Source organism: Curtobacterium sp. VKM Ac-2884 (genome assembly GCF_015350945.1).
Lineage (GTDB): Bacteria > Actinomycetota > Actinomycetes > Actinomycetales > Microbacteriaceae > Curtobacterium.
Genome location: NZ_JADKSA010000008.1, coordinates 1 through 111,900 on the forward strand (window position 1 = coordinate 1; position 111,900 = coordinate 111,900).

General features: G+C 71.4%; 113 protein-coding genes (1 of these 113 only partly in view). 47 read left to right on the forward strand and 66 right to left on the reverse strand.

Features of this window, described 5'->3' with window-relative positions; all coding sequences use genetic code 11:
* The first annotated feature begins 255 nt into the window (after positions 1-255).
* The 5 genes from ITJ60_RS17805 (at position 256) to ITJ60_RS17825 (ending at position 5,349) form a co-directional block, all read left to right on the forward strand.
* Complete coding sequence (locus ITJ60_RS17805; protein WP_194648902.1) at positions 256-2,652, forward strand: phosphoketolase; 2,397 nt, start codon at positions 256-258, stop codon at positions 2,650-2,652.
* Positions 2,653-2,745: 93 nt separating this feature from the next.
* The gene (locus ITJ60_RS17810; protein WP_194648903.1) at positions 2,746-3,096 is read left to right on the forward strand and encodes a hypothetical protein; all 351 of its coding nucleotides are present in this window, start codon (positions 2,746-2,748) and stop codon (positions 3,094-3,096) included.
* 229 nt (positions 3,097-3,325) lie between these two features.
* Entirely contained in the window at positions 3,326-4,009 is a 684-nt protein-coding gene (locus ITJ60_RS17815) for a fumarylacetoacetate hydrolase family protein (RefSeq protein WP_194648904.1), read from the forward strand.
* A gap of 159 nt (positions 4,010-4,168) precedes the next feature.
* Positions 4,169-5,161 carry a sugar phosphate isomerase/epimerase family protein gene (locus ITJ60_RS17820; protein ID WP_194648905.1) on the forward strand — a complete coding sequence of 331 codons (993 nt, stop codon included), beginning with the start codon at positions 4,169-4,171 and terminating at the stop codon, positions 5,159-5,161.
* Between the two features lie 11 nt (positions 5,162-5,172).
* Complete coding sequence (locus tag ITJ60_RS17825; protein ID WP_165901280.1) at positions 5,173-5,349, forward strand: hypothetical protein; 177 nt, start codon at positions 5,173-5,175, stop codon at positions 5,347-5,349.
* Positions 5,350-5,436: 87 nt separating this feature from the next.
* Here ITJ60_RS17825 and ITJ60_RS17830 read toward each other — a convergent pair whose 3' ends face one another.
* The 6 genes from ITJ60_RS17830 to ITJ60_RS17855 form a co-directional block, all read right to left on the reverse strand.
* A complete protein-coding gene (locus ITJ60_RS17830) occupies positions 5,437-5,766 on the reverse strand; it encodes a hypothetical protein (protein ID WP_194648906.1) in 330 nt (109 codons plus the stop codon).
* Positions 5,763-6,332: a hypothetical protein gene (locus ITJ60_RS17835; protein ID WP_194648907.1), complete on the reverse strand. Its 570-nt coding sequence runs from the start codon at positions 6,330-6,332 to the stop codon at positions 5,763-5,765. The genes ITJ60_RS17830 and ITJ60_RS17835 overlap by 4 nt, the downstream gene beginning before the upstream one ends.
* A complete protein-coding gene (locus ITJ60_RS17840; RefSeq protein WP_228510641.1) occupies positions 6,329-6,859 on the reverse strand; it encodes an RNA polymerase sigma factor in 531 nt (176 codons plus the stop codon). The genes ITJ60_RS17835 and ITJ60_RS17840 overlap by 4 nt, the downstream gene beginning before the upstream one ends.
* Before the next feature lie 237 nt (positions 6,860-7,096).
* Complete coding sequence (locus ITJ60_RS17845; protein ID WP_194648908.1) at positions 7,097-7,252, reverse strand: hypothetical protein; 156 nt, start codon at positions 7,250-7,252, stop codon at positions 7,097-7,099.
* 178 nt (positions 7,253-7,430) lie between these two features.
* Positions 7,431-9,947, reverse strand: coding sequence for an ATP-dependent DNA ligase (locus tag ITJ60_RS17850; RefSeq protein ID WP_194648909.1), 2,517 nt, complete (start codon positions 9,945-9,947; stop codon positions 7,431-7,433).
* The gene (locus tag ITJ60_RS17855) at positions 9,944-10,834 is read right to left on the reverse strand and encodes an SDR family oxidoreductase (RefSeq protein ID WP_123294896.1); all 891 of its coding nucleotides are present in this window, start codon (positions 10,832-10,834) and stop codon (positions 9,944-9,946) included. Before ITJ60_RS17855 ends, ITJ60_RS17850 begins: the two co-directional genes overlap by 4 nt.
* A 106-nt stretch (positions 10,835-10,940) precedes the next feature.
* Between ITJ60_RS17855 and ITJ60_RS17860 the strand changes: the two genes are divergently transcribed.
* Entirely contained in the window at positions 10,941-11,963 is a 1,023-nt protein-coding gene (locus tag ITJ60_RS17860; protein WP_194648910.1) for a Ku protein, read from the forward strand.
* Between the two features lie 46 nt (positions 11,964-12,009).
* Positions 12,010-12,618, forward strand: coding sequence for an antibiotic biosynthesis monooxygenase (locus ITJ60_RS17865; protein WP_194648911.1), 609 nt, complete (start codon positions 12,010-12,012; stop codon positions 12,616-12,618).
* 3 nt (positions 12,619-12,621) lie between these two features.
* Here ITJ60_RS17865 and ITJ60_RS17870 read toward each other — a convergent pair whose 3' ends face one another.
* From ITJ60_RS17870 to ITJ60_RS17885, 4 genes are read right to left on the reverse strand one after another with little or no spacing between them, the layout of a single operon-like run.
* A complete protein-coding gene (locus tag ITJ60_RS17870; protein ID WP_194648912.1) occupies positions 12,622-13,563 on the reverse strand; it encodes a Ppx/GppA phosphatase family protein in 942 nt (313 codons plus the stop codon).
* Between the two features lie 40 nt (positions 13,564-13,603).
* The gene (locus ITJ60_RS17875; RefSeq protein ID WP_194648913.1) at positions 13,604-14,464 is read right to left on the reverse strand and encodes a ribokinase; all 861 of its coding nucleotides are present in this window, start codon (positions 14,462-14,464) and stop codon (positions 13,604-13,606) included.
* On the reverse strand, positions 14,461-15,891 hold the full coding sequence (locus ITJ60_RS17880; RefSeq protein ID WP_123294886.1) for an MFS transporter: 1,431 nt from the start codon (positions 15,889-15,891) through the stop codon (positions 14,461-14,463). The genes ITJ60_RS17875 and ITJ60_RS17880 overlap by 4 nt, the downstream gene beginning before the upstream one ends.
* A gap of 5 nt (positions 15,892-15,896) precedes the next feature.
* The gene (locus tag ITJ60_RS17885) at positions 15,897-16,895 is read right to left on the reverse strand and encodes a nucleoside hydrolase (RefSeq protein ID WP_194648914.1); all 999 of its coding nucleotides are present in this window, start codon (positions 16,893-16,895) and stop codon (positions 15,897-15,899) included.
* Positions 16,896-17,058: 163 nt separating this feature from the next.
* On the opposite strand from ITJ60_RS17885, the gene ITJ60_RS17890 reads away from it, so the two are divergent.
* Entirely contained in the window at positions 17,059-18,057 is a 999-nt protein-coding gene (locus ITJ60_RS17890) for a LacI family DNA-binding transcriptional regulator (RefSeq protein ID WP_323749214.1), read from the forward strand.
* Between the two features lie 253 nt (positions 18,058-18,310).
* Here the strand turns inward: ITJ60_RS17890 and ITJ60_RS17895 are convergent, their stop codons facing one another.
* Genes ITJ60_RS17895 through ITJ60_RS17920 form a run of 6 tightly spaced genes read right to left on the reverse strand, consistent with a single transcriptional unit; the run spans position 18,311 to position 23,074 of the window.
* Positions 18,311-20,014: an MDR family MFS transporter gene (locus ITJ60_RS17895; protein WP_194648915.1), complete on the reverse strand. Its 1,704-nt coding sequence runs from the start codon at positions 20,012-20,014 to the stop codon at positions 18,311-18,313.
* Positions 20,011-20,631 (reverse strand): TetR/AcrR family transcriptional regulator, encoded by a 621-nt coding sequence (locus ITJ60_RS17900; protein ID WP_323749215.1) that lies wholly within the window; start codon positions 20,629-20,631, stop codon positions 20,011-20,013. Before ITJ60_RS17900 ends, ITJ60_RS17895 begins: the two co-directional genes overlap by 4 nt.
* 50 nt (positions 20,632-20,681) lie before the next feature.
* Positions 20,682-21,164 carry a GNAT family N-acetyltransferase gene (locus tag ITJ60_RS17905; protein WP_307860909.1) on the reverse strand — a complete coding sequence of 161 codons (483 nt, stop codon included), beginning with the start codon at positions 21,162-21,164 and terminating at the stop codon, positions 20,682-20,684.
* Positions 21,165-21,204: 40 nt separating this feature from the next.
* Positions 21,205-21,894 carry an HAD family hydrolase gene (locus ITJ60_RS17910; protein WP_194648916.1) on the reverse strand — a complete coding sequence of 230 codons (690 nt, stop codon included), beginning with the start codon at positions 21,892-21,894 and terminating at the stop codon, positions 21,205-21,207.
* 55 nt (positions 21,895-21,949) lie between these two features.
* The gene (locus ITJ60_RS17915; RefSeq protein WP_194648917.1) at positions 21,950-22,591 is read right to left on the reverse strand and encodes an MBL fold metallo-hydrolase; all 642 of its coding nucleotides are present in this window, start codon (positions 22,589-22,591) and stop codon (positions 21,950-21,952) included.
* A gap of 57 nt (positions 22,592-22,648) precedes the next feature.
* Positions 22,649-23,074: a MarR family winged helix-turn-helix transcriptional regulator gene (locus ITJ60_RS17920; RefSeq protein WP_194648918.1), complete on the reverse strand. Its 426-nt coding sequence runs from the start codon at positions 23,072-23,074 to the stop codon at positions 22,649-22,651.
* A gap of 52 nt (positions 23,075-23,126) precedes the next feature.
* Between ITJ60_RS17920 and ITJ60_RS17925 the strand changes: the two genes are divergently transcribed.
* Entirely contained in the window at positions 23,127-23,882 is a 756-nt protein-coding gene (locus tag ITJ60_RS17925; RefSeq protein ID WP_194648919.1) for a glycosyltransferase family 2 protein, read from the forward strand.
* 95 nt (positions 23,883-23,977) lie between these two features.
* Entirely contained in the window at positions 23,978-24,634 is a 657-nt protein-coding gene (locus tag ITJ60_RS17930; RefSeq protein ID WP_194648920.1) for a hypothetical protein, read from the forward strand.
* A gap of 9 nt (positions 24,635-24,643) precedes the next feature.
* On the opposite strand, the gene ITJ60_RS17935 is transcribed toward ITJ60_RS17930, so the two are convergent.
* Complete coding sequence (locus ITJ60_RS17935; protein ID WP_194648921.1) at positions 24,644-25,261, reverse strand: helix-turn-helix domain-containing protein; 618 nt, start codon at positions 25,259-25,261, stop codon at positions 24,644-24,646.
* A gap of 58 nt (positions 25,262-25,319) precedes the next feature.
* Here ITJ60_RS17935 and ITJ60_RS17940 point away from each other — a divergent pair, with 58 nt between their 5' ends.
* Positions 25,320-26,297, forward strand: a complete 978-nt coding sequence (locus tag ITJ60_RS17940) for an NAD(P)/FAD-dependent oxidoreductase (RefSeq protein WP_194648922.1) — start codon at positions 25,320-25,322, stop codon at positions 26,295-26,297.
* Here ITJ60_RS17940 and ITJ60_RS17945 read toward each other — a convergent pair.
* The 14 genes from ITJ60_RS17945 to ITJ60_RS18010 form a co-directional block, all read right to left on the reverse strand.
* The gene (locus ITJ60_RS17945) at positions 26,282-26,947 is read right to left on the reverse strand and encodes a pentapeptide repeat-containing protein (RefSeq protein WP_194648923.1); all 666 of its coding nucleotides are present in this window, start codon (positions 26,945-26,947) and stop codon (positions 26,282-26,284) included. The genes ITJ60_RS17940 and ITJ60_RS17945 overlap by 16 nt on opposite strands.
* 4 nt (positions 26,948-26,951) lie before the next feature.
* Complete coding sequence (locus tag ITJ60_RS17950) at positions 26,952-27,371, reverse strand: DUF6314 family protein (protein WP_194648924.1); 420 nt, start codon at positions 27,369-27,371, stop codon at positions 26,952-26,954.
* A gap of 9 nt (positions 27,372-27,380) precedes the next feature.
* Positions 27,381-27,635, reverse strand: coding sequence for a c-type cytochrome biogenesis protein CcmI (gene ccmI, locus ITJ60_RS17955; protein WP_194648925.1), 255 nt, complete (start codon positions 27,633-27,635; stop codon positions 27,381-27,383).
* On the reverse strand, positions 27,632-27,985 hold the full coding sequence (locus tag ITJ60_RS17960; protein WP_194648926.1) for an SHOCT domain-containing protein: 354 nt from the start codon (positions 27,983-27,985) through the stop codon (positions 27,632-27,634). Before ITJ60_RS17960 ends, ccmI begins: the two co-directional genes overlap by 4 nt.
* Positions 27,986-28,177: 192 nt before the next feature.
* Positions 28,178-29,233, reverse strand: a complete 1,056-nt coding sequence (locus ITJ60_RS17965; RefSeq protein WP_194648927.1) for an NAD-dependent epimerase/dehydratase family protein — start codon at positions 29,231-29,233, stop codon at positions 28,178-28,180.
* A complete protein-coding gene (locus ITJ60_RS17970; protein ID WP_194648928.1) occupies positions 29,233-30,426 on the reverse strand; it encodes a zinc-dependent alcohol dehydrogenase in 1,194 nt (397 codons plus the stop codon). Before ITJ60_RS17970 ends, ITJ60_RS17965 begins: the two co-directional genes overlap by 1 nt.
* A 124-nt stretch (positions 30,427-30,550) precedes the next feature.
* Positions 30,551-31,438, reverse strand: coding sequence for an aminoglycoside phosphotransferase family protein (locus tag ITJ60_RS17975; protein WP_194648929.1), 888 nt, complete (start codon positions 31,436-31,438; stop codon positions 30,551-30,553).
* 106 nt (positions 31,439-31,544) lie between these two features.
* Positions 31,545-32,102, reverse strand: a complete 558-nt coding sequence (locus tag ITJ60_RS17980) for a TetR/AcrR family transcriptional regulator (protein WP_194648930.1) — start codon at positions 32,100-32,102, stop codon at positions 31,545-31,547.
* A gap of 8 nt (positions 32,103-32,110) precedes the next feature.
* Positions 32,111-33,643 carry an MFS transporter gene (locus tag ITJ60_RS17985; protein WP_194648931.1) on the reverse strand — a complete coding sequence of 511 codons (1,533 nt, stop codon included), beginning with the start codon at positions 33,641-33,643 and terminating at the stop codon, positions 32,111-32,113.
* A 69-nt stretch (positions 33,644-33,712) separates the two neighbouring features.
* Entirely contained in the window at positions 33,713-34,363 is a 651-nt protein-coding gene (locus ITJ60_RS17990) for a DNA alkylation repair protein (protein ID WP_194648932.1), read from the reverse strand.
* A gap of 115 nt (positions 34,364-34,478) precedes the next feature.
* Positions 34,479-35,672 (reverse strand): peptidoglycan DD-metalloendopeptidase family protein, encoded by a 1,194-nt coding sequence (locus tag ITJ60_RS19425; protein WP_194648933.1) that lies wholly within the window; start codon positions 35,670-35,672, stop codon positions 34,479-34,481.
* 123 nt (positions 35,673-35,795) lie between these two features.
* Positions 35,796-36,272, reverse strand: a complete 477-nt coding sequence (locus ITJ60_RS18000) for an SRPBCC family protein (protein ID WP_131844827.1) — start codon at positions 36,270-36,272, stop codon at positions 35,796-35,798.
* Positions 36,269-36,676: an ArsR/SmtB family transcription factor gene (locus tag ITJ60_RS18005; protein ID WP_194648934.1), complete on the reverse strand. Its 408-nt coding sequence runs from the start codon at positions 36,674-36,676 to the stop codon at positions 36,269-36,271. The genes ITJ60_RS18000 and ITJ60_RS18005 overlap by 4 nt, the downstream gene beginning before the upstream one ends.
* Positions 36,677-36,754: 78 nt before the next feature.
* Positions 36,755-37,510 carry an AraC family transcriptional regulator gene (locus tag ITJ60_RS18010; RefSeq protein WP_194648935.1) on the reverse strand — a complete coding sequence of 252 codons (756 nt, stop codon included), beginning with the start codon at positions 37,508-37,510 and terminating at the stop codon, positions 36,755-36,757.
* Positions 37,511-37,587: 77 nt separating this feature from the next.
* On the opposite strand from ITJ60_RS18010, the gene ITJ60_RS18015 reads away from it, so the two are divergent.
* Positions 37,588-38,406: a TSUP family transporter gene (locus ITJ60_RS18015; RefSeq protein ID WP_194648936.1), complete on the forward strand. Its 819-nt coding sequence runs from the start codon at positions 37,588-37,590 to the stop codon at positions 38,404-38,406.
* 28 nt (positions 38,407-38,434) lie between these two features.
* Complete coding sequence (locus ITJ60_RS18020; protein WP_194648937.1) at positions 38,435-40,330, forward strand: gamma-glutamyltransferase; 1,896 nt, start codon at positions 38,435-38,437, stop codon at positions 40,328-40,330.
* Between the two features lie 107 nt (positions 40,331-40,437).
* Here ITJ60_RS18020 and ITJ60_RS18025 read toward each other — a convergent pair whose 3' ends face one another.
* A complete protein-coding gene (locus ITJ60_RS18025; protein ID WP_194648938.1) occupies positions 40,438-41,481 on the reverse strand; it encodes an NAD(P)-dependent alcohol dehydrogenase in 1,044 nt (347 codons plus the stop codon).
* A gap of 22 nt (positions 41,482-41,503) precedes the next feature.
* Complete coding sequence (locus ITJ60_RS18030; protein WP_194648939.1) at positions 41,504-42,118, reverse strand: DUF805 domain-containing protein; 615 nt, start codon at positions 42,116-42,118, stop codon at positions 41,504-41,506.
* A 123-nt stretch (positions 42,119-42,241) separates the two neighbouring features.
* Between ITJ60_RS18030 and ITJ60_RS18035 the strand changes: the two genes are divergently transcribed.
* Positions 42,242-42,682 carry an OsmC family protein gene (locus ITJ60_RS18035; protein ID WP_111085865.1) on the forward strand — a complete coding sequence of 147 codons (441 nt, stop codon included), beginning with the start codon at positions 42,242-42,244 and terminating at the stop codon, positions 42,680-42,682.
* A 113-nt stretch (positions 42,683-42,795) separates the two neighbouring features.
* Complete coding sequence (locus ITJ60_RS18040; protein ID WP_194648940.1) at positions 42,796-44,325, forward strand: threonine/serine ThrE exporter family protein; 1,530 nt, start codon at positions 42,796-42,798, stop codon at positions 44,323-44,325.
* Between the two features lie 37 nt (positions 44,326-44,362).
* On the opposite strand, the gene ITJ60_RS18045 is transcribed toward ITJ60_RS18040, so the two are convergent.
* Complete coding sequence (locus ITJ60_RS18045; RefSeq protein ID WP_159570694.1) at positions 44,363-45,046, reverse strand: TetR/AcrR family transcriptional regulator; 684 nt, start codon at positions 45,044-45,046, stop codon at positions 44,363-44,365.
* A 178-nt stretch (positions 45,047-45,224) separates the two neighbouring features.
* Here ITJ60_RS18045 and ITJ60_RS18050 point away from each other — a divergent pair, with 178 nt between their 5' ends.
* Positions 45,225-45,542: a hypothetical protein gene (locus ITJ60_RS18050; protein ID WP_194648941.1), complete on the forward strand. Its 318-nt coding sequence runs from the start codon at positions 45,225-45,227 to the stop codon at positions 45,540-45,542.
* Positions 45,543-45,632: 90 nt separating this feature from the next.
* Here the strand turns inward: ITJ60_RS18050 and ITJ60_RS18055 are convergent, their stop codons facing one another.
* Positions 45,633-46,559 (reverse strand): SDR family oxidoreductase, encoded by a 927-nt coding sequence (locus ITJ60_RS18055; RefSeq protein ID WP_123294855.1) that lies wholly within the window; start codon positions 46,557-46,559, stop codon positions 45,633-45,635.
* Positions 46,560-46,757: 198 nt separating this feature from the next.
* Between ITJ60_RS18055 and ITJ60_RS18060 the strand changes: the two genes are divergently transcribed.
* Positions 46,758-47,489 carry a hypothetical protein gene (locus ITJ60_RS18060; protein WP_159570685.1) on the forward strand — a complete coding sequence of 244 codons (732 nt, stop codon included), beginning with the start codon at positions 46,758-46,760 and terminating at the stop codon, positions 47,487-47,489.
* 1 nt (position 47,490) lies between these two features.
* Here ITJ60_RS18060 and ITJ60_RS18065 read toward each other — a convergent pair whose 3' ends face one another.
* From ITJ60_RS18065 to ITJ60_RS18075, 3 genes are all read right to left on the reverse strand, one after another.
* A complete protein-coding gene (locus ITJ60_RS18065) occupies positions 47,491-48,273 on the reverse strand; it encodes an endonuclease/exonuclease/phosphatase family protein (protein ID WP_194648942.1) in 783 nt (260 codons plus the stop codon).
* 34 nt (positions 48,274-48,307) lie between these two features.
* Positions 48,308-49,801: an LCP family protein gene (locus ITJ60_RS18070; RefSeq protein ID WP_159570680.1), complete on the reverse strand. Its 1,494-nt coding sequence runs from the start codon at positions 49,799-49,801 to the stop codon at positions 48,308-48,310.
* An 89-nt stretch (positions 49,802-49,890) separates the two neighbouring features.
* Positions 49,891-51,243, reverse strand: a complete 1,353-nt coding sequence (locus tag ITJ60_RS18075; protein WP_194648943.1) for an MFS transporter — start codon at positions 51,241-51,243, stop codon at positions 49,891-49,893.
* Between the two features lie 108 nt (positions 51,244-51,351).
* Here ITJ60_RS18075 and ITJ60_RS18080 point away from each other — a divergent pair, with 108 nt between their 5' ends.
* Together ITJ60_RS18080 and ITJ60_RS18085 are read left to right on the forward strand one after the other, a co-directional pair.
* Positions 51,352-53,598: an FAD-dependent oxidoreductase gene (locus ITJ60_RS18080; protein WP_194648944.1), complete on the forward strand. Its 2,247-nt coding sequence runs from the start codon at positions 51,352-51,354 to the stop codon at positions 53,596-53,598.
* A 29-nt stretch (positions 53,599-53,627) separates the two neighbouring features.
* Complete coding sequence (locus ITJ60_RS18085; RefSeq protein WP_159570672.1) at positions 53,628-54,404, forward strand: IclR family transcriptional regulator; 777 nt, start codon at positions 53,628-53,630, stop codon at positions 54,402-54,404.
* Positions 54,405-54,596: 192 nt separating this feature from the next.
* On the opposite strand, the gene ITJ60_RS18090 is transcribed toward ITJ60_RS18085, so the two are convergent.
* Positions 54,597-55,247: a GntR family transcriptional regulator gene (locus ITJ60_RS18090; protein WP_123339124.1), complete on the reverse strand. Its 651-nt coding sequence runs from the start codon at positions 55,245-55,247 to the stop codon at positions 54,597-54,599.
* A gap of 12 nt (positions 55,248-55,259) precedes the next feature.
* Positions 55,260-57,383, reverse strand: a complete 2,124-nt coding sequence (locus ITJ60_RS18095) for an MMPL family transporter (protein WP_194648945.1) — start codon at positions 57,381-57,383, stop codon at positions 55,260-55,262.
* 88 nt (positions 57,384-57,471) lie between these two features.
* Here ITJ60_RS18095 and ITJ60_RS18100 point away from each other — a divergent pair, with 88 nt between their 5' ends.
* Both ITJ60_RS18100 and ITJ60_RS18105 read left to right on the forward strand, forming a co-directional pair.
* Positions 57,472-57,885, forward strand: coding sequence for a MarR family winged helix-turn-helix transcriptional regulator (locus ITJ60_RS18100; protein ID WP_194648946.1), 414 nt, complete (start codon positions 57,472-57,474; stop codon positions 57,883-57,885).
* A gap of 78 nt (positions 57,886-57,963) precedes the next feature.
* Positions 57,964-59,013 (forward strand): LCP family protein, encoded by a 1,050-nt coding sequence (locus ITJ60_RS18105; RefSeq protein WP_194648947.1) that lies wholly within the window; start codon positions 57,964-57,966, stop codon positions 59,011-59,013.
* Between the two features lie 88 nt (positions 59,014-59,101).
* On the opposite strand, the gene ITJ60_RS19430 is transcribed toward ITJ60_RS18105, so the two are convergent.
* The 6 genes from ITJ60_RS19430 to ITJ60_RS18135 form a co-directional block, all read right to left on the reverse strand.
* Entirely contained in the window at positions 59,102-59,794 is a 693-nt protein-coding gene (locus ITJ60_RS19430) for a transglycosylase family protein (RefSeq protein ID WP_131844842.1), read from the reverse strand.
* A 302-nt stretch (positions 59,795-60,096) separates the two neighbouring features.
* Complete coding sequence (rlmC, locus tag ITJ60_RS18115; protein WP_194648948.1) at positions 60,097-61,248, reverse strand: 23S rRNA (uracil(747)-C(5))-methyltransferase RlmC; 1,152 nt, start codon at positions 61,246-61,248, stop codon at positions 60,097-60,099.
* 7 nt (positions 61,249-61,255) lie between these two features.
* Positions 61,256-62,131, reverse strand: coding sequence for an SMP-30/gluconolactonase/LRE family protein (locus tag ITJ60_RS18120; RefSeq protein ID WP_228510655.1), 876 nt, complete (start codon positions 62,129-62,131; stop codon positions 61,256-61,258).
* A gap of 40 nt (positions 62,132-62,171) precedes the next feature.
* Positions 62,172-62,792 carry a DedA family protein gene (locus tag ITJ60_RS18125; protein ID WP_194648950.1) on the reverse strand — a complete coding sequence of 207 codons (621 nt, stop codon included), beginning with the start codon at positions 62,790-62,792 and terminating at the stop codon, positions 62,172-62,174.
* Positions 62,793-62,858: 66 nt separating this feature from the next.
* Entirely contained in the window at positions 62,859-63,518 is a 660-nt protein-coding gene (locus ITJ60_RS18130; protein WP_194648951.1) for a FadR/GntR family transcriptional regulator, read from the reverse strand.
* On the reverse strand, positions 63,515-64,237 hold the full coding sequence (locus tag ITJ60_RS18135) for an SDR family oxidoreductase (protein WP_194648952.1): 723 nt from the start codon (positions 64,235-64,237) through the stop codon (positions 63,515-63,517). Before ITJ60_RS18135 ends, ITJ60_RS18130 begins: the two co-directional genes overlap by 4 nt.
* Positions 64,238-64,295: 58 nt before the next feature.
* Between ITJ60_RS18135 and ITJ60_RS18140 the strand changes: the two genes are divergently transcribed.
* Positions 64,296-65,045 carry an SDR family NAD(P)-dependent oxidoreductase gene (locus ITJ60_RS18140; RefSeq protein ID WP_123339134.1) on the forward strand — a complete coding sequence of 250 codons (750 nt, stop codon included), beginning with the start codon at positions 64,296-64,298 and terminating at the stop codon, positions 65,043-65,045.
* 4 nt (positions 65,046-65,049) lie between these two features.
* On the opposite strand, the gene ITJ60_RS18145 is transcribed toward ITJ60_RS18140, so the two are convergent.
* Positions 65,050-65,457: a MarR family winged helix-turn-helix transcriptional regulator gene (locus ITJ60_RS18145; RefSeq protein WP_194648990.1), complete on the reverse strand. Its 408-nt coding sequence runs from the start codon at positions 65,455-65,457 to the stop codon at positions 65,050-65,052.
* A gap of 81 nt (positions 65,458-65,538) precedes the next feature.
* Between ITJ60_RS18145 and ITJ60_RS18150 the strand changes: the two genes are divergently transcribed.
* From ITJ60_RS18150 to ITJ60_RS18180, 7 genes are all read left to right on the forward strand, one after another.
* Positions 65,539-66,483 carry a quinone oxidoreductase family protein gene (locus ITJ60_RS18150; RefSeq protein WP_194648953.1) on the forward strand — a complete coding sequence of 315 codons (945 nt, stop codon included), beginning with the start codon at positions 65,539-65,541 and terminating at the stop codon, positions 66,481-66,483.
* Between the two features lie 109 nt (positions 66,484-66,592).
* Positions 66,593-69,505 (forward strand): Na+/H+ antiporter subunit A, encoded by a 2,913-nt coding sequence (locus ITJ60_RS18155; RefSeq protein WP_194648954.1) that lies wholly within the window; start codon positions 66,593-66,595, stop codon positions 69,503-69,505.
* Positions 69,502-69,954: a Na(+)/H(+) antiporter subunit C gene (locus ITJ60_RS18160; RefSeq protein WP_111085885.1), complete on the forward strand. Its 453-nt coding sequence runs from the start codon at positions 69,502-69,504 to the stop codon at positions 69,952-69,954. Before ITJ60_RS18155 ends, ITJ60_RS18160 begins: the two co-directional genes overlap by 4 nt.
* Positions 69,951-71,642 carry a Na+/H+ antiporter subunit D gene (locus ITJ60_RS18165; RefSeq protein WP_194648955.1) on the forward strand — a complete coding sequence of 564 codons (1,692 nt, stop codon included), beginning with the start codon at positions 69,951-69,953 and terminating at the stop codon, positions 71,640-71,642. The genes ITJ60_RS18160 and ITJ60_RS18165 overlap by 4 nt, the downstream gene beginning before the upstream one ends.
* Positions 71,639-72,223: a Na+/H+ antiporter subunit E gene (locus ITJ60_RS18170; RefSeq protein WP_123294606.1), complete on the forward strand. Its 585-nt coding sequence runs from the start codon at positions 71,639-71,641 to the stop codon at positions 72,221-72,223. The genes ITJ60_RS18165 and ITJ60_RS18170 overlap by 4 nt, the downstream gene beginning before the upstream one ends.
* Entirely contained in the window at positions 72,220-72,564 is a 345-nt protein-coding gene (locus ITJ60_RS18175; RefSeq protein WP_123294605.1) for a sodium:proton antiporter, read from the forward strand. The genes ITJ60_RS18170 and ITJ60_RS18175 overlap by 4 nt, the downstream gene beginning before the upstream one ends.
* A gap of 5 nt (positions 72,565-72,569) precedes the next feature.
* Positions 72,570-72,917: a cation:proton antiporter gene (locus ITJ60_RS18180; RefSeq protein ID WP_228505532.1), complete on the forward strand. Its 348-nt coding sequence runs from the start codon at positions 72,570-72,572 to the stop codon at positions 72,915-72,917.
* Between the two features lie 3 nt (positions 72,918-72,920).
* On the opposite strand, the gene ITJ60_RS18185 is transcribed toward ITJ60_RS18180, so the two are convergent.
* Positions 72,921-74,186, reverse strand: a complete 1,266-nt coding sequence (locus tag ITJ60_RS18185) for an MFS transporter (protein ID WP_194648957.1) — start codon at positions 74,184-74,186, stop codon at positions 72,921-72,923.
* Positions 74,187-74,392: 206 nt separating this feature from the next.
* On the opposite strand from ITJ60_RS18185, the gene ITJ60_RS18190 reads away from it, so the two are divergent.
* Positions 74,393-75,439, forward strand: a complete 1,047-nt coding sequence (locus ITJ60_RS18190) for an aldo/keto reductase (protein WP_194648958.1) — start codon at positions 74,393-74,395, stop codon at positions 75,437-75,439.
* Between the two features lie 8 nt (positions 75,440-75,447).
* Here the strand turns inward: ITJ60_RS18190 and mgrA are convergent, their stop codons facing one another.
* Positions 75,448-76,491, reverse strand: a complete 1,044-nt coding sequence (mgrA, locus tag ITJ60_RS18195; protein WP_194648959.1) for an L-glyceraldehyde 3-phosphate reductase — start codon at positions 76,489-76,491, stop codon at positions 75,448-75,450.
* A gap of 88 nt (positions 76,492-76,579) precedes the next feature.
* On the opposite strand from mgrA, the gene ITJ60_RS18200 reads away from it, so the two are divergent.
* The 3 genes from ITJ60_RS18200 (at position 76,580) to soxR (ending at position 78,694) form a co-directional block, all read left to right on the forward strand.
* Positions 76,580-77,035: an iron chaperone gene (locus ITJ60_RS18200; RefSeq protein WP_228510642.1), complete on the forward strand. Its 456-nt coding sequence runs from the start codon at positions 76,580-76,582 to the stop codon at positions 77,033-77,035.
* Positions 77,036-77,085: 50 nt separating this feature from the next.
* Positions 77,086-78,132 (forward strand): YdcF family protein, encoded by a 1,047-nt coding sequence (locus ITJ60_RS18205; RefSeq protein WP_194648961.1) that lies wholly within the window; start codon positions 77,086-77,088, stop codon positions 78,130-78,132.
* A gap of 79 nt (positions 78,133-78,211) precedes the next feature.
* Positions 78,212-78,694: a redox-sensitive transcriptional activator SoxR gene (soxR, locus tag ITJ60_RS18210; protein ID WP_111085894.1), complete on the forward strand. Its 483-nt coding sequence runs from the start codon at positions 78,212-78,214 to the stop codon at positions 78,692-78,694.
* On the opposite strand, the gene ITJ60_RS18215 is transcribed toward soxR, so the two are convergent.
* A complete protein-coding gene (locus tag ITJ60_RS18215) occupies positions 78,691-79,131 on the reverse strand; it encodes a MarR family winged helix-turn-helix transcriptional regulator (RefSeq protein ID WP_228510643.1) in 441 nt (146 codons plus the stop codon). The two genes, soxR and ITJ60_RS18215, sit on opposite strands and share 4 nt — an antisense overlap.
* A 25-nt stretch (positions 79,132-79,156) precedes the next feature.
* Between ITJ60_RS18215 and ITJ60_RS18220 the strand changes: the two genes are divergently transcribed.
* Positions 79,157-80,419, forward strand: coding sequence for a multidrug effflux MFS transporter (locus ITJ60_RS18220; protein ID WP_228510644.1), 1,263 nt, complete (start codon positions 79,157-79,159; stop codon positions 80,417-80,419).
* 54 nt (positions 80,420-80,473) lie between these two features.
* Here the strand turns inward: ITJ60_RS18220 and ITJ60_RS18225 are convergent, their stop codons facing one another.
* Positions 80,474-81,172: a phosphatase PAP2 family protein gene (locus tag ITJ60_RS18225; protein WP_194648962.1), complete on the reverse strand. Its 699-nt coding sequence runs from the start codon at positions 81,170-81,172 to the stop codon at positions 80,474-80,476.
* Between the two features lie 89 nt (positions 81,173-81,261).
* On the opposite strand from ITJ60_RS18225, the gene poxB reads away from it, so the two are divergent.
* Entirely contained in the window at positions 81,262-82,986 is a 1,725-nt protein-coding gene (gene poxB / locus ITJ60_RS18230) for a ubiquinone-dependent pyruvate dehydrogenase (RefSeq protein WP_159570631.1), read from the forward strand.
* 66 nt (positions 82,987-83,052) lie between these two features.
* Here poxB and ITJ60_RS18235 read toward each other — a convergent pair whose 3' ends face one another.
* Entirely contained in the window at positions 83,053-83,736 is a 684-nt protein-coding gene (locus tag ITJ60_RS18235; protein ID WP_194648963.1) for an SDR family NAD(P)-dependent oxidoreductase, read from the reverse strand.
* Between the two features lie 102 nt (positions 83,737-83,838).
* Between ITJ60_RS18235 and ITJ60_RS18240 the strand changes: the two genes are divergently transcribed.
* From ITJ60_RS18240 to ITJ60_RS18250, 3 genes are all read left to right on the forward strand, one after another.
* Positions 83,839-84,681 (forward strand): helix-turn-helix transcriptional regulator, encoded by an 843-nt coding sequence (locus ITJ60_RS18240; protein ID WP_194648964.1) that lies wholly within the window; start codon positions 83,839-83,841, stop codon positions 84,679-84,681.
* A gap of 142 nt (positions 84,682-84,823) precedes the next feature.
* Positions 84,824-86,317, forward strand: coding sequence for a putative Ig domain-containing protein (locus tag ITJ60_RS18245; protein WP_194648965.1), 1,494 nt, complete (start codon positions 84,824-84,826; stop codon positions 86,315-86,317).
* Between the two features lies 1 nt (position 86,318).
* Positions 86,319-86,513, forward strand: a complete 195-nt coding sequence (locus tag ITJ60_RS18250) for a hypothetical protein (RefSeq protein ID WP_194648966.1) — start codon at positions 86,319-86,321, stop codon at positions 86,511-86,513.
* Positions 86,514-86,534: 21 nt separating this feature from the next.
* On the opposite strand, the gene ITJ60_RS18255 is transcribed toward ITJ60_RS18250, so the two are convergent.
* The 3 genes from ITJ60_RS18255 to ITJ60_RS18265 form a co-directional block, all read right to left on the reverse strand.
* On the reverse strand, positions 86,535-86,834 hold the full coding sequence (locus ITJ60_RS18255) for a Dabb family protein (protein WP_194648967.1): 300 nt from the start codon (positions 86,832-86,834) through the stop codon (positions 86,535-86,537).
* Positions 86,835-86,851: 17 nt separating this feature from the next.
* Complete coding sequence (locus ITJ60_RS18260) at positions 86,852-87,739, reverse strand: SDR family oxidoreductase (protein ID WP_194648968.1); 888 nt, start codon at positions 87,737-87,739, stop codon at positions 86,852-86,854.
* Between the two features lie 121 nt (positions 87,740-87,860).
* Positions 87,861-88,592 carry a S1 family peptidase gene (locus ITJ60_RS18265; protein WP_123671152.1) on the reverse strand — a complete coding sequence of 244 codons (732 nt, stop codon included), beginning with the start codon at positions 88,590-88,592 and terminating at the stop codon, positions 87,861-87,863.
* 147 nt (positions 88,593-88,739) lie between these two features.
* Between ITJ60_RS18265 and ITJ60_RS18270 the strand changes: the two genes are divergently transcribed.
* Positions 88,740-89,222: a hypothetical protein gene (locus tag ITJ60_RS18270; protein ID WP_194648969.1), complete on the forward strand. Its 483-nt coding sequence runs from the start codon at positions 88,740-88,742 to the stop codon at positions 89,220-89,222.
* Positions 89,223-89,303: 81 nt separating this feature from the next.
* On the opposite strand, the gene ITJ60_RS18275 is transcribed toward ITJ60_RS18270, so the two are convergent.
* The 5 genes from ITJ60_RS18275 to ITJ60_RS18295 all read right to left on the reverse strand — a co-directional run bounded on the left by ITJ60_RS18275 (position 89,304) and on the right by ITJ60_RS18295 (position 95,710).
* Positions 89,304-90,227 (reverse strand): ROK family protein, encoded by a 924-nt coding sequence (locus tag ITJ60_RS18275; protein WP_214547413.1) that lies wholly within the window; start codon positions 90,225-90,227, stop codon positions 89,304-89,306.
* Entirely contained in the window at positions 90,224-91,912 is a 1,689-nt protein-coding gene (locus ITJ60_RS18280) for a dipeptide ABC transporter ATP-binding protein (RefSeq protein ID WP_194648970.1), read from the reverse strand. Before ITJ60_RS18280 ends, ITJ60_RS18275 begins: the two co-directional genes overlap by 4 nt.
* On the reverse strand, positions 91,912-92,805 hold the full coding sequence (locus ITJ60_RS18285; RefSeq protein WP_194648971.1) for an ABC transporter permease: 894 nt from the start codon (positions 92,803-92,805) through the stop codon (positions 91,912-91,914). The genes ITJ60_RS18280 and ITJ60_RS18285 overlap by 1 nt, the downstream gene beginning before the upstream one ends.
* A gap of 55 nt (positions 92,806-92,860) precedes the next feature.
* Positions 92,861-93,820 (reverse strand): ABC transporter permease, encoded by a 960-nt coding sequence (locus ITJ60_RS18290; RefSeq protein WP_194648972.1) that lies wholly within the window; start codon positions 93,818-93,820, stop codon positions 92,861-92,863.
* 93 nt (positions 93,821-93,913) lie between these two features.
* Positions 93,914-95,710 (reverse strand): peptide ABC transporter substrate-binding protein, encoded by a 1,797-nt coding sequence (locus tag ITJ60_RS18295; protein WP_194648973.1) that lies wholly within the window; start codon positions 95,708-95,710, stop codon positions 93,914-93,916.
* A 216-nt stretch (positions 95,711-95,926) separates the two neighbouring features.
* Here ITJ60_RS18295 and ITJ60_RS18300 point away from each other — a divergent pair, with 216 nt between their 5' ends.
* The 3 genes from ITJ60_RS18300 to ITJ60_RS18310 are packed head-to-tail and all read left to right on the forward strand — an operon-like array spanning position 95,927 to position 99,397.
* Positions 95,927-97,111, forward strand: coding sequence for an ROK family protein (locus ITJ60_RS18300; protein WP_111085915.1), 1,185 nt, complete (start codon positions 95,927-95,929; stop codon positions 97,109-97,111).
* Complete coding sequence (locus tag ITJ60_RS18305; protein WP_323749217.1) at positions 97,104-98,660, forward strand: M81 family metallopeptidase; 1,557 nt, start codon at positions 97,104-97,106, stop codon at positions 98,658-98,660. The genes ITJ60_RS18300 and ITJ60_RS18305 overlap by 8 nt, the downstream gene beginning before the upstream one ends.
* The gene (locus tag ITJ60_RS18310) at positions 98,657-99,397 is read left to right on the forward strand and encodes a copper homeostasis protein CutC (protein ID WP_194648975.1); all 741 of its coding nucleotides are present in this window, start codon (positions 98,657-98,659) and stop codon (positions 99,395-99,397) included. Before ITJ60_RS18305 ends, ITJ60_RS18310 begins: the two co-directional genes overlap by 4 nt.
* Before the next feature lie 197 nt (positions 99,398-99,594).
* Here the strand turns inward: ITJ60_RS18310 and ITJ60_RS18315 are convergent, their stop codons facing one another.
* The 5 genes from ITJ60_RS18315 to ITJ60_RS18335 all read right to left on the reverse strand — a co-directional run bounded on the left by ITJ60_RS18315 (position 99,595) and on the right by ITJ60_RS18335 (position 106,141).
* Positions 99,595-100,722, reverse strand: a complete 1,128-nt coding sequence (locus ITJ60_RS18315; protein WP_194648976.1) for an ImmA/IrrE family metallo-endopeptidase — start codon at positions 100,720-100,722, stop codon at positions 99,595-99,597.
* A gap of 124 nt (positions 100,723-100,846) precedes the next feature.
* The gene (locus ITJ60_RS18320; RefSeq protein WP_194648977.1) at positions 100,847-102,187 is read right to left on the reverse strand and encodes an ABC transporter substrate-binding protein; all 1,341 of its coding nucleotides are present in this window, start codon (positions 102,185-102,187) and stop codon (positions 100,847-100,849) included.
* 65 nt (positions 102,188-102,252) lie between these two features.
* Entirely contained in the window at positions 102,253-103,203 is a 951-nt protein-coding gene (locus ITJ60_RS18325; protein ID WP_243648935.1) for a carbohydrate ABC transporter permease, read from the reverse strand.
* Complete coding sequence (locus ITJ60_RS18330; protein ID WP_123294575.1) at positions 103,200-104,111, reverse strand: carbohydrate ABC transporter permease; 912 nt, start codon at positions 104,109-104,111, stop codon at positions 103,200-103,202. The genes ITJ60_RS18325 and ITJ60_RS18330 overlap by 4 nt, the downstream gene beginning before the upstream one ends.
* Complete coding sequence (locus tag ITJ60_RS18335; protein WP_194648978.1) at positions 104,108-106,141, reverse strand: beta-galactosidase; 2,034 nt, start codon at positions 106,139-106,141, stop codon at positions 104,108-104,110. The genes ITJ60_RS18330 and ITJ60_RS18335 overlap by 4 nt, the downstream gene beginning before the upstream one ends.
* 216 nt (positions 106,142-106,357) lie before the next feature.
* Between ITJ60_RS18335 and ITJ60_RS18340 the strand changes: the two genes are divergently transcribed.
* The 4 genes from ITJ60_RS18340 (at position 106,358) to ITJ60_RS18355 (ending at position 110,796) form a co-directional block, all read left to right on the forward strand.
* The gene (locus tag ITJ60_RS18340) at positions 106,358-107,380 is read left to right on the forward strand and encodes a LacI family DNA-binding transcriptional regulator (protein ID WP_194648979.1); all 1,023 of its coding nucleotides are present in this window, start codon (positions 106,358-106,360) and stop codon (positions 107,378-107,380) included.
* Between the two features lie 80 nt (positions 107,381-107,460).
* On the forward strand, positions 107,461-108,480 hold the full coding sequence (locus ITJ60_RS18345) for a Gfo/Idh/MocA family protein (protein ID WP_194648980.1): 1,020 nt from the start codon (positions 107,461-107,463) through the stop codon (positions 108,478-108,480).
* Entirely contained in the window at positions 108,477-109,505 is a 1,029-nt protein-coding gene (locus ITJ60_RS18350) for a Gfo/Idh/MocA family oxidoreductase (protein ID WP_323749218.1), read from the forward strand. The genes ITJ60_RS18345 and ITJ60_RS18350 overlap by 4 nt, the downstream gene beginning before the upstream one ends.
* Positions 109,506-109,554: 49 nt before the next feature.
* The gene (locus ITJ60_RS18355; RefSeq protein ID WP_194648981.1) at positions 109,555-110,796 is read left to right on the forward strand and encodes an MFS transporter; all 1,242 of its coding nucleotides are present in this window, start codon (positions 109,555-109,557) and stop codon (positions 110,794-110,796) included.
* Between the two features lie 15 nt (positions 110,797-110,811).
* On the opposite strand, the gene aztA is transcribed toward ITJ60_RS18355, so the two are convergent.
* Positions 110,812-111,444, reverse strand: a complete 633-nt coding sequence (gene aztA / locus ITJ60_RS18360) for a zinc ABC transporter ATP-binding protein AztA (protein ID WP_323749219.1) — start codon at positions 111,442-111,444, stop codon at positions 110,812-110,814.
* A gap of 50 nt (positions 111,445-111,494) precedes the next feature.
* Between aztA and aztB the strand changes: the two genes are divergently transcribed.
* A protein-coding gene (aztB, locus tag ITJ60_RS18365; protein WP_123671168.1) for a zinc ABC transporter permease AztB crosses the window boundary here: on the forward strand, positions 111,495-111,900 show its 5' end (the start). The gene runs 473 nt beyond the window's last position; only the first 406 of its 879 coding nucleotides appear in the window; its start codon is at positions 111,495-111,497; its stop codon lies beyond the right edge, outside the window.

Below are 111,900 nucleotides of genomic sequence, written 5' to 3' on the forward strand. Positions count from 1 at the left end.
CGAGCACGAGGGCGCCGGTCGTGGCGAGGGTGATGGAGGTCTTCAGGCTCTTGCGCATGGTGATCTGTCCTTTGCTGTGTGGGCACCCCGGCCGACGGCCGACGTATGCTCCTGTGCGTACGCTGAACAACGGCCATGTCTGACCGGAGAGCGCCCTGGGCTTTTGCCCTGTGCAACTCATTCGGCGCACCCCCGCGATCGGTTTGGAACGGGTTTCCTGAGGTTCACGGGGCCGACGTTTCGTAGCGTGGGGACATGGCTCCTGCACAGCTCTCCACCACCGACCGACTCCGGGCGGTCGACGCCTGGTGGCGTGCCGCCAACTACCTGACGGTCGGGCAGATCTACCTGCTCGACAACCCGCTGTTGGGACGGCCGATCGAGCCTGACGACATCAAGCCACGGCTGCTCGGACACTGGGGCACCTCGCCCGCCCTCAACCTCGTGTACGCGCACTGCAACGCGCTGATCGCCGAGACCGGACGCGAGTTCCTCTACGTCTGCGGCCCGGGCCACGGCGGCCCCGCGATGAACGCGAACGCCTGGCTCGACGGCACGTGGGGCGAGCTGTACGCGGACGACGACCTGCAGCGCTTCTTCCGGCAGTTCTCGTTCCCCGGCGGGATCCCGTCGCACGCGGCTCCGGAGACGCCCGGGTCCATCAACGAGGGCGGCGAACTCGGCTACTCCCTCGCCCACGCGTACGGAGCGGCTCTGGACAACCCCGACCTGGTGGTGGCGTGCGTCGTCGGCGACGGCGAGGCGGAGACCGGCCCGCTCGCGGGTTCGTGGCAGGCGCACACCTTCCTCGACCCGGTGTCCGACGGCGCCGTGCTGCCGATCCTCAACCTCAACGGGTGGAAGATCGCGAACCCCACCGTCCTCGCCCGCATCCCCGGTGAGGACCTGACCGCCTACTTCCGTGGCCTCGGCTACGAGCCGATCGTGGTGGACTCGAAGCGGGTCGACGACGACCCGTACGCCGTGCACGCCCTGTTCGACGGCGCCCTGCGTCGAGCGCTCGCATCGATCGACGACATCCAGGCGGCAGCGCGGGCGCAGGCCGAACGTGCGGCTGCCGGGCAACCTGCCGGCGCCGCCGACCTGCGCCCGCGCTGGCCGATGATCATCCTCCGCAGTCCGAAGGGGTGGACCGGGCCGAAGGAGGTCGACGGCCAGCAGATCGAGGGGACGTTCCGTGCCCACCAGGTGCCGCTGTCCGAGGTCCGCGAGAACTCCGCACACCGCGCCCAGCTCGAGGAGTGGATGCGGTCCTACCGACCCGAAGACCTCTTCGACGCGGACGGGAACCCCGTCGGGATCATGACGACGATCCGTCCCACCGGCGACGACCGGATGAGCGCCACTCCCCACGCCAACGGCGGGCGCATCCGGACAGCCCTCGACCGACCAGCGCTCGACGCGTACGGGGTCCCGGCCGGCTCGACGGCCTCGGCCACCGGCACGCTCGGCCCGTGGCTCGCAGCGCTGATCACGAAGAACCCGTCGTCGTTCCGGCTCTTCGGCCCGGACGAGACGATCTCGAACAAGCTCGACGCCGTCTTCGACGTCACCTCGCGCGTGTGGCGTGCACAACGGGCGGTCGGCGACGAGCACCTCGCTGCCCGTGGACGCGTGACCGAGGTGCTGTCCGAGCACCTGCTGGAGGGCATGCTCGAGGGCTACGTCCTCTCCGGCCGGCACGGGCTCCTGAACACCTACGAGGCGTTCGCCCACATCATCGACTCGATGGTCGGGCAGTACGCCAAGTGGCTCGAGTCCTCGACCGACATCGACTGGCGTGCGCCCGTGTCGAACCTGTCGATCCTGCTGTCGTCGCACGTCTGGCGGCAGGACCACAACGGGTTCTCCCACCAGGACCCCGGGTTCCTCGACGTCGTCGCGTCCAAGCAGCAGGACCTGGTCCGGATCAAGCTCCCCGCCGACGCCAACACGCTGCTCGCCGTCGCGGCACACGCCTTCGAGACCACCGACCGCATCGAAGTGATCGTCGCCGGGAAGCACCCCGAGCCCGTCTTCCTGTCCCTCGAGGACGCCGTCGCCCACGCGGACGCCGGTCTCGGGGTCTGGGACTGGGCCGGCACCGAGCAGACCGTCGGTCGCGTCGACGTCGTCCTCGCCTGCGCCGGGGACGTCCCCACGGTCGAGGCGGTCGCCGCCGCGGACATCATCCGGCAGCACGCTCCCGGGGTCGGCGTCCGGGTCGTCAACGTCGTCGACCTGCTCGCCCTCGGCGACCCCCGGAAGCACGAGCACCCGATCCCCGACGAGCGGTACGACGAGCTCTTCCTGCCCGGGACCCCGACGGTGTTCGCGTTCCACGGGTACCCGTCGCTCGTGCACCAGCTGACCTACCGCCGCAACGGCCACGACGACCTGCACGTGCACGGGTTCCTGGAGCGGGGCACGACGACGTCGCCGTTCGACATGCTCATGCGGAACGAGATGGACCGCTTCGCGCTGGCGCACGACGCCCTGACGCGGGTCGACGCAGGCGCGCACGCCGAGTTGCTCGACCGGCTGTCCGCCGCACGGGACGCGGCCCGCGAGTACGCCTACTCGCGAGGCGAGGACCACCCGTCCGTCGACGGGTGGGAGTTCTCGGGGTGGCCGCAGGATCCGTCTGCCTGATCCCTCCTGCACAGGCCGGGAGGCCCGGATCACCGTCCACAGGACCGGTCACGCCCGCCGCGTGGCCGGTCCTGTGGCGTCAGGGTGGTCCACATGGATGTCGCGTCGACGAGTGCGGTCGTGTCGGTGGTCGGAGCCCTCGTGGCCGTCGGCGCGTTGGTCGTGTCGGTCGTCGACGGGCGGGCCGGACGGCGAAATACCGAGTTCTTGGGGCACCGGGATCTCTGGTGGCAGCGTTGGTCATGGGTCGCCGACCGCGCGACCTCGGATGACGAGGACAGGCGCGCGGCAGCTGCCGTGATGTCCGCGGCACTGGTGACCCGGAGCTGGACGACTGATGACGACACATGGACGTCCACGGCGCTCGCTGACTTCGAGGCAGCACGAGCGGAAGCCCGGAGACAACAGGAAGGAGTGCTCGCAGATGATCTCGACGCTGACTGATGAAGAGTTCAAACGATGGCTCGACAACCGCGAGATGACGACACCACGGCTCCTCGCGAGCCCTCACTACGGTCCGCTCATGCGCGCCAAGGGCGCCGAAGAAGAGCTCGCGCAGATGCGGATCGAGTGGCGCGAACGGCAGGAGCGCGCCCGCGCGCGGAAGCTCAAGTACGAGGCGTCCTTCGGTGAGAGCTGAACCGACGCCCTGCGAGCCTGCCACGCTGAGACCGTGACCGACCTCGTCATCCCGGCCCCGAGCCTCCCGACCGTCCCCACGACCACGGGCGCACGCTTCCCCGTCCGACGCGTCTTCTGCGTCGGTCGGAACTACGCGGCGCACGCACGCGAGATGGGTCACGACCCGGACCGCGAGCCGCCGTTCTTCTTCACCAAGCCGGCGGACGCCGTCGTCGTCGACGACGCGGACACCCCGTACCCGCCGCAGACGGCGCAGCTCGAGCACGAGGTCGAACTGGTCGTCGCGATCGGCACCGGCGGCGCGGACATCGTCGTCGACGACGCGCTCACCCACGTCTGGGGCTACGCGGTGGGCATCGACCTCACCCGACGCGATCTCCAGACCGAGGCCAAGCGCCTCGGTCGGCCCTGGGACACGGCGAAGGGGTTCGACGCCTCGGCACCCATCGGCGCGATCGTCCCGGCGCAGGGCATCGACCCGACGGCTGGTGTGATCGAGTTGGTCGTCGACGGCGAACGACGGCAGGTCGGTGACCTGGCGGCGCAGATCTGGTCGGTGGCAGAGACGATCGCGGCGCTGTCGCGGTCGGTGACGCTCGCCCCCGGGGACCTGCTCATGACGGGGACGCCCGAGGGGGTCGGTGCCCTGGAGCGCGGACAACTCGTCGTCGGGACGATCGCCGGCATCGGCACGGTCCGCACCCGCATCGTCTGACCGGCGTTTCCGCAGTGTGACGCGCCGCTGGGAGCGCTCGCAGACACGCCGGGTATCCCTGGTGCGACGCCAGGTGGGGATCGCGGCGTCGCACACACGGGGCAGGACCATCGCGACGGGCGTCTGCAGCTGCTCCGGGATGACGGAGGTACGGCCGTGATGGAACACGATCTGCTGGCGACGTCGTGGACGTGGGCGGGCGACGAGCCCATCCGCGAACGCGTCCACGCGGTCGGTGCCGCCGGGTTCGCCGGACTCTCGTTGTCACTCGACGACCTGCACGAGGTGCGTGCGACGACGGGCTTCGCCGAACTCCGCCGCATGCTCGACGGTGCGGGGATCGTCTGGGTGCAGCTGGGGCCGCTCGACCGCTGGTGGACGTGCACGAGCCGGACCGACGACGACGCCGCCGACCGCGGGGTGGTCCTCGAGGCCGCCGCGGCGCTCCGCGCCTGGCAGGTGATCGCTCGTGCCGACACGACGTTGCCCGGCGCTTCACCGCTCACGATGGCCGACGACTGGACCGTGCTGGCCGACCAGGCCGCGGCCGTCGGCGCGCAGCTCGTCCTCGAACCCGAGCCGTGGTCGAACCTGCCGACGATCGAACGGGCCTCGCGGTTCGTCGCGGCGGCGGGTCACCCGAACGGCGGGCTGCTGCTCGACGCGATGCACACCCTGCGGGGCGGGTCCACGTTGGCGTCGATCCGCCAAGCGGTCGCGCCCGCGACGCTCGCGGCGGTCGAACTGAGCGACGGGCTCCTGCACACCCCGGCCGGCATGACCCTGTCCGAAGAGGCGCGCGAGGCACGGTACCTGCCCGGAGCGGGCGCGTGGGACCTGCCGGGGCTCGTGCGCACCGTCCGTGAGCTCGGCTTCGACGAGCCGTGGGGCGTCGAGGTCCGGACCCCTGGCCACCGGGCGATGCCGATCGGCGACGCCCTGCGGACGGCCGCTGCGGCGACGCGCGCCGTGCTCGATGCGGCAGACGCGTACGGCGCACCGGCCGCGCCGGCGATGCCCTCGTCGCCGGCTCCGACCTCAGCGGTCGACTTCGAACCGCCCCACCCCCGGACCGATCAGCGGGGCGGGCTGTCCTCGGGATCGCACCGCCAGGCCGGACGCCGGGACGCCGACACAGGCACGCCCGCGTAGCCTCCTGGAGCATGAGCGACCAGACAGCACACGACGACGACCTCCTCCGCCGCTCGCAGGAGTCCATCGACGAGGCCAAGGCCGCTGCGGCCGAGGTGTCCGAGCCCGGCGAGGACGAGCTCGTCGACGAGGACCTCCCCGTCGCGGACGACGCCGAGCCGTCGGACGGACCGGCACCGGCCGCCTGACGCTCAACGCACCGGCCGCCTGAGGCCACCGCGCCGCCTGTGCCGGCTGCGCCGACTGGTTCGTCGGGGCATGCTCCGGTCGCGGCGTCAGTCGATCTCGACGACGCGGACCGTGACGTCGGAGGGTGCTGCCCCGAGGGAGTGGCGCGCTGCGGTCACGACGGCGTCACGCACGGCCCGGATGACCGTGATCGTCGGCACGGCCCGGTCGGTCGTGACGACCACGCGGATCCGCGCCCCGTCCGGACGGTCCTGCACGAGCACGGCCCCACCGTCGCGCGGGATCTCGAGCACGGAGCGGACGTCGCGGACGAGCGTGGCGAGTCCGGGTCCGGGCGGCAGGACCGACCGGACGCCCGGCACCGCGAGGACGACCGCGGTGAGTTCGCGGGAGAGCACCCGGACGTCCGCGGTCACGGTGTGCCCCCGACCACGACGTCGGCGACGCGGACGACGACGCTGCGGATCCGGAACGGTGCGTGCGCGCCGAGCACCGACGTGATGTGCGCCCGGAGCGCCTCGGCACGGTCCGACATCGATGCCTCGAGCGTGGCCACGATGGTGACGTCGACGTCCACGGCACCGCCGGGGACCCCGACGTCGCCGCTGAACCGGGTCCGCCGGACGACGACACCGGGTACGTCGTCACCGAGGGTGCGGACGAGTCCGCGCAGAGCCCCCTCGGTGACGACCAGGTGCGCGGCCGGATCGTCGTCGGGGACGGGGATGTCCCGTCCGGCGTGGGCGGTCGTCCGGATGGACGCGAGCACCGAGCTGATCCAGCGCTCGTCGCCGTCCACCGATGCCGCGGTGTCGAGCAGGTCCCGTGATGCCACCCGCAGGGCCTGCAGCCGCTCCAGTGCGGCGACGGCTTCGGGATCGCCCTCGATGTCCGCCCGGACCGGCGTCCGGTCGGCGTCGAGGTAGTCGGAGAGCTCGTCCAGCGTGAAGGCACCGTGACGGTCGTCGACGTCGTCGGTCATCGCCACCCCTCCATCTGTTCGAGCACGCGTCGCCGCGCACGTGCGAGCAGCCCGCGGACGGTCGGCGCGGGCAGCCCGGTCGCCTCGGCGATCTCGGCGTAGGGAGCCCCACCCACCTCGCGCATCACCCAGACGGCGCGCTGTGCATCCGGGAGTGCCTGCACGATACGCGCGAGTTCCCGCACCTGCATCCGGGTGGCGACCACCTCGTCGACGGGTCGTTCGTCCGGGGCGTCGACCATCGCTTCGAGGTCGGCGTGCGGGTGCCGCCTGCGGAGCCGGTCGAGGGCCTTGTTGGCCGCGATCCGGAAGAGCCAGTTGCGCACCCGCTCCGGGTCCTCGACCCGGTCGATGCGCTGCCAGGCCTGCAGTGCGGCTTCCTGGACGGCGTCGTCGGCCTCGCCGTCGCCGTACCCGAGGATCCGTGCTGCGTAGGCCCGCATGTGCGGTCCGTACCGACGGATCAGCACCCCGAACGCGGCCGTGTCGCCGTCGGCGCTGCGCTCGACGAGCGACGCGTCGGACAACGCCGCGAGGGCTTCGTCGCTGGACAGGGGCAGCTCCTCTTCGCGGATCTCGGGTTCTCGTGTGACGAATCGGGCGTTCGTCGCGTCTTGAGTACGTGCCTACCAGGTACGCCTCCGCGCGCCTGGATCGAGCGCGCCGTGGCCGGCCATCCCTGAAGGGTCGGTCACGGTGCTTCGACGGCGGCCCGTGCGCTCCCTGATCCGGTGCACGGGCCGTCTTCTCCCCCGATTCGGTCGCTACTCGTCGGTCTCGTCGGCGAGGAAGTCCGCGTAGGTCGCTTCGGTGTCGATCACCACAGCCCCCGGATCGACCGGGATCCGCGCGGCACGATCCCCGTTGATCGCGACGCGTTCCTCGGCCGTGTACGGCGGCAGGTACTTGCTCGAGCTCATCCCCAGGCCCTTTCGTCCCGGCGAACGTAACAGTCGGCGGCGGACCGGCGGCCGGACGGGTGGAAACGTCCCCCGCCCGAGTGCTGGACGGGGGACGGAATTTCGCCACGGGCGGACCCCATGCGCACGCATCAGCGCGTTCGCGAGCTGGCACCGGGCGGCCGGTCCGGCGAGCAGGTCAGTGCTCGCGCACCACGTCCTCGGGGTCCTTGTCCGGACGCCAGCCCCGCCAGGACGGCTGCCGCAGGCGCCCGTCACCGGTCCACTCGGCGAACTCGACCTCTCCCACCCGCTTCGGCGTCACCCAGTGCGCGTCCCGCGCGTCGATCCGCGGCACGTCGACGAACGGCGAGGTCTTCCGGTCGAGCGGTCGCAGCGCTGCGGCGATCTCGTCGAGGTCGCGGTCACGGAACCCGGTGCCGACCTTGCCGACGTACTCGAGTCCGTCCGGACCGGGCACGCCGAGCAACAACGAGCCGATCCCGCCCGCTCGACGACCACTGCCCGGCTTCCACCCACCGACCACGACTTCCTGCGTGGCGTGGTGCTTCAGCTTCAGCCAGGCTTCGGACCGCCGGCCCTCGGCGTACTTCGAACTGCGCTTCTTCGCGACGACCCCTTCGAGGCCCTGCTCCTGCGACGTCGCCATCACGCCGTCGAGGTCACCCTGCGAAGCCGGTGGCACGTCGATCGTTCCGCCGGACTCGACGACCGTCTCGAGCGCTTGCCGCCGGGCGTCGTACGCCAGGCGGGTGAGTTCGTGCCCGTCGGCCTCGAGCACGTCGAAGACCAGGAACCGCACGGGGGTCGTCTGCTGCGCCGCCCGCACCTCACGCGCCTTCGTCAGGCCCATCCGGTTCTGCAGGAGCTGGAAGCTCGGGCGCCCCCGGTCGTCGAACGCGACGATCTCGCCGTCGAAGACGCCGTCGACCCCGGCACGGTCGCCGAGTTCCTGGAGTTCCGGGTACTGCTCCGTCAGGTCGTTGTCGTTCCGGCTCCGCAGCGTGACCGAGCCGTCCCGGACGGTGGCGAGCGCACGGACGCCGTCCCACTTCATCTCGAACGCCCAGTCGGCCGGGTCCAGCCGGGGTGCGTCCTTCGCCAGGGTGGCCTGCATGGTCCGTCGGTCCCCCGGAGCGGTGTCCGCAGGGCTGGCTCCGCTGATGCGCCGCTGTCCGTCTCGGTGCGCAGCAGAAGGACGGGAGGCCCGCCCCGCGTCCGTCGCGCCGCCGGCGTCCGCCAGCCGGTCGGGTTGCTCCTTCGTGCGGTGGATGAGCCAGTTCTTCTCGTCGCCCGCTCCGCCCCGGCCGCGGGTGTGCAGGAGCGCCAGTCGGCGAGCGCCGCCGGTCCGACCGTGCAGGGTGACGATGACCTCTTCGCCCTCGCGCCACTTCTCGAGCTCGTACGTGCCGTCGTCCCAGAGCGTGACCGTGCCGCCGCCGTACTCGTCCTTCGGGATCGTGCCCTCGAACGCGCCGTACTCGAGCGGGTGGTCCTCGGTCTGCACGGCCAGGTGGTTCTTGCCCGGGTCGTTCGGTTCGCCCTTCGGCAGGGCCCAGCTCACGAGCACGCCGTCGTGCTCCAGCCGGAAGTCGTAGTGGTCGCGGGTGGCGTGGTGCTCCTGGATCACGAACGTCGGGGTGCCGTCCTTCCGGACCGTGGGGGCTCCTTCGGGCACCGGTTCCGGCGTCTTCGAGGCATCGCGCTTCGCGCGGTAGGCGGTGAGCCGGTCGCGAGCCGGCTGCTCGGCCTCGTTCGCACGCTCGGTCCGGTCGCTGTCCCAGTGACCGTGGTCGTCGCGTCCGACGGCCAGCGAGGCGGAGGCGACCGGGTGCAGGTGGTCCCCGTGCGCCTGCAGGCGTTCGAGGACCTCGTCCAACGTGAGCTGCGCGAGCCCGCGTTCCTCGAGCTCCTTCCAGGTGCGGGGTGCTGCGACCGTCGGCCGCTCGCGGCCGCGCAACGAGTACGGGGCGATGGTCGTCTTGTTGCCGTTGTTCTGCGACCAGTCGACGAACACCTTGCCCGTCCGCTCGGCCCGGCTCATCGACGACAGCACCAGGTCGGGCAGGTCGTGCTCGAGTGCCTTCGCGAGTTCGTGCGCGACGTCGGAGACGTTCGCCGTGGTCGACCGGCCGTCGAGGGCGGCGTAGAGGTGGATCCCCTTCGAACCGGAGGTCACCGGGTACGGGTCGAGCCCCATGCCGTGCAGGATCTCGCGTGCCGCGACCGCCACCTCGACGCACTCGGGCAGGCCGACGCCCTCGCCGGGGTCCAGGTCGAGCACGAGCCGGTCCGGGTTCTGCTGCCCACCGCGCGGGCCGAACCGCCACTGCGGCACGTGCAGCTCCAGTGCGGCCTGCTGCGCCATCCACACGAGGGTCGGCAGGTCGTCGACGATCGGGTACTCGTTGTCGTGCTCGGAGTGGTGGATGGTGTGGTGGCGGACCCAGTCCGGGGCGGAGTCCGGCAGGTTCTTCTCGAAGAAGACCTTCCCGTCGACGCCGTTCGCCCAACGCTTCCGGGTCACCGGGCGGTCCTTGACGTGCGGGATCATCCACGGCGCCACACGCTCGTAGTACTCGATCACGCGCCCCTTGGTCGTGCCGGTCTCCGGGTAGAGCACCTTGTCGGTGTTGGTGAGGGCCAGCCGACGGTCGCCGACCAGGACGACGGTCTTGCGGGCCGCCGGACTCACAGCGCCACCCCGGTCGCTCCCGCCACCGTCAGGGTCGTGCCCGAGGTGTACGACGACTCCGGCCCCGCCAGGTACACGTAGGCGCTGCCGAGCTCGACGGGCTGCGCCGGCCGGCCGAAGGGGGTGTCCTGGCCGTACCGTGCGATCTCGTCGCCCGGGTAGCTGATCGGCTGCAGTGGCGTCCACACCGGCCCGGGCACCACGGTGTTCGCCCGGATGCCCTTCGCCGCGAGCTGCCGCGCGAGGCCGTTGGTGTACGTGGTGATCGCGGCCTTCGTCGCCGCGTAGTCGATCATGCGGTCCTGCGGCTGGTACGCGGACACCGAGCTCGTCGTCACGATCGCGCTGCCCGGCGCCATGTGCGGCACGGCTGCCCGGACCAGCCAGAACAGCGAGTAGAGGTTGACCTTCATCGTGCGGTCGAAGTCCTCGGTCGACTGCTCGGTCACGTCCTCGTGCACCAGCTGGTGTCCGGCGACCAGGACGAGGGCGTCCAGCCCGCCGAGGTCGCGCACCGCCGTCCGGACGAGTTCGTCGCAGAAGCCCTCGTCCGTCAGGTCACCGGGCAGCATCACGGCGTTGCGACCGAGGTCGGCGATGACGTCACGGACCTCGGTCAGGTCGTCGATCTCCTCGGGCAGGGAGTTCAGTGCGACGTCGGCCCCTTCCTTCGCCATCGCGATCGCCGCGGCCCGGCCGATGCCGGAGTCCGCGCCCGTGACGAGCACGCGGTACCCCCGCATGCGCCCCGTGCCGAGGTAGGAGACCTCACCGTGGTCGGGCGGCGGGTCCATCGCACTCGCCAGCCCGGACCCCTGCTGCGTCTGCGCGGGGAACGGCGGTCTGGCGAACTGCGAGCGCGGGTCCTGCTTGTCGAGCTGGCTCATGCGCCCATCGTGCTCGCGTCGACCGGTCGACGGTCCAGCGAACCCGGATCTGTGGAGAACCCGTCGGCTGCGGGCACTCCCGTGCGGACACGGGCATCATGTGCGCATGAGGTCGATCTGGAAGGGTTCCATCGCGTTCGGGCTCGTCAACGTGCCCATCAAGGTGTACGCGGCCACCGAGACCCACGACGTGTCCCTGCACCAGGTCCACGACGAGGACAAGGGCCGCATCCGCTACAAGCGCGTCTGCGAGTTCGGCCACGAGGTCGAGTACGCCGACATCCAGCGTGCCTACGACGACGGCGACAAGACCGTGGTGCTGACCGCGGACGACTTCAAGCAGCTCCCTGAGGAGCAGTCGCACGAGGTCGAGGTGCTCGAGTTCGTGCCCGTCGAGCAGGTCGACCCGATGATGTTCGAGAAGACGTACTACCTCGAGCCGGACTCGCGCTCGCCGAAGGCCTACGTGCTGCTGCGCGAGACCCTGGCGAAGACCGACCGGCTCGCGATCGTGCAGTTCACGCTGCGCCAGAAGACCCGGCTCGGGGTGCTGCGCGTGCACGACGACGTCATCCTGCTGCAGGGGCTGCTCTGGGGCGACGAGGTCCGAGCCGCCGACTTCACGGCGCTGGACTCGTCGGTGAAGGTCAGCGCGAACGAGCTGAAGATGTCGTCGTCGCTCGTCGAGAGCATGTCGACGGACTTCGATCCCGACCGCTACACCGACTCCTACCAAGAGGAACTGCAGCAGCTCATCGACGCCAAGCTCGACGCCGGTGACGACATCGACACCGAGAAGACGTTCGGCGCGAAGGACGACGAGGACGACGAGGACGAGGGCGGTGACGTCCTCGACCTGATGGCCGCCCTGCGTGCGTCCGTGGACAAGAAGCGGACAGGAGGCTCGGGGTCGCGTTCGTCGTCCAGCTCGCGTTCGTCGTTGGGTGCCGACTCGAGCACGCCCGGCTCGACGAAGAAGGCGACGGCCCGGAAGGCCCCGGCGAAGCAGGCGACCACCGAGAAGGCCCCCGCGAAGAAGGCTCCGGCGAAGAAGGCACCCGCGAAGAAGGCGCCCGCGAAGAAGCCCGCAGCCAAGAAGGCGCCCGCCGAGAAGAAGCAGGCGAGCTAGGACCGTCCGACACGAGCCGGTAACACGCGTCCGCGAGACTGGACCCATGACTCCACAAGAGCCTGGGAGCCTGCAGTCGTCACCCGAGACCGCCGGCCCGCCCGTCACCGTGTCCATCACCCGCCTGGTCGAACCCGACCGCATCCCCGAGGTCACCCACTGGGTGCAGTCCGGCGTGAACCTCGCCAACCGGTACCCGGGGTTCCTCGGCTCCGGGTGGGTGCGCTCCCGGGCGCAGTCCCGTGAGTGGCACATGCTCTACCGCTTCGCCGACCACGACTCGCTCGCCACGTGGGAGAACTCCGACGACCGCCTGCGCTGGCTCGACCTCGGCCGCGACCTGGTCGTGGAGTCCCGCGTCGAGAAGCGCACCGGGATCGAGGGCTGGTTCGACGTCCCGCAGGACGCCCCGGCCTCGAGCGCTCCCCCGCGGTGGAAGCAGGCGGTGAGCATCTGGCTCGGCTTCTTCCCGGTGAACCTGGCGTTCACGTACTTGATGGCGTGGCTCGTCCCAGCGTTCGCACACGTCGCGATCCTGCCCCGTGTGCTGGTCACGACCCTCGTCCTCACGCCGATCATGACGTTCTGGGTGCTGCCCTTCGTGACGAAGCTGATCCGTCCGTGGCTGCTGGCGCCGCCGAGGCAGCACCCGTAGACGCTACGGCGTCCCCAGCACCGACAGCTGGTCGAGCCGCTCGAGGATCACGCCCTCGCGGAGCGCCCACGGGCAGATCTCCAGCGCGGGCAGGTCGAAGATGTCGAGGCAGGCCTCGGCGACGAGCGCACCCGGAACCACCTGGTGCGCGCGGCTCGCCGACACCCCGGGCAGCGTCGCGAGTTCGTCGACCGACATCGTCAGCAGCGCGGGCAGCTTCGACCGGAGCACGTCGCCGTCGAGCGCCCGCGGCACGAGCGGACCGGCACCCGAGGGCGCCGCCCCGCAGATCCGCGCGATCGACCGGAAGGTCTTCGAGGTCGCCACGGCACGGTCCGGACGCCCGGCGCGGAGCAGCTTGCCGGCGTCGCGGGCGATCTCGACCCGGATCTCGTGCCGGATGCGGCGGACGTCGTCCTCCGTCGGGGTGCCGGCGGCGAAGTACGAGCGGGCGAGCCGTGCGGCACCGATCGGCATCGACCACGCGACGTCCGGCGCCTCGTCGGCTCCCCCGGCGATCTCGAGTGACCCACCGCCGATGTCGAACACCGCGAGGCGTCCGGCGGACCACCCGAACCACCGCCGGACGGCCAGGAACGTCAGTCGCGCTTCGTCGCCGCCGGACAGGACGGCCAGCTCGACGCCGGTCGAGGCCTCGACGTGGGCGAGCACCTCGTCGGAGTTCACCGCGTCGCGCACGGCCGAGGTCGCGAAGGCGAGCATGTCCTCGCAGCCGCGTTCCTCGGCGACGCGGACGGCGTCCGCGACGAACCGCGTCAGCGCGTCGACGCCATCGGGCGTCACCGCGCCGGCGTCGTCGAGGTGCTCGGCCAGTCGGAGCGGCTGCTTGAACGAGGACGCCGGCAGCGGCGCGGCACCGCCGTGGGCGTCCACGACGAGCAGGTGGCCGGTGTTGGACCCGATGTCGAGGACTCCCACGCGCATGCCACAACGCTAGCGGCCGGGGAACGTCTGGAGGCCCGACTCACGCCCGCAGGAACGCCTCGAGTTCCGCCGTGGTCGGGTACGAGGCCTGCGCGCCCGCCTTGGTCGCGGCGTACGCCCCGACCCCCACCGCGAAGCGTGCGGCGTCGACGAGGGAGTCCCCCGCCGCCAGCCGCAGTGCCACCGAACCCATGAAGGCGTCGCCGCAGCCCGTGGTGTCCACCGGCTCGACCCGGACGGCGTCGATCGACACCGGGTCCGCGTCGCCGTCGTGCACGACGCAACCCGAGCCGCCGCGGGTGACGATCGAGCGCGTGACACCGTGCTCGCCGAGCGATGCGGCCTCGTGCTCGTTGACGAGCAACACGTCGGTCAGCTCGAGCAGCTCGGCGGGGACGGCCCCGAAGGGCGACAGGTTCGTCAGCACCGTGACTCCGGCGGCCTGCGCTGCCCGGGCTGCGGCGAGGACGACGTCGATCGAGACCTCGAGGCAGAGGCCGAGCACGCCGGCGTCGTCGAAGGCGTCGGCGGGCACGTCGTCCGGCGTCAGCGTGCCGTTGGCGCCTGCGGAGATCACGATGGTGTTCTCCCCCGCGGCGTCCACGGTGATGACTGCGGTGCCGGTGGCCACGCCCTCCCGGACGGCGACGTGCGTGGTGTCCGCACCCGCAGCCGCGACGGAGTCGCGGAGCAACGCACCGTTCCCGTCGTCGCCGACCGCACCGATCATGCGGACCGTGCCCCCGAGCCTCCCGGCAGCCACCGCCTGGTTGGCGGACTTGCCACCCGGCAGGATCGCCAGGTCGGACCCGTGCAGGGTCTCACCGGGCTTCGGGAACCGCTCGGTCCGGACCACCAGGTCCGCGTTGAGCGATCCGACGATCACGATGGTCTGGGTCAACGGACGGTCTCCTTCTGCGGCGCGACGGACGTGGTCTCGGCGCTCTCCGGGCGGGGGATGAGGAACGAGATCGCGAGCGCGGCGGTCGTGATCACGGCACCGAGCAGCATGCCACCCGAGTACCCGGCGGTGCCCGCGGACCCGCCGACCCCGAGCGCGATCTGCAGCGCCGGCAGGACGGCGAAGCTGACCCCGGCGCCGAGGTTGAACGCACCGGCGTTCAGGCCCGGCAGGAAGCCGGGGTTCGACTCCGGCGAGAGCACGATGCCCAGGCCGTTCAGGATGATGTTCGCGATGCCCGCGTACGTGATGCCGATCAGGACGGTCGCGGTGACCAGGACCGGCAGCGAGTGCACGCCCACCAGTGCCATCAGGACCGTCGAGACGATGCTGCCGATCAGGCCGAAGCGGAGCACGGCGCGGTAGCCGATGGTCGGCGCGAGGCGTCCGGCGAACGGACCGACGATCCAGCCGACCAGCGCGTACGGGGTGAGGAACACCAGCGAGGCGAGGTCGGGTTCCATGCCGAACCCGGCGTCGCCGTTCTGCGCGAGCGACGTGACCAGGCCGTTGACGACCGCGAAGACGCCCGTCATGGTCAGGAACGTCGTCGCGAGGAGCGCCCACGTGGCACGACGCTTGAGGAACCGGGTCTCGACGAGCGGCTCCTTCACGCGGGACTCGACCGCCCAGAAGACCGCGAAGGCGGCGAGCGCGACGACGACACCACCGATCACCAGTGCCGGGTTGGCAGCACCGAGCTTGCCGGCCTCGTTGAACGCGGTGAGCAGCGCCCCGACCGAGACGACGAGCGGCACGACGCCGATCCAGTCCATCCGGGTGCCGGCCGAGGGCTTCGACTCGACGCCCCACACGGCGACGAGCGCCAGCGCGATGACGGTGACGACGGCGATGACCCAGAAGATCCCGCGGAACCCGAAGTTCGTGGCGATCCAGCCACCGGCCAGCGCGTCCACGCCGGCGATGCCGCCGTTCACGGCGGTGAGCAGACCGAGCGCGGCGCCGTAGCGCTTCGGGTCGGCGATCTCGTTGCGCAGGACGAGCAGGCAGATCGGGACGACCGGGCCGGTGACGCCCTGGATGATCCGGCCGGCGAACAGCATCGGCACGTTCACCGCGAGCGCGGCGACGATGCTGCCGACGAGCATCACGGCGAGCATGCCGATCAGGACGCGCTTGCGGCCGACGATGTCGGACAAGCGCGGCAGGAACAGCGAGAACAGTGCCGCGAGCGTGAAGTACAGGGTCTGCGAGAGCCCGATCGTGGCGTCGTCGGTCTTGAGCTCGCGCGCCATGGTGACCAGCGCAGGGCTGAGCATGCTCGCGTTGAGCTGGAACGCGATGCACGCTGCGAGGAGCGCCGCGGTGAGGGCGCCGATCGACTTCTTCGTCGATGTGGTGGTCATGGTTCTCAGATCTCCGTCGAGGTGGCGTTGGTGGTGGCGGCGCGCGGGGTCCAGCCGGTGTCAGGGGTCTCGCTGATGCGCTCGAGGGCGTCGACGACCAGGTCCCAGAACCGTTCGTGGTCGAGCTCCATGGCGGCGCTCGTCCGGCAGTCCTCCGGCGCGGGCGCACGGAAGTCGGCGACGGTCATGCCCAGCGTCAGGGTGCCCTGGGTCTCGATGTGGATCGGGACCTTCACGGCGCGGACGATGGTCGGGTCGATGACGTAGGCGACGGCGCAGGGGTCGTGCACCGGCGGGGAGTCGAAGCCCTGCGCGTCCTTGTAGGTCTGGCCGAAGAAGTCGAGCAGCTCGCCGACGAACGCGGCCGGGGCGGTGCCGACGGCGGCGATGCGTGCGGCGACCTCCGGGGTGGCGAGGGCCTGGTGCGTCAGGTCGAGTCCGACCATGACGACGTCCCAGCCGGCGTCGAAGACGATCGAGGCGGCCTCGGGGTCGATGACGATGTTGAACTCGGCGACGGGGCTCCAGTTGCCGACGTGCACGCCGCCGCCCATGAGCACGACCTGCTTGACGCGCTCGACGACGCGGGGTTCCTTGCGGGCCGCGAGGGCGATGTTCGTCAACCCACCGGTCGGCACGAGCGTGACCGTGCCGGGCTCGTGCGCCATGACGGTCTCGATGATCAGGTCAACGGCGTGCCGCTGGTCGAGCTCGAACGAGGGCTCGGGCAGCATCGGTCCGTCGAGGCCGCTCTCGCCGTGGATGTCCGGGGCGACCTCGATCTGGCGCAGCAGCGGCCGGTCGGCACCCGCGGCGAACGGCACCCCGGTGATGCCGGCGATGCGCGCGACGGCGAGGGCGTTGCGGGTGACCTTCGGCAGCGTCTGGTTGCCGACGACGGTGGTGACGGCCAGGAGCTCGATGTCCGGGTTGCCGTGGGCCAGCAGGATGGCGACGGCGTCGTCGTGGCCGGGGTCGCAGTCGAGGATGATCTTCGAGGGCACGCTGGGCGCTCCACTTCTTCGGGGAATCGAGGGGTCTGTGCTCGACGCGGTGGGGATCCGCGGTCCGACAGAGCGTCGTCGCGCAGCGCGTCAAGCGTTTGACATCGAAACACGTCAAGCGTTTGACGTCAAGTCGTCGAGGCGTCCTCGGTAGCATCGACCCGTGCCTTCATCCGTCGCCCCGGGCCGCCGTGTGACCGCTGCCATGGTGGCCGAACGCGCCGGCACGAGCATCGCCACGGTCTCCCTGGTCGTCAACGGCAAGGACCGCGGCCGGGTGTCCGCCCCCATCGCCACGCGGGTGCGCGACGCCGTCGACGAGCTCGGTTACGTCGTCGACCACGCCGCGAGCTCGCTGGCACGCGGGAGCGGCGACCTGGTCGTCCTCATCGCCCCCGACCTGTCGAACCCCTTCTTCGCCGAGGTCATCCGCGGCGTGCGCGACACCATCGGCGACCGGTTCCAGCTCGTGTTGTCGGTCACCGAGCGCGGCGCGCAGCCCCTGGCAGCCGACGTCCGCCGTTTCGAACGCCTCCGGCCGGCGGGCATCCTCGTCGACGCCCCGGCCGCCGGCGAGTCGATGTCGGCGAGCGTGCCCGTGGTCCTCCTCGACGCCCCGGGTGGCACCGAGGCCGTCAACTACGACCTCTCCCCCGGCGTCCACGACCTCGTCGCGCACCTGCACGAACAGGGGCACCGTCGCGTCGGGTACCTCGACGGGACCTCGCGAGCGACGACGTTCGGGGTGCGGCGCGAGCTCTTCGAGCAGGAGTGCGCCGCCGCCGGCATCACCGTGTCCGAGGTCACCGCCCGCGCCGATCTGACCGTGGACGCTGCGGCCTCGGCCACCGAGCACGTCATCGAGGCCTGGCAGGACGACGACGTCACCGCGGTCGTCGCCGCGGCGGACACGCTCGCCTACGGCGTCCTGCGCGTCGCCGGGTCGCTGGGCATCGCGGTCCCCGGGGAGCTCGCGGTCGCCGGCTTCGACGACCTGCCGTCGTCCTCGGTCACGGCACCCGCGTTGACGAGCGTCGCCCTGCCCGGCGCCGACCTCGGGCGCGCGGCCGCCGAGCGACTGCTCGCGACGCTCGACGGCACCGCGGCCGAGCCGGCAGCGCTCCCCACCCGCCTGGTGCGCCGCGCGAGCACCGGCGCGTAGCGCCCGCCCGCCCGCCCGCCGCGAGACTCGGCGGCGGCGCGGCGAGACTCGGCTTGGACGACAGTTCTCGCGCCGACGAGCACGAATAATGTCGCTGAGCCCGAGACTCGGGGCCGGCCGCGGCAGTGAGCGCGACCGGACGACGGACGGGAGGCGCGGCACCAGCTGGCACCGCGCCTCCCGTCAGCACGCCGTCGTCTCCACAGCGCGCCCCGCGATCCGCAGGACGCCGCGGGATCCGGCGGCGTCTCGCTCAGTCGGAGGTGTCCCGGCGGGACGCCGGCGTCTCACCACCCGACGACACGGACTCCGACGACCCGGACTCCGCCCGGCCCTCGCGCTGCGCACGCTCGAGCTCGTCGGCCTCGTCGCCACCGACGGCCTCGCCACGGGCGACCATGCCGGCCGTGTCGGAGAGCGTGATCTGCGGCAGGAACAGGGCGAGCAGGAACGCCACCGCGATGAAGGGCAGCAGGTACCAGAACACGGGCGCCAGCGAGTCGGCGTACGCGTTCACGATGCCGTCCTGCACCGCCTCGGGCAGCTTCGCCACGGTCGCCGGGTCGATGCTGCCCGCCGACGACGCCGCATCGGTCGCCGAGCCGCCGGCACCGGTGAACACGTCGGTGAGCGACGTCGTGAGCCGGGCCGTGAACAGCGCACCGAACACGGCGGTCCCGAGGGAGGCGCCGACCTCGCGGAAGTAGTTGTTCGTCGAGGTCGCGGTGCCCACCTGTTCGGCCGGCACGGCGTTCTGCGCGACCAGGACGACCACCTGCATGATCAGTCCGAGCCCGGCGCCGAAGACGAACAGGTACGCGCAGATCAGCCAGATCGGGGTGGCCGCGGCGAGCTGGGTCATCGCGAGCATCGCGATGGCGACCAGGACCGTGCCGATGATCGGGAACATCCGGTAGCGGCCGGTCTTGGTGATCAGGTTGCCGGACGCGATCGAGGTCCCGATCAGGCCGACCATCATCGGCAGCATCAGCAGACCCGACACCGCGGCCGAGGTGCCAGATGCCATCTGCAGGAACGTCGGGACGAATCCGATCGCGGCGAACATGCCGATGCCGAGCACCAGGCCGATGCCGGTCGCGAGCAGGAAGGTGCGGTTCTTGAAGAACGACAGCGGGAGGACCGGGTCCTGCGCACGCGACTCGACGAGCACGAGGAGCGCGGCGGAGACGACGAGCCCGGCGAACCAGGCCCAGGTCTCGGGGGCATCCCAGCCGTGGTCCTTGCTGCCGCCGAACTCCGAGAAGAACACCAGGCAGGTGGTCGCGGCGGACATGAAGAGCACGCCGAGCACGTCGATGCGCTTCGTCGCCTTCTTGTTCGGCAGGGTCAGCGCGAACCACGCCACGAAGAACGCCGCGATGCCGACCGGGATGTTGATGTAGAACGCCCAGTTCCACGTGAGGTGGTCGACGAAGAAGCCACCGAGGAGCGGGCCGCCGATCGCGGACAGGCCGAAGATCGCACCGAGCGGGCCGAGGTACTTGCCGCGCTGCGAGGCGGGCACGATGTCGGCGATGATCGCCTGCGACAGGATCATCAGACCGCCACCGCCGAGTCCCTGCATCGCGCGGAACACGACGAGCTGCGTGAAGTCCCCGGCGAAGGCGCACCCGGCCGACGCGATGGTGAACAGGGCGATCGCGATGAGGAACAGGTTGCGGCGGCCGAGGACGTCACCGAACTTGCCGTAGACGGGCATCACGATGGTCGAGGCGAGCAGGTACCCGGTCGTCAGCCACGCCTGGTGCGCGACGCCGCCGAGTTCGCCGACGATGGTGGGCATCGCCGTCGAGACGATGGTCTGGTCGAGGCTGGAGAGCAGCATCCCCGCGATGAGCGCGGAGAAGATGATCCAGATCCGGCGCTGTGTCAGCAGCAGCGGTCCGTCGGTGCCGGGGCGGGCACGCTTGGTGGTGCCCGGCGCGGTTGCGCTCATGGTGTGGAGTCCTGTCCGGTGGTGATGGCCGCCCTCATCAGGCGGAGGTTCTGGGTGAGCAGCTCGTCGAACGGCGGGCCGGTGGCCTCGTCGAAGGCGTCGTCGAAGTAGGTCTCGGCGGTGACCTTCGCCAGTGCCGCCGCTGCCTCGGTAACGAGGCGCGCACGGCGGTCGGACGGGTTCCTCCAGCCGAACCGCTGTCGCAGCGCCGCGGTGATCCGCGCGAGCTGCACGTCGGTGGCGGACAGGAACCGCGCGACGAGCGCCGGTTCCCGCTCGAAGACCCGGCGCACCAGGGCCTCGTCCGACCGGTCGATGCCGTAGCGGCGGAGCTGGTCGATCGCCAACGCGATGATCGAGTCGAGCGGATCGAGGTCGGTCGGGACGACGCCGCCCGCGGCGTACTCGTCGATCGCCTCGACGTCGGCGTGCAGCTCGATGCCGAGCACGGCGTCGTCCTTCGACGCGAAGTGGTTGAAGAACGTGCGCCGTGACACCCCGACGATCTCGCAGAGCTGCTCGATCGTGAAGCCGCTCAACCCGTGCTCGACCGTCGCCCGACGCGCTTCGACGATCATGCGTCGGCGCAGCGCGCGGGTGCGTTCGGTGGTGTTCACCGAGCAAGAATTGCACTATCTGGCTGAGAGTGCAATACGGTTCGGAACGCTCAGAGCGCTTTCTCGAAGCAGAACGACCACGGCATCGTCGCCGCGTACGGCGCGTAGACCGGGATCGGGCTCCACCCGGTCTTCTCGTACAGGGCGACCGCGTCGGGCTGCTTGTCACCGGTCTGCAGGATCAGCCGTGGCGCGCCGAGCTCGCGGCCGATGCGCTCGCACTCGTCGAGCAGTGCGGTGGCGGCACCCTTGCCACGGGCGGACGTCAGCACGATCAGCCGCTTCAGCTCGACCTCGTCGCCGAGCCGCCGGATCGCGATGTGCCCGACGGCGTCGCCGGACTCGTCGAGGGCGAGGACCGAGGCGACGACGGTCGACGGGTCGACGGACAGCGCGCGGCTGCGTTCGGCCGTGATCGCCGGGTCCTCGTCGCCGTTCGACGAGCCGTAGCGTTCGTGCATCTCGTCGTCCATGCGGGCACGGAGCAGCACGGATCGGGGGTCGTCCCAGGACACGCGTTCGATCGTGATCACGGTCGACGATCCTGTCACGGATGCCGGCGGCGGTGCACGCTCACGCGCGCCCACCCAGTGCCGCGATCGCGCCGTCCCCGGACCGCAGCGCGGCGAGCAGGGCAGCGGCGTCGTCGTGGACCTCGGCAGCGCCGGCGCCGCGGAGTTCGTCGCCGCCGATGCCGCCGGTCATCACCGCGACGCACGTCACCCCGACGCGTCCGGCCGATTCGACGTCCCACATCGCATCACCGACCATGACGACAGCGTCCGCACGCACACCGGCCCGGTCGAGCGCCACCTGGATGATCCCGGGGTCCGGCTTCGCCTGTTCGACGTCCTCGGAGCTCGTCACCGCGGTGAGCCACTCCTCGGCGTCGAGCAGTTCACGCAGCCGCATCAGTTCGTGCTCCGGCGCACTCGTCGCCAGGACGACGGCGTGCCCGGCCTCGGCGACCGCACGGAGCAGGTCACGGGCGCCCGGCAGCAGCCGCAGCTGCGGCATGTGCTCGGCGAAGTAGGCGGTGTGGAACTGCTTGACGGTGTCGCGCGTCTCGTCCGACGCGTCCGGCAGCAGCGTCTCGAGCAGCTTCGCGGAGTCCATGCCGATCGCGCGGTGGATCCGCCAGGCGTCGACGGACTCACCCGCTGCGCGGGCAGCGCGCCACCAGGCGTCGATGTGGGCGTAGTTCGAGTCGACGAGCGTGCCGTCGATGTCGAAGAGGACTGCGGTCGAGGGAGCGTCGGACATCCCTCCATGCTGCCCGGGAGGCGCGGATCGCCTCCCAGGAGCACGGTCGCGTCCGTCAGACGGTGATCGATTCCCCCGCGGGCAGGATCAGGACCGGCACCGGTCCGAGACCGTCCGAGCCGAGGAACCGCGCGGTGGACTGCTGGCCGAGGTCGCTCAGCATCGCCTCGTGGATCTGCACGGCACGCTCCGGCGCCACCGACCGGACGTAGTCGACCGCGGCGGCGGTGCTCGTCCACGGACCGCTGGTCGGCAGGAGCAGCGTCTGCACGGGGACACCCGGCTCGAGGTACGCGTCGCCCGGGTGGAAGACGGCACCGTTGACCAGGTAGCCGACGTTCGCGATCGTCGGGATGTCGCGGTGGATGACCGCGTGCTCCTCGCCGAAGGCCTGCACCGAGAACGGCCCGACCTCGAACGCGTCACCGGCACGGACCGCAGCGACGCGGCCGTCGTGGTCACCCAGCTGCTCGACGATCGCCGCCGGCCCGCGGACCACGAGCGACGGGTTCGTGTCGAGCCCGGCACGGACGGCGTCGACGTCGAAGTGGTCGGCGTGCTCGTGGGTGATGAGGACCGCGGCGGCAGCGCCGGCAAGATCAGCAGCCTCGGGCGTGAAGGCACCCGGGTCGATGACGAGGGTGGTGCCGTCCTGCTCGAGGACGACGGTGGCGTGGGTGTACTTCGTCAGCTCCATGCCGACAACACTACAACTGTGTTGTACTTCTGGTGGCCGATCCGGGTGAGGGAGCACTCAGTCGGCGCGCCGGGCCAACCGTTCGAAGATGCCGGGCAGGCGTTCGAGGGCCGCGCGTTCCTCGTCGTCGAGTTCCTCGCGGATCGCCGTGGCCAACCAGTCGGCCCGCGCGAGCATGTCCCGGCGGAGGACCTCACTGCCGGTGTCGGAGATGCGGATGACCGACACGCGACGGTCGGTGTCCGACGCCGTCCGCTCGACGTACCCGAGGTCGGCGAGCTCCCCCACCGTGCGCGACTGCCCCTGGTGCTTCACCGCCCGGCGACGTGCCAGCTCGGCGATCGGCATCGGCCCCTCGCGCTCGAGGAACCCGAGGGTCGTCGCGTGGGCGGTCGGCAGCGAGTCCGCCTCCCGCTTCGCAGCACGCACGACGCGACCGATCGCGTGCCGGAGCTCCACGGCGAGTTCGTCGGTCCGGTCCATGCCCGGAACGCTACCGCGTGGCCGCACAGCGGACCTCCGGTTGGATCGGAGGATGGTCCGCGTTTCCGTCGTCATCCCCGTGCGCGACGACGCTGCGCACCTGCGACGCTGTCTCGACGCCCTCGCGGTGCAGACGCTGCTCGCCGACGAGGTCGTCGTGGTCGACAACGGCAGCCGGGACGACAGCGCCGAGGTCGCCCAGGCAGCGGGGGCGATCGTGCTGACCGAACGCATCCGCGGCATCGCCCGGGCCTCGGCGCGCGGCTACGACCGGGCCTCCGGGGACGTCCTCGTCCGGCTCGACGCCGACTCCGTCCCGCCGCCGGGGTGGATCGCCGACGCGGTGCGCCTGTTGGCCGATCCGTCGGTCGTCGCGGTGACCGGACCCGGGTGTCCGCACGACGGCGGACCGCTCATCGGCCGACTGTGGGACGCCGTCTACATGCGGCCGTACTTCGCGCTCATGTGGGCCGCGCTCGGCCGCCCACCGCTGTTCGGTTCCGCGATGGCGATGCGGCGGTGGACCTGGGACGCAGTCCGTGGCCGAGCGCACCGCGAGGACCCCGAGGTGCACGACGACGTCGACCTGAGCATGCAGCTCGACCCGGCCTGGCGGGTGGTGGCCGACCCCGTGCTCACGGTGCAGGTGTCCGCGCGACCGCTGTCGGGCCTCCCGTCCGCCCTGCTGCGGACGCGACGCGCCTTCCACACGTTCCGCGTGAACGGGCGGCGGGCCAACCCCGTGCGTCGGTGGGCGCGCCGGGTGCGCGCGGGGCTGCGGGTGCGTCGCGGGTGGCGCACGCGCTGACGGGGTCACGGAACGGTGACGCTTGCGGACGCCGTCAGCACGTCCGCCTACGTTCGATCGTGCGGGCACGTCCGCACGACGAACGAGGGGGAGCGATGCGGCGGTCAGCGCGCACGACGACATCCGGGATCACGGCGACGCTGACGGCGGCACTGGCGATCGGACTCGCCCTGTCGGGCTGCGCCCCGAGCGCACCAGCGGGGCCGAGCACGCCGTCCGCGACGACGGCGGAGAGCACCGGCACACCGAGCGCCAGCCCGAGTGACACCGGCACCACTGCCCCCGTGACCGACGACGCCGGCACGGTGCCGGCCGCTTGCACGGACCTCATCACCCCTGGCGAGTGGGACGAGGCCTTCGCCTCGGCCCCGCTGAACGACCCGTCGGTCGTCGGCGACCCGATCGCGATCCCGAAGAGCGCCTTCACCCCCGTCCTGCAGGCCGACGGCAAGCCTCTGTACTGCGTGTGGCGGGAACCGCAGGCCGACATCTCGTACCTGTCGATCGCGGTCGACACGGTCGACGCGGCGACGGCGAGCACGGAGCTGGAGAAACTCTCGGCGGACGGCTACGACTGCGCTGACCAGGCCGACGGCTACCAGTGCCAGAAGGTGTCGAAGAACGAGCAGTACCCCGTGACCGACGGGGACACCTACTTCACGCGTGGTGACATCGGCATCCACATCCAGCAGTCGAACATCGAGACCTCTGGGCTCCTCGACGACGTCGTGGACCACGTCTTCACGGCGTAGACCGGGCGGTCAGCGCGTCGGTCTCGACCGCACGTGCGCCCGCTCCCCCTGGGGCCCGTACAGGCACAGCACCTCGGTCACCGAGTCGGTGACGTTGCCCATCCAGTGCGGGGTGTGGGTGTCGAACTCGGCGACCTCACCCGGCCCGAGGTCGAGGTCGTGTTCGCCGAGCACCAGTCGCAGGCGGCCGGACAGCACGTAGAGCCACTCGTAGCCCTCGTGCGTCTTGAGCGACGGTTCGCCGCCCGGTGTGTTCGGTGGGAACAGCTGCTTGAACGACCGCACGCCGCCGGTGCGCTTCGTCAACGGCACGACGACCCGGCCGCCGTGCACCTCGGGCTTCATGTGCACCCGGGGGTCTCCGGTCTGGGGCGCTCCGACCAGGTCGTCGAGCGGCACCTGGTACGCCCGCGCCAGTGGGAGCAGCAGTTCGAGGGTCGGCTTGCGCTGCCCCGACTCGAGCCGCGAGAGCGTGCTCACCGACACCCCGGTCTGCTCGGACAGTGCGGCGAGCGTGACGTCCCGGTGAGCACGGAGCGCGCGCAACCGCGGCCCCACTCCGTCGACGACCTGCGCGGTGGTGCGCGGCGTGACCGGTTCCTGCGGGCCGTGGGGCATACTGCCCATTTTGCCACATCAGCAAGGTTCTTTGCCGTTCGTACCGCAGGGGCCGCATGCTCCTTGCATGCGTGATCACTACGACGTCATCGTCATCGGCGGAGCAGCCGCCGGCCTCTCCGCCGCCCTCGTCCTCGGGCGTTCCCGCCGTTCCGTCCTCGTCGTCGACGCGGGCGAGCCCCGCAACGCGCCGTCGGCCGGCGCTCACAACTACCTCGGGCGCGAGGGCATCGCCCCCGCCGAGCTGTCCGCGATCGGTCGCGACGAGGTCGCCGCCTACGGCGTCGAGGTGACGGCCGGGAGGATCGTGGCCGCGTCCGCCACGACGGGTGACGGCACCGACCCGGTCGGCTTCTCGGTCACGCTGGACTCCGGCACGGTCGTCACCGCCCGCAGGCTCGTCGTCGCCTCCGGCGCCGTGGACGTCCTGCCGCAGGTGCCGGGCCTGGCCGAGCAGTGGGGGCGCGGGGTCGTGCACTGCCCGTTCTGCCACGGGTGGGAGATCCGCGACCAGCGCATCGGCGTGCTCGTGACGACACCGAACGGCGTGCACCACGCGCTGATGTTCCGGGCGTTGAGCGAGGACGTGACGGCGTTCGTCACCGATCCGGCACTCGTCGACGACACCGCGCGGGCCGGTCTGCTGGCCCGCGGGATCGAGGTCGTCGACGACACGGTCACGCAGGTCCGTTCGTCGGAGGGCATGCTGACCGGGGTCACGCTCGGCTCCGGCGAGGTCGTCGAACTCGACGCCCTGGCCGCGGCGAGCACTGCTGAGGCGCGCGTGGACTTCCTGTCCGGCCTCGGTCTGGTCGCGACCGACCAGTTCATGGGCGACTTCCGGTACGCGAGCGCGCTGACCGTCGATCCGGCCGGGCAGACCTCGGTGCGCGGCGTGTACGCGGCCGGCAACGTGGCGGCTCCGATGGCGACGGTGATCGCGTCCGCGGCCGCCGGGGTCCAGGCGGGAGCGGCCGCGCACGGCGACCTGGTGCAGGCCGACCTCGCTGCGGCGTTGGCCGCGGTCCGTCAGTCGACGCGGTAGCCCGCCTGCGCCGCCAGCAGCGGGGCGAGCGTGTAGAGCTGGTCGGCGCCGATCGTCGCACCGCGGAACCCCTCGAGGCGCTCGACCCGGTCGAGGTCAGCACCCCGCAGGTCCACGTGGTCGATCCGGGTGTTGGAGCCCTCGGCGTCGCGGATGCTGCTGCCCTCGAACGACACCCGGAGCAGCTTCGCGTCCGCGATGTCGAGCTCGTCGATGACGCAGTCGCGGAACACCACGTCGGTGAGCGTCGATCCGCGCAGGTTCACGAACCCGAACTTCATCCCGACGAACTCGACGCCGTTCAACCCGGAGTCGTACAGCTCGCCGGAACCGATGCGACCGCCGGACACCCGCACCTCGCGCCACGAACTGCTCGACGCCCGCAGCACGGGGGCGTCGAGCGTGTCGATGATCGAGTCGTGCACCCGCAGACCACGGAAGTCGGCGCCGTCGCCCCGCAGCGTGTCGATGACGCACTCCTCGATTTCGAGGTCGGGCAGGCGCTCGCCGGTCAGGTCGAGCACGCCGATGCACTTCCCCTCGATGCGGTCACCGGTCAGGACGTCGCCGGGTCCGGGGACCCAATCCTGCAGGTCGACGGGCTCGGTCAGGGTGATGCGCGGGGCGTCGGTGCCGGAGGAACGTGCCATGGACTCAGTCTGACGCGTGCCGGTGACGCTCCAGCACGCTGTCGAGCCGGTAGTCCTTCGCCGGGCCCCGGGCTTCCCAGCGCACGGTCCACCGCTGCTCGTCGCCGTCCAGCGCTCCGGTGTAGTCGTCCGGAGCACAGGCGTGGGCGACGCTCGCGCCCCACACCCAGTCGTGGAACACCCGGCCGTCGGCGAAGTGCACGGTCCACGCGTGGTCATCGCCGCGCCGGACGGTCAGCGTCCGCGACACCGGGGTGGTCCGACCGTCGAAGGTCATCACGCCCGCTTCGTCCCAGCGCACCTCGTCCGCGCCGACCGCTGTCAGTGTCGAGGTGCCGGTGACCTCGCCCTGCACGCCGGCACGCCGGTCGTCCAGGGTCCGGCGGAGCACCCAGTCCCCCAGCAGGTCCGTCGGCAGCAGCACCGCCCCAGGCTAACCGCGCAGGGCCTCGGCTCGCGCCGCCCGGTGCTCCTCGTCGGAGATCACACCGCGGGCGTGCAGGTCGTCGAGTTCGGCAAGGCGTTGCTCGCGGAGCGTGCGCGGCGCACCGTTCGAGCGACGGCTCCGGACGACCGCGATCCACACGGTGACGACGACGGCGACCACGATGAGCCCCATCGCCACGCTCCACAGGATGTCGTACAGCTGCGGGATGAGCGGGTTGTGCAGCTCCTCGGAGGCGATCATCCGCGCAGGGCCTCGGCTCGCGCCGCCCGGTGCTCCTCGTCGGAGATCACACCGCGAGCGTGCAGGTCGTCGAGTTCGGCGAGCCGCTGTTCGAGCGGCTTCTCGGGCGCGAGCGTCCGGCTCTGCATCGCCTGGTACGCGATGTCCTCCTGCATGGTGAGCGGGTTCTGACCGCGGTCGGCCATCCGCTTGCCCCGGTAGAGCGTCAGGACGACGATCGTCAGGGTGGTGAGGATCATCAGGGTTGCGACGACCCCGAACGCGATGCCGAACCAACCGCCGAACAGGTCGGGCATCCCCGAGCCGCCCGGTCCCTCGAGTTCACTGAACGCCGACCAACTGAGCACCATCGCGCTCCCCCTTCTCACAACGACGAGCGAAGCGTAGCGCGACCCGAGCGCCCGTTCCTTCCCAGAACACCCGCGATGGAAAGCGGAATCGGGCGTATCTGGTCGAAACTTCCGACCCGGTACGCCCGAAAGCACCCGGCACGCCCGAAAGCACCCGGTACGCCCCGCCAGCCCCCGCCCAGCCCAGCCCAGCTACCCCCGCAGCGGATCCGACGCGGCCACGTGCGCACCGTCCGCGAACCCGGCCACGAGCGCACGCAACGCGTCTTCGGAGGTGTGCCGGGCCTCCCATCCGAGTACCGACCGGGCACGGTCGGTCCGCATGATCGGCACCCCGGCCGCGATGTCGATCCAGCCGGCGTCCGTCGGCTGCAACCGCAGCCGCCACGTCAGCGTCACGATCCCGCGCAGCAGCCCGAGCGGGATCCGGACGGCACCGAGCATGCCGAAGGCCCTGGCCAACCGCGGCGGGTTGAGCACGGGCGACGCGGCGATGTTGAACGCTCCGCCGGCCCGCTGGGCGACGGTCCGCCAGTAGGCGTCGGCGACGTCGTCGGCGTGCACCGCCTGGAACACGAACGGGTACGGCAGGGGCAGCACGAGCCACCGGATCCAGCGCACGATCGACATCGGCACGAGGTGCCCGAGGAACAGCCCGCGGATCTCGGCGGCGGCGTCCCGCTGGAAGATCAGGCCGGGGCGCAGCCGCGTGACGACCACGGACGGATGGTCTGCCTCGAACGCGTCCATCGCCGCTTCGTTCGCGGCCTTGTGGATCGAGTACGTCGCGGTGGGGATGCCGTCGGTCGGCCAGCTCTCGTCGACCGGGGTGCGCTTGCCCGCGGCGTCGACGCCCCGGTAGGTCCCGACCGACGACGCGACGACGACCTGCGGGACCCCCGCTCGAGCGACGGCCGACAGCACGTTCGCGGTGCCGGTGACGTTCGTCCGGTACTGCAGCGGGATGTCGTGCGTCGGCTGCAGCGCCCAGGCCAGGTGGATCACCGCGTCGGCACCGGTGAAGACCGCGGTGAGCTGGCCGACCGCGTCGGACGCGCCGATGTCGACAGCGTGCCAGACCGCGGAACCGTACGGCTCCGCGTGCACGTCCGGCAGCCGCCGCGCCACACCGACGATCTCGACGCTGTCGTCGCCCCCGTCCGCCCGCGCCGCGACCCGCGCCTGCGCGAGCCGACGGAGCACCGCCGTCCCGACGTTGCCGGTCCCGCCGACGACGACGATCCGCATCAGGCGGCGGCCAGGGCCGGGTCGAGCACGACCTTCACGCAGCCGTCCTGCTTCTTCTGGAACACCTCGTACATGTGCGGGGCGTCCTCGAGCGACACCCGGTGCGTGGTCAGGTCGAGCGTGCCGAGCGGGTCCGACGGGTCCTGCACGAGCGGCATGATGTCGTCGATCCAGTGCTTCACGTTGCACTGTCCCTCGCGGATGGTGATCTGCTTGTCGAAGAGCGTCATCATCGGCATCGGATCGGCCATGCCGCCGTAGACGCCGCTCAGGGACACGGTGCCGCCGCGACGGACCAGGTCGATCGCGGCGTGCACGGCTGCGAGCCGGTCGATGCCGGCGACCTCGATCGCCTTCTGCGCCAGGGCGTCGGGCAGCAGCCCGGCCGCACGCTGGGCGAAGCCGGCGACGGGGTTGCCGTGCGCCTCCATGCCGACGGCGTCGACGACCCCGTCCGGGCCGCGGCCGCCCGTCAGGTCGACGAGCTCCGGCACGGTGTCCTTGGTCAGGTCGAAGACCTCGGCGCCGTGCTTCGCCCCCAGGTCGCGTCGGACCTGTTCGGGGTCGACGGCGAGCACGCGGTAGCCCAGGTGCTTGCCGATGCGGGCGGCGAACTGGCCGACGGGGCCGAGTCCGAGCACGGCGAGCGTGCCGCCCTCGGGCACGTTCGCGTACTGCACGGCCTGCCACGCGGTGGGCAGGATGTCGCTGAGGAACAGCCACCGGTCGTCGGGCGAGCCGTCGTCCGGGATCACGATGGGCCCGTAGTCCGCGTGCGGGACCCGGAGGTACTCGGCCTGGCCGCCGGGGACCTGGCCGTACATCTTCGTGTAGCCGAAGAGCGCCGCTCCGGAGCCGTACTCGGTGACCTGGGTGGTCTCGCACTGCGACTGCAGACCGTTCTTGCACATCCAGCAGTGGCCGCACGAGATGTTGAAGGGGACGACGACCCGGTCACCGACCTTGAGGTTCGTGACGGCGCTGCCGACCTCTTCCACGATGCCCATGGGCTCGTGGCCGAGGACGTCGCCCTTGTCGATGTACGGGCCGAGGACCCGGTACAGGTGCAGGTCGGAGCCGCAGATCGCCGTGGACGTGATCCGCACGATCGCGTCGGTCGGTTCCTGGATGGTCGGGTCGGGGACGGTCTCGACGGACACCTTCTCGGTGCCCTGCCAGGTCAGTGCGCGCACGTCGCGTTCCTCTCGTGGTCGCTTCGGGCCGGCCGGGAGGCACGGCTCGCTTCTCCCTCCTCGGTACGCGCCCGCCCCGTGGTGCGTTCACAGCCCCGCCTGGGTTCGGGGCTCCGCCGCCCGGTCAGACGACGGGATCCGCGAGCACCGTGGCGAGCACGCGCTCGTGCTCTGCGCGGTCGCCCGGACCGGCGCTGCCCGCGAGCATGATGAGCGCCTTCCACAGCGCCCAGCCACGTGCCCGCGCCCACGCATCGGCGTCGAGCCCCACGGCCTCGCGGAACACCGGGCGCGCCACCGGGTCGAGGAACGTCCACGCGAGCACGAGGTCACAGGCCGGGTCACCGACCCCGCACGTGCCGAAGTCGATCAGGGCGGCGAGGCGACCCGCGTCGTCCACGAGCAGGTTGCCCGGCGCCACGTCCCCGTGGAACCAGACCCCCGGACGGTCCCACGCGGTGGCGACCGCGTCGTCCCAGATGCGTTCGCACGCCGCACGGTCGACCGGCGCGCCCAGGGTGTCGAGTGCCGCGACGACCTCGGTGCCGTACACCGAGGGGTGCTCGCCACGGTGGAACGAGTGCACGCCGGCGGTCGGGCCCCCGGCGGCGGGGAGGCTCCGGAGCTGCCGGAGCACCGCGCCGACGTCGGCGGCGAAGCGCTCGTGGTCGAGGTCGACCGCACGTGCGGCCACCGTCCCGTCGAGCCACCGCCGGACCGACCACGGGAACGGGTACCCCTCGCCCGGTTCCCCCAGGCCGACCGGCTCGGGGACCGGGACGTCCAACCGGCGTGCCAGGTACGGCAGGACGTCCTGCTCCTTCTCGACCCCGGGCACGTAGCCGGCGGCGCTCGGCAGCCGGACGGACAGCGCGTCGCCGAGTCGGTACGTGCGGTTGTCCCAGCCCTGCTGGTCGACCTCGCGCACGGGCAGCCCGCTCCACTCGGGGAACTGCATCGCGACGAGTCGTTCCACGAGTGTGGCGTCGATCCGGGGCACTTCGGTGTGCATGGCCCCAGGTTAGGCCGACGACACCGACTGAACCACGGGGGTCGGGCCGGCCGCCTGCCCAGGTGACCGGCGGGGCGGCCGCGCACCGGGCCTCCTGGCCGGGTTGTCAGGCGGGTTCTGCCAGGGCGAGCAGCGCGTCACGGGCGACCGCGAGCTCGCGTGCGTCCAGGTACGGCGGCATGGCGGCAGCTGCTGCGAGCCCCTCGGCCGCGTGCCGGACGACCAACGTGCGGTCCTCGGGCAGGCCGTCGCGCGCGAACACCGTGCGCCAGTCCTCGGCGTCCGCGGCGACGACCGCCTCGACCCCTGGCACCGCCATCAGACCGGTCCAGTGCGCCGTCGGCGAGAAGACCTCCATGGCGCGTTGACTGCCGCCGCACAGGGTCCGCACGTAGGCGCGGAGGACCTTGCCAGGGCGGTTCTCAGCCAGGTCGACGTGCCGCAGCACCTCGTCCTTGAACGTCGCGAGACCGTGCGCGGCGACGGCGAGGAGCAGCTCGTCCTTCGACGGGAAGTGGTGGAGCAGGCCGCTCTTGGAGACGCCAGCGTCCGCCGCGATCTCGGCGACGCTCACCCGGGTGCCGCGCTCGGCGAGCAGCCGCTCGGCGGCCTCGAGGACCGCCTGGCGGGTGCGCTCACGATCGCGGGTGCCGTCAGTGCTCATGACGACCTTCAGTGCTCATGCGGTCCATCCTGCCGGTTCGGGATCACCCGGAGTGCGACCGCGGCGGCGACGGCGAGCGCCACGGCCGCGCAGATCGAGGCGAGCTGCATGCCGCCGGTGAAGGCGTGCCGAGCGTGTTCGAGGATCGGGTCGCCGTCCTGCAGGACCTGGGACGCCGACGCCAGGGACTCACGGATCCGGTCGCCGACACCGCCGCTGACCGCACCGCTCGTCACGTCGAGGTTCGACCGGTAGAACGCGGTCTGCAGCGAGCCGAGCACCGCGATGCCGAGCGCGACGCCCAGTTCGTACCCGGTCTCCGAGATGGCCGAGGCCGCACCAGCACGCTCCCGCGGTGCCGCGGCGACGACGGCGTCGGTGGCCAGGGTCATCGACACCCCGACGCCCAGGCCGACCACGGCGAGCGCGATCGCGATGCCCCAGTACGTCGGCAGCCCCTCGGCGAACGCGAGGCCGGCCATGCCCACGGCGGCGACCGCCAGGCCGAGGCCGATCGACCGGCCGGGTCCGACCCGCCGGGACAGCAGCCCGATGATCGCGATCACCGCGATCGAGGCCAGGGTCGCCGGCAGCTCGGCCGCTCCGGCGAGCAGCGGCGTGAACCCACGGACCAGCTGCAGGTACTGCGAGAAGAAGAACAGCAGACCGCTCAGTGCGAAGACCGACAGCGAGTTCGCGACGACGGCGCCCGAGAACGCCGGGATCCGGAACAGCTGCAGGTCGATGAGCGGCGTCGCGAGGCGCTTCTGTCGGCGGACGAACCACCAGCCGGCGCCGATGCCGAGGAGCGCCGTCAGGGGCACCGTCCAGTCGAACCCGTGCCCGGCGACGTGCTTCACGGCGTACACGAGCGGCACGATCGCCAGCACCGAGAGGACGGCGGACAGCAGGTCGATCGGGGTGCGCGCGCCGCCCTTCGACTCGGGCAGCAGGATCGCGCCGGCGATGACGATCACGACGATGACGGGGATGTTGATGAGGAAGACCGAGCCCCACCAGAAGTGCTCGAGCAGCGCACCGCCGACGAGCGGTCCGGCGGCGGCACCACCTGTCGCACCCGCCGACCACACGGCGATCGCGGTGGTGCGCTGCCGGGCGTCGCGGAAGATCGTGCGCACCAGGGACAGGGTCGACGGCATCAGGGTCGCTCCGGCGATGCCGAGCAGTGCCCGCGCGGCGATGAGGAGTTCGGGCGTCTGTGCGAACGCCGCGGCGGCCGAGGCCAGGCCGAACGCGACCGCGCCGATGAGCAGCAGGCGCTTCCGGCCGATCCGGTCGGCGACGTTGCCCATCGTGACGAGCAGCCCCGCGAGCGCGAACGAGTAGACGTCGCCGATCCAGAGCACCTGCGTCGCGGTCGGGTCGAGGTCCGCGGTCAGCGACGGGACGGCGAGGGCCAGCACGGTGCCGTCGATCGCGAGCAGCACGACGGCCAGGGTGAGGACGCCGAGGGACGCCCATTCACGGACGGAGGCGCGGTGGATCGGGGCGGTGCTGGTGCTCGGGGTGGTTTCGGTCACCCCGTGACACTAACCGACCACATGGTCGGTAGAACCGACTGCACAGTTGGTTGTCAGCGTCGTTCGTGCTCAGCCCCGCAGGCGGTCGCGCTCCGTCGGCGGCAGGTGCTCGGTCGCCGTGTGGCGTGCCGCAGGCGTCAGGTACCGTCTGCTCTTCTCGAGGAACGCCACGAGGGCCGGCTCCGACGCGCGCTTGCCCGTCTCGCGCAGGACCCACCCCAGCGCCGACTGCACGGTGTCGCTCCGCTCCCGCACCAGGCGTCCGGCGATCCCGAGCGGCACCTCGGCGTCGCCCTGCTTGGCGAACGCCAGGGTCGCCACGACCGCGATCCGGCGCACCATCGCCACGTCGGACTTCACGAGCGCGAACAACGGCCCCGTCGAGCCGCCCACGAGCGGCGCACCGACGAGCTCCTCGGCTGCCAGGTCGACCAGCGCCGGGTCGTCGAAGCGCTCGGCCTTCGCCGCCGACAGGTACTCGTCGGTCAGCTCCGGATCGGGGCGCTCGCGCATCGCCTGCACCAGCAGCAGCACGGCGATGAGCTTCGCGCCGTCGTCCTCGCTCCACAGCAGAGCCGAGCGCTCGCCGTCGTCCAGGCCTTCGAACCGCCGTGCGACCCGGCGCGCCGCCGCGACGTCCCCGCTGGAGCGCGCGAAGGCGACGAGCACGGCCTCTGCGTCGGCCCCACCCCCGGCCCGGGTCGTGCCGCGCGATGTCATCCCGTCAGGGTAACCGCGCTGCCCCGCCCGCACTTCGTGAGCAGAAATGGTCGGGTGCCCGAAGGCGACCCGACCATTTCTGCTCACGAAGTGGAGCGACGCCAGCGGCCCCGGATCAGCGGAAGTGCATGTTCTTCAACGGGTCGACGAGCGTGCCGTTGCGCCGCATCTCGACGTGCACGTGCGGCCCGGTGGACTGCCCGGTGTTGCCGGACTTCCCGATCTCGGTGCCGAGCTTCACGATCTGGCCCTTCTTCACCCCGATCTTGCTGAGGTGGGCGGTGAGCACCGTGGTCATGCCGTAGGTCACGACGATGTAGTTGCCGTACGAGGCGTCGTTCGCCACGGTCTTCGTGACCGTTCCGGTTCCCGCGCCGTACACGGGGGTGCCGACCGGGACCGGGGCATCGGTGCCCTGGTGGTAGCGCGGGACGTGTCCGGCGCCGCGGTCGTCGCCGTACCTGCCGGTGATCTTCGTGCCCTTCACCGGCCAGGCGAGCCCGGTCACGGGGCGGCTCGACCACACGCGGGTGTCCTTCGCCCCGTAGATCACGAGGTTGCCGTCGACCTGCAGGAGCAGGTTGCTCGAGCCCGCGGTGGTCGTCTTCGTCGTCCACAGTGCGACCTTGCGCGCCGGGTCCTTCGACCAGATCACGAAGTTGCCGTTCTTCTGCAGCTCGGCCCAGGCTCCGGGGTGGCCACCCGTCTTCGTGTGCCAGACCACTGCACCGTTCACCCGCTGCACCAGGTTGCCGTCCGCGCGCATCTCGAGCGTGCGGTTGGTGGTCGCGTCGGAGCGCAGGACGGTGCCGCTCAGCAGGGCACCACCGGAGGCGATCCGGTCTTGGAAGGTGTTCCACTTCACGACGACGGAGGTGCCGGCGAGCAGCGCCATGGTGCCGTCCGCACGCACGGCCAGCGCAGTCGAGTTCGCTCGGCCGGCCGAGGCCCAGCGCGCCACGCGCTTGCCGTTGCGCATGATGTCGAGTGCGCGGTCCCGCCCCACGACGGCGTAGACGTTCGAGGAACCTGCGGTGTTCGAGGCCCACAGCACGCGGTTCCCGATGCCGTACTCGACCAGGTTCCCGTCACCCTGCATGATGAGCCGGAACTGGCCGTTCTGCGAGGTCACCTGGTCACCGGGCAGGAGCTTCGTGCCGGCCGGGACCGACCCGACCCACACTGCGGACGCCGCGGCGGGTTCGGCGGTGGCGACGAGCGCCCCCGCCGCGAGGGCCAGCGCCATGACGGCGCCGGCGAAGCGTGGGAGTCGGCGCGCACGTGCGACGGTCGACGGAGTGGTGGTCATGGATCCCCTGACTCGGAACCGACCACGCCCCTGCGCGGTCGTTCGGCGCTCGCCCTGTACGAGTCACCGAACGATGGTCGCTTTTCTGCGCGGGGCGCACAACCCCTTGACAGGGGGGTGCGGCTACGGCTGCTGCAAGAACTCCTTCGGTGTCGCCAGCAGCGCTTCGAGCTTGTGGAACGACTGCGTCCAGCCGGCGATGTTCATGTCGCGCATGAACTCGGGGAAGGGTCCCTGGGTCAGGGTGACGATCGTGCCGTCGCCGTCCTCGGCGAACTCGAGCGTCAGGGACAGGGCGGTGCCGTCCTCGACCCCGGGGATGCCGTGCGCTGTCGAGGTCCCGACGATGATCCGGTTCTCCTCGATCTGCTCGAGGGTCGAGGTGACGGGCGACGACCACTCGGCGTTGTCGTTGCTGACCATCGTGAGGTTCCAGGCGCCACCGACCCGCGCGTCGACCTCGACGGTGGCGACGGGGACGTGGAAGCCGAGGGGGCCGAACCAGAGCGCGAGCAGCGCTGGGTCGACGAACGCCCGGTACACGTCGGCGACGGGGTGGGCGAAGCGGTGGGTGGCGTGGGCGGTGAACTGTTCGGTCATGACTGCTCCTGCGGATCGACGGTGAAGGCGGGACTGGCGGAACCGGCGGGTGGGGCGGTGGACGGGCTACCCACCGGGGCGGGCGTGCGCTGGGCGGCGAGCAGGGCCTCCAGGCGGTCGAACCGGCGGTCCCAGTCGGGACGCAACCGGCCCAGCCAGGTGCCGAGCTCGTCGACGGCCTCGGGCCGGAGGCGGCACGTGCGCCACGTGCCGTGCCGCTCGCGCGTGATGAGGCCGGCGCGTTCGAGCACGCCGAGGTGCCGCGAGATCGCCGGGGCGCTGACGTCGAAGGGCTCGGACAGCTCGGAGACGGTCGCTTCGCCCTTGCCGAGCCGCTCGACGATGCGCCGTCGGATCGGGTCGGCGAGCGCTGAGAGGACGACGTCGGTGTGGTCGGGTTCCATCGTCGCCTCCTCGGTGAACCAGACGGTTAATTAACCGTTGCGTTCAGTATGCGCGCGCTCCCGGAAGAGCGCAAGACCTCACCGGAACCGGGACGGCGGGGCCCCGAACGCCTTCGAGAAGGCGGCGGTGAACGCCGCGGGGGTCGCGTAGCCGAGCCGGCCCGCCACCTCCGTCACGGTGCCGCGTCGCAGGGCCGGGAGGCTCGACAACAGTCGTGCACGCACCCGCCAGCTCGCGGGACCCACCCCCGTGGCCGCACGGAAGTGGCGGTCGAGGGTGCGTTCCGAGACGGCCGCCGCGCGCGCCCAGTCGGCGTTCGTCACGTGGACGTCGGGCTCGGCCAGGTACGCCCGACACAGGTCGCGCAGGACACCCCGTGGCGGCAGCGAGACGCTCAGCGGGATCGGTGCGACGCGCTGCAGCTCGTGCAGGGCGAGCCGGACGAGGGTGCCGTCCCGGGCGTCGTCGTCGTACGGCACGTCGAGCGCGTTGGCGGCACGCAGCACCTCGCGCAGCAGGGGCCCGACCTCGACGACGGTGCACCGGGTCGGCCACCAGGGCACGGCGTCCGGCTCGATGTACAGGCTCCAGGTGCTGACGTCGAGCATCCGGACCTCGTGGGGTACCCCGGGCGGGATGAGCACGGCCCGGTCGGTCGGCACGGTCCAGGAGCCGGCATCGGTCTCGACGAGCATCACGCCGCTCGCGCCGTACAGCAGCTGCGCCCGTCGGTGCTCGTGCCGGGCGAGCAGGTGGTCCGGCGGGTAGTCGGTGCCGATCGGCAGGACGTCGAACGGCTGGTGGTCGAACTCGGAGACCGGGACGTTGCGCACACGACGAGGCTAGGTCTCGAAGGAACCTGCCGCACACCCGATCGTCCGCCGTGGCGATCCCCGCTGGGATGGAGGGCATGTCGTTCATCGTGCTCGTGGTCATCGGGGCCCTGGTCGGGGTCACCACCGTCCTGTTCGGGTTCGGCGGTGGGTTCGTCACCGTGCCGATCATCACCGTCGCCGACGCAGCCCTCGGTGGCGACGCCGTCCGGGTGGCGACGGCGACCTCGGCCCTCGTGATGCTCGTGAACGCCGCCGTGGCCACCGTCTCGGCCCGGCGCGGCGCACTCGCACCGCTCCGGGGCCGTTCGTTGCTGTTCGTCCTGCTCGGGGTCGGCGGCGCGGTCGGGGTGCTCGCCGCACGAGAGGCACCGGACGCGCTCCTGCGCTGGGGCTTCGTCGTCTACCTCGGGGTCACGGTCGCCGACCTGCTCCTGCGCCCGGGCTTCCTGCGCAGCTCGGCGACGGATCGCGCAGTCGCGACCCGCGGCGGTGGACGCGACCAGGGACCGACCCACACCGGCGTGCCGACTGCCACGGGCCTCCCGATCGGTGCGGTCGCGGCGTTCCTCGGCGTCGGCGGCAGCGTGATGACGGTCCCGATGCTGCGCCGGTCCGGTGCCACCATGACCGCGGCGACCACGCTGGCGAACCCCCTCACGCTGGCGATCACGCTGCCCGCAGCCGCGTTGACCATGCTGCTGCCGGCGGCCGTCCCGCAGGCCGCGGGACTCGTCGGGGCCGTCGACGTCCGGGCAGCCGCGGCCCTGCTGGTCGGCGCGATGCCGGTCATCGTGCTGCTCCGACGTCGCCCGCCGCACCTGCCCGAGGTCGTGCACGCCTGGGGGTACGTCGCACTGCTCGTCGCAGCGGGGATCGTCGTGGCCCTGGGCTGAGCAGCGAGCCCGGGGACAGGATGGGAGCATGCCGACGCCGAACCCCGCCTTCGTCCCGCCCGCCACGCAGACCTCGCGCCCGGACCTGCAGGGCACGTTCGGCATGGCGGCCGCGACGCACTGGATCGCGACCGCCACCGCGCAGTCGGTGCTCGAACGCGGCGGCAACGCCTTCGACGCAGCCGTCGCGGGCGCGTTCGTCCTGCACGTGGTCGAGCCGCACCTGAACGGCCCGGGCGGCGACCTGACGGCGGTGTTCGCGACAGCGTCGGATCCGACCCCGGTCGTACTCGTCGGCCAGGGTCCGGCACCGGCCGGTGCGACGCCCGAGCACTACCGCGCCGAGGGCCTCGACCTCGTCCCCGGTTCCGGCGCGCTCGCCGCCACCGTCCCGGGTGCCGTCGACGCGTGGCTGCTGCTGCTCCGCGACCACGGCACGTGGGAGCTCGCAGACGTCCTCGCGCCGGCGATCGGCTACGCCCGTGACGGCCACCCGGTCGCAGCCGGGGTGGTCCGGACGATCACCGCCGTGCAGGGCCTGTTCCGTGACCACTGGCCCACGTCCGCCACGCAGTGGCTGCCGGGAGGCACGGTGCCGGTCCCCGGGGACCTGGTGCGCAACGAGGCGCTGGCCGCAGTGCTCGACCGGCTCCTCGACGCCGGTGACGGCTCCGGCAGCCGGACCGCCCGCATCGACGCCGCACGGAGCGAGTGGGCCGAGGGCTTCGTCGCCGAGGCGATCGACCGCTTCGTGCGGGAGCCCCACCGACACGCGTCGGGGACCGACCACGCCGGGGTCGTCCGGGCGTCGGACCTGGCGGCGTTCCGGGCGTCGTACGAGCCCGCGGCGACGGCGGAGTTCCGCGGCTGCACGATCGCGAAGACCGGGCCGTGGGGCCAGGGTCCGGCGCTCCTGCAGACCCTGCGGTTGCTCGAACCGCTTGACGACGCACTGCTCGACCCGTCGACGTCGGTCGGCGCGCACACCATCGTCGAGGCGCAGAAGCTCGCCATGGCCGACCGCGAGGCGTTCTACGGCGACGGCGACGTCCCCCTCGACGTGCTGCTGTCCGATGCGTACACCGACGAGCGGCGCGCGCTGATCGGCGAGCGGGCCTCGGCCGAGCTGCGACCGGGCACGATCGCGGGCGTCCAGCGGGCGATGCCGCCAGCCCGGACGTCGTACTCCGCCGGCGAGGGCGCCGGTCTCGGCGAGCCGACCGTGCAGGTCGCGCGGGACACCGAGCGCGCGCCGGTCGCGCCGGTCGCCCCCGTCGCGCCGGTCGCTCCCGTCGAGGACCGCGGCGAGCCGTTCGTGGCCCCCGACGGCGAGACCCGGGGCGACACCTGCCACATCGACGTCGTGGACCGCTGGGGCAACATCGTGAGCGCGACACCGTCCGGCGGCTGGCTGCAGTCGTCGCCGACGATCCCGGAGCTCGGGTTCTGCCTGGGTACCCGGCTGCAGATGACCTGGCTCGAACCGGGCACGGCGTCGACCCTGCGTCCCGGCGAGCGCCCCCGCACGACCCTGACGCCGACCCTGGTGCTGCGTGACGGCGTCCCCGTGGCCGCGGTCGGCTCACCCGGCGGTGACCAGCAGGACCAGTGGCAGCTGCTGTTCCTGCTGCGGTGGATCGTCGGTGGGTACACTCCGCAGCAGGCGATCGATGCCCCGGCGCTGCACACGACGTCGTTCCCGGGGTCGTTCTGGCCGCGCACGTGGGAGCCGGCGGGCCTCGTGGTCGAGGACCGGCTCGGCGACGACGTCATCGCGGAACTCGGGGCCCGTGGTCACGTCGTCACCCGCGCCGGCGACTGGTCGCTCGGACGGCTGACGTGCGTGACGCGGGACCCGGCGACGGGCGTGCTCGGCGCCGCCGCGAACCCACGCGGTGCCCAGGGCTACGCCGCAGGCCGCTGACCCGGGGTCGTTCTTTCCCAGGACACTCGCGCTGGAAAGCGGAATCGGGCGTACCTGGTCAGAACTTCCGACCAGGTACGCCCGATTCGACCAGGGACACCGCGAGGTCAGAGCGTCGGGACGACCACCGCGCGACCCGACAGCTCGCCGGCCTCGAGCTTCCGGTAGGCCTCGAGCGCGTCCGACAGCGCGTAGCGCTCCACGTCGGGGACGATCTGCCCGGCGCGGTACATGGCGACGACCTCGTGCAGGTCCTCGATGGTGCCCCAGTAGGTGTTCGTGATGGTCGACTCGTACGGCGTCCGGAAGAAGTTCCACTCGGTGGTGCCACCGGCGATCCCGACGACGGTGAACCGGCCGCCCACGGCCATGGACGCCTGCGCGACCTTGATGGTGGGCGTCGCCCCGACGAAGTCGAACGCGGCGTCGACCCCGCGGCCGCCGGTGACCTCGCGGATCGCAGCGGCCTGGTCCGGCCCGCCGGGCACCGTGATCGCGCCACGGGCGGCAGCGCGGTCCATGGCGTCCTGCTTCACGTCGGTCGCGATGACCGTGGCGCCGGTGAGCGCGGTGAGGATCTGCACGGCGATCTGCCCGAGGCCGCCCAGGCCGACGACCAGCGCGTACTTGCCGCCGCCTGCCAGGTTCGGCAGCGCGTTCTTGATCGCGTGGTACGGCGTGAGCGCGGCGTCGCTGAGCGGTGCGGCGGCGATCGGGTCGGCGTCACCGAGCGGCACGAGGTTGCGAGCGGGGACGCTGACGTACTCGGCCATGCCGCCGTCGCGCCCGAGACCGATGCCCATGTACGGGTTGGTCGCGGCGTTCTCGCAGTAGGTGTCCTGCCCCTTCGAGCAGTACGAGCAGTGCCCGCAGCCGACCGGCCCGTAGACCAGGTAGGCGTCGCCCTCGGTGAACCCGGTCACGCCGTCACCGACGGACTCGACCCAGCCGGAGTTCTCGTGCCCGAGGACGAACGGGGGCTGCTGCGACCCCGGAGCCCCGGCGGCGAACTCGCGGTACACCGCGACGTCCGAGTGGCACGCACCGGCGCCGGCGACCTTGAGGAGCACCTCCCCCGGACCCGGGATGGGCTTCGGGACCTCCGTCAGGGACGGGAAGGTCTGGTACTGCTCGAACACGACGGCGCGCATGGTGGGTCTCCTTTGAACACGATCACGCTACACCTGTTGTTGTGGGCAACACTTGTTGCCTGTCTCCGTCGGGCACCCGCCGCCCGGCGAACAGGCCCCGGTCGAACCGAGCACCCTCCGGACGAGCCCGGAAGGTGACCATGCCCATCACCACGAGCCACCCGATCGGCCCGGTGAACACGAGGAGCAAGATCCACAGCCCGGTGTGGTCCCGGTCGTGCAGTCGCCGGACGAGCAGCGACCACCGCGGCACGATCGTGACGATCGTCGGGACGAGCAGCGCCAGGTCCCACGCGTCCGGCCAGACATCCCGTGGACCGGACCCCCAGCCGAACCACGCCCCCTGCCCGCGGTCGAGCAGGTGGAAGGACACCAGCGGCGAGGGGACGGCCCCGAGCGGATCGACGTACAGCTCCCACCGCCCGCCGGTTCCGTGCACGCCGACGATCCAGAGCGCGGCTCCGACGACCGCGAGCTCGAGCGCGACGACCCACCAGAACTCCGACCGACTCGCCCGCCCGTGGAACCGCCACCCCTGCGTCCAGAACCGCACCCAGGCGATCACCGGGTTCGTGACGTCGACCGGCCCCTGCTCGAGCACACGGTCACGGAACGTCGTGGCTGCATTGTCCCCCATGCGCCCGATCGTAGGGCAGACCTGCGTCTTCGCCGTGAGCCGCTTGCGAGAACGCGCGTTCTCCGCTTGACTCGGCTGCGACGGTCCCACTCGGGTCCGATCCCCCACACGAAAGGAGCGGCCATGCCCACGCGCACCGCACGCACCGCCTGGAACGGCGGCCTCAACGACGGTTCCGGCCAGGTCGAACTCTCCAGCTCGAAGGTCGGCACCTACGACGTCTCGTTCCCGAAGCGCGCCGCTGACGAGGCCGGTGGCAGCACCAGCCCCGAGGAGCTCATCGCCGCCGCACACTCGGCCTGCTACGCCATGCAGTTCTCCGCCGTCCTCGGCGAGGCCGGCGGCACGGTCGAGGCCCTCGACGTCAAGGCCGACGTCTCGCTCGGCCCGGACTCCGCCGGCGGCTTCAAGCTCACCGGCATCGCCCTGACCGTGCACGGCGAGGTCACCGGCATCGACGAGGCGACCTTCCTGAAGGCCGCCGAGGACGCCAAGGCGACCTGCCCGGTCAGCAAGGCACTCACCGGCGTCGACATCACGCTCGACGCGACGTTCGAGCAGTAGTCGGGTCGCGTCCGAGACGCGACCGACCACCTGACGGGAGGCCCGGTGCCAGCTGGCACCGGGCCTCCCGTCCGCTCTGGTCGCGTCCAGATCGCGACTGGCACCATGGTCGGATGGCCGAGCAGCACTTCCCCGGCGAACCGAAACCGGGGCGCCCACACCGGCCGCCCCGCCCCCGACGCCGCAGCCTGGCGCAGCACGATCTGCGCGACGCCCGTGCCCGACTGCGCGGCACGATCTACGAGCACGTCGAACCCGACGCCAAGGGGCGCGACCAGTACACCGCGGCCCAGATCGTCGACTTCTGCCTCGACCTGGCCGAGGTGATGCTCGCGTCCGGTGCCGACACCCGCAGCGTCGAGACCGCCGTCGTCGCGGTGTCGACGAAGTGGAACCTGGCCCCGCTCGACCTCGACTTCTCCGGCAGCTCGGTGACGATCCAGTACGCGCCGGCCGACATCCCGCCGCTCGTGAAGGTCCGGACCGTGAGTTCCGACGGCTCCGACCTCGACCGGCTCGCGCGCGCGAACCAGATCGTGGACGACCTGATCCACGACCAACGGGACATGACCTCGGGCGTCAGCGCCCTCGTGGCGGTGCTGCGGATGCCGCCGCGCTGGCCCACGTGGCTCGCCGACGTCGGGCTCTCGATCCTGGGGACCTCGATCGCGATGCAGGCCGGTGGTGGGTGGCGAGCGGGCATCGGCGCCTTCGTGCTGATGTTCGGGATCATCCTGTCCGGGCGCTGGCTGACCGGTCGTGGCTACCCGCAGTTCTTCGTGTCCGGGGCGCAGGGAGCGGTCGCGTCGGTGATCGGCACCCTGGCCATCGGTGCGGGCGTCCTGCACCCGGCGGGCGCCGCCACGATGGTCGCCGCCCTGGTGGTGCTGCTCCTGCCGCACGTCTCGCTCGTGACCTGGGCCCAGGACGCGATCTCCGGCTTCCGTGCGATGGCGGTCGCTCGGGCGTTCTACATCGGCCTGGTCATCGCCGCGATCGTCGTGGGGGTGCCCGCGGGGATCGCGATGACGAAGTGGCTGCACCTCGAGGTCGACCCGTCGGGCATCGTCACCCAGGCGCTGCCGTTGTGGGCGTCACTCTCGCTCACGGTGGTGTCGGCCGGGGCGAACTGCTTCGTGCAGCAGGCCAGCGCACGGGTGATCCCCGTCGCCGTGGTGTTCTCGGTGGCCGCGGGTGCCTCGCTGTGGGGACTGCGGCAGCTCGGCCTGCCGCTGCTCGGCGCGACGTTCCTGGCCGCGGTCCTGCTCGGCGTGCTGTCCACCTACGCAGCCGCGCGGATGCGGACCGCGGTCGCGGCGATCGCGGTGCCGGCGTTCTGCGGAGCGCTGTTGCCCGGTGTCGCCGTGTCGAACGCACTGCTGAACTTCATGTCGGGCTCGTCGAGCGCGGCCCTCGACTTCGTGGCCGCGGTCTCCGTGGCGCTCGGGATCGGTGCCGGGCTCGTGCTCGGCGGCCTGTTCGCGACACCGGGCGCGCGCCGGGCACTCCGGCGGACCCGTCGGGTCGTCGTGCACTCGGTCCACAACGACACCACCGCGCTCCGGGTCATCCGCGACACCGGGTACGACCCAGGCGACGGCTCGGTGCCGCGCGGGTCACGGTCTGCGCCGGGCGGGCGCTGACGGTGCGGCGCTCCGGACGGGCGCTGCCGGTCCGGGCTCAGATGTCCCAGCTGCCGTCGTCGCCGTCGCTCCACGTCGCGTGCCGGCGGGCGGCCTGCGGCTCGTAGCGCTCCATCCAGCCGCGCTCGAGTCGGGCCACCGCACGGTCGAACGCCGGAACCAGGTCGAGGTCCGAGCGGAGTAGGGCCTGGAGCTGCAGGCCCTCGTACAGTGCGATGAGCTGTTCGGCGCCGCGACGGGGCTCCATGGTGTGCGGGGCGCGGCCGACGGCGATGTCGTGCTCGAGGCCACGCTTCACCTGTGCGTAGAAGAGCTGGTAGCGCGACCGCAGGTACGTCGCCATCGGGTGCTCGGGGTTGCCCGCGACGGACAGCAGGGCGACGAGCAGACGCATGAGCGCGGGGTCCTCGGCGTTCGACGCGACGATCGCGCGCAGGAGCTCGACGGTCGAACCATCGCCGACCTCGCGGGTGACCTCGTCCATCCGACCGCCGTTCCAGCGGTCGACGGCTGCGAGCACCAGGCCGTCCCAGGACGGGAAGTGCTGCTGGAGCTCCTCGACGGGGATGCCCATCCGCTCGGCGACGTGCACGGCGCGTGCTTCGTGGAAGGGAACGTCACGGAGCAGGTCGACGGTGGCTCCCACGATCGTGATCCGGAGGTGCAGGGTCGCCGCCGCGGCCGCTGCGGCCTGCGTGTCGGCGCTGGTGTTCTCGAGCATCGTGCCCTCCGTCGTTCCACGGACGTCCTGTCCGAGGTCGCCCCGACCCGGGGCACGTCCATCCAAACGCAGAACGGGGGACAACAGAATCCCCGGTACGGGTGTCAGCACATGGGGGGACACGGACACCGACACCACGCCCAGCGCGTTCGCACGGATCCGTGTGACGATGCCGGGCATGACCCCGAACGACCCCACCGCACAGGGACTCGCGACGATGGCCTCGGCCGGCTTCGAGTTCGGCGGCGACCCGGATCAGGTCGCGCACGACGTCCGCGCGATGTGGGAGCAACTCGGCCGACCCGCGGGGGCGTTCGACGCCGCCGCCCGGGCCATCGCGGTGCTGCCGCAGCGCCCCGAGGTGCCGATCGTCGACCAGGCACGTCGCCGCGCGTTCGAGCACGCGATCGGCATCAACCCGGTCGAGGTCGAACTCGCGGCAGCACTGTCGGCGCGGGAACTCCTCGAGCGGATGGCGCGCGCCGTCACCTGCTGACGTCACCACGGCCACAGACGGGACCACCCGGACGACGGGAGGCGCGGTACCCACCGGCACCGCGCCTCCCGTCAGCCCGTCGGCGACGCGCTACGGCGTCGGCATCCCACCGTCGACGTGGAGCGTCTCGCCGACCACGTAGGACGACTCACCGCTCGCCAGGAACACGTACGCCGGCGCCAGTTCGGCCGGCTGCCCCCAGCGGCCCAGGTAGGTCTGCTCGCCCGCGGACGGCAGCGCCTCGGGCGGCTGCCCGCCGGCCGGCTGCAGCGGCGTCCAGATCGGCCCCGGTGCGACGGCGTTGACGCGGATGCCCTTCGGTGCGAGCTGCGCGGCCAGGCCCTTCGCCAGGTTGTTCACGGTGGCCTTCGTGGCCGCGTAGTGCACCAGGTGCGGCGACGGCGCGTAGGCCTGGATCGACGTCGTGTTGATGATCGTGGAGCCCGGCTGCAGGTGCGGAACGGCGGCCTTCGTGATCCGGAACGTCGCGTAGGCGTTCGTCTTGAACGTCTCGTCGAACTCCTCGTCCGAGATGTCCTCGATCGAGGAGACGTTCTGCTGCTTGCCCGCGTTGTTCACCAGGATGTCGATCCCGCCGAGCTGTGCGACGGTGTCGGCGACGATCTGCTCGCAGACCGCGAGTGAGGTGATGTCGCCGGGCAGCGCGACGGCCTTGCGTCCGGCTGCCTCGATGAGCGCGACGATGCGATCGGCGTCCTCCTGCTCCTCGGGCAGGTACGAGATCGCGACGTCGGCGCCCTCGCGTGCGTAGGCGATGGCGACCGCTGCGCCGATGCCGGAGTCGCCACCGGTGACGAGGGCCTTGCGGCCCGTCAGACGGCCGGAGCCGCGGTAGGTGTCCTCACCGTGGTCGGCGGGGACGTTCTCCGCCATCTCGGCGTCGGTGCCGGCGCCCTCGAGGTACTGCTCGTCGGGCTTCTTGTCGGCGTACATCTTCGTCGGGTCCTGCATGGCGTACTGGTCGAGCCCTGCCTGGTCGTTCTGCTGGTCCGTCATGCCGCCGACGGTACGCAGGGGCGCACCACGGGCCGTCCAGGAGGCTGTCCCCCGGCGCGCGGAGCGGCCAGCGTCCGCCGGCCGCACCGGTCCAGGGCTGCAGTTGCGTCTTCCTCGTTTGTCACGGTCCGGTGACGGCCAGGACCCGATTCGGTAACACCTGTCGTTCTGGACGGCTCGGGGTCGTACCGTCGAACGGTGACCCCTCGGACCCTGCTGGCGCTCGGCGCTGCCGTGCTCGCCTTCTCGGCCGGTGCGCTGGCGCTCGACGGCACCACCGGGCTCGGAGCGGACACCGCCGTGGCGGCGGAGACGTCGCACGACGCCGCTCCGGTGCACGTGTCGAACGCGAAGCTCCGGCGGGTCGACTCGATCGAGCTCGACGCCGAGTCCCTGGTGCTCCGCAACGGCGGGAAGACCGTCATCGAGTCCTCGATGCGCGACTCCCGGTTGACCGTGAGCCTGCTCGACCGCCTGCTCGGCACCCCGTCGCGCACCCAGACGGCCGAGGGCGACGGCGGCGCGTGCTTCCCGGCCGGTACCACCTACACGTGGGGTGGCGCCATCCGCGTCGCGGCCCTGGCCACCGATGCGCGGGCGGGCAACGCCGTCGAGATCCGGGTGCTGCGCGACGAGGTCCGCAGCCGGCTCGGTGCACGGATCGAGCTGACCGGCCCCGGCGGCGTGCAGGTCGGTGACGACATCGCCGACGAGATCGCGGACGCCCCGCGCTCCGAACGGGTGTCCTACGGTTCGGACGACTCCCGCGCGTGGCAGTTGCTGCTGCGCGAGGGCTGGGTCGACCCCACCTCGGACGACGAGCGCACGGACGACCCGGCCGGCACCAACGGCGTCTCGGCCCTGACGAACGAGACCACGGTCACGGTGCTCGGCTCCCCGATGCCCGTGCACGCGCAGCGGAGCTGCTGACTCACACGCGGATCGTCGCGACCACCGGGAAGTGATCACTCGCGAACCACGTCTCCGGCCCGTCGTGGTCGATGACGACCCGGTCGGTACCGGTGACCCCGCGGGTCAGCACCCAGTCGATGCGCTCCCCGGTGTCCACCGGCGGCAGCCAGTCGTTGAACGTCGCGGTCCGGTCACCCGGGTCACCCGCGAGCACCCAGGTGTCGTCGAACCCGGCGTCGGCGAAGACCCGTGACGCGGTTCCGGCACCGGCCGGCTCGTTGCAGTCCCCGGCGACGATGACCGGACCGGTCTCCCGCGCGAGCCGTTCGACGATGAGCGCCGCACTCTTGCCGCGCACCTCGTCGCCGTGCTCGCCGGGTTCGTGGTCCAGGTGCGTGGTGAGCACCGTCACCGCAGGTCCGTCGGTGTCCAGGAACACGGCGTGGTTCGCGATGCGCGGGAACAGGCTGCCCCACGTGTTCGAGACCGGCTCGTCCGGGGTGTCCGACAGCCAGAACGAGCCCTCGTCCGTCGGTCGGAACCGGTCGCGACGGTAGAACACCGCCGGGTGCTCCCCCGCGGCGCCACCCTCACGGCCCTGTCCGACGTCCGCGTGGCCCGGCAGCCCGGCGCGCAGGTCGTCGAGCTGGTGCGCGAAGGCCTCCTGCACGCACACCAGGTCCGGGTCGTGCCGACGGATGACGTCGAGGAGCACGGGGAGTCGGGCCGGCCAGTCGTGCTCCGGATCCGGGTTCTTGATGTTGTAGGTCATCAGGACGATCGGACGCGCTGCGCTGCTCACCCCTCGAACCTAGCGATCCGGTGCGGCCGCGGCCTCAGTTGATGCAGGTGCCCTCGGTGCCGTAGTTGTGCACGTCGGTCGACTTCGGCGCCGGCTCCTTCGTCGCCTGCTTGCTCGGCTTCGACCCCGAGCCGGTGTCGGCAGGCGTCGAGGCGGGCGCGCTCGGCACGCTGGCGGCCTTCGGGGCCTTGCCGTCGGTACCGAGCACCAGCGTGACGCCGGTCACGGCACCGGTCCGGACCGCGACGGCACCGGGCACGGCCGCCGCGACCGCCTTCGCCTGGGCCTCCTGGCCGGCGGGGTACTGCACCTGCGTGGCCGTGGTGGGGTCCGAGGAACCGGGCGGTGCGACCTGGAACCCGCGGCTCGTCAGGACCTGACCCGCTGCGGCGGCGGCCCCCGTGACACCGCTGCCGTTCAGCACGGTGACCGAGGTGTTCGCGGGCTGCGCGGCCGCGGCCTTCGTGTAGGTGTCCGGTTCGCCGACCAGTCCCTGCACGAAGGCGGGCAGCCCGACGGTGTCGATCTCGACGATCGACAGCGCGGAACCGTTCACGTAGATGGTCGGCGTGCCGAGGGTGGGGATCGTGGCGGACTGGATGTTGGCCGGCCGCAGGTTGCTCATCTGCGAGGCGAGGTCGAGCAGGTTCGTGTCCGTCTGGATCGAACCCCCGACCGCCTTCAGGATGTTGCCCATCTTGACCGGGTTGAGCAGCGTGCCCGCGGACGTGACCTTCCGGGCCTCCTGCGACAGGAAGTACTGCTGTCGGACGTTGCGGTCCAGGTCGCCGTTCGGCAGACCGTGGCGCTGGCGGACGAACGACAGGGCCTGCTTGGCGTCGAGCGTGGACTTGCCGGCCGGCAGGTCGACGCCGGAGTACGGGTCGTTGGTCGCCTGGTTCAGGCAGACCTCGACCGGGCCGAGCTCCTTGACCACCTGGTAGAAACCGAGCAGCGAGACCCGGACGTAGTGGTCGATCTGCAGGCCACTCAGGTTCTCGATGGTCTTGATGAGCATCTTCGCGCCACCGGTGTCGCCGCCACCGTTGAGCGTGCCGTAGTAGAAGGCACTGTTGAGCTTGCCCTTGCCGACGTCCGGGATGTCGACGTACGAGTCGCGGGGGAACGAGATCATCGTCGCCTGTGAGCCGTCGGCGTTGATGTGCAGGACGATCATCGTGTCGGTGTTCGTCGCCCCGCCGTCCGACTCGGTGCTCAGTTCGGCGAGCTGCTCGGGGGTGGCGTTGTCCGGCCGGTGGTCGTCGCCGACCAGCAGGATGTTCTGCGCCTTGCCGTCGACGTCGTTCTTCGTGTCCTTCTTGCCGGTGATCGCGTTGACGATCGTGACGCCGCCGGACAGCTGGTTGTAGGCGTAGGCCGCGTACCCGCCACTCAGCAGGACCGCCATCGTGAGCACGCCCGCGATCGCCGGGAACACCACGCCCGCTCGTCGCTTCTGGCGCCCGTGGCGCGGCGTCACGGCACCGCGGCGCGCGGGTTCCGTCGTCTGCTCGGGTTCGTTGCTCACCGGGAAACCATAACCGGAGCGCGCGCAGGGGACATGGAATCCGCCTGGTAGGTCACCCCACAGCCCCTGCGACACCCCTCACGTGCAGCTCACTCGGCAGCGAGCCCCTGCTTGTGCGTCTCGCGTGCGCGGAGGACCGTCACGCCGGTGATCGCGGCGGCCGCCATCACGTAGAAGGCCGGCGCGAAGGTGTTGCCCGTCGCGCTGATCAGCCACGTGGCGAAGTACGGCGTGATGCCGCCGAAGACCGCGACGCTGATGTTGTAGGCGATGCCCATCGACCCGTAGCGGATGGCGGTCGGGAACAGTTCGGCCATCGCCGCACTCACCGCCCCGTCGAACGCCGCCATGAACAGGCCGAGCAACACCATCGCGGCTGCGGCAGCCCAGAAGTTGCCGGCGTCCATGAGCATGAGCGTCGGGTACGTCAGCACGAGGAACCCCGCGCACCCGGCGAGCATGACGGGCTTCCGACCGATCTTGTCCGAGAGCAGCCCGAAGAACGGCACGAGCCCGGCGATCACCAGGAACCCGATGACGACGACGCCGTAGGACACGAGTGGCGAGTACCCGAGGTCGACCTGCAGGTACGAGGGCATGAAGGTCTGCAGGATCCAGTGGCCGACCGCCTTGAGGACGACGAACCCGACGCAGAAGAGCAGGGCCTTCCACCCCGTGCGGATCGAGCGTCGCAGGGGGTTCGCGGCCACCTCGCCCTTCGCCTTGAGCGCGCGGAACTCCGGGGTGTCCTCGAGCTTCGTGCGCAGGTACAGCCCGACCAGGCCGAGCGGCACGGCGATCAGGAACAGGACACGCCAGCCCCACGACTCGAGTGCCCCGTCGCCGGCGAGCGCCGTGAACAGGAAGACCAGGCCGCCACCGACGATGAACGCCGCGAAGCCGAAGACGTCGATGAAGCTCGTCACGAAGCCGCGCCGGTTCGACGGGGCGTACTCGGCCAGGAGCGTCGTCGCCCCGGCGCCCTCGCCACCGGCGGCGAAGCCCTGCACCAGCCGCACCACGACGAGCAGGATCGGCGCGAGCATCCCGACACTCTGGTACGTCGGCAGGATGCCCATCACGGCGGTCGCGCCGCTCGTGATCAGGATGACCGTCGCCAGCGTGGTCTTCCGGCCGACCCGGTCACCGAGCGACCCCCAGAACAACCCGCCGAGCGGACGCATCACGAAGCCGGCACCGAACACGGCGAAGGCCGACAGCAGTGCGACCTGCGGGTCGCCCTGCTTGAAGAAGTACAGCGAGATGACGGTCGCCAACGTGCCGTAGAGGCCGAAGTCGAACCACTCGACGAAGTGGCCGACGCCCGCAGCGACGATCACCTTCCGCATGCCCTGGCGGCGTGCGTCGTCGCCCAGGGCCACCTGGACGTCGGGGGCGGTGGCGGCATCGACGCTGGGGTGCGTCCGGGTTCCGTCGCTCATGGGTGGGCCTCACACTTCGTTGTCGAGAATTCGTTGACGATAGCACTCGTCGGGCACACATTGCCACACAGTGGGAAAGACGCGCCACCGAGTGATACCGTTCCGAGCATGCAATCCCGTGAACAGCACCACGACGTCGTGGTCGTCGGCGGCGGTCTCGCCGGTGTCAGCGCGGCCGTCGCCGCCGCCCGCCTCGGCTCGAGCGTCGCCCTCGTCACCAACCGCCCGGTCCTCGGCGGCAACGCCTCGAGCGAGATCCGGGTGTGGGTGGTCGGCGCGACGGCGCACGGCACGCAGCGGTTCGCCCGCGAGACCGGGATCATGGGCGAACTCTTCCTCGAGAACCAGTACCGGAACCCGCAGGGCAACGCGGTCTACTGGGACCAGGTGGTGCTCGACCTGGTCCGGGCCGAGCCGAACGTGCACCTCCACCTCAACACCGACGTCCGGACCGTGCAGACGACGGACGACGCCGTCGGCCCACCGCGCATCACCGCCGTCACGGGCTGGACCATGGGGTCGGAGATCGAGACGACGTTCACGGCACCGGTGTTCCTCGACTGCACGGGCGACGGCCTCGTCGGAGCCCTCGCCGGCGCCGAGTACCGCATCGGGCGCGAGGGCCGCGACGAACACGGCGAAGCCTGGGCACCCGAGCAGGCGGACGACGAACTGCTGGGCAGCTCGGTCTTCTTCTCGACGCACGACACCGGCCGGTACGACCGGTTCGTCCCGCCGTCGATCGCCGTCGACCTGTCCACGACGCCGATCCTGGCGAACCGGGCGATCCGGACCGGCGACAACGGCTGCAACTACTGGTGGATCGAGTGGGGCGGCGAACTCGACACCGTCGCCGAAAACGAACGCATCCGCGACGAGCTCTGGGGTGTCGTCTACGGCATCTGGGACCACATCAAGAACTCGGGGGCGTTCGACGCGGACACCCTGACGCTCGACTGGGTGGGCGCGATCCCCGGCAAGCGCGAGTACCGCCGGTTCGTCGGCGACCACACCCTGACGCAGCAGGACCTGCTCGAGCAGCGCTCGTTCCCCGACACGGTGGCGTTCGGCGGTTGGTCGATCGACCTGCACCCCGTCGAGGGCGTCTACGCCGAGACCGCCGGCGCCCAGCAGCGGTACACCGACGGCACCTACGACATCCCGTTCCGGTCGCTGTACTCGGCGAACGTGTCGAACCTGCTGTTCGCCGGCCGCGACATCTCCGCGTCGCACGTCGCCTTCGGGTCCACCCGAGTGATGGCCACCTGCGCAGCCCAGGGGCAGGCAGCGGGCACCGCCGCGCACCTGGTCGCCCGGCACGGCACGACACCACGCTCCCTCGGCACCGAGCAGATCGCCCTGCTGCAGCAGACCCTGCTGCGCGAGGACGCACCGGTCATCGGGGTCCGCGCCGACGACCCCGCCGACCTGGCCCGCGCCGCCCGCATCACCGCGAGCAGCGAGCTGACCACGATCGACACGACGCCGTTCGCGACCGCCGACCGCTTCGACCTCGATCGCGACGTCGCGGTCCTCCTGCCCGCCGACCCCGCGCTCGGCGAGTTCCGGCTCCGCACCGAGGCGGACGACGACACCGATCTCACCATCGAGCTCTGGACCACCGGCAAGCCCCAGAACTACGCCCCGATCGACCACGTCAGCACGCACTCCGCACACGTCGCCGCCGGACCGGGCGAAGCGGTCGTCGATCTGGACTTCCACCCGGACGCACCGTGCAACGCGGTCGTCGTGGTCCGTCGGCAGCCCGGCGTCCGCCTGGTCCTGACCGACGGACACCCCTACGGCGTGATGGCCCTGCGCGCCCGCGCCGCCGACGACGAGCAGTTCGACGACCACATCCCCGAGGAGTCCGGACAGCCCGTGACGGACTGGGAGGCGCGCGCCCTGCGCGGACACGCGTTCGCGTTCACCGCAGCCGGCGAGACGGACGCGTGGCGGGCCTCCCGGGTCAGCGACGGCCACCAGCGCCCGTTCGGCGGACCGCACATGTGGTCGTCCGGTGCGGGTGTCGGCGCAGCCGTGCTCGCGCTCGACTGGGCGGAGCCCGTCGACGTCCACCAGGTGCGCATCGTCTGGAACGACGACGTCGACGCCGACCTCATCAACCTGCACCACCACCGCACCCCCTGGGACGCCGTGCCCACACTCGCCCGCGACTACCGGATCGAGGCGTGCGTCGACGGGACCTGGCGGACGCTCGCCGCGGTCGACGCGAACCGGCACCGCCACCGCATCCACGACGTCGATCCGGTGCGCACGGCGGCCCTGCGGGTCGTCGTGACCGCGACGAACGGATCCCCGTTCGTCACCGCGAGCGCCGTGAAGGTCTCCTGACGCGCGCCGGGACGGGCCAGAATGAGGGGATGGCGACCACCCCTCCGAACCAGAGCATCGAGCGAGCCGCAGCGGTCCTCGGTGCGCTCGGCGCGTCCGACGGCGCGGTGCGAGCCTCCGACATCGCGCGGGCGATCGGGCTGGGGACCTCGACCACCGGGCGGCTCCTGGCGACGCTCGAGTCGCTCGAGTACGTCCGACGCGACCCGGAGACCCAGGCGTACTCGGTCGGTCGGGCCGTGCTCGAGCTCGCCAGCCAGGGGCTCAACCACAACCCGGTGCACCGCGAGAGCCGCTCAGCGGCGCAGGAACTCGCGCACCGGGTCGGGCTGACCGCCAACGTCGGCGTGCAGGACGCCGCGTCGTGCATCTACCTCTGCCACTTCGAGGGGTCGCTCGCGCCGAAGTCGCACACGATGATCGGGATGCGGCAGCCGATGCACGCGTCGGCGCTCGGCAAGGCGCTCATGCTCGACCTGTCGCCGGACGAGCGCCGCTCGCTGCTCGGGGACGACCTGGCCCGGTACACCGACCACACGATCACGACGCACGACGCCCTGACGGCCGACCTCGCCGTCTCGGCAAAGCGCGGCTGGTGCGAGGAGAACCAGGAACTCGCGCTCGGCCGGTTCTGCATCGCGGCACCGATCCGCAACGCCTCGGGGCGGATCGCGGCGGCGCTGTCGATCTCGGGGCGCCTGACGCAGTTGCGTGACCGCGACCTGGACTCCCTCGCCGAGGACCTCATCGAGGTCGCCGACCGCATCAGCGTCGGCCTCGGGATGATCAGCGCCGTCGCGCACTGACGCGGGCGTCGCGGCGCGCCGCCCGCCGCCCGCCGGGACGGGATTCCCGCGAAAGCGACAGTCTGCCGCGGAATGTTCGCGGACATCTGTCGCTTTCGCGCCCGAGACGCGCGTGAGGGCGGACGGGAGGCCCGTGGCGGCGTCGCCACGGGCCTCCCGTCCGGTCTCCTGGTCGCGCGGGGCGGCGGAGCGCTACGCGCGCGACGGCAGCAGGTGGATGGCCTCCATCGCGAGCTCGGCCGCGATCGGGTCCTTCGCCAGGACGGCTGCCTTGAGGTTGGCGAGCTCGGGCAGGATCACCGCGGCCGGGATCAGCTCGGCGAGTTCGGGGACCCGGAGCTTGAAGGACAGTCCGTCGGTGGTCGACCGGCAGAGCTGCACGAGCGACGGGTTGCCGCAGGCGTCCGCCCACTGCGAGTAGATGTCGGCGCCGTTGCGGGCGACCTGGTCCTGCTCGTCGGCACCGACCCGCGCGATGACGTCGTCGAGCATCTTCACGATCTTCTTGCGCTGCGGCTCGGTGAAGTTGGGCACCGCCAGGCGCACGACGCCCCCGTAGATGACGCCGAGCGTGCGGTAGGCGTCGAGGAGCTCGTCCTTCGTCGGGGCCGCCACACGGGTGTAGCGGTTCGGTGCCATCTCGATCAGGCCGGCGCGGGCGAGTTCCGCCAGTGCCTCGCGGATCGGGGTGCGGGAGACCCCGAGCCACGCGATCAGGTCGTCGTCGTTGAGCCGTTCGCCGGGCTCCAGCGTGCCGTCCATGATCGCGTCGCGGATCTTGTCCTGCACGGTGTCACGGAGGAGCTTGCGCTCGGCGGCGGGCTGCGTCGAAGGAACTGGCATGCACCCAGCGTGTCACATGTGATGGTTCGCGCGCGAGAGGCGCGACGGCCACCAGGCCCGCCGACCGAGGTCGTACGCGATCGCCGGCACGAGCAGCGAACGGACGACGATGGTGTCGAGCAGGACGCCGAACGCCACGACGAACGCGATCTGCACGAGGAACAGGATCGGGATGACACCGAGGGCCGCGAACGTCGCCGCGAGCACCACGCCAGCCGAGGTGATCACCCCGCCGGTGACTCCCAGTCCGCGCAGGACCCCCTCGTGCGGCCCGTGCCGCAGCGCCTCCTCCCGCACCCGCGTCATGAGGAAGATGTTGTAGTCCACCCCGAGCGCGACCAGGAACACGAACGAGTACAGCGGCACGCTCGGGTCCGCACCGGGGAAGTGGAACACGTGGTCGAACACGAGCGCGCCGACGCCGAGGGCCGCCGCGAACGACACGATCACGCTGCCGATGAGCACGAGCGGTGCGACGACGCTGCGGAGCAGGAGCATCAGGATGAGCAGGATCACGACCAGCACCACGGGGATGATCAGCGTGCGGTCGCGGATCCCGGTGTCGTTCGTGTCGACGGCCGTCGCGGTGACGCCGCCGACGACCGCGCCGGGATCGACCCGTTCGACGGCGGCGCGGAGGTCGCGGACCGTCTGTTCGGCGGCGTCGGAGTCGGCCGGGTCGGACAGCGTGGCCTCGAGCAGCACGTCGCCCCGCGACACCGTCGGAGCGGCGGCGGCACCGCTCGGGTTCGAGTCGCTCGTCACGGGCACCGTTCCGGACGGTGCGTCCTTCGCGGCGGCGACGACGCCGTCGACGCCGTCGACCCCCGTGACGGCGTCGACGAGTGCGTCGAGGTCGCGCTCCGACCCGATGACCTGCGCCGGGCTGCCGGAGCCGCCGGGGAAGTGGTCGGACAGGACGTCCTGCCCGTCGCGTGCCTGCGAGGCCCCGATGACCAGGTCGCTCTGAGGGACCCCGTCGGCCTTGAGCCCGACCAGGCCCGTGCCCATCGCGAGCAGCCCGACCGTGCAGACGATCCACACCACCCGGGAACGCTTGGCGACGAGCCGACCGACGCGGGCCCAGATGCCGCGCGCGTCCGGTCCGGTGAGCACCGGGTGGGGGCTGCCGTACGCGGGACGGAGCGGCCAGAACGCAGCGCGACGGAACGCGAGCAGCAGGGCGGGCAGCAGCGACAGGGCGGCGAGCAGGCTGAACGCGATGCCGATCGCGGCGACGGGACCGAGCGCCTTGTTCGAGTTGAGGTCGGAGAGCAGCAGGCAGAGCACGCCCACGATGACGGTGCCGCCCGAGGCCAGGATCGGCTCGAGGCTCCCCCGCAGGGCCGCCTTCGTCGCACCCCAGCCGGTGCGGTGGTCGCGCAGCGCCTCGCGGAAACGCGCCGTGTAGAGCAGGGCGTAGTCCGTCGCGGCGCCGATCACCAGGATCGACAGGATCCCCTGCACCTGGCCGTTCACGGTGACGATGTCGGCCTTCGCGAGCCACCACACCACGAGGATCGAGGCGCACAGGGCGAACGTCGCGGTGCCGAGCACGAGGATCGGCAGCAGCGGTGACCGGTAGACGATGATCAGGATCACGAAGACCGCGGCCAGCGCCACCCCGAGCAGCAGGCCGTCGATGCCGGCGAACGCCTCGGTCAGGTCGGCGGTGAACCCGGCGGGCCCGGTGACGTACCCGCTGACACCGCTGGGCAGGGAGTCGTCGACGTCGGCGCGGATCGCCTCGACCGCGTCACCGGTGTCGGCTGCCGTGGTGAGGGTCGCGACGATCTCCACCGCGTCGCCGTCCTCGCTCGGGATCGCCGGGCTGACGGCTTCGACGTCGTCGCGGTCACCGAGCTGGGTCGCGAGGTCCTTCGCCGCGGTCAGGTCGGACGACGACATGCCGCCGTCGCGCTCGAGCACGATGATCGCGGGTGCGCCCGACTCCTGCCGGAACTCCGACGACCGCTCCTGCACCTTGGTGGCGTCGGCCGATGCCGGCAGGAACGAGGTCTGGTCGTTCGTCGACACCTCGGAGATCTTGCCGAAGTACGGACCACCGACGGAGGCGATCGCGAGCCAGACCACGATGACGAGCGCGGGGAGGACGATGCGGAGGAAGCGGGACACGACGGCGAGCGTACACCGATCGTCAGCATGCTGATTACTAGACGGTCTCGAAGCTGATCACGACCGGTGTCGACCGTAGACTGCGCGCATGGACGACACGACCGAGCAGTGGCCCCTCGGCCGGCTCCTGTCGGCCGCGGCACGCTCGGTCGAGCGAGACTGGGACGAACGCCTCCGCGCCATCGGGCTGCCGCACGCCGCCCTCATCGCGGTCGACATCCTGATCCGCACGGGGCCCACCGGCGCCGACACGATCGCCCGCACGGCGCGGGTGCAGCCGCAGACGATGTCACGGACGCTCGAGCGCATGGAGCGGGACGGCCTGGTCGAGCGCACCCCGCACCCCGACGACCGACGCCGGCGCCTCGTGACCGTGACGGATCACGGACGCCGAGCGTGGGAGACCGCTCGGCACATCGAGCGCGAGGTCCTGCCGGACGATCCAGCACTGCGGACGGCGCTGACGGAACTGCTCGGGAAGTCGCGTCGGCCGACCAACTGACACGCTGTACCTGAAATACCACATGCGGTACGATGGGGCGGTCGGTGGCACGCCGACGCGAACCCGTAGGAGTCCCGCATGTCCGAACGACGGGCGGCCCGCCTGGCCGCCGACACCGCCGACACCGCCACCCGCAGCAGGCGGCGCCTCCGACGCCGACGCCCGTTCCTCGTGGCGCTCATCGCGACGATCGGGTCGCTGATCGGCATCGCCGCGGTGATCGCGCCCGTCGCGAGTGTCTTCGTCGGCAACATCGCGCGGAGCTACGACACCCACACGGAGACGATCCCCGACGCTCTCCCGGAGGGCGATCGCCCCGCTGCGACCGACGGCGCGGAGAACATCCTGTTCGTCGGCTCGGACCGTCGCACGAAGGACGACCCGGACGTCGGCAACGCTTCGGGCGGGCGATCCGACGTCCTGATGCTCGCGCACGTCCCCGCCGACCGCAGGGCCGTCTACCTGATGTCGATCATGCGCGACTCGTGGGTCGACGTCCCCGGACACGGGCGCGCGAAGATCAACGCCGCGTACGCCTGGGGCGGCATCCCACTCACCGTGCAGACCGTCGAACAGCTGCTCGACGTCCGGGTCGACCACGTCGCCGAGATCGGGTTCGGCGGGTTCAAGGGCATGACCGACGCACTCGGTGGCGTGACGGTCGACTCCTCTCGAGCCTTCGACGCGCGCGGCCACGACTTCGTCGCCGGCGCGAACCGGCTCGACGGTGACGCCGCACTCGCCTTCGTCCGCGAGCGGTACTCCTTCGCCGACGCCGACCACACCCGTGTCCGGAACCAGCAGGCGTTCATGCGGGGCATCGCACAGGGGCTGTTCTCGCGGGGCGCGATCACGAACCCCGGACGCATCCAGGACTTCGTCACCGCCACGAGCAAGCACCTCGCGGTCGACCCGGGGCTGACGTTCCCGACCCTGGTCGACCTCGGGTGGTCCCTCCGCGATCTCCGGCCCGACGACCTCACGACGTTCACCGTGCCGACGGCCGGATCGGGGACCGCACCGGACGGGCAGTCCTACGTCACGCTCAACGGCCTGGCCGTCGACTCGCTCTCGCAGGCGCTGCGGTCCGACGACGTCGCGGGCTGGCTGGCCGACAACCAGCAGTAGCGCTCCCGTCCCTCTCGACACGCACCACGCACGACGACGCCCCGCGACCGAGGTCGCGGGGCGTCGTCGTGTTCGTTCCGTGGAACGATCAGGCGGGGAGCTGCAGCTCCTGGCCCGAGTAGATGAGGTTCGCGTCGTCGATGGTCGACGTGTTCGCGGCCCACAGCTTGTTCCAGCCGCCGTCGATCTTGAGCTTGGTGGCGATGGTGTCGAGCGTGTCGCCCGAGGCGATCGTGTACGTCTTGCCGCTCGTCTTCACGGCGGCGGGCTTGCTCGGCGTGGTGGCTGCCGGGGCGGCCTCCTGCGCGGGTGCCGGAGCCGGGGTGCTCGGTGCGGCCTGCTCCGGGGCAGCGGGAGCCGGCGCGGCCTGCTGCGTCGGGGCCGGAGCAGCGGGGGCTGCCGGAGCCGGAGCAGCGGCGGCCGGTGCGGCACCGCTCGTGCCGCTCAGGCCGAGCTGGGCCGAGCAGGCGGGCCAGGCGCCCCAGCCCTGCGTGGCGAGGACACGCTCGGCGACGGCGATCTGGGCCTCACGGCTCGCGCCGGCGGGGCTGCCGACGCCACCGTTCGCCTGCCAGGTGCCGAGGTTGAACTGCAGGCCGCCGTAGTAGCCGTTGCCGGTGTTGATGGCCCAGTTGCCGCCGGACTCGCACTGCGCGAGGGCGTCCCAGGTCGAGCCGGACGCAGCGTTCGCGGGGGTTGCCGCGAGGCCGACACCGGTCGCGGCGATGCCGGCGAACGCGAGGCCGCCGACGATGGTGCGGGTACGGGAAAGCTTCTTCATGTGATTGCTCCACCGGGGTCACGAGCCGCTTCGAACGCGGAATCCACTGCCCACCCCGACCGATCGCGGTCAGTTGTGGGGTGCGCCACCGGGGGCAGTGGTCATCGGGCCGGCGGCACCTCGGTCGGCAACCATAGGAAACTCTTCACCGTTATCAAACCGAGACAAACGGTTCTACCCGTTGGTGCTATGTACCCCGCACCTGAACCTGTACGCCTCGATGCCCATGGCCATGGTCATCGACCCGTACCCGGGTACGTCACCTTGGCAGTTCCCTGGCAATGACGGCCAGGAGGCCCGGATCACGCCCGCGACAGCAGCGTGACGGCCTCGAGATGGCCGGTCTGGGGGAACATGTCGAGCACACGCGCGCGGCGCAGCCGGAACGAGGGCATGCGCGCGAGGTCCTTCGCCAGGGTCACCGGGTTGCAGCTCGAGTAGACGACGTGCTGCACGTCGGATTCCTCGAGCCAGGTCGACAGCGCCTCGCCGATCCCGCGTCGTGGCGGGTTCACCAGGACGAGCTCGGGCACCGTGTCGGGTCGGGCGCGGAGTGCGTGCTCGGTGGCGTCGTCGGCGGCGAACCGCAGCCCCTCGAGCCCGGCCTCGCGCGCGGACTGCTTCGCCGAACGGATCGCCTCGGCACTCGTCTCGATGCCCGTCACCGCTCGTCCCGGTCGCGCAGCGTGCAGGGCGAACCCGCCGACGCCGCAGTACAGGTCCCACATCGACGCCGGGTCGAGCTCGTCGATCCACGCCGAGGCCTGCGCGTACAGCTCGGTGGCGACGACGGTGTTGGTCTGGAAGAAGCTCTGCGGCCGCAGGTGCATCGTGATCCCGCCGAGGCGCATCGGCAGCGTCTCCTGCTCGGTGAGCACGATCTCCCGGTCGCCCTCGGTCACGGCCTTGTGCTCGGGCAGCAGGTTCGCCGTGACGACCACCACGTTCGGCAGGGCGTCGCGCAGCACATCGAGGTACTGCCGGATCCGAGTCACCTGCCCTTCGGACCGCAGGACGAACCGCACCATGAGTTCGCCGTCGGGCGACTCGGTGACCAGGACGTACTTCAGCTCGCCGCGTCGGGCAGCGACGTCGTACGGGATCAGCCCCGCGGTCTGGACGAAGTCGGCGAGCAGGGGCAGCGCGTGTCGGATGCCGGGCGTGCAGATCCCGCAGTGCCGCAGGTCGACACCGCGCTGCCGGTGGTCGAGGATGCCGACGGTCGGGTGCTCGGTCGAGCCGCCGACCACCATCTTCGCCTTGTTCCGGTACCCGGACTCGGGGCTCGTGATCGCCGGTGCCCACGTGACGGCTCCGGGGCCACCGGCCGCCTCGACGGCGTCGTGCAGGAGCTCGCGCGTGCGGAGCTCCTTGTCGAGGACCTGGTCGGCGTAGGGCTGCCCCATGAGCGTGCACGACCGGCACACCCCGCGGTCGAAGTAGTCGCACTGCATGGCCGAGTCAGGATACGGCAGCGTCCCGCGTCGTCGTGGCGATCCGGTAGACCGACGTCGTCGCCGTCAGGAACAGCGTCGTGCCGTCGCCGCCGCCGAAGCACAGGTTCGACGTCACCTCGGGGACGGCCACCTCGCCGATCCGCTCGCCGGAGGGGTCGAACACCACGACGCCGCGGTGCGACGAGGACCACACGTTGCCGTGCACGTCGACCCGGATGCCGTCCGGTGCGCCCTCGCCCGGCTCGAGTCGCGCGAACACCCGGCCGTTCTTGAGCAGGTCGCCGCCGTCACCGCGGCGGTCGTAGGCGCGGATGACCGGTTCGTCCCCCGATGAACTCGCGATGTAGAGGACCTGCTCGGACGGGTCGAAGGCCAGGCCGTTCGGCTCGTCGACGTCGGTCGCGACGGGGCGCAGGTCCTCACCGGACGGTCCGCACCGGAACGTCCAGTGGTCGCCGTACTCGCGCACGCCAGGGTGCCCTTCGCGCGGCTGGGTGATGCCGTAGGCCGGGTCGGTGAACCACACGCTGCCGTCCCGGGCGACGACGACGTCGTTCGGCGAGTTGAACCGCCCGCCGGCCCAGGCGTCGACGATCGGCGTGACGACGCCGTCGCGGTCCCGCTCCACCCGCCGGAGCCCGTGCGAGCACTGGACGACGCTGCCGTCGCGGTCGAGGGTCCGGCCGTTGGTGAACTCGACGCCCTCGGCGTACGTGGAGGTCTCGCCGGAGTCGGCGTGCCACTGCAGGATCCGGTCGCCGGGGATGTCCGACCAGCGCAGGGTGCGGGACGACGGGATCCAGCAGGGTCCCTCGGCCCAGGTGCTGCCGGTGGCGATGCGCTCGAGCGCGTCAGGGTCCGGCACGAGGTCGTCGAGCAGCACGGGTTCTCCTTCGAACGGTGTACCCACCCTACGTTCGTCAGGCCGCGGCCGCCGCCTCGCTGCGTCGTCGCACGGCCTTCTCGATCGCCGAGACCGCGAGGCCGAGCAGGATCGACGCCACGACCGCGAGTGTCGTGACGAGGAAGGGCTGCTCGCGACTCCAGCGCCCGGTGGCCGCCGCGATGCCGACGCAGTACGCGGCCCACACGACGTCGGCGAGCACACAGCTGACGAGGAACCGCCGAACGTCGAGCCCGCTGTCCGCGCCGACCAGGTTCGTCGTCAGCCGGCCCATCGGGATGAAGCGTCCGAGGACCGCGATGCGCCCGGGAGCCGCGCGGTAGCGGCCGTCGATGGCGTCCCGGGCCTTGCGGACCTTCGGACGCGCGAACCACGACCTCGAGCCGAGGTCGACCGAGCGCGCCAGGTGGTACAGCCCGAGGTCGCCGAGGACCATGCCGATCGTGGCCGCGGCGACGAGGACGAGGACCGGCAGGAGGCCGCCGTCACCGCCCACCAGGAGTGTGCCGACCGCGACGACGAGCGCCTGGCTGGGGAGGAAGACCGCGACACTGCCGACGGCGAGCACGAGGCCGACCACGACGAACGTCCACGGGGTGCCGATGAGCTGGACGACCAGGTCCTGTGCTGCGTCCACGCTCACCCTCCACGGGCGCCGGAGGAGCGCACCGGACTCCATCTTCCCAGGTCGGCGGGGCACCGCTCACGTGCGCTCGACGATTGCCCGCATCGCTGCGGCCGCGGCGTCCGGGTGACCGTCGAGGACGGCATCGGCGAGCGCGATGTGCAGGCCGACGTCGTGCCGGTCCGGACGGAGGCTCCCGCGTTCGCGCAGCACCTGGCCCACGACGCGGTGCAGCCGTCGGTACAGCGCGTTGTCGGACAGGTCGAGCACGAGCGCGTGGAGCCGCACGTCGGCGGCCACGAAGTCGAGGCGGTCGTCGCGGGCCGCTGCGGCGGCGAGCTCGTCCGCGGTGGTGCGGAGCGCCTCCCGTCGGTCCGCGCACTCGTCGAACGGCGCCCGCCGGGCTGCTGCGGCGGCTGCGGCGGGTTCGACCGCCGCGCGGAGTTCGCGGAGCTCGACCGCCACGCGGTCACCGTCCGGGCCCCGGAGGCGCCACCGCACGACGCGCGGATCCAGGACGTCCCATTCGCTCACACCGAGGACGGTGACGCCGACGCGGCGCCGCGCGGTGAGCAGGCCGAGGGCGACGAGGACGCGGACGGCCTCACGGACGATGCTCCGACTGGCGCCCGTGCGGACGGCGAACCCGTCGATGCTGTCCCGGTGTCCGGCGGGCAGGCCGCTGGTGACGATCGCTCCGCCGAGTTCGTCGACGACGCGGTCGAACGTGCTGGTCACCGTTGGGACACCGGGCTGACCACGAGCTCGTCGACGCGCATGTACGACGGCGCCTCGAGCACGAACGACACCGCACGGGCGATGTCCTCCGGCTGCAGCATCACCGATCGTGCGGCGGCGTCGGGTACCGACGGCCGCTGGTCGAGGAAGTCGGTCGCGACGTCACCGGGGCACAGGTGCGTCGCCCGGACCCCGTGGTGAGCCTCCTGCTGGTTGAGGCTCCGGACGACCGAACCGAGCGCGGTCTTCGAGGCGGAGTACGCGACGCCGGCACCGGGCTGGAAGGACCACCCGGCGTAGGACGACACCACGACGACCACGCCGCCGGACTCGCGCAGCGCAGGCAGTGCGGCGTCGACGACCGTGACCACCGCGGTGAGGTTCGTGTCGACGATCGCGCGGAAGTCCGGCAACGACTGGTCGTCCCACCGGCGCCGCGGTGCGTTCAGCCCGGCGGCGAGCACGACCGCGTCGAGTCGTCCGAACCGCTCGAGCACGGCGTCCCGCGCAGACGCGACGGCAGCGGGATCGGCAGCGTCGAGGGGCAGGACCTCCGCCGTGCCGCCGGCGGCCGTGATCGTCGCAGCGACCTGCTCGAGCCGGTCCACGCGACGCCCGCTCAGGACCACCGTCCACCCGTCTCGCGCAGCAGCCTCGGCACTCGCGGCACCCATGCCGCTGCCGCCGCCGGTGACCCAGAGCACACGCTGATCCGTCATGCTCGAATAGTATGCCTATTGCGGTCACCGATGATCCGCACCGACGACAGGAGCGACGATGCACCTCGACCTGACCGACCGCGTGGTGGTCGTGACCGGAGCAGCACGCGGGATCGGACGCACGCTCGCCGACCGCTTCGTCGCCGAGGGCTGCCGCGTCGTCGCCCTCGACCTGGCCTTCGAGCCCGACTTCCCGCTCGACCACGTCGTGTGCAACGTCGCCGACCCCGAGTCGGTCCGGGCCGCCGTCGACGAGGTCGTCGCCCGCCACAGCACGATCGACGTGCTCGTGAACAACGCCGGCATCAACGTCGAGGGCACCGTCGCCGAGCTGCAGTGGGACGCCTGGCGCCGGTGCATGGACGTCAACCTCGGCGGCACCTTCCTGATGAGCCAGGCCGTCGCGCCGGTGATGCAGGCCGCGGGCCGAGGGCGGATCATCAACGCCGCCTCGTTCGCCGCCATCGTGCCGAGTGTCGGCAGCGCTGCCTACGCGGCGTCCAAGGCTGCGGTCGTCTCGTTCACCCGGGTGCTGGCGTCGGAGCTCGGCCCGTGGGGCATCACCGTCAACGCGTACGCGCCGGGCATGGTCCCGACGGCGATGAACGGATTCGCGACCATGCCGGCCGAGGCCCAGGACCGCCTGCTCGACACCCTGTCGCTGCGCCGGTGGGAGACCGCGGACGACGTCGCCGACCTGCTCGTCTTCGTGGCGAGCGACGCCTCGGGCTACATCACCGGCACCCTGCTCGACGTCTCCGGCGGCAAGCTCGCGACGCAGATCCCGGCACGAGCGCACGGCCGCTGAGGACTCAGCGCAGCATCTGCTCCAGGAGCACGCGCAGCTGCCGCCGGTCCCGCTCCGGCAACCGAGCGGTGAGCGGCAGCAGTGCATCGCGGATCGCACCCTCGAGCGAGCGCGCCACCTCGAGACCGGCGTCGGTGATCACGACGTCCACCGCGCGGGCGTCGTCCGTGTTCGGCTGCCGTGCGAGCAACCCCTTCTTCTCCGCGCGCGCCACCAACCCGGTCATCGTCGACTTCTCGAGCCCCAGGTACTGCGCCAGGTCACCGATCCGCAGACGACGGTCACGCAGGATCGCGAGGACGCGCAGCTGCGTCAGTGACAGCCCCGCATCGGCCGCGAGCCCGGTCAGCGGACCCATCGTCCGGAAGGCGGCCTCGCCCAGGGCATCGACGAGCTGCTCGTCCTCGGTCATCTCCTGCACGGCTCCAGCTTAGTTGACGAACTTCGTGATGCGAACTACTTTGTTCGTAACACGAAGCAACTGGAGGACACCATGCACGCAGCAGTCGTCACCGAGTTCGGCCACGCCCCGACCTGGCAGGAGTTCGGCGAACCGACTCCCGACCCCGGCGAGGTCGTCGTCGACGTCGTCGCGGCCGGGCTCCACCCGCGAGTCCGGTCGCAGGCCGACGGTTCGCACTACACCAGCGAGGGCGCGCTCCCCCTGGTCCCCGGCGTCGACGGCGTCGCCCGGTTCCCCGACGGCACGCTCCGCTACGTCGCCGTCGCGAGCGACACCCGCGGCACCATGGCCGAGCGCGTCGCGGTCGACCCACGGGCGAGCGTCGTGCTGCCCGACGGTGCCGACCCGGTCACCGTGGCAGCCGGCGTGAACCCGGTGCTGTCGTCGTGGGTGGCCCTGCGCCGGCGGATCGACTTCGCCCCGGGCAGCCGCGTCCTCGTGCTCGGCGCGACCGGGGCCTCGGGCACCGCGGCGGTGCAGGTGGCGAAGCACCTCGGTGCCGCACACGTCGTCGCGAGCGGTCGCAACCCGGGGCGACTGGCGGCGCTCACCGCCCTCGGCGCCGACGTCGTGCTGCCGTTGAACGACGTCGACACCCTCGGCGCAGCGGCAGCCGACGTCGACGTCGTCATCGACTACGTCTGGGGCCAGCCCGCGGCCGACGTGATGCGCGCCGTCGTCACCGCCCGCACCGAACCGGGTCGCCGACTCGACTGGATCGCGATCGGTTCCACCGCGGGCCACGAGGCGACGATCCCGTCCGCGGCACTGCGCGCCTCGGGCCTGACGATCGTCGGCAGCGGGCAGGGATCGGTCGGTCGCGCCGGGTTCGTCGCCGAGCTGCCGGGCATCGTCGGTGCGATCGCGGACGGCACCGTCCGGGTGGATGCGACGGCCGTGCGGTTGGCGGACGTCGAGGCGACGTGGGCCGGACAGCCCGCCGGGAGCACGGGCAGAGTGGTGTTCACAGTGTGAACCGAGCGCGAGCAGGCTGTCCGGTCGCACAGGTTCTCCACATCCCACTCTTCGTAGGCTGTGAGGGCCCAGTGAGCCGGACTGCAGCCCGACCCCGAGGAGGTGCCCGATGGTCCTCGTCCTCGTCGCGTTCGCGATCGTCGCCCTGATCGTCCCCGCCCTGACCCCCGTCCTCGGCCGCCGCGTGTTCTACGTCGCTGCCCTTGCGCCCGCAGCCGCCGCCGTGCTGACGGTGCTGCAGACGGACGCAGCCCTGCACGGCAGCGTCGTCGAACGGCACCGGTGGGTCCCGCAGCTCGACCTCGAGATCACGCTGCGGATGGACGCCCTGTCGTGGGTGCTCGCGCTCGTCGTGTCGATCGTCGGGGCCCTCGTGCTCGTCTACTGCGCCTCGTACTTCGGGCGCGACGAACCCGGGATCGGCCGGTTCGCGGGCGTGCTGACCGCGTTCGCCGGGTCGATGTTCGGGCTCGTCCTCGCCGACGACGTCATCGTGCTCTTCGTCCTGTGGGAAGCCACCACGGTCTTCTCGTACCTGCTCATCGGACACGACGCCGACAAGCGTGCGAGCCGTGCCGCCGCGATGCAGGCCCTCGTCGTCACCACCGCCGGCGGTCTGGCGATGCTCGCCGGTCTGGTCATGCTGTCGGTCGCGGCGGGCACGACCTCGCTCTCCGGCATCATCGCTGCCCCGCCGACCGGACCGATCGTCACCGTCTCGGTGGTCCTCGTCCTGCTCGGCGCGCTGACGAAGTCGGCGATCGTGCCGTTCCACTTCTGGTTGCCGGCGGCGATGGCCGCTCCGACCCCGGTCAGCGCCTACCTGCACGCCGCAGCGATGGTGAAGGCCGGCATCTACCTCGTGGCCCGGCTCGCTCCGGCGTTCGCACTGCTCGACGGCTGGCGCGAGACGATCACCGTGCTCGGTGTCCTCGGCATGCTCATCGGTGGCTACCGAGCGCTCCGCCAGACCGACCTCAAGCTCCTGCTCGCCTACGGCACCGTCGCGCAGCTCGGGTTCCTCGTGCTCGCCGCCGGGTGGGGCGCGCCCGCGGTGGCGCTCGGCGGGGTCGCCCTGCTCGTGGCGCACGCCGCGTTCAAGTCCACGCTCTTCCTCGTCGTCGGCGCGATCGACCACACCACCGGCACCCGCGACCTCGGGCGCCTGAGCGGCCTCGGCCGGAAGGCACCGTGGCTGGCCGTCGTCGCCGCCCTCGCGCTCGTGTCGATGGGCGGCATCCCGCCGACGATCGGCTTCGTCGCGAAGGAAGCCGTGCTGACCGGCTTCACCGAGTCACTGCACGGTCCCGACGCTGGCTGGGCCTGGTTCGCCCTCGTCGGTGTGACGCTCGGCTCGGTGCTCACCGTGGCGTACTCGCTCCGCTTCTTCTGGGGAGCGTTCGCCCGCAAGCCCGAGGTCGCCCAGACGGAACCGCACGCCCTGCACGGCCTGGGTGTGGTGCCGTCGATCCTGGCACTGACCGGTCTCGCCCTCGGCCTGCTGACCCCGGTGGTCGCGCACGGCATCGAGCCCGCCGCGACGGTGGCTGCGCTCCCCGGCGAGGAAGTCCCACACCTCGCGCTCTGGCACGGCCTCGAACCGGCGCTCGGCATCTCGGCCGTCACCCTGGTCGGCGGTCTCGCGCTGTTCGCCCTCCGACGTCCGGTCGAGGCACTGCAGCACCAGCTCGCCGGGTTCCCGAGCGCCTCGGGCACCTACCGGCACCTCATGCGCGGCCTCGACCGGTTCGCGACGGGCCTGACCGCCGGTGTCCAGCGGGGTTCGCTCCCCTACTACCTGACGGTGATCCTGTCGGTGTTCGTCGCGGGTGCGCTCGCGAACCTCGTGCTCGGCGGGCCGTGGGAGTTCCACGTCCGGTTCTCGGACTCGTGGGGGCAGATCCCGGTCGTCATCGTGATGTCCGTCGGCGCCATCGCCGTCCTCACCGCGAAGACCCGGTTCGCCGCCGCCGTCCTGGTGGGCGTGACCGGCTACGGGATGTCCGTCCTGTTCGTCCTGCACGGCGCGGTCGACCTCGCCCTCACGCAGCTCGTGGTCGAGACCGTCACCCTCATCGCGTTCGTCCTGGTGCTCCGGCGGCTCCCCCCGCGCATCGCGACGACGAACCCGAGCCGGTTCCGCATCGTCCGTGCGCTCTTCGCGGGGCTCGCCGGACTCACGCTGGCGATCGTCGTCATCGTCGCCGCCTCGGCGCGCACCGCCGACCCGATCTGGCCGGACCTGCCGGCGCTCACGAGCTCGTTCGGGCACGGCCTGAACGTCGTGAACGTCGCCCTCGTCGACCTGCGCGGGTGGGACACCCTCGGTGAACTCACCGTCGTCGTCGCCGCGGCCACGGGCGTCGCGAGCCTCATCTTCGTGAACTCCCGCGAGGACACGCTGCCCCGGCTCCGTGACCTGCCGGAGAAGCTCACGGCCGACGGCCAGCGCACCGACGGCGAGCCGCGCGCCTGGCTGCCGACGAGCGCCGCCATCCCGACCGGCCGCTCGGCACTCCTCGACGTCGTGGTCCGACTGCTGTTCCACGGGCTCATCGTCCTGTCGGTCTACCTGCTGTTCGCCGGGCACAACGCGGCCGGCGGCGGTTTCGCCGGTGGCCTCGTCGCCGGCATCGCGCTGGCGGCCCGCTACCTGGCGGGTGGCCCGGCCGAACTCGGCGCCGCCGCCCCGGTCCGTGCCGGTCGACTGCTCGGACTCGGTGTCGCGACGGCAGCGATCACCGCGATCGTGCCGCTGTTCTTCGGTCGCGAAGCCCTGTACTCCGAGTTCTTCGAGGCGACCGTCCCGATCCTCGGCCACGTCGAGTTCGTCACCGCCACGTTCTTCGACATCGGCGTGTACCTGGTCGTCGTCGGCCTGGTGCTCGACGTCCTCCGCAGCCTCGGCGCCGAGGTCGACCGGCAACGCCTCGAAGACGCCTCGGCACCCACCCGCGACACCACCGAGGGGTCGGTCCGCGACACCCTCGAGGCCCCCACCCCGGAAGGGAGCGCCACATGACCGTCACCCTCGTCCTCGTGATCGCGATGGCCGTGCTGTTCTCCTGCGGCGTCTACCTGCTGCTCGAGCGGTCCCTGACCCGGATGCTGCTCGGCTTCCTGCTGCTCGGCAACGCCCTGAACCTGCTCCTGCTGGTGATGTCGGGCGCCGCCGGCAACCCGCCGATCGGCAAGTCCTCCGAGGGCATCACCGACCCGCTCCCCCAGGCCTTCGCCCTGACCGCGATCGTCATCACCTTCGCCGTCAGCGCGTTCCTGCTCGCCCTCATCCACCGCTCGTGGCAGCTGTCCCGTGCCGACGAGGTCGAGGTCGACGAAGCCGACGTCGCCATCGGCCGCACACGCGACGACCCCGACGACGACCCGGAAGCCGACTTCGACCCGAAGTCCCCCGAGGACGCCGACGATCCGCACGAACACCAACCGCACCAGGACGGAGTGAACCGATGACCTGGCTCGTCCCGCTCCTCGTCCTCGTCCCGCTGCTCGGCGCAGCCGTCGCACTCGGCCTCCTGCGGCACCAGAAGCTCCAGCGAGCGATCACCGTCGTGGTGCTCGTCGTCGCACTCGCCGTCGCCGCGACCCTCATGGTGCTCGTCGACCACCACGGCACCATCGTCGTGCAGGTCGGCGGGTGGGACGCCCCGTACGGCATCTCGCTGGTCGTCGACCGCCTCAGCGCCCTGCTCCTCACGGTGAGCGCCAGCGTGCTGCTCATCGTCCTGCTGTTCTCGATCGGCCAGGGGCTCGCAGCCGACGACGGTGAAGCCCCGGTCACGATCTTCTACCCGACCTACCTCGTGCTGGCCGCGGGCGTGCTCGACTCGTTCATCGCCGGCGACCTGTTCAACCTGTACGTCGCGTTCGAGATGCTGCTCGTGGCGAGCTACGTGCTCATCACCCTGGGCGGCAGCGAGCAGCGGGTCCGGGCCGGCACCACGTACATCGTCACGAGCCTGATCGCGTCGGCGATCTTCCTCGCCGCGATCGGCCTGGTGTACGGCGCGACCGGCACGGTCAACATCGCCCAGATCAGCGAGCGCGTCGCCGAGCTGCCCGAGCACGTGCAGCTGCTCCTGCACACGATGCTGCTCATCGGCTTCGGCATCAAGGCGGCGGTCTTCCCGCTGGCGTTCTGGCTGCCGGACTCGTACCCGACCGCCCCGGCCCCGGTCACGGCCGTCTTCGCCGGTCTGCTGACGAAGGTCGGCATCTACGCGATCATCCGCCTCGAGACGGTGATCTTCCCCGGGCCGCAGTTGAACAACGTGCTGCTCGTGGTGGCGGTGTTGACGATGGTCGTCGGGGTGCTCGGTGCGGTGTCCCAGACCGACGTCAAGCGCCTGCTGTCCTTCACGCTCATCAGCCACATCGGCTTCATGGTGATGGGTGTCGGGCTCGGGACGGTCGCGGGGACGGCGGCTGCGGTCTTCTACACGGTGCACCACATCGTCGTGCAGACCACGTTGTTCCTGGTGTCCGGCCTGATGGAACGCGTCGGGGGGACCACGTCGACCCGGTCGCTCGGCGGGTTGTTGAAGGCCGCGCCGCTGCTGGCCGCGCTGTACCTGATCCCGGCGTTCAACCTGGGCGGCATCCCGCCGTTCTCCGGCTTCATCGGCAAGCTCGGGCTGTTCCGCGCCGCCGCCGAGGACGGCTCCCCGCTGGCGTACGTCACGATCGCCGCCGGCGTGGTCACGTCGCTCCTCACGCTGTACGCGCTGATGCGCGTGTGGGACGCCGCCTTCTGGCGGCCGAAGCCCGCGGCCGAGGCCGCGGCACCGCACGCGACGACCGCCGAACCGCACGCAGCCTTGCGGTCGCCGGAACCCGCCCCCTTGACCGTCTCCGAGGAGACGGGTGAGGCCTTCCACCCAGGAGGCTCGGTGACGGTCACCGACGCACCCCACGCGAGCAGTGCCTCCCGTCCGGCCACCGGGTCGACCGAGACGGTCGGCGAAGCGCCGACCAAGGTCCGGCTGCCGCGCATGCTCGTCGGCGTGACGACGGTCGCGGTCCTCGGATCCGTCGCCCTCACGGTGGTCGCCGGCCCGCTCTACGGGTACGCGAGCCGCGCAGCGGAGTCGCTCGAGTCGCCGGACCGGTACGTGCAGGCCGTCCTCGGGGGTGACCGGTGAACACCGACACCCGACACGTCGCGAACGCCCGCCGCATCGCGGTGGCGTGGCGGTACGACGTCCCGCTCGTCGCCGGGCTCACCGTCCTGTGGGCCCTGCTCTGGGGCTCGTGGACGCCACTGACCCTGCTCTGCGGCATCGTGGTGGCGCTCCTCGTCACCCAGGCGCTGCCGCTCCCGCCGGTCCCGCTGTCGGCCCGGTTCTCGATCGTGCACGCCGTCCGGTTCCTCGTCGTGTGGTCCGGACTCGTCATCACGGCGTCGTTCCGGGTCGCCTGGGTCGCGTTCCGGCCGCGGGGTGTCCGCCGCAGCTCCATCACGCTCGTGCAGCTGCACTCCACCGCCGAGATGACCTTCACGCTGGCGACCCTCGCGATCTCGCTGGTGCCCGGCTCGTACGTCGCCGACGTCGACCTGCGGCGCCGGCGCCTGCTGCTGCACGTGCTCGACACCGAGCGGGTCGAGCAGGTCGAGGCCGCTCGTCGCGAGGCCCTCGGCATCGAGGCCATGGTCATCCGTGCCCTCGGTTCGAAGCAGGACGTCTCCGAACTGTCCGAACCGCTGCCGGAGGTCACCCGATGAGCGCCGCCGTCGTCGTCATGGGGATCGGCATCGCCCTGGTCCTGGCCCTGCTCGGTGCCACCCTCGCGCTCGCGGTGTTCCGGATCGTGCGCGGCCCGACGATCCTCGACCGGATGATCGGATCGGACATGGTCCTGACGACCGTGCTCGTGGTGATCGCGGCGTCGATGGTGGTCCGGCGCGACCTGACCGGGATCCCCGTGCTCGTGGTGATCGCGGCGACGAGCGTGTTCGCCACCGTCGCCGTGGCCCGAGCGGTCACGCCGTCGTCGGACCCGTCGGACGAGGGCCTGAGCGTCACCACCCCCGAGCACGCCGCCGAAGCAGAGGAGCAGTCGTGACCGAGATGATCCAGGCGTTCCTCGACGGCGCCGGCGTGCGGGCGTGGATCGCACTCGCCCTGCTGCTCATCGGCTCGCTGCTGTCCCTCGGCGCCGGCGTCGGCATCGTGCGGTTCCCGGACCCGCTCGTCCGCCTGCACGCCATGGCGAAGCCGCAGGTGCTCGGGCTGGCGTTCGCCCTGGCCGCGATCGTGGTCGCGGTGGGGACCTGGACGGCGTTCTGGGTCGTCCTGCCCATCATGGTGTTCCAGCTGTTCCTGGTGCCCGTCTCGACGCACATGATCGCCCGCGCCGGGCTGCGGGCGGACGACTACCGGCACGAGGACCTGCTGGTCGACGACACCGAGTCCTGATCGTCAGGCGGCCGTCCGGCGCCGCAGCAGCAGGTTGACGACGGCTGCCAGCACGACGACCGCTGCCGAGGCGGCGGGGAGCACCATCGCCGCGGCTGTGCCGTGCTGCTCCGCCAGGTCGCCCGTGATGGCGGAGGCGATCGACTGCCCGACGATCACGGCGGAACCGAGGATCGTCATCGTGGTCGCGGACCGGCCGACCGGTGAACGGTCCGAACCGAGGCTGTACTGCGCGACGAGGGTCGGACCGATGCCGACGCCCATGATCGCCAGGACGATGCCGACCGCCACGACGGAGTCGGCCTGCGAGAACGCGATCGCGCCGCCGAGCAGCACGACACCGAACACGAGCCAGCGCCAGCCGAGGCCGAACGACCGCGGGAACGCTGCGGACCCGAGGGCGAGTCCGGCCGAACCGATGCCCATCAGGCCGTAGAGCAGGCCGGCCTGGGACGCCTCGCCGTGGGTCTCCATGAACGCCGTCAGCGACGTCAGGGTCGAGCCGAAGAACAGGCCGATGCCGAGGATCCCGCCGACCACGACGACGAGCCGCGGACGCAGGAGTTGGCGCGCCGGGGCCTGGGTCAGTTCCTCGTGCTGCCCGAGCACGAGCTTGCCGGTGGGGTGCAGCGCGAAGGCGGTCACGAACACGAAGGTCAGGGCCGAGGCACCGGCCACGGCGACCCAGGGGGCGATCGCGCTGGCGAGGATGCCGACCAGGAACGGGCCGATGATGAAGACGGTCTCGTCGGCGGCGGACTCGTACGCCATCGTGCCGCTGAGGGTCTTCTCGCGGCGGGCCGGCCGCATGCGCTGCGCGATGATGGCGACGAGCCGGGTACGGGACATCGGCGCGACCTGGGGCGCGGACGCCCCGATGCAGAACGCCATCGCGAGCACGGCCAGGTCCGGCGCGCTGCCGCTGACGACGAAGGGGAACGCGCCGAGCAGCGCCGCGTTGACGAGGCCGACGGGGACGAGCACGGCACGCTGGCCGAACCGGTCCGCGGCGGCGCCGACCATCGGTCCGAACACCGCGGCACCGATGCCGACCGAGGCGGAGTTGACGCCGCCGAGGGCGACGGAGTCACGCGCGGCCACGACGAGGGTGAGGACCCCGACGACCATCATGGCGAACGGCAGGCGGGCGATGAACGCCACCGGGAAGTACCAGCGTCCGGCGAGGGAGACGAGCGAGGCGTCTCCGGCGGTCGCGGTGTCCGTGCGCTCCGGGGCGGGCGCGGACGGGGTGGGACTGGTGTGGAGCATGGGGGTGTGCCTTCTCGGCCCGGCCCGGTTCGGTGGGGGCGGACCCATCGGGTGCCGCCGTTGTCCGCCGGGGAGCCGGCGGCCGGTAGATACACACTGCGTGTTTCAGAACTGCTCCCATCGTACCAACCGTTCCGGTCGGGGCCAGGGGTAATGCTTCGTCACCGGACCGTCCTGCGGCCCGCTCGGCCCATATCGTGGCGCGCATGGAACAGCGACGCATGGGGCGCACGGGGGCGCCCGTCAGCTCGCTGACGCTCGGGACGCGTGCCGTCGCCGGCGTCGCGGCCCACGACCCGTCGGCCGGAGTGACCCTCGTGCTCGAGGCGCTCACCCGCGGTGTGACGTCGGTCGACGTCTCGGACGCCGACGGCGCGGGCCTGGCCGAGACGGCTGTGGGCGCGGCGATCGCCGGACGGCGCGAGGACGTGTTCCTGTCGGTGCGGTTCGGCGCCCCGGTCGACCAGGACCCGGCGCACCGGGGCAACGGGCGGCGGTGGATGTTCCGTGCCGTGGAGCGGAGCCTGCAGCGACTCGGCACCGACGTCATCGACCTGTACCAGCCGGCACTGCCGGACCCGGCGACGTCGCTCGACGAGACGCTCGACGCCCTCGCCGACCTGGTGGCACAGGGCAAGATCCGGGCCTTCGGGCTCCCCGGGTTCCCGGCCGAGGAGCTCGTCGAGGCGCAGTGGCTGCGGTCCGGGTCGAAGAGCGCCACCGCCACCCACGTGCCCTACTCGATCCTCACCCGCACGGCGGAGCGCACGGTGTTCCCGGTCGCCCGTCGCTTCGGTCTCGGGGTCCTGGCCGGAGCACCCCTCGCCGGCGGCTGGCTCGCGGGCACCTACCGCAACGGCACCGTCCAACCTCGTTCACCGCACGTCGACGAACAGCCGGACGCGTACGACATCGGCGCCCCGCGGAACCGTCGGAAGCTCGACGTCGCCGACCGGCTCGGACGACTGGCCGACGACGCCGGGTTCACGGTGTCGGAGCTCGCGGTCGCCTTCGCCCTGACCCACCCGGACGTGTCCTCGGTGGTGATCGGGCCGCGCACCGTGTCGCACGTGGACGCCTACGTGCAGGCGTCCGAGATCCTCCTCGACGACGGGCTGCTCGACGCGATCGACGCGATCGTCGCGCCGGGCACCCACGTGCTCGAACGGGACACCGGGTTCGCCCTGCCGGCGCTCAGCCGCGAGCGACTGCGCGGTCGGACCCCGGTGGGCGCCGGACCGAACCGCTCGTAGGTCCGCGGTCAGGAGACCTCGCCGGCACGCGCGCCCGCCCACAGGTCGACGTCGGTGATGCCGACGGAGTGCTCGTCGATGATGCGGAGCTCCTCGTCGGTGAACGAGGTGTTCGCCAGCGCCGCGACGTTGTCCTCGAGCTGCGACACCTTCGACGCCCCGATCACGAGCGAGGTCACCCGCTCGTCACGGAGCGCCCAGGCCAGGGCGAGCTGCGCCAGGGACTGTCCACGAGCCGCGGCGACGTCGTCCAGTGCCCGGAGGTGCCCGACGACCTCCGGGGTGATGCTCGAGGCGTCGAGCGACTTGCCGGCGGCGGCTCGGGAGTCCGAGGGCACCCCGTCCAGGTACTTGCCGGTGAGCAGGCCCTGCGCGAGCGCGGTGAACCCGATCACGCCGAAGCCGAGCTCGCCGGCGGCGTCGAGCAGCCCCTCGGTCTCGATCCAGCGGTTGAGCATCGAGTACGACGGCTGGTGGATGAGGAGCGGGGTCCCGAGGTCGCGCAGGATCGCGGCGGCCTGGCGGCTGCGTTCCGCGTCGTACGACGAGATGCCGACGTAGAGCGCCTTGCCCTGCTGGACCGCGGTGTGCAGCGCACCCATCGTCTCCTCGAGCGGGGTCGAGGCGTCGAGGCGGTGCGAGTAGAAGACGTCGACGTAGTCGAGACCCGTCCGCTGCAGGGACTGGTCGAGCGAGGCCAGCACGTACTTCCGCGAACCGCCACCCTGACCGTACGGCCCCGGCCACATGTCCCACCCGGCCTTGGTCGACACGACCATCTCGTCGCGGTACGGCCGGAAGTCCTCACGCATCAGGCGCCCGAAGTTCACCTCGGCGGCTCCGTACGGCGGGCCGTAGTTGTTCGCGAGGTCGTGGTGCGTGATCCCGAGGTCGAAGGCGCGACGGCTGATCGCGCGCTGCGTCTCGAACGGCACGTCGTCACCGAAGTTGTGCCAGTACCCCAGGGAGAGCAACGGCAGGTCGAGGCCAGAGCGGCCGGTGCGGCGGTACGTCATCGAGTCGTAGCGGTCGTCGCTGGCGATGTAGGTCATGGACCGAGCCTGCCACCGGCACCATCGGACGAGCGCAGCACGCGCGATCGGGTGCATGATCGTCGCACCGACACGGAAGGGCACGACCATGGCACGGACGACGAAGACCGAGGGCACCTTCACCGACGAGGAACGCGCGGCGATGCAGGAGCACGCCGCCGAGGTCAGACGCACCCGCGGTACGAAGGGCACCAAGGCGGAGAAGGCGGCAGCGGACGCCGCTGCGGTCGAGGCGAAGATCGCGGAGATGCCCCAGCCCGACCGCGGGCTCGCGGAACGCATCCACCGCATCGCGCTCGAGGTGTCGCCCGACCTCGCACCGAAGCTCTGGTACGGCATGCCCGCGTACTACAAGGACGGCAAGGCGGCGTTCTTCTTCCAGGACGCCGCGAAGTTCACGGCCCGTTACGCGACGCTCGGGTTCCAGGACTCGGCCGCGCTCGACGACGGGACGTTCTGGCCGACGTCGTGGGCGATCACGCCGGGGTTCTCCGAGGCGGATGAAGCGACCGTCGCCGATCTGATCCGCCGGGCGGTCTCCTGATCCCCGACCGGTAGCGTGGAGCGCATGACCGCGCTCCGTACGGCCGACCGATGACCGCCGTGGGTGCGCCCGCCCTGTTCGCGCTGGTGTTCCTGCTGCTGTACGTCGTGAGCAGGCGGCGTGACCCGCGGATGCTCCGCAACGGGGTGTTCCTGACCGCAGCCGCGTTCTTCGCGCTCGCCACGGCCGTGACCGCCCTGACGCTCGTGGTCCCCGGGTTCAGTCTGCTCGTCGGCACCGTGCTGCTGCTCGTCCCGCTCGCGGTGGTCGTCCTCGGTGTGGCGCTCATCGCGAACGGGTTCCGAATGCTCCGCTCCGAGGGGCGCAGCCTCGGCAACACGCTGTCGCTGGTCGCCGGGGTGCTCGTGTTCGTGCTGCCCGCGGTCGCCATCGCACTGTTCGTGTCCGCCAGCGGCGAGGGCTTCACGCTCTGGGACGGCACCCGGATCGCGGTCGCCGTGCTGATGGTGTTCGTCTGCGGGTACTTCGCGGTGTCCCTCATCGCGTTCGCCGTGTACTTCGTGGTCTACGGCCGGATGCGCCACGGGACGGTGCCGGACGCGATCGTCGTCCTCGGTTCCGGGCTGATCCGCGGCGAGGTGCCGCCCCTGCTCCGCAGCCGTCTCGACCGGGCGCTCGTGGTCTACCGCGCCGAGCGGGCCGCCGGGCGCCGGCCGCTGTTGATCCCCTCCGGCGGGCAGGGCGACGACGAGCCTCGCCCCGAGGGCACCGCGATGGCCGAGTACCTGTTGGCGAACGGCGCAGATCCCGAGGACGTCCGGCCCGAGACCGAGTCACGCAACACCCGTGAGAACCTGCGGTTCTCGCGCGCCGTGCAGGCCGAGGCCGGGCGCGACGGTCAGGTCGTCGTGGTCACGAACAACTACCACGTGCTCCGCGCCGCCACCCTGGCCCGGCGGCTCGACCTGCCGGCACAGGTGGTGGGTTCGCGGACGGCGCCGTACTACGTGCCGAGCGCGTTCCTGCGCGAGTTCGTCGCGGTGGTCGTCGAGCACCGGTGGCTCAACGTGGTGGCGTGCACGCCGTTCGTCCTGTTCACCGCGTTCCTGCTCTGGGAGTCGTTCCAGCAGCGGTAGACGTGACCAACGGACGGACGGGAGGCCCGTGGCGGGCCCGCCACGGGCCTCCCGTCCGAGCCACCGTAAGATCTCGACCATGGTCGAGATCCAGCCGCCCCGCCCGACCGACCTGCTCCCGATCGGCGAGATCGTCCGACGCACCGGCGTCGCCGCGTCGGCCCTGCACTTCTACGAGCGCAAGGGCCTGATCCGCCCCGAGCGCACCGACGGCGGCACCCGCATGTACCCGCGACACGTCGAACGGCGGATCGCGATCATCCAGGTGGCGAAGCGCCTGGGCATCCCGCTCAGCGAGGTGGCCGAGCAGTTCGGCACGCTGCCGGCCGACCGGATGCCGTCCCTGCGCGACTGGAACCGGCTGAACGAGCGGTGGCGTGCGCGACTCCGGGCCCGCCAGCTGGAACTCGAGCGGCTGCAGCAGGAGATGACGCAGTGCATCGGGTGCGGCTGCGTCTCGCTCGGGGCGTGCTCGGTGGTGAACCCGGGCGACACGCTCGGCGACGAAGGCCACGGCGCTCGGCGGCTGCTGCCGATCGAGGACGACGCGCCGCAGGACTAGACCCCGCGCAGCCCCTCGTCGATCCGGTCGAGCAGCGCGCGCGCCTCGGACACCCCGTGGTCGTCGCCGCCGAGCGCGGCGCGGAGCTTGCCGGCCCAGTGCGCGCGGAGGCGTCCGATGCTCTCCCGCGCCACGTCGGTCGAGTGCAGCTGCACGGTCCGCGCATCGTCCGGGTCCTGCCGACGTTCGACCATCCCCTTCTCCACCAGGGACCGCAGCGCGACGCTGAGGTTGCTGCGCTTGAGTGCCGTCGCCTCGGCCGTTGCGCTCGGCGAGGTGCCCGGGTTGCGGTCGACCCAACGCATCACGAGCGCCTCGGTCCCGGTGAGCGGCACGATGTCGAGCGCCCCGGCACCGTGCGGGTCGATCTCCCGCGAGATCCGCAGCACGACGTCGGCGAGGTCGGCGAGGACGTGGTCGGACACGGCGGAGTGCATGTCCGTACTGTACCGAGGATCGGCAATGAGTTATGCTTTCATAACAATGACCACGGACACCGGAACCATCCGCGCGCACGCCGCGACACCCACGACCAGGCAGCAGGGCATCACGACACCGCTGCTGCTGGTGCTCGGCCTGCTCAGCGCCGTCGCCCCCTTCGCCACCGACCTGTACCTGCCGGCGTTCCCGCAGATGACCACCGAGCTCGGTGCGAGCGCCACCACCGTGCAGCTCACCCTGACCGCGTTCCTGGTCGGCGTCACGGCCGGCCAGCTCGTCTTCGGCCCGCTGTCCGACCGGTTCGGCCGCGTGCCGCCGCTCATCGCCGGCGCGGCACTGTGCGTCCTCGCGAGCGTCGCCGCCGTGTTCGCACCGAACATCGGCGTGCTCATCGCGGCTCGACTCCTGCAGGGCCTGGGCGGTGCGGCCGGCATGGTGATCAGCCGTGCGGTCATCTCCGATCTCGCGACCGGCAAGCCCGCAGCCCGCGCGTTCTCGCTCATGATGATCGTCGGCGGGGTCGCCCCCGTCGTCGCTCCGCTGCTCGGTGGCCTGCTCACCGGTCCGATCGGCTGGCGCGGCCTGCTGTCGATCGTGCTCGGTCTGTCCGTGGTCATGCTCGTCGCGGTGCTCGCCGTCATCCGTGAGACCCACCTGAAGGCGCACCGCGACGTGCTGCGCGAGGAGCGGAAGGGCTCCGGTTCGCCGCTCCGTGCGCTGCGCTCCCGCACCTTCCTCGGCTACATCGCCGTGTTCGGCTTCGCGTTCGCCGTGATGATGGCGTACATCTCCGCCTCGCCGTTCCTGTACCAGGACATGATCGGGCTCGGCACCGTCGGCTACGGCCTGGCGTTCGGGCTGAACGCGCTGGCCCTGATGGGCGTGAGCATCGTGTCCGCCAAGCTCACCGAGACGCGTTCGGTCACCGGCGTGCTGTCGCTCGGCATCGCCCTGGTGTTCGCCTCGACGGTCGCGTTCGCGCTGCTCGTCGTCTTCGCGGCGCCCGTGTTCTGGCTCGCGGTCCCGCTGTTCACCGCGGTCGGGTCGCTCGGACTGGTGCTCGGCAACGCCACGGCACTGGCCCTCGGCGCGGTCCCCGCCGCTGCCGGCAGCGCGTCGGCCGTACTCGGTGCGCTGCAGTTCGGGCTCGCGGCGCTGGTGTCGCCGCTCGTCAGCATCGGCGGCTCGGTGACGGCGGCACCGCTGGCGATCGTGATGCTCGCGTCCGCCGTGGTGGCCGTCGTGGCGCTGCTCGTCGCCCGAGGACGCACCCGCCTGGCTTGACCCGGTACGACGTCCTCGACGTCGCACGACATCGAGGACGTCGTACCGAGTCGGTCACCGACCCCGCAGGAACGGGATCCGCGGCATGAGCCAGTCGACCCACACCACCCGCACCCCCGGGGCCACGGCGAGCGCCCACAGGATCGAGGCCACCGCGTCGGTCGGGTAGTGCACCGCGTCGATCGACACCGAGAAGAACACCACCACGATCGCGACGACCCCGAGCGTCCGTGCGAGTCGGTGCCACCGGGTCTCGCGCAGCAGCCAGATCAGCGCGATCACGAACGCCGTGATGTAGACGGTGTGCCCGCTCGGGTACCCGGGGTCGGGCTGCACCGGGAACGGGTGCGGCAGCACGGCGACGTCGGGCCTGGCGCGGTGGACGATCTCCTTCACGACCGCGGACGGCACCCACGTGATGGCGATCGTGCCGCCGAAGGCCAGGGCCGGGCGGAGACTCCGGGTGCGCCACCAGATCACGGCCACGACGACGACGGTGATCCCGATCGCCGGACCCGGACTGATGACGTGGTAGACGGCGGTGGTGAACGCCCCGATCGCGCCGGTGTGCAGGGCGTTCAGGGCCTTCGACAGTCCGAGGTCGACCGTGCCGAGGGCGAACCCGACGAGCGTGATGACGACCACGGCGATGACCGCGATCGCGACGGAGACGAGCGGGTAGGGCGACGGCTCGAGGATCCCGGTGCCGTCGGACTCCGGTCGGCGGGGGCGGAGCAGCGGCGCGTCGGTCATCCGACCATCGTCCCAGCCCCGACTCCGACCACGGGCCCGGCGAGCCTCTGAAAGCACTCAGCGCAGCCGCCCGCGAGTAGACAGGAGGCATGCCAACCGTTGCCGAGAACATCGTCGCCACCCTCCGCAAGAACGACGTCGCCCGCGTCTACGGCCTGCCGGGGGACTCCCTCAACGGCTTCACCGACGCCCTGCGCAAGGACGGCACGATCCGGTGGGAGCACGTCCGCCACGAGGAGGCCGCTGCGTTCGCCGCGAGCGCCGAGGCCGAACTGACCGGCGAGCTCGCGGTCTGCGCCGGCAGCTGCGGTCCCGGCAACCTGCACCTCATCAACGGCCTGTTCGACGCCAACCGGTCGCGCGTCCCGGTCCTCGCGATCGCCGCGCACATCCCCACCGCCGAGATCGGCTCCGGCTACTTCCAGGAGACCCACCCGCAGGAGCTGTTCCGCGAGTGCTCGGTCTACGTCGAGTACGTCGCCGACCCGACCCAGATGCCCCGCCTGCTCGAGATCGCGATGCGCGAAGCCGTCGAGAAGCGCGGGGTCGCGGTGCTCGTGATCCCCGGCGACGTCCTGCTCGCCGAGGCGAAGGACGACCGCACCACCCGCATCGAGCGCACGACGCCGCGCATCGTGCCGAGCGAGGCCGAGCTGCTCCGCACCGCCGAGCTGCTGAACGGCGCCGACAAGGTCACGATCCTGGCCGGCGCCGGTGTCGCCGGGGCCCACGACGAGGTCATCGCGCTGGCCGAGCGCCTGCAGGCCCCGATCGTGCACGCCCTGCGCGGCAAGGAGCACATCGAGTGGGACAACCCCTACGACGTCGGCATGACGGGTCTGCTCGGCTTCGCGTCCGGGTACCGCGCGATGGAGGACGCCGACGTCGTGCTCATGCTCGGCACCGACTTCCCGTACCAGCAGTTCTTCCCCGCCAAGGCGAAGCACGTGCAGGTCGACATCCGCGGGTCGCAGCTCGGCCGGCGACACCCCGTCGACATCGGCCTGGTCGGCACCGTCAAGGACACCGCCCTCGCGCTCATCCCGCTGCTGACCGGTTCGCACCCGACGAAGCACCTCGAGGAATCGCTGAAGCGCTACCGGAAGACCCGCGAGAAGCTCGACGACCTGGCCGTCCCCGCCGGCAAGAAGAAGCCGCTGCACCCGCAGTACGTCGCCCGGGTGCTCGACCGGATCGCCGCGCAGGACGCCGTGTTCATCCCGGACGTCGGCTCCCCCGTGGTGTGGGCGTCGCGCTACCTCACGATGAACGGCAAGCGTCGTCTGATCGGCTCGTTCGTGCACGGCACGATGGCGAACGCCGTCCCGCAGGCGATCGGTGCGCAGACGGCGTTCCCGGACCGCCAGGTGATCGCGCTCGCGGGTGACGGCGGGCTGACGATGCTGCTCGGCGAGCTCATCACGATCGTGCAGAACAAGCTTCCCGTGAAGATCGTCGTGTTCGACAACTCGTCGCTGAACTTCGTCGAGCTCGAGATGAAGGCTGCCGGGTTCGTGAACTACGGCACCGAGTTGCAGAACCCGGACTTCGCCGCGGTCGCCGAGGCGATCGGCATCAAGGGCTTCAAGGTCGACGTGTCCGACGACTTCGAGGACGCGATGGCCGCCGCGCTCGCGCACGACGGCCCCGCGCTCGTGTCCGTCCGCGCGAACCGGCAGGAGCTCTCGATGCCCCCGGCGGTCACGCTCGAGCAGGCGAAGGGCTTCACGCTCTACGCCATCCGCACGGTGCTGTCCGGTCGCGGCGACGAGCTGCTGGACCTCGCGTCGACCAACGCGCGCCAGCTGCTGTAGACGCGACCGCACGGCGGACGGGAGGCACGGTGCCAGCTGGCACCGTGCCTCCCGTCCGTCACGACGTCACCACCCGAGCGGCTGGCCGTCCTCCAGGAACACGCCGGTCGGGCCCTCCGGGCCCACGCTCGCCGCAGCCGCGACGGTCGCGGCGCTCACCTCGACGGGGCGACCGTGCGGGTTCGGCACCCCGCCGAGCTCGGTCGCCGTGTAGCCGGGCTCGAGGACGACGAAGCGCACCTCGGGTGCGATGCGGGCGTACTGCACCGTGAGCATCGAGACGGCCGATTTGCTCGCGCCGTAGACCGCGGCCTGCACGGTCGACGCCGCGCTGTCCGGGTCGTGGACCGCCGTGAACGAGCCGAGCGCGCTGCCGACGTTGACGACGAGGGGGCTGGTCGATCGGCGCAGGATCGGCAGCGCGGCCTCGGTCGTGCGGACGATGCCGACGGCGTTCGTGTCGAAGACGGCGAGCGCGTCCGGTCCGTTCAGACCCCACATCGCGATGCCGGCGTTGTTGACCAGGACGTCCAGGCCGCCGTTCGCGGCGATGTGCGTGAAGGCTGCGGCGACCGAGTCGTCGTCGCGGACGTCGAGCTGGACGGAGCGTGCGCCGATCTCGGCGGCGACGGCCGCGCCCTGGTCGGCGTCGCGAGCGCCGATCCAGACGGTGTGGCCGGCTGCGACGAGCTGGCGGGCGGTTTCCTTGCCGAGGCCACGGGTGGCGCCGGTGATGAGTGTCGTTGTCATGGGTCCAGCGTCGCGCTCGACGCGGGTCGGCAGGGAGTCGCCCGGTTGTCGTAGGACTGGTGGGGCCAGGACGGGGCCGCGACGTGCGCGCAGACTGGTGGCATGGCGGACACGGACTTCGGGCACACCCTGCGACGGCTCCGCGACCACGTCACCCCCGCGGCCGCCGGCATGACCGTCGGGCCGCGGCGTCGCGCGGCGGGGCTGCGGCGTGAGGAACTCGCGGGCCTCGCGGGGATCTCCGCCGACTACCTGACGCGCTTGGAACAGGGACGCGCGACGTCGCCGTCCGCCCAGGTGGTCGAGGCGCTGACGCGGGCGCTCAGAGTGTCCGACGCCGAGCGCGAGCTGCTCTACCGGCTCGCCGGGCACGCGACCCCCGGTGCGGACGTCGTACCGTCGCGGATCCCGCCGAGCGTGCAGCGGCTGCTCGACCGGCTCGCCGACACCCCCGTCGCGGTGCTCGACGCCGCCGGCAACCTGCTCGTCGCAAACGCTCCGCACGAAGCCCTGATGGGGCCGATCGGCGGGATGCGCGGGAACGAGCGGAACACCGCATGGCGGCACCTGGTCGGCTCCGGCAGCCGCGCCGTGCACACACCCGCGGAACAGGCGGCGTTCGAGGAGAACCTGGTCGCCGGACTCCGCATGACCGCGGCCCGCTACCCGCTCGACCGGCAGTTGCAGCGGCTCGTGCATGATCTCCGGGCGGCGAGCCCGCGGTTCGTCGAGCTGTGGGACTCGGGTGCGACGACCCTGGGCGAGACGGCCCGCCGCAAGGTGATCGACCACCCCGACGTCGGGCTCGTCACGCTCGACTGCGACACCCTGGTGGTCGGGCCGGAGGACCTGCGGATCCTGGCCTACACGGCCGTGCCGGGGTCGGTGGACGCCGAGCGGTTGGCGCTGGCGATCGTGCTCGGGACGCAGTCGTTGGTGGAGTGACCGCTCGCCCCCAATTCGTGGGGGATGCTCGCGACGTGGCCCTCAGCCCGTTCCAAGGTTGGCTACGATCCGAGAGCGTCGGCTTCCGGCGATCTCAGACGTCCGGTCTCCTGCCGGACTGCACACCCGAGGGGACCCACCCGTGCAGCACAGCACTGCAACACTTCGACGCGCCTGCGCGATCGCCGCAACCATCGCCGTGATCGGCCTGAGCACCGGCTTCAGCGCGTTGACGGCCACGACCGCCTTCGCCGACGAGCAGCCCGTCGCACCGACGACGACCGCGACCGCGTCCCCGGCGCAGGGCACTGACAGCACGGCCGACGGCGCTGACGAGTCGGCTCCGCCGGTTCCCGGGGCGACGTCCACGCCGACGGCCGAGGCGACAGCTGATCCCACCGCGGAATCGTCCCTGCCGGTCAGCACGTCGGCCGCGACTGCGACTCCCGATCCCACCGCGCCCGTCGCAGCCGAACCGGCCGCTTCGCCGACCGCGACGATCACCGGGGACGCGACCGTCGGCAGCACCCTGACCGCGACCGGGCACGACTTCACCGGCGACCTGGCCTACGCGTGGACCAGCGGTGACACGTCCTTGCCGGTCACCGCCGACTCGTACGTCGTCGCTGCCTCGGACGCCGGCAAGACCATCCGCGTCACGATCACCAGCGACACCGACGAGTCCGCGACGACCACGACGGCCGTCGTCACGCAGGAGGCGACCTTCCCGGAGGCCTCGACCGAAGACGACCCGATCACGTTCTCCGCGGTCGCCGGTGAACGTTTCACCCACACGTTCGCCGCCGAGGGCTTCCCCACACCGACGTACTCGGCTGCGTACTACTCGCTCGACGATCCGTACGCGAGCGAGGACGACGGTGACGAGTCCGGGTACCTGCCGTACGGCCTGTCCCTGGACCACGCCACCGGCGCGCTCTCCGGGACGCCCCGCTACTCCGGCACGTACGCGTTCCGCATCGTCGCGACGAGCGGCACCACGACCGCGTCGCAGTACGTCAACATCACGATCGACGCCGCCGCACCGCTCGGCGTGGAGGTCAACGCCGAGGACAAGGACACCTTCCTCACCGCGCACTCCACCAGCTGGGTCATCGAACGCGACGGCACCGTCTGGACGTTCGAGAACGAGACCACCCGTCAGCCCGACGGTGGGTACATCGGGTTCGGGGTCGGGTTCGAGGGCGGCCAGCCCACCATCGACCAGGGCGGGACCCTGCTCGTCAGCGGCCACCTGGTCGACCGCTTCGGCAACGAGGTCGATGACGCCGACGGCTACCCGGTGCCGTTCACGGTGACCTCGGATCACCCTTCCGACGTCATCACGCCGAGCCGCGATCCGTGGGTCGCGACCGACGTCACGTTCCCCGAGGCGTCGACGCACTCCCTCGAAGTCGCCTCGAGCGGGTTCGCGACCGCCTTCACGGTCGTGGTCCAGCCCACCGCGGCTCTGGCTGTCTCCCCCACGGGCACGGTCGCCACGTCGACCGCCACCACGGGCGAGCTCGCCTACACGGGCTCCGACGCGATGCACCTGCTCCCCTGGGCCGGCGGGCTCGCCGTCACCGGAGCAGCGGTCATCGCGCTGCAGGCCTCCCGCCGCCGGAAGCAGCACTGACGTGGGCGCGCAGAACCTCATCCCCGAAGCCACGCTCGTCGCCTACCTGGTCGGCGTGCCCCTGGCCGTGATGGGTGCGATCGCGGCGTTGATCCTCGGTGGCGTCGAAGGTGCCGTGGTCGGAGCGTCGGCGTTCGTCGGCGGCATCCTGTTCGTGTGCACCGGCATGATCGTCAGCACGATCGACCGGCGCTGATCCGTCGTCAGGCGCTGCCGGCTACGCGGCGTCCTCGACGTCGAAGACCACGACCCGGGCACTCGCCCCGCCGATGAACTCGGCTACCGGCCGGTGCTCCGGGTGCGGCAGGTACCCGGCGAGCGCCTCGCGGTCGCGGAACCGGACCACGAGCATCCAGTGGAACCCGCCCTCCAGCCCCTCGGTGCTCACGCTCGTGCCCGACTGCACGGACTCGACACCGTCGATCCGTGGCAGGTGCTCACGCGAAAGCGCCGAAGCGTCGGAGGATCGGTCGGCCCCGTCCCACGCCACCAGCACGGTGTGCGTCACTGCGGACATGTCAGTACCTCCGAGTCTCAGAACGCGGGCGTTCCGCCGGCGATCGTGATCGTGGACCCCGACTGGTAGCTCGACTCCGGGCTCACCAGGTGCACGTACGCGGCACCGAGCTCGGCGGGCTGACCGGGCCGGCCGAACGGCGAGGTCTCGCCGAAGTGCGACACCGTCTCGGCATCGTCAGAGCCCGGCTGCAGCGGCGTCCACACCGGCCCCGGTGCGACGGAGTTCACGCGGATGCCCTTCGGCGCGAGCTGCTGGGCGACGGCCTCGGTGAAGAGCTTGATCGCGCCCTTCGACACGGCGTAGTCGATCTTGTCGGCCGACGGCGTCGACGCCTGGATCGAACCGGTCGTCACGATGGTGGAGCCCGGCTCGAGGTGCGGCACCGCTGCCTTGGTCAGCCAGAACAGCGAGTAGATGTTGGTCTTGAACGTCGAGTCGAACATCGACGTGTCGAGGGTCAGGATGTCCTCGTTGCTGTCCATGCGGCCGGCGACCATGACCAGGGTGTCGAGACCGCCGAACTCGTCGACGCCCTTCTGCACCAGGTCGATGCAGTACTGCTCGTCGGAGATGTCCCCGGGGAAGAGCACGGCGCGACGTCCCTCGGACTCGAGCAGGTCGCGGACCTCTTCGGCGTCCTCCTGCTCGTCCGGCAGGTAGGACAGCACCAGGTCGGCTCCCTCACGCGAGAGGGCGATGGCGGCGGCGCGACCGATGCCGGAGTCGGCGCCGGTGATGATGCCGCGGTAGCCGGTCAGCCGCTCCCGGCCGACGTAGCTCTCCTCGCCGTGGTCGGGCTTCGGGTCCATCTTCCACGCGGCACCCGGCAGCGACTGCTCCTGCTTCGGGTACGGCGGGGCCGGGTAGAGGGTGTTCGGATCGCGCTTGTCGTACTGGCTCATGCGTTCCACTGTCGTCGTCGCGCGTGGACGCGCGTTCAGCCGCTGCGGTCCTGGGACACGGCTGGTGACGGACGGGAGGCCCGTGGCGGCGTCGCCACGGGCCTCCCGTCCGTCACGTGGTTCAGACGCCGGCCGTGGTCCGGATCCAGGACGAGGCCTGCGACAGCAGGGCGTAGTTCGAGCCGGCCTTGGTGTCGGCGCCGGGGTCGGCGCTGTCACCGGTGGAGCAGACGGCGACGACCTTGCCGTTCACGAGCAGCGGGCCGCCGGAGTCGCCGTGGTTCGAGGCACCGGTCACGCCGGTGAGGTGCTGCGCACGACCGCTGTACGCGTCGGTGCTCGCACCGGTGAGCGAGACGGTGGCCTGGTAGAGCCCGTCGGACTGGGTCGCGTTCGCGCGCAGGCCGTAGCCCTGGATGGTGCCGGTCCCGCTCGACTTGGCGGTCGCGGTGAGGTCGAGGGGCGCGTAGGTGGACAGCGAGTAGGCGGTCCGCAGGTGCACGAGTGCGATGTCGCCCGCGGGCGAGGCGCTGACGCGGTCGACGGCGACGGCGGTGCCCCGGTTGGTCGTGGAGTTGGAGTGGTAGACGTTCATCGCACCGATGCCGTCGATGCAGTGACGGGCGGTGAGGATCCACGAGGCGTTGATCTGCTCGCCGGTGCAGTTGCTGACGTAGCCCGACGGGATGGAGCCGCCCGACGCTTCGAGCTGGACCGCCCACGAGGTGGTGGGGGCCTTCTCGCCACCGACGACCTTCGTGCTGGCCGGCAGTGCCGAGGCGGGTGACGCGGCGAACACGCCCGCGGTGATGACGGCCGCGGCGGCGAACGCGGCTGCGATGGACTTCTTCATGACGACTCCTCTGTCGGGGAAGCACCTGACCCGTTGCGCTGTGCAACTAGGCAGCATCCTGACCCTCGTTCGAGGGCCGCACCAGTCCGCACTTCGACGGACCCGGTCGCCCTAGGATCGTGTCGACCGGGAAACCGAAGGGGCGACATGAGCACGAACACCGCGCGGAAGACGCGCCCGACCGTCGTCACCATCGCGTCCGGCATCTGGTGCGCCGTGGTGCTCGTCCGCCTCGGGTTCCTGGTCGTCGCGGTGGTGCACACCGACGGTGGGCTCGCCGTCGCACTGGTCGGCTCCTTCATCGGCCTCGCCTTCGCGGCCTTGTTCGTCTGGCTGGCGATCCGGATGGCCCGCGGATCGGCGTCCGCACGGCTCTGGCTCGCGATCGTCGCCGGCTTCGCCGTGGTGAACACCGTGGTCGGGCTCGTGCTCGGCGCGGGGGCCGCAGGCTTCCTCTACCCGATCGCCCTCGTCGCCGCGACGGTCCTGAGCTACCTGCCGTCCACGCGAGGGTTCTTCCCGAAGACCGAGCGCCGCGATCGCCCCGCCGAACCCCGCACGATCGGGTGGGACCCGGCGACCGGTGAGCGGATCACCGAGCCGGCACCCACCGACGGACGCGCCGGCTGACGGATCAGCGACCCCGTCAGCACGGACGGGGCCCGCGGCCATCACCAGCCGCGCCCGCCCGGAGATCACACGCACGAAGCCCTAGACCGACTCGGCCTCCGGCACCAACGCCCGCACCTGCGACGCGGCACCGAGCGCCACGGCGTCCGACCCGAGGGTCGACTGCGCCAGCCGGATCGTCGCGCCGCTCACCGGGGGCTCGGCCGCGATCGCCGCGGTGATGGCCGGTTCGAGCAGATCCCACGACCGCGCGATGCCGCCGCCGATCACGATCGTCGTGACGTCGAGGATCCCCGCGGTGAGCAGGGCGGCGCGCGCCAGTCCCCAGCCCGCGGCCTCGAAGACGGCAGCGGCGTCCGTGTCACCGGCACGCGCGGCGACCGCGACGTCGCGCGCCGACAGCCGCCGGCCGGACCGTTCGGCGTACCGGTCGGCGATGCCCCGCGCGCCCGCGATGGTCTCGAGGTGCCCGATCTGTCCGCAGGTGCACAGCGCGTCACCGAAGCCCGGCACGTGGCCGATCTCACCGGCGGCCCCGCGCGGCCCCGCGAACAGCCGTCCGCCGAGCACGAACGCACCGCCGACCCCGGTGCCGAGGGTCATCCCGAGCACGTCGGACTCCCCCGCGACGGCACCCGTGGCGATCTCGCCGAGCAGGAACGCGTTCACGTCGTTGTCGAGCGTCGCCGGCACGCCGAGGGCGTCGTTGACCGCGCGGGTCACGCCGTAACCGGCCCAGCCGGTGAACGAGTTGCCCGTCACCAGGACGGTGCCCGTGGCCGCGTCGACCACGCCGGCCGCGCCCACCCCGACACCCGTCAAGGAGGCCCGGTGCCGGACGAGCAGGCCCGTCACCGCCCCGACGGCGGCCGTCACGATCGCCGCCCCGCCCGCGTGGGCGGGCGTCGGCAGGTCGACGCGGTCGATGACCTCGAGGTCCGGGGTCGTCAGCACGACCTTGGTGTTCGTGCCGCCGACGTCGACGCCGGCGATCACCCGGTTCACGCGGTCACCGCCGCGAGCGAGGCGAGACGCTCCGTCCGACGCTGCCGTTGCAGGACGGGGTCCGGCACGGGTACAGCGGCGAGCAGGCGTCGCGTGTAGTCGGTGGTGGGGTGGAGCAGCGTCGTGCCGGTGGTGCCCTGTTCCTCGACGACGCCCTGGCGCATCACGACGACGCGCTCGGCGAAGTGCTGCACCACGGCCAGGTCGTGCGAGACGAACAGGCACGCGAAGCCCAGGTCGTCCTGCAGTTCGCCGAGGACCTCGAGGACGGTCTCCTGCACGCTGACGTCGAGCGCCGAGGTCGGTTCGTCGGCGACGAGCAACCGCGGCTCGAGCACCAGGGCGCGGGCGAGTGACACCCGCTGGCGCTGGCCGCCGGAGAGCTCACGGGGTGCACGCGAGGCGAGCGACCGCGGCAACCGGACGGCGTCGAGCACCTCGTCGATCCGCCGACGACGGTCCGCCGACGACATCCCACGGCGGTGCACGGCGAGCGGTTCGGCGATGCACTCCGCCACGGACATCCGGGCGTCGAGCGAGGCCACCGGGTCCTGCAGCACGACGCCGATGCCGGACCGGAGCGCCCGACGATCACGGCCACGGGCGCTGCGCAGGTCCTGCCCGAACAGCGACACGGTGCCGGACGTCGGCGTGATGAGCCCGAGCGCCACCCGGGCAGCGGTGGACTTGCCGGAGCCGGACTCGCCGACCAGGCCGACCGTCTCGCCCGCGTGCACGGCGATGTCGATCCCCTGCAACGCGTGGACGGCGCGCGCCCCGCGCCCGAACGTCACCGTGACGTCCCGCAGGTCGACCACCGGGGCCGCACCGGGCCTCCCGGCCGCCGCGTCAGCGGACCCCGCGTCGACCGCAGCGGCGGGACGGTCGCCCGCCACGTCGAGCCGCGGCACCGCGGCGAGCAGCCGCTTCGTGTACTCGTGCTCCGGACGGAGCAGGACGTCCTCGACGCTGCCGGTCTCGACGATCTCGCCCTGCAGCATGACCGCGACGCGGTCTGCGAAGTCCGCGACGACGCCCATGTTGTGCGTCACGAGCAGGACGCCCGTGCCGGTGTCGACAGCGAGCTTCCGGAGCAGTTCCAGGATCTCGGCCTGCACGGTCACGTCGAGGGCGGTCGTCGGCTCGTCCGCGATGAGCAGCTTCGGCGAGTTCGCGATCGCCATCGCGATCACCACGCGCTGGCGTTGCCCACCCGACAGCTGGAACGGGAACGACCGGGCCCGCTGCTCCGGCGACGGGATCCCGACGCGACGGAGCAGGTCGACGGCCTCGGCCGCGGCCTGCGCGGCGGTGACCGTGCGGTGGTTCCGGATCACCTCGGCGATCTGCGCGCCGACCCGGGTGAGCGGGTCGAGGGCCGTCGCGGGCTCCTGGAAGACCATCGACACCGTCGAGCCCCGCAGCGCACGCAGTGACGGTTCGGGAGCGCCCACCACCTGGTGCCCGGCGACGAGCGCGCTGCCCGTCGCGGTCGCGTTGCCGGAGAGCAGCCCCATCGCGGCGAGCGCCACCGTGGACTTCCCGGAGCCGGACTCGCCGACCAGGGCGAGCGTCTCGCCCGCCGCGACCGAGAGGGACACGCCCCGGACGGCCGACACGGTGCCGGACTCGGTGCTGAACGAGACGCCGAGGTCGGTCGTCCGCAGGATCGGTTCGGTGGTCATCAGCGGCCCCTCACGTCGAAGGCGTCCCGGAGTCCGTCGCCCACGGCGTTGAACGCGCAGACGATCAGGATCACGGCCAGACCCGGCGGCACGATGAGCCACCAGCGTCCGGAGTACGCGGCGGTGAGTCCCGCCGAGAGCATGCCGCCCCAGTCCGTCGCGGGCGGCTGCACGCCGAGCCCGAGGTACGAGACGTAGGCGACGAGCAGGATCGCGTCGGCGACCTGGAAGGTCGCGGCGACGACGATCGTGGACACCGAGTTCGGCAGCAGGTGCTTGCCGATGGCGCGGGCGTGCGAGCCACCGATCGCGCGCAGGGTGAGCACGTAGTCGCGGTTCTTCAGCGTCAGGGTCTCGGCGCGGATCAGGCGGGACGGCACCAGCCACGACACCAGCCCGAGGATCAGGATGAGCCCCGCGACACCAGGGGTCGTGATGGCCGAGATGACGAGCAGGATGAACAGCGCCGGGATCGCGATGCCCGCGTCGACGACGCGCATCATCAGCGCGTCGACCCAGCCGCCGACGTAGCCCGCGACGGAACCCCACAGGGTGCCGACGACGGTGGCCAGGACCCCGGCGGCGATGCCGACCATGAGCGAGACCTTGCCGCCGTACATCAGCCGGCCGAGCACGTCGTGGCCGACGGCATCGGTGCCGAGCCAGTGCGCCACGCTCGGACCCTGGTTGGCCTGCTCGAGCAGGGTGTGGGTCTGGTCGGTCGGGTACAGGAACGGCCCGACGAAGCAGAACAGGACGATGACGACGATCACGGCCAGGCCGATCACGGCGAGCGTGTTGCCGCGGAACCGGCGGGCGGCGAGTCGGAACCCGGTGGCCGCGACGGTGACGGGGGCGCCCGGTGCTTCGGGTGCCAGTTGTACGGCGCTCATGCGCGGTCCGCCTTCACGTCACGGGTGGACGCAGCGTCGATCACTGTCACGGCGCTCATGCGCGGTCCGCCTTCACTCGGGGGTCGATCAAGGACTGCACCACGTCGGCGAGCAGGGTGCCGATGACGGTCGCGATGGAGATGACGAGGACGCAGCCGAGCAGCGTCGGGTAGTCCGACGACTGCGCCGCGTTCCAGAACAGGAGCCCCATGCCGGGGTAGTTGAACAGCTGCTCCGTGACGAGGGCGCCGCCGAACAGCACGGGCAGGTAGTAGCCGAGCATCGCGACGACGGGCGTCAGCGAGTTCCGGAACACGTGCCGGCGCAGGATCGTCATCGTCGAGGCGCCACCGGCGCGGGCGGTGCGGACGTAGTCCTCCTGCAGGTTCTCGAGGGTCGAGGCCCGCATGTAGCGGCTGAACACGGCGATCATCGCGAGCGCTCCGGTGACGACCGGCAGGACGAGCCCGGCGGGGTCCTGGAACACCTCGGCGAGCGTGGTGCCGCTCGGCGCCTGCGACGGCAGCCACGGCAGCTGCTGGCTGAACACGATGATCAGGATGAGGCCGAGGAAGAAGGCCGGCGTCGAGTAGAAGACGAAGGCCAGCGCGGTGGCGGCGTAGTCGACCGCGCCGTTGCGGCGGGCCGCCTGGAGCATGCCGACCGGGATCGCGACGACGAGGCCGAGGACGGCGGAGATGCCGGTGAGGACGAGGGTCTTCGGCAGGCGTTCGGCGATGAGCTGCGACACCGGCTCGTTGAGCGTGTACGAGGTGCCGAGGTCACCGGTGAGCAGGCGGCCGAGGAACCGCAGGTACTGCACCGGCAGGGCCTGGTCGAGTCCCTGCGCCTGGTTGAACGCGGTGATCTGCGCGGGCGTCGCGGAGACGCCGAGGACACCGCGGGCGGGCCCGCCGGGCAGCGCGTGCAGCAGGCAGAACACCACGATCGTGACGATGAGGATCACCGCGAGCGCCTGCAGGACGCGCCTGGTGAGGTAGAGGACTGTGGTCATGCGGCTTCCGATGGTCGGATTGGAGACGTGCGAGGGACGGGAGGCGCGGTGCGCGTCGGACGCGCACCGCGCCTCCCGTCCGTGGTCACGGTCTTACTTGTTCCACTTCCACTGGGCCGGGTGGAAGTTGGCGAGCGAGTCCTGGTCGAACCCGGACAGGCCCTTCTTGACGACCGAGATCTGGTAGTCGGGGCTCGGCAACCAGATCACCGGCAGGTCCTTCGCGACCGCGGCGCTGTAGTCCTGCACGGCGGTGGCGTCGGTCGAGGTGGTGGTCGCGTCGATGAGGTCGTCGACCTGCTTGTTCGAGTAGCTGCCGAAGTTCGCCGAACCACCGGTCTGGAAGAGCGACTCACCGGTCGGGTAGGCCGGGAAGTACCAGCTGCCCGCGGTGCCGAAGAACGACAGGTCCCAGTCACAGCTGGCCTCGTCGCTCGTGCAGGTCGGGGTCTGCGACAGCACGCTCGACACCGGCGCGGTCTTGATCGTGAAGCCGATGCCGGTCTTCGCGAGCGAGGACTGGATCGCGCTCATCATGTTGTCGGTCACGGTCGAACCGGACTGCGACAGCACACCCATGGTGAACTTCGTGCCGTCCCGCACACCCTCGCCGCACTGGCTGTCGGACGTTCCGGGGTCGGTGCAGACCATCGTGCCGCCCTGCTCCTCCCAGCCGTGGCTGGTCAGCAGGTCCTTGGCCTTCGACGTGCTGAACGGGTACGGGTTGTCCTTCTGGACGTCGGAGACGTAGTCGGACTCCTGCGCCTGCGGGATCGGGCCGTAGGTCGAGGTGGCGGTGCCGTTGAAGACGACCTTCGACAGGGACTTCTGGTCGATCGACATCTGCACGGCCTGGCGGGCGTACAGCTGCTTGAAGACGGCGCCCATGTCCGGGTTGTTGAAGTTGTACGGCATGTAGGTGATGGCCCAGCCGGTCCACGGCTCGACCTCGTAGCCCTTCGCCGTGAACGAGGACTCCTGGTCCATGTCCGTGGCGTTGATGTAGCCGTAGTCGACCTCGCCGGAGCGGACCGCGTTCACCTCGGCGTCGGCCGTCGTGAACGGCAGCAGGTTGACGGTCGTGATCGAGGGCTTCTCGCCACCGTCGTACTTCGTGTTCGCGGTGAGGGTGACCTTGCCGGCGGTGGTGAACGCCTTGACGCCGTACGGACCGGAGATGGTCTTCCACAGGTCGTCGGTGGCGTAGTCCGAGATCTTGCCCGCCGCGGTGTTCAGGTACTTCCAGACCTGCTTCGCGCCGGCGGTGGTCTCGTCGGCGTCGGTGACCTTCGCGCTCGCGCTCGTCTTGTCCCAGGCGTGCTGCGGCAGCGGGATGATGTGGCTCAGCTGGTTGGCGAGCATCCAGTCCGAGTTGTACGCCTTGTCGAACGTGATCGTGAAGTGGGTGTCGTCGACGGTCTTGAAGGCGGTCCAGTTGTCCGGCGCCTTGCCCTTCGAGTACGAGCCCCACTGGTCCTTGTTCGCCTTGATCAGGTTGAACCAGAACTCGACGTCGCGGCTCGTGATCGCCTCGCCGTCGGACCAGTGCCGGTCACCGAGGGTGATCTCGACGCTCTTGCCGTCGTCGGCGAACTCCGCGTCCGTGGCGACGGACCCGTCCTTGTTCCACGCGATCTTGCCGGTGGAGCCGTCGTACGCGACGAGCGGCTCGTACAGCGACTGCGCGATGGAGCCGTTGTTCGTGTTGAGGTGCGCGGCGGTGCCGATCGGCAGGATCCAGTTGGGTGTGAAGTTCGCAGGAAGGGCGTAGTCGATCTCGTCCGGATTCGCGTTCGAGGTGGCGGAACCGCCCCCGGAACATCCGGCGAGCAGGGCGCTCACGGCGATCGCTGCTCCGGTGAGGAGCGCCCAGCGGCGGGGCTTGGTCATGTGTGTCTCCTGGTGCGTGGGAGTTCTGGGGAGGTGGAGCACGCGTGCCGAGCGGCACGGACACAGTCAATGGCCAAAGCCGTTGGAAAAACAAACATCTTCGTGTAAAAACTGCGTTTCTGCCGTTTGGACGAAAGGGTGAACGGGCCGTTCCGCCGGTTAGGCTCCGGGTGTTCGGTCGGTTCGGCCGTCGTTTCCCCCGGATTGGAGAAAGTCGTGACGGACCTCTCTGCTCGCGTCCTCGAACTCGTCGCGTCGGGTCAGGCCGCGAGTCGCACCGAGATCGCCACACTGCTCGGCGCCGCTCCGTCGACGGTGTCGCACGTGGTCACCCAGCTGCTGTCGCACGGGCTGCTCGCGGAAGAGGGCACCGACGTCTCGACCGGCGGCCGTCCCCGCAAGGTGCTCCGCATCGGCGGCGTCGACGAGTACGCGGTCGCCGCCGACGTCGGCGGTGGGCACGCGCGGGTCGGGATCGTGCTGCCGGGAGGCGCGCTCGAGTCGGTCGCGAACGTCCCGTTCGCGCTCTCCGACGGTCCGACCGCCGGCCTGCAGCGGTTGGCCGGCCTGCTCGAGCGGCTCGCCGACGACCGGGGCCGCGCCGGTCTGCGCGGGGTCGGTCTCAGTCTGCCCGGACCCGTCGACGTCGAGGCCGGTGTCGTCGACCTGCCGAGTCGGATGCCGGGCTGGAACGGGTTCCCGGTGGCCGCCTGGTTGTCCGACCGCTTCGGCCTGCCGGCGATCGTCGACAACGACGCGAACTGCATGGCCGCCGGCGAGCAGAGCGTGCAGCCTCCAGGACGCCGGCAGACCATCACGATCAAGGCCGGGTCGGCGATCGGCGCGGGCATCGTCATCGACGGCCGCCTGTACCGCGGGTCCACGGGCTCGGCCGGGGACATCACCCACGTGCGGATCGACGCCGCCGGCGACACCCCGTGCTCGTGCGGGAACACCGGGTGCCTCGAGACCGTCGCGTCCGGAGCTGCCCTGGTGCGGATCCTGTCGGGCGCCGGCGTCGACGTCTCCTCGACCGCAGACGTCGTCCGACTCGCCTCGGACGCCCACCCTGAGGCCACCCGTGCCGTGCGCTTGGCCGGTCGGTACCTCGGCGAGGTGCTCGCGGCCAACGTGAACTTCTTCAACCCGGACGCCGTCTACCTGGGCGGCATCCTCTCCACCCTCGACCCGTTCATCGCGGCCGTGCGCAGTCAGCTCTACGAGAGCTGCCACCCGCTCATGACGCAGCACCTGGCCATCGAGCCGGTGTCGCTCGGTGCCGATGCCGGGCTCGTCGGTGCCGGCCAGTTCGCACTGCAGCGGGGCCTCGCCGCCTCGCTCGAGGAGCTGTCCACCCCCATCCCGCAGTCCACCACCAGGAACAGGAGCGTCCGTGTCTGAGACCGTGTCCGCCACCCCCGCCGTCCCCGCCGGTGCCCGTCGTCCGGTCGTCGCCATCGCCGGGCTGGCGATCGAGACGTCGACCTTCACCCCCACCCGCACCCACGCGCCGGCGTTCCACCCGGACCGTGGCGACGAGGTCGTGGCGCGGTACCCGTTCCTGTCCGCGATGTCGGACACGGCGGACTTCCGCGGGGCGCTCATCGGGCACGCGCTGCCCGGCGGCATCGTGGACCGCGACTCGTACGAGGAACTCGCGTCGGAGATCGTCACGCGGCTGCGCGCGATCGTCGACGCCGAGCACGTGGACGGCCTCTGGTACGACATCCACGGCGCGATGGTCGTCGAGGGGCTCGACGACGCCGAGGCGGACCTGCTCGGCCGGATCCGTGCGGTGATCGGCCCGGACGTCATCGTGTCGGCGTCGATGGACCTGCACGGCAACGTCACGCGCGAGCTCGCCCACCAGGTCGACCTCGTCACCTGCTACCGGATGGCCCCGCACGAGGACGCCACGGAGACCAAGGAACGTGCCGTCCGGAACCTGGTCGACGTGCTCACCACGCGTCCTGCCGGAGCGCAGCGCCCCGTGAAGGCCTGGATCCCGATCCCCGTCCTGCTGCCCGGGGAGCAGACCTCGACCCGCCTCGAACCCGCCGCCTCGCTGTACGCCCAGGTGCCGCTCGTCGAGCAGACCGACGGCGTGCTCGACGCCGCGATCTGGGTCGGCTACGCCTGGGCGGACCAGCCCCGCGACCAGGCCGTCACCGTCGTCACCGGGTGGGACGAAGCCGCCGTCGCCGCCGGGGCCGAGCGCCTCGCCCGTGCCTTCTGGGACGTCCGTGAGGACTTCGTCTTCGTCGCCCCCACCGGCACGTTCGACGAGTGCCTGGCCGCCGCGCTCGCGCCCGGCGCCGCACACCCGTACTTCGTGTCCGACTCCGGCGACAACCCCACCGCGGGCGGCTCCGGCGACATGACCTGGGGGCTGACCCAGGTGCTCGCCAACCCGGCCTTCGCGAGCGCCGACGGCCCCACCCTGATCTACGCGAGTGTCCCCGGCGCCGCCGCCGTGGCGACCGCGGTCGAGGCCGGTGTGGGTGCGACCGTCACGGTGACCGCCGGTGCGTCGGTCGATGCCGTGCACGCCGGACCGATCACCATGACCGGCCGGGTCCACGCGATCAAGCACGGCGACCGCGACGCCGAGACCGAGGTCGTGCTGCAGGTCGGCAGCGTCTTCGCGATCCTGACGAAGCTGCGCAAGCCGTACCACCACGAGCACGACTTCACCGACCTCGACCTGGCACCACGGCAGGCCGACGTCGTCGTGGTAAAGATCGGGTACCTCGAGCCGGAGCTGTTCGACATGGCCGCCGACTGGATGCTCGCGCTCACCCCCGGTGGTGTCGACCAGGACCTGCTGCGCCTCGGGCACCACAGGATCGAGCGGCCGATGTTCCCCTACGATCGAGTGTTCCCCGAGGCCCCGGACCTGACCGCCAGGATCATCCCGGCCTCGGACCAGCCACTCGGAGCCTCTGCATGACCCCTTCGCCCGTTGCACTCGAGATCGCGGTCACGTCGCCGCAGGGTGCGGTCGTCGCACGGGACGGCGGGGCCGACCGGGTCGAGCTCTGCGTCGGGCTCGAGCTCGGCGGGCTGACTCCGTCGCAGGCCCTGGTCGAGACGACCCACGAGACCGGGATCCCGGCGCACGCGCTGGTCCGGTGCCGCCCCGGCGGGTTCGTGCACACCCCCGACGAGGTCGAGCTCATGGTGCGCGAGGTCCGGACGGTCCTGCGCTCCGGTGCCGCCGGTGTCGTCGTCGGTGCGCTGCGCCCGGACCGGACCCTCGACGAGGACGCCCTGCGCCGCTTCGTCGACGCCGCCCGCTCGGTCAGCACGACCGCCGAGATCACCCTGCACCGGGCGATCGACCACGCGGTGGACCCCGTCGCGGCAGCAGCCACGCTCGCGGTGCTCGGCTTCACGCGCGTGCTGACCTCCGGCGGCGCCCCCACCGCGGGAGCCGGCGCTGCCACGATCGCCCGGATGGTCGACGCCGCCGGGCCGGTGCAGGTCATGGCCGGTGCCGGTGTCACCCCGGCCGACATCCGGGCGTTGGTCGCGACGGGTGCCGCCGCCGTGCACCTGTCGGCAAAGCGTGCCGCGCCGGACAGCGCGCACGCCGGGGTCCCGATGGGCGGGGCCGACGACGGTTCCGCGCACTTCGTGACCGATGCCGAGGTCGTCGCGGCCGCCCGACGCGCCCTCGACGCCTGACACCGAGCCCGCGTCAGCCGCGACGCCCGTCGAACCCTCCCGACTTCAGAACAACTCGGCCAGATCTTCTGACTTGTGCCGCTACCTCAGAAGATCTGACTGCTGGGTCCTGAGATCAACCGACCACACGGTAGGCACGGAGCCACCTCGCGCCGTGCCTCCGGTCCGACTGGGACAGGTCGCGGGGAGCGCCACGATCAGATCTCGGTCACGCCGGCTTCTGGGATCGGTGTCGATCCGTCGTCCAGTGCAAAGAACTCCTCGGCATCCTGCGGCGCCCACCCGAAGAGCGTCGCGACGGGCTTCACCGTCGTGTCACCGTCGCGGTAGGCATCGAGCGCAGCGTTCACGAGCAGCCAACTCGGACGTGGCTCCCCCGCAGCGTGCGAGAGGTGGACGTACTCGGCCGCTTTCCCGAGCTGCATGTAGATCGAGCGAGCGCGCAGGCCGTTCAGATCTGCTCGGACGGTCTCATCGATGCGTTTCTCGTTGAAGAGCCGCCACGCCATCGACTCGGGCGAGAGCTGGAAGTGCTCGACCAGTTCCGGGAACGCCGCTGCCGTCGAGCGCTCGCCGATCGCCGCACCGAGTTCGTCCGTGGGGGCGAGGAAGGCCGCGGCGAAGCTGTTCGCGCGCCGCTCGACGTTCGAGCGCGCCGTCCCCATCTGTTCCTCGAGCATGCCCTGGCGAGCATCGCCGAATGCGATGTGTGCGAGTTCGTGCGCGAGCGTGAACCGCTGACGCAAGGGCCGGTCGGTGGTCGCAAGGAGGATCACCCGACATTGCGTGTCCTCGTACGAGAGGCCGTCGATCCCCTCCGGCAGGTCGGTGACGACGACCATCACGCCGAACACTTGTTCGATGGCCGAGATGAGATCATGCGTCGACATTCCGCCGAGCGGTCGACCGATCACGGCGACGAAGCGACGAGCGAGCTCAGCCGCTTCGACCGTGTACCAGCTCGACCGTCGAGCGAGCTGCGGGAGCTCAGGCCGGACCAACGGGCGGTCGATCGCTGCGAGGCCACGAACGCCCGCGGCGAGGAGCTCGACCGTCCTCGCGCCCGTCTCGTCATCGGCACCAGCGAGCCGGGCACGCTGCGCGAACACCGGTCGGAACGGCTCACGTCCAGTGATCAGCCAATCGACGCTGCGACGGCCCACTTCGGCGATCCTGGCCAGTTCAAGGGACGAGAACCGTCGCCGGCCCGAGAGCGACTTCGAGAGTTTGCTCGCGTCGATCCCGATGGAGGCTGCGAAGTCCGCCCGCCCGAGGTCGACCGAATTGATCACGGCTTCGACACGTTGCTCCAGGGATTCGGCCATGTGCTCATCCTACTTGCGATTATCGCAACCGGCAACACATCACATGCAGCGACCGAGCAACGCACGGGAGGCACGGCGCCAGCTGGCACCGTGCCTCCCGTCCGCCGTCAGCGCGTCAGCGCTGTCAGTCCTTGACCGGGATCGACTGCGCCTTGAGCGCCGCCACCGTCTTGGACTGCCCGGACTCGAGCGCCTCGAGCAGCGTGCCGTCACCGGACGCTGCCGAGCCGAAACCGTCGGAGACGTCCGAGTAGGTCTGCGTCATCGTCGGACCCCAGGTGAAGGGCTGGATGTCCTTCGCCGCGGTCGCGAACTCCTCGTAGATCTTCTGGTTGCCGTAGAAGGGCAGCCCCTCGGTCAGGGCCGGCAGCTCGGCACCGGTGCTGGAGGCCGGGTAGAGGTTGGCCTCCTTGTTCAGTGCGGAGAGCGCCTCGGTCGAGGTGTTCAGCCAGACCAGGAACTTCGACGCCTCGGCGGGGTGCTCGCTGCCGGCGAAGACGACGTTCGACGAACCGCCCCAGGCGGCCGACTTCGACTCGCCCTCGCTCCACTGCGGCATCGGCGCGACGGCCCACTTGCCGGAGGTCGACGGCGCACCGCTCGAGATGGTGTTCGCACCCCAGACGGCAGAGACCCAGGTCCAGTCCTGGCCGCTGTCGTACGCGGCGTTCCACTGGTCGGTGAAGCTCGGCAGGGTGTTCACGAGCTTCTTGTCGATCAGGTCCTGCCAGTAGTCGGCGACCTTCTTCGACTTCGCGTCGGTCAGGTCGACCTTCCACGAGTCGCCCGAGTTCGCGAACCACTGGCCGCCGGCCTGCGACACGAGTCCGGCGAACTGGTTGACGTCACCCTTGGCGAAGTTCGTGATGTTGCCGCCGAGCGCCTTGATCTTGACGGCGTCCTCGGCGTACTCCTCCCACGTCTTCGGGACGTCGAGCCCGGCCTTCTCGAACAGGTCCTTGCGGTAGTACAGCGCCATCGGACCGGAGTCCTGCGGCACGGCGTAGACGGACTTCGACTCGCCGAAGGTGACCTGGTTCCAGAGGCCGTCGGAGAAGTCCTTCTTCGCCGCCGAGATGCCGGAGCACGCACCGATGTCCTCGAGGCCGCCCTGCACCCGGAACGCCGGCAGGGTGTCGTACTCGACCTGGCCGATGTCCGGCGCCTGCTTCGCCTTGAGCTGGTTGAAGAAGTTCTGGTACGTGCCGCTGTTGCCGTTCGCGACGATCGAGGTCTTCACCTGGATGTCCGGGTTCGCCTTGTTCCAGATCGCGACGACCTTGTCCATGTTCGGCACCCAGGTCGTGAAGTCGAGCGTGACCTTGCCGCTCGAGGGCTTGCAGCTCGCGGCTGCGGTGTCGGAGGAACCGCCGCCGCTGCCGCTGCCGCCGGCGCTGCAGCCGGCGAGGGCGACGGTCGCGGCGACCGCCAGGGCGGCGACGCTGAGGAACTTCGTTGTCTTCATGCTGTTTCCGTTCGGGATGTGGTGTGGGGAGGGCTGGTGTGCGGAGGGAGTGCTGGTCGGGGTGGCTACTTCAGACCGCCGGACCCGAGGCCGGAGCGCCAGAAGCGCTGCAGGCTCAGGAAGGCGATGAGCAGCGGGATGATCGAGACGAACGACCCGATGAGCACGAGGGTGCGCAGGTCGGGGTACTGGTTCACGCTCGAGTTCCACGTGTAGAGGCCGAGGGTGACGGGGAACAGCGACGAGTCGCGGAGCATCACGAGCGGCAGGAAGAAGTTGTTCCAGACGGCGACGAACTGGAACAGGAAGATCGTCACGAGCGCCGGCGACATGAGCCGGACGGCGACGGTGAAGAACGTGCGGACCTCGCCGGAGCCGTCGATGCGCGCGGCCTCGATGATCTCGTCGGGCACGCTCGACGCCGCGAACAACCGCGACAGGTAGACGCCGAACGGGCTGACGATGCTCGGCAGGAACACCGACCAGAACGTGTCGGTCAGGTCGACCTGGCTGAAGATGAGGAACAGCGGCAGGGCGAGCGCCGTGGCCGGTACGAGGACGCCGCCGAGGAACGTGTTGAACAGTGCCTCGCGTCCACGGAACCGGTACTTGGCCAGGGCGTACCCGCACATCGCCGACAGCACGGTGCCGAGCAGCCCGGCGACACCGGCGTAGGCGATGCTGTTGAGCAGCCAGCGCAGGTAGATGCCGTCCTGCCGCGTGAACAGCTCGGCGAGGTTCGCGAAGAAGTCCTGCACCGAGGTCGCGCTGAACCACAGCGAGAACGTGGTGTTGAAGTTCGCGGCCGTCTTGGTCGACGAGACCAGCAGCCAGAAGATCGGCAGCAGGAAGTACAGGGTGAAGACACCCATCACGATCATCGCGGCGCTGCGCGAGATGACGCTCTCCCGCGGCCCGCGTGCACCGTGCTGGTGCGGACGGGAGGCCCGGTTCGGCTCGAGCGGTCGGCCCGCGTCGCGCACGGTGTCGCCCGGGGTCGGTGCGTGGACGGTCACTGTGCGGCCTTCCGCTGGGTCAGTCGGAGGAACCCGATCGACAGGATGAACGTGGCGAGGGCGAGGACGACCGAGAACGCGGCCGCCAGGTTGAAGTTCGGCACCGACGAGGTCGAGTAGACGAGCATGTTGGGCGTGAACGTCGACGAGATCGTCGAGGTGAACTGCCGGAAGACGGTCGGTTCGGTCAGCAGCTGCAGCGTCCCGATCACCGAGAACACCGCGGTCAGGACGATCGCCGGCACGACCAGGGGGATCTTGATCGACAGTGCGATCCGGAGCTGCGAGGCGCCGTCGAGCTTGGCGGCCTCGTAGATCTCGGCCGGGATCGCCAACAGCGACGAGTAGATGATGAGCATGTTGTAGCCGACGAAGACCCAGGTCACGACGTTCGCGACGGCCCAGAGCACGGTGCCGGACCCCAGGAAGTCGACCTTCGAGGTGACGGCGGAGAACGGCGACAGGTCCGGGGCGTAGAGGTAGCCCCACATGATCGCGGCGATGACACCGGGGACCGCGTACGGCGCGAAGAAGGCCAGGCGGAAGAACCGCTTGCCACGCAGCAGCGGAGAGTCGAGCAGCAGCGCGAACAGGAGCGCGAGCCCGAGCATCACGGGGACCTGCACGACACCGAACAGCAGCACGCGGAGCACCGAGTCCCAGAACGCGCTGTTCTGGAACACGAGCGCGTACTGGCTCAGCCCGCCGAACACCTGTGTCGGGGCGCCGAACGTGCCCTGGCGCTCGATCTTCTGCAGCGACTGCCACACGGCGTACAGGATCGGGACGAGGTAGAACGCGGTGAACAGCAGGGCGAACGGGACCACGAAGATCGCGATCGCCAGGCGGTAGCGGGAGCCCCCGCCCCGCCGACGGACGGCGCGGGGCCGCTGGGTGGTGGTGGTCATGATCGGTTCCTGTCGGTGCGGATGATCTGGGTGCTGCCGGCGTCGAGGACGGTGACGCCGTCGACGGGTCGGTCGGTGACGAGCTCGTGGCCCGTGACGGTGTGCGAGGCGGGCTGGTCGGAGTGGTTGAGCAGGAACACCCACTCGTGCTGGTCGTCGCGGCGCCGGACGACCTCGACACCCGGTGCGGTCGCGGGATCCGGGGAGACGCCGGCCTCGGCGAGCACGCGGCGGAGCAGGTCGCGCAGCGCGTCGGCCTCGAGCACGGTGGACGTGTACCAGGCGGATCCGGCGCCGTGGTCGTTGCGGGTGACCGCGGCCGTGCCGGCGAGCGGGCCCTCGGCGTACTCGACGACGCTCGTGGCACCGCGCAGCGCGACCGGCTCCGACCACACGGTGCCGGTGGTGCCGTCGGACAGCGCGATCGCCTGGTCCGCGGCGAGCGGCAGGAACTCGTCGACGCGGATGCCGAGCAGGTCGCGGAAGGCGCCCGGGTAGCCGCCGGTCCGCACCCGGTCACGTTCGTCGACGATCCCGCTGAAGAAGGTGACGACCGCGTGGCCACCGGCGGAGACGTGGTCGGTGATCACGGCGGCGTGCTCGTCACGCACCAGGTACAGCTCGGGGACGACGACCGCGGTGTACCCGTCGAGCGGGGCGCCCGGCGCGACGACGTCGACCGTGACCCCGAGGTCCCGGAGCGCGGCGTGGAACGCGTGCACCTGCTCCAGGTACCGGAGCGCCGTGGTGGGGTGGGCCTCCAGGTCGGCGGCCCACTGGTTCTCCCAGCTGAAGACGAGCGCGACCTCGGCGACGACCCGGGATCCGCGCAGTTCGCCGAGCCGCTCGACGAGCGACCCGAGGGCGACGACCTCGCGCCAGGTGCGCGAATCGGTGCCGGCGTGCGGCAGCAGTGCGGAGTGGAACTTCTCGGAGCCCTGCACCGACGCGCGCCACTGGAAGAAGCAGACGCCGTCCGCGCCCCGGGCGATGTGCGCGACGGTGTCCTGCAGCATCTGGCCCGGTGCCTTCGCGACGTTGTGCGGCTGCCAGTTCACGGCGCCGGTCGAGTGCTCCATCAGCAGCCACGGGGCTCCGCCGGCGAGTCCGCGGGTGGTGTCCGCGGCGAAGGCGAGCTCGGCGTGCGGGCGGGGCAGGCGGTGGTCGAGGTAGTGATCGTTCGCGATGACGTCCATGTCGGCCGCCCACGACCAGTAGTCGAGCGCGGTGATGTGCGCGGCGACCATGAAGTTCGTGGTGACGGGCTTGTCGCTCAGTTCGCGCAGCACGGCGGCCTCGGCACGGTGGTGGCCGAGGAGTTCGTCGGACGAGAACCGGTCGAAGTCGATGGTCTGCGCGGGGTTCGTGAACGACAGCGTCGCGCGGGGCGGCAGCACCTGCTCCCACGCCGAGTAACGCTGGCTCCAGAACGAGGTGCCCCACGCGGCGTTCAGTTCGTCGACGGTGCCGTACCGGGCACGGAGCCAGCCACGGAACGCCTCGGCCGAGACGTCGCAGTAGCAGTGCGCGTTGTGGCAGCCGAGCTCGTTCGACACGTGCCAGAGCTTCACCGCGGGGTGGTCGCCGTAGCGCTCCGCCGTGGCGCGGACCAGGGCGAGGGCGTGCTCGCGGTACACCGGGGAGCTCGGGCAGAACGCCTGGCGACCGCCGGGCCAGCGGGTGGTGCCGTCGGCGACGACCGGCAGCACCTCGGGGTGCAGCGTGGTGAGCCACGGCGGGGTCGAGGCGGTGCCGGTGCCGAGATCGACGCCGATGCCCGCGCCGTGCAGCAGCTCGATGACGGTGTCGAGTGCGGTGAAGTCGTACTCGCCCTGGCGCGGCTCGACGTGCGACCAGCCGAAGACGTTGATCGCGACCAGGTTCACCCCGGCTTCGCGCATCAGCCGGACGTCCTCGACCCAGACCGCAGGGTCCCACTGCTCGGGGTTGTAGTCGCACCCGAAGGCGAGCCCGGTCGAGCCGAGCCCGAGCGCCCCGGTGGCGGGCGTCGGCAGGGTGGTCGTGGTCACGTCGGGGTCCTCGCTGATCGGGGCGACCGCTGCCGCTCCGGTCGTTGACGACCCCTTCGACGGCGAAGGTCACCCAGGTTCTGGGAGCGCTCCCAGTCCAGTCGGATCGAACGGGTTCGGATCATTCTGGGAGCGCTCCCAGAGTGAACACCAGAAGCGGACCGCTGTCAACAAGACGCGTGCTGGAGCCCGTCGCGGGACGGATATGGTTGCCGCATGTCCGAGGTCCGAACCGCACGCCAGCGCGCCACGATCCAGGACGTCGCCGACGAATCAGGACTCTCCCGGGGCACCGTCTCACGGGTCCTGAACGACGAACCGTACGTGTCGCCCGAAGCCCGCGAAGCCGTGCAGGCAGCCGTCCGGCGCGTCGGCTACGTCCGCAGCGCGGCGGCCCGGAGCCTGGTCACCCGGCGCTCCGGAGCGATCGCCCTGATCGTGCACGAGCCGTCGGTCCAGGTGCTCGACGACCCGAACATCGGCAACATCCTGATCGGCACCAACACGGTGCTGTCGCAGGCCGACCAGCAGCTCGTCACGATCATGGTCGACTCGGCCCGCGACAACGAACGCGTCGTCGAGTACCTGCGCGGCGGGTTCGTCGACGGCGCCATCGTGCTGTCCGCCCGCGACGGCGACCCGATCACCCGGGCGATCGAGGAGATCGGCATGCCGGCGTGCTTCGTCGGCCACCCGTCCGACGCCGCGAACATCTCGTACATCGGCATCGACAACCGCGCGGCCGCCGAGCAGATCACCCGGCGCCTGGTCGCCACCGGCCGGAAGCGGATCGGCATGCTCGCGTCCGGGCTCGACCGCGACTCGGGGCAGGACCGACTGGCCGGCTTCACCGCGGCGCTCGGCGAACGCTTCGACCCGGAGCTGGTGGCCCGGAACCCGCTGTTCAGCTACACCGCAGGCGCCGAGGGCATGCGTGAGCTCCTCGACCGGGCCCCCGACCTCGACGGGGTGTTCGCCGCCTCGGACGCCGTGGCCGCCGGCGCGATGGACGTCCTGCAGCGCAGCGGCCGGTCAGTCCCCGGTGACGTCGGCGTCGTCGGCTTCGACGACAGCGCCTGGGCACTGCGTTGCGACCCGCCGCTGTCGACGGTCCGACAACCCGCGCACACGCTCGGCGAGAGCGCGGCGCAGCAGGTGCTCGCGCAGATCGCCGGGTCCGACGAGGGGCCCCACGGACTCATCCTGCCGACCGAGGTGGTCTGGCGCGGGTCAGCCTGAGCACCACCCTCCGACCCCGGCTCGGTAGCATGGCCCGGTCCCCGTCACCGTCGACCGGCCCACCCCGCGAAGGAGCCCCGATGCCCCCGACCCCTCCCCGGATCGGCCTCGTCGGCGCCGGCGTCATCGCCCACGCGCACATGCCCGGCCTGCTCCGCCTCGGCCCGGTCGTCGTGTACGCGCAGGCCGGTGCACAAGAGCTCGCGGCCGCGTTCGCCCCGGCCGCAGCCGCCGCGGGCGCGTCGATCACCGTCGTCGACTCGCTCGACGATCTGTTCGCGGTCGTCGACGTCGTGGACGTGGTGACGCCGACCTTCGCCCACGCCGAGGTCGTGCGCGCCGCCCTCGCCGCCGGCAAGGACGTCGTGTCGGAGAAGCCGCTCGCCCGGACCGACGCCGACGCTGCCGACCTGGTGGCCCGTGCGCAGGACGCCGGCCGACAGCTCTTCCCGGCCCACGTGGTGCGCTTCTTCCCCGCCTACGTGCGCCTGCACGACGCCGTCACCACGGGCCTCCTGGGCGACTTGGCCGTCCTGCGGTTCGTGCGCTCCGGGGCCTTCCCGACCCGCACCGCGTGGTTCGCCGACCGGGCGCTGTCCGGCGGCATCGTGATGGACCAGATGATCCACGACCTCGACATCGCGCGGTGGGTCGCCGGACCCGTCACCACGGTGTCGGCGGTCGGCGTCCGTGCCGGCACCGAGGCCGAGCCGGTGGAGGCAGCACACGTCCTGCTCACGCACGAGTCCGGGGCGATCAGCCACGTCGCCGGGATCTGGGGACCGCAGCACCTCGCGTTCTCGACCGAGTACTCGGTGACGGGCACGCACGGCAGCCTGGCGCACCGGTCGCTCGACGAACAGGACTACGTCGCCGACCTCGCGGTGCCCGACGCCGCGGACGGCTTCCTGCCCGAGGTCGACCCCGCCGACGACCCGTACGGGCTCGAGCTCGCCGAGTTCCTCGGGGCGTTCGCCGGCGGTTCCGCTCCGCGGGTGACGGCTGCGGACGGCGCCGAGGCGGTCCGGATCGCGAACGCGGCACTCGAGTCGATGGACACCGGGCAGCCGGTGTCCCTGACGACGGGGGCTCGCGCGTGACCGCCCTGAAGATCGCCGTGATGTCGTTCGCCCACACCCACGCGATCGGCTACCTCACCGCCCTCACCGCGATGCCCGGGGTCGAGGTCCGCGGTGCCGACCCGGGCGGCGTCAGCACGGGCGAGACGATCGTCGAGCTGCGCGGCCGCGACCTGGCCGACGAGCTCGGGGTCGACTACGCGGAGACGTACGACGAGCTGCTCGCCTGGGGCCCGGACGCCGTCGTCGTCACGAGCGAGAACGCCCGGCACCGCGAGCTCGTCGAGGCAGCGGCCGCCGCCGGTGCACACGTCCTGTGCGAGAAGCCGCTCGCGACCACGTGGGAGGACGGCCTCGCGATCCGCGACGCCGTCGAGGCGGCGGGCGTCGTGCTCATGGTGGCGTTCCCGGTGCGGTTCACCTCGGCGTTCGACAAGCTCCGTGCGGCGCACGACTCCGGAGCGCTCGGGCAGCTGTTCTCGGTCCGTGGCGCGAACAACGGCATGCTCCCCCTGACCCGGTCGTGGTTCACCGAGCCGGAGCTGTCCGGCGGCGGCGCGATCGTCGACCACGTCGTGCACATCGCGGACCTGCTCGAGGGCCTGATGGGGTCGGCACCCGCCACCGTGACCGCGGTGGCGAACCGCACGCTGCACGCGGCCCGGGCGCAGGCGGAGACCGCCGGACTCGTCACGATCACGTACGCGAACGGCGTCGTCGCCGCGATCGACTGCTCGTGGAGCAAGCCGGACACCTCAGCGGTGTGGGGTGGGCTGACGCTCGACGTCGCCGGGACGGGCGGCACGGTGTCGCTCGACTTCTTCGGGGCGGCTGCTCGCGGGATCGTCGCGGAGACCGGGCTGCCGATCGAGTCCCGCACCGGTGCCGACCCCGACGCGGCGATGCTCCGGACGTTCGTCGACGCCGTCCGATCGGGCGTGCAGCCGCAGCCGGACGTGCACGTCGGGCTGCGGACCCTGTCGATCGTGCTCGCCGCGCAGGAGTCGGTGGCGTCGGGCCGCACCGTGTCGGTAGCCAGCGAGTAGCGACACGACACGCGGGAATGGCCCGCGACCGGCGCTGCTTGACGACCCCATGACCTCGTCAGCAGAGCGCCGCGGGTGGCTCGGTGTCACGTCCGTCGCACTCGGATCCTTCGTCCTCGTGCTGTCCGAGTTCCTGCCGATCGGACTCCTGCCCGCCATCGCCGCCGACCTCGACGTCGGGATCGGCACGGCCGGACTCATGGTCGTCGCCACCGGGCTGGTCGGTGCCGTCGCGGCGCCGGTCGTCACGGTCCTGACCTCGCGGGTGGACCGCCGTGTCGTGCTCGTCGCGCTGACCGTGCTGCTCGTGGTGGCGGACGGGCTCGCAGCGATCGCGCCCTCGTTCGGTGTGCTGCTCGTGGCCCGGATGCTCCTGGGCGTCGGCATCGGCGGGTTCTGGGCGATCGGCGCCGGCATCGCCGGTCGACTGGTCCGGCCGGCCGCCACGATCCGGGCGACCTCGCTCATCACCGCCGGCGTCTCGGTCGCGACGGTCGTGAGCCTGCCGCTCGGCGCCCTCGTCTCGTCGCTCGCCACCTGGCGGCTCGCGTTCGTCATCGGCGGTGTGCTCGGTCTGGTCGCGCTCGTCCTGCAGCTCGCGATGCTGCCGCGCATCCCCGCGCAGCAGCAGGTCCGGTTCGCGACGCTCGGCTCGCTGCTCCGCGTCCCCCGCGCCCGTGTCGGTCTGATCGCCGCCGCGTTCCTGTTCGCCGCACAGTTCGCCGCGTACACGTACATCGCGCCGTACCTGCAGGACCTGGTCGGGGTCGGACCGGACACCGTCACGCTCGCGCTCCTGGTGTTCGGCGTCGCGGGGATCGTCGGGAACTTCGCCGCCGGCTTCACCCTGGGACGGAGCGTGCTCGGGACGATCAGCGTGTCCAAGGTCGCCCTCGCGGTCGCCGTGGTCCTGCTCCCCCTGCTCGCGCACTCCGTCGTCGGGGTGTTCGTGCTGCTCGTGGTGTGGGGGCTGGTCTGGGGCGCGTTGCCGCTCGGCATGCAGACGTGGATGTCCACGGCCTCGCCCGCCGGGTCCGAGACCGGGCTCGCGCTGTTCGTCACGACCATCCAGCTCGCGATCGCCGCGGGGTCGGTGCTCGGCGGCGCAGCGGTGTCGTCGTTCGGTCTCGCTGCGGACTTCTGGTTGTCCGGAGGGGTCGCCGTCGTGGGTGCGATCGTGCTCGTCTCCCTTGGGCTGCGCCGCTCGAGCGCAGCGCCGGTCGCCGACGAGGCTCCGGCACCGGTGCCGGTGCCGACCTCGACGGGTTCCGTCGCCGTCGCCTGCCCCTGACCGCCACCCGCGCCGTCAGGGCGCGGGGAGCGTGACCACGGCGTCGGCTGCGGTGATCGCCACCGGATCGTGTGCGGCGTGCACGACCACGACGCCGTCGGCAGCCTCGGCGGCGAGCGCCGCCACCACGAGCGCCGCGGACGCCGCGTCGACGCCGGCCGTCGGTTCGTCGACGAGCAGCACGCGCGCCCGCTGCGCCAGCCCGAGTGCCACGAGCGTGCGCTGCCGCTGGCCGCCGGACAACGCGTCGAGCGGGCGGTCGGCCAGTTCGGCGATCGCCATCCGCTCGAGCTGCGCGTCGATGACGGCGCGGTCGTCGCGTCCGAGCGGTCGCCACCAGGCCCGGTGATGCCACCGGCCCATCGTGACGGCCGCGCGGACCGTGAGCGGGAGCGTGGTCGGCTGGACGGACTGGCTCACGTGGGCGACGCCGCCTGACGGGAGGCCCGTGATGCGCCCGGCGGTCGGCCGCAGCACGCCCGCCACCACGTCGAGCAGCGTCGACTTGCCGGATCCGTTGGGTCCGGTCAGCGCGGTGACCCGGCCGGCCGGGAAGGCCGCGTCGAGGCCGTCGAGGACGGTCCGCTCCCCGCGCAGGGCGGTCACCTGCTCGAGGCGGACGGCGGGCATCGGATCGGTCGCGAACACCTGAGCACGCTATCAGTATCGATAGTCGTTTTCATGTAGCGTCTCGGATCGTGACCTGGCTGACCGACCCCTTCACCGTCGACTTCATGGTGCGTGCCCTGACCGGTGGCGCGCTGGCCGCGGTGCTGTGCGCCGTCGTCGGGACGTGGGTGCTCGTGCGCGGGATGGCGTTCCTGGGCGAGGCACTGTCGCACGGCATGCTGCCCGGCGTCGCGATCGCAGCGCTCACCGGCGTGCCCGCAGTGCTCGGCGCCGCCGTGAGCGCCGGCGTGATGGTGTTCGGCGTCGGGGCGCTCCGACGACGCGGTGGCTTGTCGTACGACACCTCGATCGGGCTGCTCTTCGTCGGGATGCTCGCGCTCGGGGTCATCATCGTGTCGGCATCGCGGTCCTTCGCCACCGACGTCACCGCGATCCTGTTCGGCGACGTGCTGGCCGTGACCCGCACCGACCTCG

Coding starts and splice junctions, on each gene's coding strand:
- ITJ60_RS17960 (WP_194648926.1), bottom strand. CDS start 27,985: ATGGTGCTCAGTTGGTCGGCGTTCAGTGAACTCGAGGGACCGGGCGGC.
- ITJ60_RS18140 (WP_123339134.1), top strand. CDS start 64,296: ATGCACCTCGACCTGACCGACCGCGTGGTGGTCGTGACCGGAGCAGCA.
- ITJ60_RS17935 (WP_194648921.1), bottom strand. CDS start 25,261: ATGGGCAGTATGCCCCACGGCCCGCAGGAACCGGTCACGCCGCGCACC.
- ccmI (WP_194648925.1), bottom strand. CDS start 27,635: ATGATCGCCTCCGAGGAGCTGCACAACCCGCTCATCCCGCAGCTGTAC.
- ITJ60_RS18205 (WP_194648961.1), top strand. CDS start 77,086: ATGACCGCCGTGGGTGCGCCCGCCCTGTTCGCGCTGGTGTTCCTGCTG.
- ITJ60_RS17925 (WP_194648919.1), top strand. CDS start 23,127: ATGGTCCGCGTTTCCGTCGTCATCCCCGTGCGCGACGACGCTGCGCAC.
- ITJ60_RS18160 (WP_111085885.1), top strand. CDS start 69,502: ATGACCGTCACCCTCGTCCTCGTGATCGCGATGGCCGTGCTGTTCTCC.
- ITJ60_RS18280 (WP_194648970.1), bottom strand. CDS start 91,912: ATGACCACCGAACCGATCCTGCGGACGACCGACCTCGGCGTCTCGTTC.
- ITJ60_RS17855 (WP_123294896.1), bottom strand. CDS start 10,834: ATGAGCCAGCTCGACAAGCAGGACCCGCGCTCGCAGTTCGCCAGACCG.
- ITJ60_RS18020 (WP_194648937.1), top strand. CDS start 38,435: ATGCCGACGCCGAACCCCGCCTTCGTCCCGCCCGCCACGCAGACCTCG.
- ITJ60_RS17805 (WP_194648902.1), top strand. CDS start 256: ATGGCTCCTGCACAGCTCTCCACCACCGACCGACTCCGGGCGGTCGAC.
- ITJ60_RS17810 (WP_194648903.1), top strand. CDS start 2,746: ATGGATGTCGCGTCGACGAGTGCGGTCGTGTCGGTGGTCGGAGCCCTC.
- ITJ60_RS18040 (WP_194648940.1), top strand. CDS start 42,796: ATGGCCGAGCAGCACTTCCCCGGCGAACCGAAACCGGGGCGCCCACAC.
- ITJ60_RS18145 (WP_194648990.1), bottom strand. CDS start 65,457: ATGACCGAGGACGAGCAGCTCGTCGATGCCCTGGGCGAGGCCGCCTTC.
- ITJ60_RS18200 (WP_228510642.1), top strand. CDS start 76,580: ATGGCACGGACGACGAAGACCGAGGGCACCTTCACCGACGAGGAACGC.
- ITJ60_RS18270 (WP_194648969.1), top strand. CDS start 88,740: ATGAGCACGAACACCGCGCGGAAGACGCGCCCGACCGTCGTCACCATC.
- ITJ60_RS18215 (WP_228510643.1), bottom strand. CDS start 79,131: ATGCACTCCGCCGTGTCCGACCACGTCCTCGCCGACCTCGCCGACGTC.
- ITJ60_RS17965 (WP_194648927.1), bottom strand. CDS start 29,233: ATGCGGATCGTCGTCGTCGGCGGGACCGGCAACGTCGGGACGGCGGTG.
- ITJ60_RS18155 (WP_194648954.1), top strand. CDS start 66,593: ATGGTCCTCGTCCTCGTCGCGTTCGCGATCGTCGCCCTGATCGTCCCC.
- ITJ60_RS18240 (WP_194648964.1), top strand. CDS start 83,839: ATGGCGGACACGGACTTCGGGCACACCCTGCGACGGCTCCGCGACCAC.
- ITJ60_RS18150 (WP_194648953.1), top strand. CDS start 65,539: ATGCACGCAGCAGTCGTCACCGAGTTCGGCCACGCCCCGACCTGGCAG.
- ITJ60_RS17920 (WP_194648918.1), bottom strand. CDS start 23,074: ATGGACCGGACCGACGAACTCGCCGTGGAGCTCCGGCACGCGATCGGT.
- ITJ60_RS18005 (WP_194648934.1), bottom strand. CDS start 36,676: ATGGAACCCGACCACACCGACGTCGTCCTCTCAGCGCTCGCCGACCCG.
- mgrA (WP_194648959.1), bottom strand. CDS start 76,491: ATGACCTACATCGCCAGCGACGACCGCTACGACTCGATGACGTACCGC.
- ITJ60_RS17865 (WP_194648911.1), top strand. CDS start 12,010: ATGACTCCACAAGAGCCTGGGAGCCTGCAGTCGTCACCCGAGACCGCC.
- ITJ60_RS17910 (WP_194648916.1), bottom strand. CDS start 21,894: ATGTCCGACGCTCCCTCGACCGCAGTCCTCTTCGACATCGACGGCACG.
- ITJ60_RS18190 (WP_194648958.1), top strand. CDS start 74,393: ATGGAACAGCGACGCATGGGGCGCACGGGGGCGCCCGTCAGCTCGCTG.
- poxB (WP_159570631.1), top strand. CDS start 81,262: ATGCCAACCGTTGCCGAGAACATCGTCGCCACCCTCCGCAAGAACGAC.
- soxR (WP_111085894.1), top strand. CDS start 78,212: ATGGTCGAGATCCAGCCGCCCCGCCCGACCGACCTGCTCCCGATCGGC.
- ITJ60_RS18025 (WP_194648938.1), bottom strand. CDS start 41,481: ATGCGCGCCGTCGTGTTCGAGCAGTACCAGACCTTCCCGTCCCTGACG.
- ITJ60_RS18220 (WP_228510644.1), top strand. CDS start 79,157: ATGAGTTATGCTTTCATAACAATGACCACGGACACCGGAACCATCCGC.
- ITJ60_RS18285 (WP_194648971.1), bottom strand. CDS start 92,805: ATGAGCGCCGTACAACTGGCACCCGAAGCACCGGGCGCCCCCGTCACC.
- ITJ60_RS17895 (WP_194648915.1), bottom strand. CDS start 20,014: ATGAGCGCAACCGCGCCGGGCACCACCAAGCGTGCCCGCCCCGGCACC.
- ITJ60_RS17940 (WP_194648922.1), top strand. CDS start 25,320: ATGCGTGATCACTACGACGTCATCGTCATCGGCGGAGCAGCCGCCGGC.
- ITJ60_RS18000 (WP_131844827.1), bottom strand. CDS start 36,272: ATGACCGAACAGTTCACCGCCCACGCCACCCACCGCTTCGCCCACCCC.
- ITJ60_RS18355 (WP_194648981.1), top strand. CDS start 109,555: ATGACCTCGTCAGCAGAGCGCCGCGGGTGGCTCGGTGTCACGTCCGTC.
- ITJ60_RS17930 (WP_194648920.1), top strand. CDS start 23,978: ATGCGGCGGTCAGCGCGCACGACGACATCCGGGATCACGGCGACGCTG.
- ITJ60_RS18295 (WP_194648973.1), bottom strand. CDS start 95,710: ATGACCAAGCCCCGCCGCTGGGCGCTCCTCACCGGAGCAGCGATCGCC.
- ITJ60_RS18165 (WP_194648955.1), top strand. CDS start 69,951: ATGACCTGGCTCGTCCCGCTCCTCGTCCTCGTCCCGCTGCTCGGCGCA.
- ITJ60_RS18085 (WP_159570672.1), top strand. CDS start 53,628: ATGGCGACCACCCCTCCGAACCAGAGCATCGAGCGAGCCGCAGCGGTC.
- ITJ60_RS18055 (WP_123294855.1), bottom strand. CDS start 46,559: ATGACGGACCAGCAGAACGACCAGGCAGGGCTCGACCAGTACGCCATG.
- ITJ60_RS19425 (WP_194648933.1), bottom strand. CDS start 35,672: ATGACCACCACTCCGTCGACCGTCGCACGTGCGCGCCGACTCCCACGC.
- ITJ60_RS18180 (WP_228505532.1), top strand. CDS start 72,570: ATGATCCAGGCGTTCCTCGACGGCGCCGGCGTGCGGGCGTGGATCGCA.
- ITJ60_RS18330 (WP_123294575.1), bottom strand. CDS start 104,111: ATGACCACCACCACCCAGCGGCCCCGCGCCGTCCGTCGGCGGGGCGGG.
- ITJ60_RS17880 (WP_123294886.1), bottom strand. CDS start 15,891: ATGACCACCACATCGACGAAGAAGTCGATCGGCGCCCTCACCGCGGCG.
- ITJ60_RS18030 (WP_194648939.1), bottom strand. CDS start 42,118: ATGGGGGACAATGCAGCCACGACGTTCCGTGACCGTGTGCTCGAGCAG.
- ITJ60_RS17990 (WP_194648932.1), bottom strand. CDS start 34,363: ATGACATCGCGCGGCACGACCCGGGCCGGGGGTGGGGCCGACGCAGAG.
- ITJ60_RS18265 (WP_123671152.1), bottom strand. CDS start 88,592: ATGAAGAAGTCCATCGCAGCCGCGTTCGCCGCCGCGGCCGTCATCACC.
- ITJ60_RS18175 (WP_123294605.1), top strand. CDS start 72,220: ATGAGCGCCGCCGTCGTCGTCATGGGGATCGGCATCGCCCTGGTCCTG.
- ITJ60_RS18100 (WP_194648946.1), top strand. CDS start 57,472: ATGGACGACACGACCGAGCAGTGGCCCCTCGGCCGGCTCCTGTCGGCC.
- ITJ60_RS17870 (WP_194648912.1), bottom strand. CDS start 13,563: ATGCGCGTGGGAGTCCTCGACATCGGGTCCAACACCGGCCACCTGCTC.
- ITJ60_RS18235 (WP_194648963.1), bottom strand. CDS start 83,736: ATGACAACGACACTCATCACCGGCGCCACCCGTGGCCTCGGCAAGGAA.
- ITJ60_RS17915 (WP_194648917.1), bottom strand. CDS start 22,591: ATGGAGCTGACGAAGTACACCCACGCCACCGTCGTCCTCGAGCAGGAC.
- ITJ60_RS18050 (WP_194648941.1), top strand. CDS start 45,225: ATGACCCCGAACGACCCCACCGCACAGGGACTCGCGACGATGGCCTCG.
- ITJ60_RS18315 (WP_194648976.1), bottom strand. CDS start 100,722: ATGGCCGAATCCCTGGAGCAACGTGTCGAAGCCGTGATCAATTCGGTC.
- ITJ60_RS17835 (WP_194648907.1), bottom strand. CDS start 6,332: ATGACCGACGACGTCGACGACCGTCACGGTGCCTTCACGCTGGACGAG.
- ITJ60_RS18345 (WP_194648980.1), top strand. CDS start 107,461: ATGCCCCCGACCCCTCCCCGGATCGGCCTCGTCGGCGCCGGCGTCATC.
- ITJ60_RS19430 (WP_131844842.1), bottom strand. CDS start 59,794: ATGAAGAAGCTTTCCCGTACCCGCACCATCGTCGGCGGCCTCGCGTTC.
- ITJ60_RS18045 (WP_159570694.1), bottom strand. CDS start 45,046: ATGCTCGAGAACACCAGCGCCGACACGCAGGCCGCAGCGGCCGCGGCG.
- ITJ60_RS18260 (WP_194648968.1), bottom strand. CDS start 87,739: ATGAGCCAGTACGACAAGCGCGATCCGAACACCCTCTACCCGGCCCCG.
- ITJ60_RS17975 (WP_194648929.1), bottom strand. CDS start 31,438: ATGCACACCGAAGTGCCCCGGATCGACGCCACACTCGTGGAACGACTC.
- ITJ60_RS18015 (WP_194648936.1), top strand. CDS start 37,588: ATGTCGTTCATCGTGCTCGTGGTCATCGGGGCCCTGGTCGGGGTCACC.
- ITJ60_RS17945 (WP_194648923.1), bottom strand. CDS start 26,947: ATGGCACGTTCCTCCGGCACCGACGCCCCGCGCATCACCCTGACCGAG.
- ITJ60_RS18290 (WP_194648972.1), bottom strand. CDS start 93,820: ATGACCACAGTCCTCTACCTCACCAGGCGCGTCCTGCAGGCGCTCGCG.
- ITJ60_RS18080 (WP_194648944.1), top strand. CDS start 51,352: ATGCAATCCCGTGAACAGCACCACGACGTCGTGGTCGTCGGCGGCGGT.
- ITJ60_RS17825 (WP_165901280.1), top strand. CDS start 5,173: ATGAGCGACCAGACAGCACACGACGACGACCTCCTCCGCCGCTCGCAG.
- ITJ60_RS17860 (WP_194648910.1), top strand. CDS start 10,941: ATGAGGTCGATCTGGAAGGGTTCCATCGCGTTCGGGCTCGTCAACGTG.
- ITJ60_RS18340 (WP_194648979.1), top strand. CDS start 106,358: ATGTCCGAGGTCCGAACCGCACGCCAGCGCGCCACGATCCAGGACGTC.
- ITJ60_RS17980 (WP_194648930.1), bottom strand. CDS start 32,102: ATGAGCACTGACGGCACCCGCGATCGTGAGCGCACCCGCCAGGCGGTC.
- ITJ60_RS18035 (WP_111085865.1), top strand. CDS start 42,242: ATGCCCACGCGCACCGCACGCACCGCCTGGAACGGCGGCCTCAACGAC.
- ITJ60_RS18185 (WP_194648957.1), bottom strand. CDS start 74,186: ATGCTCCACACCAGTCCCACCCCGTCCGCGCCCGCCCCGGAGCGCACG.
- ITJ60_RS18105 (WP_194648947.1), top strand. CDS start 57,964: ATGTCCGAACGACGGGCGGCCCGCCTGGCCGCCGACACCGCCGACACC.
- ITJ60_RS18225 (WP_194648962.1), bottom strand. CDS start 81,172: ATGACCGACGCGCCGCTGCTCCGCCCCCGCCGACCGGAGTCCGACGGC.
- rlmC (WP_194648948.1), bottom strand. CDS start 61,248: ATGCAGTGCGACTACTTCGACCGCGGGGTGTGCCGGTCGTGCACGCTC.
- ITJ60_RS18255 (WP_194648967.1), bottom strand. CDS start 86,834: ATGTCCGCAGTGACGCACACCGTGCTGGTGGCGTGGGACGGGGCCGAC.
- ITJ60_RS18320 (WP_194648977.1), bottom strand. CDS start 102,187: ATGAAGACAACGAAGTTCCTCAGCGTCGCCGCCCTGGCGGTCGCCGCG.
- ITJ60_RS18135 (WP_194648952.1), bottom strand. CDS start 64,237: ATGACGGATCAGCGTGTGCTCTGGGTCACCGGCGGCGGCAGCGGCATG.
- ITJ60_RS18310 (WP_194648975.1), top strand. CDS start 98,657: ATGACCCCTTCGCCCGTTGCACTCGAGATCGCGGTCACGTCGCCGCAG.
- ITJ60_RS17845 (WP_194648908.1), bottom strand. CDS start 7,252: ATGAGCTCGAGCAAGTACCTGCCGCCGTACACGGCCGAGGAACGCGTC.
- ITJ60_RS18075 (WP_194648943.1), bottom strand. CDS start 51,243: ATGAGCGACGGAACCCGGACGCACCCCAGCGTCGATGCCGCCACCGCC.
- ITJ60_RS18090 (WP_123339124.1), bottom strand. CDS start 55,247: ATGCCAGTTCCTTCGACGCAGCCCGCCGCCGAGCGCAAGCTCCTCCGT.
- ITJ60_RS17820 (WP_194648905.1), top strand. CDS start 4,169: ATGGAACACGATCTGCTGGCGACGTCGTGGACGTGGGCGGGCGACGAG.